Genomic DNA, 115343 nt, shown 5'->3' with positions numbered 1-115343 from the left:
CGGTTACAAGAACCTCGGCGAGCTGCGGCGCCGCATCGCGCCCGCGGTGCTCCGGCGCGAGCGGGCCGCGGTGCTGCTCGACCTGCCGCCGCTCCTCGAGCAGACGCGGTACACGCCGCTCTCCCGGGAGCAGCGCGAGCTCGACGCGGACTACCGCGCGCAGGCGGCACGGCTGCTCGCGATCTCGGAGCGCCGCGCGCTGCGCAAGGAGGAGCAGGATCGGCTGATGATGCTGCTCCTCAAGGCGCGCCAGGCGTGCAACGCGCTCGAGCTGTGCGATCCGAAGCGCGGCAAGAGGGCCTCGTCGAAGCTGGACGAGCTCGAGGCGGTCATCGCGGAGATCACGGCGCAGCCCCGGAACAAGGCCATCGTGTTCTCCGAGTGGGTGGGGATGCTGGCGCTGGCGGCGGAGCGGCTCGACCGGATCGGCGTCGGGTACGTGGTGCTGCACGGCGACGTGCCCACGGAGCGGCGCCCGGCGCTGCTCGACCGGTTCCGCGAGGAAGCGGCGGTGCAGGTGCTCCTGAGCACGGACGCGGGCGGCGTGGGGCTGAACCTCCAGGCGGCGAGCTATGTCGTGCACCTCGACCTGCCGTGGAACCCGGCGCGCCTCGATCAGCGCACGGGGCGCGCGCACCGCATGGGTCAGGCGCGCGGCGTCAGCGTGACGTACCTCTGCGCCGAGGAGGGCATCGAGCGAGGCATCGAGGGCATCCTGACCGAGAAGCGCAAGGTGCTGATGGCGTCGCTCCGCGCCGATTGCGAGGTGGAAGAGCTCGCCGCGCCGAGCTTCACCGTGGCGCTGCGGGAGATGCGGCAGGTCCTCGCGGCGGCGGGGGGGAGCGCGGGCGAGGGAGGCGAGGGAGGGGATGCGGCGGCGGAGCAGGAGGCCGCCCTGCCCGCGGAGGGCGGAGGCGCCGTTGGGGCCGGCGGGCCAGCGCTGCTTTCCGGGTGGCTGGCGAGCGAGGCTGCCCCGGCGAACGACGCGGTGACGGAGGCCACCCCGGCGGGCGAGGCCGTGGCGGAGGCGGCCGTGGTGGAAGCCGCTCCTGTGAACGACGCCGTGATGGAGGCCGTCACGGTGGAGGCCGCCCCGGCGGCGCTGCTCGCCCGCGCGACGGAGGCCGAGACCGTGGACGGCGCGCCGGTGGAGTCCGCCCCGGCGCACGACGAGGCGGCGCCGGGGGAGGCCGAGGCGGCGCGGACCTCGGCGGGCGAGGCGGCGCGGACCTCGGCGGGCGAGGCGGCGCCGGGGACGGCCGGCGAGATGGCCGCGGAGCCGAGAGGCAACGGCGGTGGGGGCGCGCGCCCGCGGACGGAGGGCCCGCGGGCGACGGCAGCGCGGAGGGCGGCCGAGGAGAGGCTGCGGCTCGCGCGGGTGGTGCTGGAGGCCGGCTTCGCCGCGGACGCCGCGCGTGCCGCGTATGAAGCGCTCGCCGGGACCATCGCGGGCATGCTGGAGGGGCCGACGCCCGAGTCGCACGCTGCCCTCGTGACGGTCGTGTACCGCGACCTCGTGCCGGCCGGCGGGCTGCCCGTCGAGGCGCACGCCGTGCTCGCGCGGCTGCACGACCTTGGCTCGCTGGCGCGCGCGGGCGTGCCGCTCGACGCCGCGCTCGCGAGGTCGGCGGTCGACGAGGCAGCGCGCTGGATCGGCCAGCTCGGGGGCGCGGCGCCCGGCTGACCCTAGGACCCCGAACAGGTTGAGACCCCGAGATAATGAACCACAGAGGCACAGAGGCACAGAGGCACAGAGGCACAGAGTTCTTTTATTGTTCCTCTGTGTCCTCTGTGTCCTCTGTGTCCTCTGTGCCTCTGTGGTTCAAATCTCTTCATTCCCGGGCGTTTCGAGCTGATCGGTGCTCCAGGTGCCAGCCGCGGGGCAGGCCTGGCCGCGGCCTGCTCCCGAATGATCCGGTAGGTGCACGCTGCTCGCGGGGCTCGATGGCCCCGCGCCGAGCGTTCAGCGCGGGGCCTTGACGGGCTCGCGGGACTCGACGTGGAGCTTGCGGGTGAGAGCGGAGCTGCTCTTCTGTGCGCGTGCGGTGGCGGAGATGCGATAGGTCTTGCCGGCCTGCATCTCGGAGGAGAAGGAGACGCCGGGACCTGCGCAGAAGCCGCCGTCGAAGAAGGGAGTCCAGCTGCCGAGGGAGTCCTTGCTGGTCCTGTAGACCCAGCTTGAGCCTACCTTCTCGAACAGGTCCGCTGCGACGTAGGTGCTCTCGCACTTGGCGACGTGGTCAGGGTCGGCGAAGGCGGGGAGGCTGTCGGCCCATTCGACGGTGGTGCTGCCCGGGAAGACGGAGCCGCTGGGGTTCTGTGCGTAGAGCGAGGAGTAGCTGGAGACGTCGAGGACGACGCCCTTGTAGCAGCTTGTGGTGTTGTAGGACTGAGGTGAGCTGTAGTTGATGCCGCCGACGAACGTGGCCGTGGCAGCGGCGTTGGCGCACTCGGCGCCCAGAGCCTGCTCAGCCTGGTCCACGTCCTCTTCCACCACGTCGTCGAGGAGCGAGTCGTCGTCGCCGGCGTCGACGGCGCAGCCCGCGAAGGCGAGGGCAGCGACGCTGAAGCAAACGAAACCGAGCCCGTTGACGATGCGATAGGTATTCATGAGGATCTCCTGATTCTTGCCGCTGGGCGCAGCGTGGCTGCCTGACCGAAGTGCTCGGATCGGGCCTGCTGGCTGCGCGCCGCGAATGCGTTGCTTTTTCGTCCGGCGGCTTCGGTTGCGCGCCGGACGCCAGCCTATTGAGCAACCGATGTGCCAGCGAGTCGGTGAGTGAGGAGTCGAAGAGAAGGAGCCCATCCGGCGAGGCGCTCGAGGCGCGCTCCCAGGCGCTGGTTCCGCGCCATCTCGTTGAAACCATTATGATTTGTGGCTGCTCCGGCGCGCGTGGCGCGCCCGCACACATCGCATCGAGGCGCCGGCCGGCGCCGGACCACGGGACGTCGCGGCGCGTCCCCCTGGTGGCGCCGCCCCTGGGGTGGCGGCGGAAACCTCCATGTCTCGAGGGACGTGCCCAGCGCCGCCCTCGACCTGCACCGGCACCCAGCGCGTCGAGCGCCGGCCCGTCGGCGACGCTGGGCGGTTCGCCTCGATCGGCACGAGCAGCCGGGGGCGGTTCGCGCGCAAGCTCTCGGAGGCTTGAAGCGCAGTCCTCGGCCGCCGTTGCGCGCCTCGGGTCGGCGCCTGCCCTCCGGCGGGCTGGAGCGGGTCACGGCCTTGCGCTCGCTCAGGGCCATGAGGTAGCTGACGACCCTCATGGACACGCTCACGCACGGGCTCCTCGGCCTGGCGGTCGGCGCAGCGCGTCGCCCCGACGTGAGGCCCGGCGAGGGGCGCGCGTCAGCGACCGACCGCGCCGTGCTGCTCTCGTGCGTGATCGCCGCCGAGCTGCCGGATCTCGACTACTTCTGGCCGGCGGGGGACGCGGTGCTGCGCACGCTGCGCGCGCACCGCGGGCCCTCGCACGCGCTCCTCTTCGCGCCGGTGGTGGCGGCGGTGGCCGCCGGGATCGCCTGGCTCGTCCTGCGGCGGAGGGCTCGGTTCGGCCCGGTCTACGCGTTCAGCGTCCTCTCGGTCGCCCTCGCGCACCTCTTGCCGGATCTCTGGACCGGGTGGGGAACACGCCTGCTCCTCCCGTTCTCGGACGCGCGCCTGACGCTCGACTGGACCGGCGTGCTCGACCCGCTGGTCACGCTGCCGCTCGCCCTCGGCGCGCTCGTCGCGTGGCGCCGGCCGGCGCGCTGGCGGGGCGCGATCCTCGCCGGGGCCGCCGTCACCGCCGCGTACGTCGGCGGTCGGATCGCGACGCAGCAGGTCCTCGTCGCCCGCGTCGCCGCCGCCCACCCCGAAGCGCAACGCGTCGCCGTCTTCCCCGCGATGCTCGGCGTGACGACATGGCGCTTCATCGCGACGCACGAGGACGCTTACGCCGCCGGCACGGTCAGCTTGCTCGGCGGCGCGCCGACCGAGGAGCGCCGGGTCGCGCGCGCGCCCAGCGGCCCTGTCCCCGCCCGCGTCGCGGCCGTCCCCACCGTGCGTGAGGCGCTCGCCTGGGCTCGCTTCCCCGTGGTCCGCCACGCCCCCGCCGGCGACGGCGGGACCACCGTGCGCGTCGCCGACCTCCGCTACCACCTGCGCGGCGACCCGACGCTCGAGTTCATCGTCGACATCGCCCCCGACGGCGCGGTGACGCGCGCCCGCCTCGAGCGCGGCGGCTCCGCCCGCGAGCTCCTCGACCGCTGGCGCGAGTAGCTTCACGCATCCGCCATTGCATGGCGGCGGGCTTGCTCGATCTCGTCGGGCTCCGTCGCGAGGTCCAGCACCACCTCGCCACGCTGTCGCGATTGGCGTCATTCGATGCGCGCGACCTCCGAGAACGTGAGGCGCGGGTTGCGGGGGTAGAGCTTCGCCGGATCGCCGTATCCGAGGTTGACGAGGAAGAGCACCTTCCACGGCAGGTCGCCGAAGAAGGCCTCCTCGACCTTGGCGGCGTCGAAGCCGCCGATCGGGCCGCAATCGAGGCCGAGCGCGCGCGCCGCCAGGATGAGGTACCCGGCCTCGAGCGCGGCGTTCGCCAGGGCATGCCCGGCGCGAACGTCGGCCGGCATCGCCGCGAACTGGGCTCTCTTGTCACCCATCGGGAAGCGCTTGGGCAACCGCTCGTGGAACGTCAGATCATAGGCGAGGAGGACGGTCACCGGCGCGCTCATCGTCTTCTCGACGTTGCCCGGGTAGATCGCCGGCCTCAGCCGCTCTTTCGCGGCGGCGCTCTTCACGAACACGAAGCGCGCCGGGCTGGAGTCGGCGCTGGTCGGGCCCATGCGCAGAAGATCGAAGAGCTCGTGCAACACCGCGTCGGGCACGGGCCGGTCCAGCCAGCCGTTGTGCGTACGGGCTTGAAGGAACAGCGACAGAGGTGCAGGGCGCCTTCGAGCTGACGACCCCCTTCGCGCTCTTCGCCCGACGGCACGCGGACATCGACGTCCTCCTGCTCGGCGTCATTCGAGGTAGCGCGACGGTCTCCACCGAGGGAGCGCGCCCGGCGACGTTGACCGCCGGCGACGTGCTCCTTCACTCCTCCTCCAAGCCCATCGAGCTGCGTGATTCACCAGGGACGCGAGCGGAATTGACGAGAGCGTCGAAGTGTCCCTGGCTGTCGCTGGCCACGCTGCGCGACGATGGCGACGTGCTCGCACCGCGTTCGTGGGCGTCGGCTTCCGGTTGGCGACGCCGCTCAAGGGGCCGCTCTTGGCCCAGCTGCCGCCGATGCTCGTGGCGTCGCCGGCGGCGAGCCGCACCCTCGACGCGGCGCCGCCTGTGCCACCCGGATCGGTTGCCGAATCGACACATTTCCATCTGTCCTGTGCTGGGCCGTGAGCACGGACTATTCGGTCCTGCTCGGTGACATGCCGCCGGACCGGGCCGCAGATGGCGGGGAACAACGGCCGGACGCACGAGCCTACGCTCGATGCCTGGAGGTCTTGATGGCGTTCTCGCGTGGGGAACGCGTCGACAGCCTAGAACGATTGGCATCATCACTGTTGCGCGACGGCTTCGAACTCCACGCGTGGCATGCCGGATTTGATATTCTTCCGTGGCGCGGGGCCAGGCATGCAGAAGCCCTATCCTGGGAGATTCTGGCCTTCTCCCTCAGGGCACTGGCGAGGCACGACCCGGCCCCGCCGTCGGCCGGCGCCACCCTGTGCGCCGGTGCACAGGGCCGTGCGAAAATAGCCAATCGACCGCCGGGGCCGCGGCAGGCAAGCTCGTCGCACGAGGTCGCCGAGAGCGCCTCGTGGGGCGGCACGGCCGTCGCGCTCGGCGGCCGTGGTGCGCGTCGTGGGCCGCGCGAGGGCGCCCCGGGCGGCCTCGGCGACGCGCTTCGAACGTCACGGAGTGAACCATGGAACTTGCGACGAACATCGAGCCGCGGCCGGGCGCCGTGGTCAGTGAGGTTGAGCAGCGGCTCGGGCATCTGATGATGCGCCATCACCCGTTCTTTCAGCGCGCCGACGCCAAAGACCCTCGGTTCTTGCGCACGATGTTGCAGCTCGGCTTCGAGTTCAGCGAGGTGGTGGGCCGCTACCTCACTCTGCTGGCGCACCGGCTGTGGGACACCAACAAGCCCGTGGTCAGCATTCTCGTGAGCCAGGTGCACGACGAGCTCGGCCGGGGCAAGTTCACCGACGACGGCCACCCCAACCTGTACCGCGACATGGTCGAGGGGCTCGAGGCTTGGGCCGACGGCGCGGCGATGGAGTTCATGCGCGAGCCGCAGAAGCGGCTGATTCAAGAGCTGAAGCAGTGCCTCGGCTCGGACGACGTCGACAAGAGCCTCGGCGCCTACGTCGGCACCGAGATCATCGCTTCGGACATCACCGTTCATATCAGCCAGGTGATGGGGCGGCTCGGGCTCTCGGAGGGGGCCATGCGCTGGTCGCAGTGCCACGACGTCGTCGAGCTCGAGCACGTCCAGGGCATCTACGAGGTGCCCCGCCACCTGCCTCGAGACCCCGAGCGGCTGCGCCAATTCTGGGGCGCGGCCGAAGAGATGATGCGCGCCATGTGGCGGTACTTCGACGCGCTGAACCGCTTCTCGTTCGCCTGAGGCCTCGGCCGGCGGGGCCGGCGAAGCGCGATGGGCCGCGCACCTGCGCGAGCAATTGAGTATGAAACTGAAAAGCTATCTTGGACCGGATCCTGACGGCCTTACGAGCAAAACCGGCTTCGACCGTTCGGGCGCGACGACCTCGACCTCGTCGGCGTTCCAAACGACCGTTGCGCAAAGCCCAGCCCGACGCCGCGCGCCTGGCAGGACCACCATGCCGATGTCCTCGCTCCATTCGCCGCCTTCCATTACCGTTTCGCGCCCCACGAGCGCCGCGCGCCCGTCCCCTGCCTTTCTCGGGCTGTGGCGCGCGGCGCGTTGGAAGAAAAACCTGCCGCTCACCCTTCTCCTCTTCGGCGGCATGCTGGTCTCGCCCGCGCCCGTCGACGCCGGCGCCGCCGCCGTCGCGCTGCTCACGTTGCTCGCGAGCTCCGCGTTCATGACCCACGTCAACGTCCTCACCGACGCCGAGCTCGACGCGAGCTCCAAGCCCGAGCTCTACCGCTGGCTGTCGGTGAGCCGCACCTTCACCGTCCGCGCCCTGGCGGCCGAGCTCCTGGCGAGCGCGGCCGGCATCGGCTGGCTGCTGGCCCGGGGGCGCGCCTTGGCCGGCCTCGGGCTCGGCGCGTTTCTCGCGCTGACGGTGCTTTACTCCTACAATTACCTGTCGCCCGGCGCCGCGGCCGCCAGGCGCTTGAAGGCGTACTGGTGGGGGCACCTTCTGACCTGCCTGGTCAGCTACTTCGCCCTCTGGGGCGCGGGCCTCGGCCTGCACACCTCGGGCGACGCGCGCGCGCTGGCCGCGTGGGGCCCGGCCTTCTTCTTCGTCTCGCTGTCCGAGTACGCGGTGTTCCTCTCCGAGAGCGCCGTCGACGCCGCCGAAGAGCGGAGGGCGGGCCTCAAGACGCTCGCCGCGCTGCTCGGGCGCAGGGGCAGCAGCCTCGCCGCGGCCTTGCTCTGGCTCGCCGCCGCGGCGGGGCTCTCGCTCGCCGGCGCCCTCGCCGGCCCCGAGCAGCGCAGGCTCTTGCTCGTCTGCTTCGCGCCCGCCGTTCTCTGGCGGGGTAGCGTCGTCGCGCTGCTCGCGGCGCCGCTCGATCAACACCGAGACCGCGTGCTGCGCTTGGCGGTACCCGACGTGACCTTCTTCGGGAGCCGGCTGCTGACCGTCGTCAGCCTCGTTGTGCTCGACGCCGCCTCGTAGGCGAAAACCTTGCGGGAGAATGACGTGACACTCTTCGAACACGAGAACACGAGCCCCTATGACGTGGCCATCATCGGGGCCGGCCTGGCGGGCCTGGCGGCCGCGCACGCGCTGCGCGACCGGAACATCATCGTCCTCGAGAAAGAGCCGCGCCCGGGGGGCCGCGTCTACACGAAGTCGGCGGGCGAGAGCTTCTACGACCTGGGCGCGGTGTTCGCCTACGACCCCGCGGCGGCGCCGATCGCCCTGCGGACGCCCGCGCTGCACCCCGAGAGCGAGCGCATCGGGCTCTTCGCCCAGGGCAAAGTTCACTACGGCACCTCGGTGAGAGAGTGCCTGCGTCAGCTCGACCTGGCGCCGCACGAGCTCGACACGCTCGACGCGTTCGAAACCGACCCCGAGAAGGACGCGAGCACCCTCTTGCCGGGCGCGTACCGGCACCTCAACAGCTTCTTTCGCCTCATTCACCCGGGCGACATGAGAGAGTACCTGCCGCAGCGGCAGCACGACGCCTTCATCAAGTTTCCCACGCGGCACTACGAGACGGCGAACGGCTCGCTCGTCGAGGGGCTGGCGCGGCCGCTCGAGGGCCGGCTCGAGACCGGCGTCGAGGTGCTCTCGCTGACCGAGAAGGGCGGCTCGGTCGAGGTGGTCTTCCGGCGCGGCGAAGAGACCCACACCCTCGCCGCCCGCGCCGTGGTGTGCACGGCGCCGGCGCCGGTGGCGAGGCGGCTCGTCACCACCCTCACCAACGATCGGTGCCGGGTCTTCCTCGATTCGCTCCGGTACGGCGAAGGCACCGTGGTGGTGCTCGGCCTCGACGGCGCCGACCTCGCCGACTTCAGCTACATCGTCACCCCCGACCTGCCGTTCAACACCGTCATCAAGCACCGGGGGCGAGACGGCAAGCCCGATACCCTCTTCGTGTACTATGTGGGCGAAGCGTCCGAGGCGCTGAGCTGCCTGCCGCACGAAGAGATCGTCCGCCGGACGCTCGAGCACGCCCGCGCGCTGAAGGTCGGCGCGCTCTCCGAGAAGACGCTCCGCTTCGCGGACGTGCACCGCTGGCCCACGGTAGGCCCTCGCATCTCGCGCGCGAGTTACGCCAACTGGACCGACTGGGAGGCCCGCGCCTGCGAGCGCATCTTCTTGGCCGGCGACTACGTCTTCGTCGAGCCAGACAACGTTCTTCCCTTCGGCACGACCCAGGCCTTGCAGTCTGGCAAGAGGGCGGCCGAGAGCGCGCGGGCGTACCTCGACGTGCCGGCCGAGGTCGAGGCGTTTCGCTCGCAGACCTTGATCGAGACGACCATCTACCGACTGGCGGGCGAGCGGCCCGCGTTCGTTCAGACCAAGAGCGAGTGCAACATTTCTTACTACGGGCTACTGCTGCAGGCGAACCCGAGCCGGCCGCTCACCGAATATCTGCTGCAAAGCGCGCGCGAATCGCTGTGGGAGTATCAGGTTGGCTTCGGCGTGACGGCCGACGACAGCCTGCTCGTCCTGGAGGGCCTGGTCGCGGCGGGCGTGGGCCGCGACGTACTTCAGCCGAAGCTAGACCGCCTGGTCGAGCTCTTTTACTCTCGGCCGCAAGGCGCGTTTCACAGCCTGTCGGAGCGCCGGGCCGAGATCAAAGGGTGCGCGCAGGGGCTCGCCGACTACTGGCTCGGGCCCTCCGTGTACGTGTCGGCCCACGCCGGCCACCTCTTGCACCGCGTCGCGCCAGAGCGCTACCCGCAAGAAGTCGGCGCCTGCACGCAGTACGTCGCGGGGCTGCAAGAGCCGGAAGGCTACTGGAGCAGCATCTGGTTCTCTTCGAAGTTCGTGACGACGCTGCACGCCGCCAAGCTCTTGGGCATTCACGGCGAGAGGTACCGCCCCCAGCTATCGCGGGCGACCGCCTTCATTCTCGCGACCCAGGGCCACGACGGCAGCTGGGGCGAGACGGTGCTCGAGACCTCGGCGGCGGTGCTCGCGCTCGAAGCCCTGGGCGAAGCGGGCACGGCCGCCCTCCGGAAGGCAAAATCGTGGCTTCGCGCGCGCAAAAAGCCCGACGGCTGGGAGGGCGAGCCCATGCTCTATTACTGGTTCGAGACGGGGCCCGCCGAGAAGATGTTCTTTCACTGCCGAGACAAGGGGGCCGTCACCTCCGCCTGGGCCACCCTCGCGCTGGCGAACCCAGCGTAACGCCGCACGTCACGCGCGGGGGCGCGCGCGACGCCGCGTTCGACGACCCGAGAGCGAGGCGCCCCCGGCCAGCGTGGTGTAGACAATATTACACAGCCGAGTGAGCTCGTTGGGCCAGCGTGGGGCTCCTTCGCCAACGCTTGCTCCTCGCCGCATAGGACGGCGCCTGTGGGGGCCTACAGCCCCGGGTGTATCCACGCGTGAGGCTCAGGACGCGGTCCTCGAGACCGGGGCCGCCGGCGTCGACGACTGCACAACGATCCATCCCCCAGCGTGCTCGACGGCAGTCGTTCCGGAAGACCTCGCCCCCCTCCTTCAGCGAGAGTGCGGGAGAGCCAAAGTTACTGTCGCTTGACACGGCCAGCACGGCGCCGCCGGCGGAGGCCTCCGGGGTCGAGCAACTGGAGCGCGGGCGGGTCATCTCCTCCAGGTAGAAGCGCGGGGGCGTCGCCGATGTGGGGCCTCGGCGCAAGCCAGAGTGCGAACGGGAGCGCAGACCCTGCGCGCGAGCTCGGCGGCGTGCGCCCCTACGCTGCGGCCCGCGGTGGGCTCGCTCTCGAACCACTACGCGCGACCACGCCGGACGCGCCCCCGAGCTCAGCGGCAGCACGTGCGCGCCGCGGAGTTCTCGGGCCGAGCTTGTCAAGACGGCTGCCTGCACCGGCCCGCAACAGCATGGACGCGCTCTAGTCCAAGGCGATTGACGCCGGTCCCCCGCAGGATCCCATGATGACGTTGCCTGGGAAGCGGTATACTGTGTGGCAACAGTGCAGCACTATCGAAAAGATCATACGAGAAAAAACGATCTCGTCAGCTTTGCCGGCTTCACGCCCCGGAGAGGATGACCCACCATGGAAACATCGTTTGCTCCCTCCAAGATCCAAACGAAACAGATCAAACACCCCCGGGCCTGGGATGGAAAGAACCTGACCAAGGACGAAGTTGCCTTCGATCTCGGGCCCAGACACCTGGAGGCCTTTGACCGCGTGATCCAGGAAGCCCGGAAACGCAGCGTCACGCTCGAGAACGCTCTCGACGAGGATTTCCAGCTCGAGGACATCCAGGACGATGTGCAGCTCATCGCCGACAGAATCCTGAATGGCCGCGGCGCGGTCATCGTTCGCGGATGGCCGATGGACCGCTGTACGGAAGCGGAAATTGCTCTCCTTTACTGGGCATTAGGCAAGCAATGGGGCCAACCCATCGTTCAAAGCTGGAAAGGGGATCGTCTCGGCTATGTGACCGATGTTCCCCAGCTGGTACCGGGGACGCGGGGCAAAGGTTTCACCTCCGAAAACGCGATGACGATCCATACCGATTACGGTGGCATCATGGGGCTGATGGCCATCCGGCGGGCCAAATCGGGGGGATTGAGCGGCCTGGTCAGCGGAATAGAAATTCATAACCGCATCGCCGCCACGCACCCAGATTATCTGGCGCCTCTCTATGAAGGCTATTATATTTACTGGACGGGCAACGAGAAAAAGGGTGAACGTCCCATAAACCTCGACTACCGCGTGCCCATCTTCAGCGAGCTCGACGGGCAGGTCAGCGTTTCTTTCATGAACAAAAGGGTCGTCGAGCAGGCGGTCGCGGAGCGGAAAGAACCGCTCACGGAGCTGCAGCGCAAGGCGCTCGAATACTTTCATGCCGTCGGGGATGAGCTGAAATTCACCTTCATGCTGGAAGCGGGCGAGGCGTTGTTCGTCAACAACTACGCCATTCTGCACGACCGCGCTCCCTATGAGGACTGGCCGGAACAGGAACGCCGCCGCTTTCTCCTGCGGCTGTGGCTGAGGACTTCCCAGGAAAAGCAGCCGGTTCACTCGAGCATCCGTCGTTTTTACGACACAATTGCTGGAAATTTCTCCCCGCCGCCGGAGAAAGTGATTTAGTGGTAATTGCCCACTTGCCCTGCAACCCTCCACGCGGGAAATCGACATGTCCAACAGCCTTGCAAGGTACACTGGCCATCCCGGAGCCTGGAGAGCCTCGGACCTGACGAAAGAAAAAATCTCCTTCGATCTCGGGCCCCGGCACCTGAAAGCGTTCAAAAAGGTCATGGATGAGGCCCGGAAACGCAACCTCACGCTCCGGACCGCTTCCGAGAGCGATTTTCCCCTCGTCGAGATTCACGACGATATCCGCCGGATCGCCGACGAAGTTCTCCACAAGCGCGGCGTCATCGTCATCCGCGGCTGGCCGGTCGAGACCTATACGCCGGAGGAAATGGGATTGTTGTTTTGGGCCGTGGGCAAGCAGCTCGGAGTGCCGGTTGAGCAGAGCCATCACGGCGACCGGCTGAACCAGGTCATCGATCTCGGGGGCGGGCGGGCCTACAACTCCAATATTCCCCTGGACATGCACAGCGACTTCAGCGCGCTGGTCGGTCTTCTGGCGATCCGCAAGGCCAAGCTGGGCGGCCATAGCGGGATAGCGAGCGCCCTCGCCGTTCATGACAAGATCGCCGAGACCCATCCCGAATATCTCGCCCCGCTCTATGCCGGTTATTACGTCCATTGGCAGGGAGAGGAGGCGAAGGGCGAGCGGTCGCTGATAACCGATTACCGCGTTCCGGTTTTCAGCGAAGTCGAGGGCCAGCTCAGCGTCTTCATGGTCAAGCCGTTCCTTGAGCAGGCCGCGAGGAACAGGGAAATGACCCAGCTTCAGCGGGACGCGCTCGACTATTTTCAGCAAGTCGCCGACAGCGACGAGTTCGCCTACAAGTTCATGCTGGAACCAGGAGAAGCGTCGTTGATGAGCAACTACACGGTCCTTCATTCGCGCTCCACCTTCGAGGATTGGCCCGAAGTCGAGCGGCGCCGGCTCCTCCTGCGGCTCTGGCTCAAGTTGCATCACGGGGACCGCCGTCCCCTCCATCCCAGTTTGCAACGCTTGCACACCCATGACGGGTTCTACGTGTCGGCCAAGAGCGGCGAAGCGCCGCAGGTATCGGCCACGTGACGGAACCTCTACCTGAAAGACGACGATGATCGACCTGGCAATCGTTGGACTTGGGCGGTGGGGCACCTTCCTCGTGGATGCCGTGCAGGGCATCAGCCCCAAGGTCCGTTTTGCCGCCGCGGTCAGCCGTACTCCCGGACGCATCGAACAGGCGGCCGCCTCGCGGGGAATCAAGGTCCTCGCCTCGCTGGAAGAAGCGCTGGCCCAACCGACGATCGCGGGCATCGTAATCGCCACACCTCATTCCCTCCATGCCGTGCAGATCGAGGCCTGCGTCCGCGCGGGGCGCCCCGTTTTTGTCGAAAAGCCCTTCACGCTCACTTCCTCCAGTGCGGTGCAGGCTTCCGCTGCCGCCTCGGCGGCGGGAGTTGTGGTGGCCACGGGGTTCAACCGTCGGTTTCTTCCCGCGATGCGCAGACTAAAGAGCGTCGTCGGGGAGGGCGGCCTGGGCACCCTTCGTCACATCGAAAGCAACTTTACCGCGAATCTCATCGGGCAATTTTCCCCCGGGCAATGGCGTTTGACAGCGGAGGAAAATCCGGCCGGCGGCTTCGCCGGGGGTGGCATTCATATGATCGACGCGATCATCCATCTCGGCGGTCCCGTCACCGGCGTGTTCGCGGTGGGCTCCTCGCGCATCCCGGCCCTGGCGCCTCTTGAGGACACCGTCTCCGCCCTTCTCACCCTGGCCTCCGGAGCCACGGCCTCGGTGACGACGATGCTGGCCACGGCGCCGACATTTCGTCTTCAGGTATTCGGGACCCAGGGTTCCGCGGAGATTCGTGACCCGGACACGCTCGAAATTGTCGACCTCGCAGGCAAAGGTCGTTCCTTTCCCTTTGAGGCTGTTTCCACGGAGCGCGCCGAAATCGAGGCTTTTGCCGATGCCATTTCCGGAGAGGCCCCGTATCCCATTCCCATGGATGACGTGCTCAATGGCGTGGCGGCTTTCGAAGCCATCGGCCGATCCCTCTCTACGGGCGGCCCTGCTTCCATTGCTGAGGGTGGATGCCTTGAAGTTAGAATGAATCGCCGACACGACCACTACCTGCTCACGCCGGGGCCCCTTACGGTCCCGCCGGAAATCCGGGAGACGATGCTGCTCGACCGGAACCCCTACGGGGGCGACTTCGTCAACATGACCGCCGCGATCCGCCGCTATCTGCTCGAGATCGCCAACGGCACGGAGACGCATGCCTGCGTTCCCCTACAAGGCAGCGCCAGCTACGCCATCGAAGCGGCCATGCAGACCCTGGTGCCGCATACCGGCACGATCCTGATCGTGCAGAATGGCTTCTACGGAATCCGGCTCAGGGAAATCGCCGAGGGCATTCGCCTCAAGGTCGCGACCCTCGACCTTCCGATGCTGCCGTTACCAACGCGCGACGATCTCGAAAAAGCCCTCGACGCCGACCCCTCCATCACGCACATCGCCATGTGCCACGCGGAGACCGGCACCGGCGTGCTCAATCCGGTCGAGATGGTAGCGGAAGTGTCCCGGTGCAGGGGCAAGCGCCTCATCATCGATGCCGTCGCTTCCTTTGGCGGCTTTCCCATCGACGTGGCCGCGCTCGATCTCGAGGCGCTCATCATCTCTCCCAATAAATGCCTGGAAAGCGTCCCGGGCATCGGCCTCGTCCTCGTCAACAGAGACGCCCTGGCCGCCTCGGCGGGCAGGTCCAGGTCGCTTTCGCTCGATCTCCATGCCCAATGGAGCACGATGGAAAAGAGCGGCATCTGGCGCTGGACGCCGCCAACCCACGTTGTCGCGGCCCTGGCCAGGGCCTGCGAACGACACCGGCGGGAAGGCGGCGTGGCCGCCCGCGGGGCACGTTACCGGCGCAACTGGCGCATCCTGATCGACGGCTTCCGCCAATGGGGATTCCGGACCTTGATCCCCGACGAGGTGGCCATACCCATCATCGCGACCTTCCATGTTCCCGAGCCGTTCGCGCATGACTTCCGGCCCTTTTACGAAGCACTGGAGCGGCGCGGGATCACCATCTTCCCGGGACGGCTGACCGCCGCCGGAACGTTCCGCATCGGTGTCATGGGCGATCTGGTCGAATCGGACATCCGCATGATCATGAACGTCATCCGCGAAGTCCTCGGAGAAATCGATTCGCGTTACAAGGACCTGCCGCGGATCAGCTAGGACGTATTGCCGCCACGATGGCGTCCGCCAACGCATTTGCCGACGCGGGGACCCTGTCGAGATAAAGCGCGGGATCGATGACCTCAATCTCCATCAGGACAAACTGGCCACCGCGCAGGATGCCGTCGATCCGCGCGTAAACGGGACGACCAGGGACATGCCGCAAGACCTCCTCTGCGGCCGCCACATGCTCCTTCTCGGGAACAACGGACACCGGAGCAAGCGGGCGGTAACGCCCGTTCACCCGAAAATCATCTGGATTGGGACGCTTCCTCACGCCATGGGCGAAACGTCCGTCGATGAACACGAGCGACAATTCGCCTTCGCGGATCTCCGGCACGAATTCCTGGAGCAAGAGATCGTTCCGGCCCGTTTCGGCGCGCAGGGCCTCGGCCTGCGCGGCCACCTGGTGGCGCTCAACGAGGGTCACGCCCACGCCGCTTTCCCCGATGCAGGGCTTCAAGACGAGCCGATCTCCGGGAATTTCGGACGCCGTGGTTTCTATATCTGTATTTTGATCGACGATGCGCGTGACCGGGCAGGGTACTCCGTGGGCGATGAGGTCCAGCAAATACCGCTTGTTCGAGTTCCATAGTAGCAGGTCGACCTCATTGATCACGGGAATCGCCTCGTCCCGCAATCCATGGAGCCATAGGAAAAATTTCTCACTCTGTTCCGTGTAGTCCCATACGGAACGGACCACCACGCCCGCCGCGTGGCCTTTTGCCTCCTCCTGCGGTTCGATCTGGTCCCAGGGACGCAACACGGTTTCCACACCCCGATGTTCCAGGGCCTTCTTGAGCGCCAGATCGCAGCCGATTGCCTCGGGAGGGATCTTCGCGCAGGTCGCCAGTAGCAGCTTCACGGCACACCCTGCCTCTGGTCGACGGCGGCAACCACGCCCGTCTCGCTTCCATTGCGTCGCTCGAGAAGCACGGCGTCATAGACCGCCCCGGTATGGATAAGCGGGGTGACGTGCCAGGACCCGGAAATCTCCTTCTCGAACGGATAATTGCAGAGCGATTTGATGCCGTTGCCGTAGCGAAGGATGATCTTCGCCTGCCGGTGCATCTGGCTGCCTAGTTGCCGAAGAATGGCGGCCTTCTCCTTGACCAATGCGGCGATGATGAAATGGCTCGCCCGTCTGACACAAGGGATCGTCTCGAGCGGACGGCAGCTACACCGGATCCGCTCCGCCAGACCCTGATGCATGACAAGCTTTTTTGCGAGGCGGGTCGCTTCAGGATCGATATCGTGACACAGCAACTTCGCCTCACTTTCCCGGGCGAAGAGCAGCGCCGTGACGGGCAGCGCCCCGGCCCCTATGAAAACAATCCTTGATTCCGGGCCTATCCGGGAGGCCGCCAACTCCGCCCGGAACGACTTCTGAAACTCCGTGTAAGTCGCATCCATATAGCCTTCCAAAGGCAAGGTTCCCTCTGCCAGTCGCTGGCAAAGGTGGCGGGAATGGTCCTTTTCCAGGTCGCAGAGGGCGCGATCCAGAACATCGCGAAGCATCGTGGCCTCGTGAAGAAGCTCGAGATCGCCTTCCCAACGCCGCCAGCACGAGGCGTTCTCCGCATCCATGACGAACTGGCGAACGGAGCCCAGCTTTTTTTCCAAGGGATCGAAACTGCCGCAACGGCCGGCTTCCTGGCGAAGCTCTTCGAGCTCGGAGCTCAGGGCGCGTAATTCAGCCAAGAGAAGATGTTTGTTCGAGCGCATGAGCCTTCTCGCCTGAAACCGTGTTGGGGAGATGTATCGGAAGTTGGCAACAACGATGTGGTCTACAACTGGGGCCACCTCGGCACCCATAGGCGTCGACCATGGGTGTCCAGGGGACATCCCCCCCATGACGTGCACGGTGCGTTCGGTCATGCTCCTGTTGCAGGTGGAACGCCGAGTAGGCTTCGAAGTCGCCGCTCGAGCGCAGCGAGCAGAGGCGCAGCACCGCCTCTGCGCCTTGGAGCGACCAGCGAGCCCCGGTGCGGTCCATGCGATCCTTGACGAGATGGCGGCATGCGCCCTCGATCACCTCCGTTGCGGTGGGTAGCCCCGCTGCGAGCGCGCGATCGTAGTGCAAGCGCGTCCGATGCTTCAAGAAGCGCCCGTTGAACCACCACCCCAGATCATGCAGGCGATCCTCGTGCAGAAGAGCGCCACCGGCGTCGAGCGTGCCGGCGCGGAGCGCCGCCCAGACCTCGCGCGAGAACATGACCGGCCCGAGGCCAGAAGGCCCCTGGCGGCCCCTCAGCGCCTCGTAGGTGGCCGGGCGCGGGGTGCTCGAGAGCTCCAGCGCCGTGCACCGCGCCTGGCCCGGCCCGGGGCCCTCGACGACGGACAGGGCGACGCGCAGACCGCCCGAGGGCGCGAAGGTCCCGTAGCGCGAGCCGCCCATCGGCTGGTAGTCAAGCCGCGCGCCACAGCGAGCACGTCCCGATCGCGAGGCTCATGCGCTCCCCCTCGAGAAACGTGATCCGCCGGGCGCCGAGATCGAATTCCAATGGAAACGACGGATCGCGACTGTTCGCCACGACAATGTCGTTGCCCAAGTTCGTCCCTGGTAGGTTTTCCCGAGCTGTCCGGCTCAAGGAGCCCCTGTTCGTCGCGCGGCGCGGGGACGCAGCCGGACTCTCACCTCATGTCGGGATGAGAGGCGCCCGCCGCCCTCCGCCGCCCGCGCCCGCCGCCCTCGCCCGCGCTACTTCGGGCTCGCCCTCCCGATCGCGATCACGTTCTGCTGCGCCGCCGGCTTGCCGCCCTCGTGCGCGGCCACGAAGGCGCGCGGGTGCGCCCGCAGCAGCGTCACCGTCAGCGTGATCCCCCAGCCGTCGTTCGTCTTGAGCTCCGCCTGGCCGTGGCTGTCCTCCACCGCCAGGATCAGCCGGCCGAGCGGCTCCAGCCCGGCAGGGGCAGAGCCAGGCGCGGTCAGCACGCGCTGGAGCGCCGACTCCGGCAGCCCCAGGCCGAAGCCGACGTCCAGGATCGACAGCTGCACGCCCTGCGGCGCCTCGCGCACCGACACCACCGGGCCGTGGCCAGGCAGCCCGCGGCTCGCGACGTCGGTCAGGAACCCCTCGAGCACCTGCGCGAGCTCGCCGCGGTGCCCGAGGGCGTGCGTCGCGCCGCGGATCGGCTCGAGCCGCACCGCCCGGCCCGTCGCGCGCGCGGCGCTCGCCACCGCGTCGGCCACGACATCGCCGAGCTGGAAGGCGCAGAGCGGATCCGTCGCGTCCCGCGCCGCGAGCGGCCGCACGTTGCCCGACACGGGCGCCGGCTGCTTCACCGGGATGAGCGCGGCCACGTAGCCCGCGATCCACGAGGAGCCGTCGGACTCGCGGCGGAGCGGGCGCACCGAGAGCACCGCAGGCTCGGGCGCGCTGACGCTGAGCTCGATGCCCTCGTCGCTCGCCATCACGCTGGAGAGCGACACGGCGGCGCCGCTCGCGGACGTGGCGCCGAGCACGTCGCCCAGCGTGAGCGAGCCGGGCGGGAGCGCCGCGCTCGCGCTCTCCACCGGCACCGTGACGTCGCGCGCGCGCAGCCACTTCGCGAACTCCGGCGCGACGAAGCGGACGTCGCCGAACGCGTCCGCGTACAGGAGCCCCACCGGCGCGCTGCGCAGCATCGACCCGAAGAGCTGGAGGTCGTCGAGCGCGACGCGCGCGCCCTCGACCAGATCGTCCGTCGGCGTGTGGCCGGCCCGCGCCTCGCCCGCGCCCGCCTCGGCCGTGCGCGCGAGGCGCTTCCTGCGCAGGAGCAGCGCGAGCTCGCGGCCGACGTTCTCCGCCCGCTCCGGCTCGCGCGAGAACGTCGCCTCCGCGACCGGGCCGCAGAAGAACACGTAGCCCTCGATCTCGCCGAACGCGATGAGCGGGACCACGACCGCCGGCATGTCCTGCTTCGTCAGGAACCGGCGCGCCAGGCGGATCGCCGGGACGCCCTGCTCGCTGCTGTACGGCGGGCGGCGGACGTCGTGGCGCCGCTCGGCGACGAGGCTGTCGCCGTCGCGCCGGTCGTTCCAGAACCGGAGGTGCCAGCTGCCCGCGGGCAGCTCCGCGACGAGCACGAGATCGGCCGGGTGCGCCTGCTCCGCGAGGCGCGCCACGCGCGGCCAGAACTCCTCGTCCCGCAGCGTGTGGACCCCCTGCATGCGGAACAGCGCCGCGCGCTGGATGAGCTCCGCGGCGCGATCGACGGCGCGCTGCACGCCGAGCCCGCGGAGGATCATCACGCCCGCGAACGCGACGGCGAGGCCGAAGAGGGTGCTCGGCAGCGGCAACAGGCTCGCCTCCACCCGCGCGGCGAGCGCGCTCTGGCCCGCGGCGAGCGCGAACGTGGCGAGGAACAGCGCGGTCGTGGCGACCAGGCTCCCGTAGCGGCGGCGCGCGAGCCACACGAGCCCGCCCGCGAGCAGGACGAACAGCGCGGGCGCCCAGGCCGGGGCCGAGGCGCGCCGCCCGCCGTCGAGCAGCCCGCCGAGCACCGCGGCGACGCCCTTCGCCGGCGGCAGCGCCGACGTGGCGACGGCCTGGGGCGGGACGCCCCCCGAGCCCACCGCGACGACGGCGACGCGGCCGGCGAGCGCGTTCGCCGGGACCTGGCCGTCCGCGAGATCGCGCAGGCTGACCGCGGGCACGCTCTGCGGCGCTTTCTTGATGACCCAGGGCGCCGCCGAGACGCCGAGCGCCCCGAGCTCCGCCGCGCGCGCCTCGCTGGTCAGCGGGAAGAAGCCGACGACCTCGCCCGCGCTCAGGCGCAGCAGCCCCGGCGGCAGCCGGACGGCGGGCGCGGCCGCCGTCGCCGGCGCGCGGGCGCCGCCTCCCGCGTCGCCGCCGCAGAAGGCGTCGGCCGGCGGGACGAGCAGCGCGCCGCGCGCGCGCCCGCGCTCGAGCAGCCCGGGGAGCGAGCGCTCACACAGCCCGTCGCGCAGCGCCTCGGGCGAGGCGGTGACCAGCAGCACCTGCGCGGAGGGCGCGTCGTCGGCGAGCGCCGACGCGGTGAGGCCGCGCGCGACGTAGTCGAACCGCTCGAGCGGCGCCACGGCGGCGAGCAGCGCCCCCGCGGCGATCGAGAGCACATCGGGGCCGAGCCACCCGAAGCGCGCCGCCTCGGACTGCGAGGTCATCGGTCGCGGGATGCGAAAGGGCCTGGGGATCCGCGGACGGTAAGTCTTCGCCATAATCGCTGGAGAACGCAGCGCGCCAGGGGTCGCGAGGCGCCCAGGCAGGCTGAGCGTCGCATCGAGGTCGCACCAATACAATTGTCTACCGGAGTGCGCCGCGCCAAAACCGTCTGTTTTTCAAGAAGAAGGACGCCCCCTACAGCCGGTCGCGCAGCGCCGCCGCGGCGGCGCGCAGGGCGTCCGCGTCGCTCTCCGGTGCGCCGCCCGCTCGTACACGAGACCGCTCGCCGCAGCGCAGCAGCGAATTCTGTTCGAGACGAGGTGCGATGTGGTGCTCCGCACGCGCCGTCGAGGCGCGTTGTGTTGCGGGCGGCGTGCGTGTGATGCGACGTCAGCGAGCGGTGTCGATTGGGCTGGATCGGCCTGTCGGAAGGGGATTGAATCGATCCTGCATATGCGTCGCTCTTCATCTGTTCTCCGGGTCGCTCCTGTCCTCGGGTTGTTCGCTCTGACCAGCAGCGTCGTCTTCTCGGCCTCGAGCTGTGGCTGCGAGTCGGGTGCGCAGCTCGCAAATCCGTCGGGCAGCGGCGGGGCAGGGGGCGCCGGCGGGGGCGGGGGCGCGACAGCGAGCGGCGGCGGGGGCGCGACAGCGAGCGGCACCGGGGGCGCCGCGGAGGGCGGCGGCGGGGAGGGCGGGGCCGGCGGGGTGCCGCTGCCGGACGAGCTGCCGGACTTCACCGAGGAGGAGCGCGAGCCCACCGAGGCGACGGACGGCATCCCGAGCCCGCTGCCCGGCGTGTACACCGACAAGGGCGTCGCCGGGGGCGACGAGGTGGTCCGCGCGCTGATGGGCTTCCCCATCCGCAACTCGGGGCGCCTCGAGCAGGCGATCCAGGAGATCTACGACCCGGAGAGCCCGCGGTTCCGCCAGTACCTCACCCCGGAGGCGTGGCTCGATGCGTACGCGCCGCGGGAGCTCGACGTGCACCTCGTGAAGCTCTGGCTCGAGGAGCAGGGGTTTCAGGTGAACTTCACGGCCACGAACCGGCTGCTGATCCAGTTCACCGGCACGGTGGCCCAGTTCAACGAGGCCTTCGAGACCGAGCTCAGGGTCTTCGAGCGGGAGAACCCGCAGGCGGGGAACCCGCCGTTCGACGTCTTCGGCTCGCTGGAGCAGCTCACCGTGCCGACGTGGGTCTCCGAGCGCACGACCGGCATCATCACCGCGGATCTCGCGGCGAGCACCAAGCCGCTGCCCGCCGAGGGCGGGGACATCGTGTCGGAGCCGCCTGGCGACGTCGATCGGGGGTTCACCCCCGCGCAGATCGCGGCCGCGTACGACCTCGACGACCTCTACGAGCTCGGGTTCACGGGCCAGGGGGTGAAGCTCGGGGTCACCGTCGGCGCCACCTTCAAGCTCAAGGACCTGCAGTCGTTCTGGCGATCGTTCGGCCTGCAGCGGGCAAACCCGGAGATCGTCCTGACCATGGAGCCGGTCTCGACGCGCTACACGGAGTCGACGCTCGACGTCCAGTGGTCGGCGGGCCTCGCCCCGGGCGCGGACGTCGTCGTGTACCAGGGGCCCGACGCGCGCAACACGTCGATGGTCTACACGTTCAACGAGGCGATCGCCCGCGGCGAGGTGTCGGTCATCACGGACTCGTTCGCGCACCGCGAGGACTCCGAGCCGCCGGCCGTGCGGCTCCAGTACCACTACGCGGCGCAGATGGCCGCCGCGCTCGGGATCACGGTGATCGCGGCGACCGGCGACTCCGGGCAGACCGACACGCCCTCGGCGAGCCCGTACGTGACCGGGGTCGGCGGGACGCAGCTCTGGCTCACCGGCAACGGCGAGGTCGAGAGCGAGAACGCGTGGACCTGGTCCGGCTCCGGCCCGACGCTCTCGTTCCCGATCCCCGCGTGGCAGGTGGGGATCGTGGAGGGGTCCGACGGCAAGCGGGCGGTCGCGGACCTCGCGATGCACGCCTCGAGCTCGCCGAACCCGTACTGGGTCTACTACCTCGGCGAGTGGCGCCGCTACGCCGGGACGTCGTTCTCCTCGCCCGCGTTCGCCGGGATCGTCGCCGTGGTGAACAGCTACCGCGCCGCGCAAGGCCTGCCGCGCGTCGGCTTCCTGAACTCGATCCTCTACACGACCCCCGCGGTGCAGGCGACGTTCCGCGACGTCGTGAGCGGCGCGACGGAGTTGTTTGCCGCGGGGCCGGGCTGGGACTACCCGACGGGCTGGGGCGCGCCGAGCGCGCTCGGCCTGGCCACCACGCTGCCGTAGCGGCGCGCCACGCCGGGTCGGGCGGCGGCGCGCGCTGATCCCGATCCGGCGGACCGCCGCCTTCCGCCGCCGTCCCGCCGCACCGCCGCATGCTCGCCAACCTGCCGCTCTTCCCACCGAACGGGCTTGACCGCAGCCTCCACACCGCGGTCCTGATCGGGCTCGTCTTCGGGACGCTCTTCACCGAGACGCTCGGGTGGACGTACGCGGGGCTCGTCGTGCCCGGCTACCTCGCGACGGTGTTCTTCGCGGCCCCGGTGACCGCGGTGTTCATCATCGCGGAGTCGGTCGTGACGTACATGTTCGTCGCGCTGATCGGCCGCTGGATCACCCGGACCGGCGCGTGGTCGACCGCCTTCGGGCGCGAGCGGTTCTACCTGTTCATCATCGGTGCGGTCATCGTGCGGCTCTTCGTCGAGGGCTTCGTCGTGCCCGAGGTCTCGGCGCGCTACGACTTCGTGCACTCGCGGGAGCTCTACAGCATCGGGCTCGTGCTCGTGCCGCTCATCGCGAACGCCTTCTGGAACAGCGGCCTCCTGCGCGCGGCGCCGCGGCTCGCGGTCGTCACGATGCTGACCGCGCTCGTGCTCGGCGTGCTGCTCCGGACGACGAACCTGTCGGTCTCGCGCTTCCAGGTCCTCAACGAGAGCCTGTCGCTCGAGTTCCTCGAGCTGCCGAAGGCCCACATCATCCTGGTCATCGGCGCGCTGCTGGGCGCCCGCAACAACGTCCGCTACGGGTGGGACTACAACGGCATCCTCGTGCCGGGTCTGCTCGCGGTGGCCTGGTACGAGCCGACGAAGCTGCTCACGACGACGGTCGAGGCGCTGGTCGTCTTCTATCTGTCGCGCTGGATCACGTCGGTGCGCCCCTTCTCCCGGATGCTGCTCGTGGGGCCGAGGCGCATGATCTTCGTGTACGTGCTCGGCTTCGTCGTGAAGATGGCGATCGGCTTCGCCATGGTGCGGTACGCGCCGGGGCTGCAGATGATCGACTACTTCGGCTTCGGGTACCTGCTCCCGAGCCTGCTCGCCGTGAAGATGTGGAACAAGGAGCACGTCGGCATCGTGATCATGCCGACGCTCCAGGTGTCGTTCACGGCGTTCCTCGCGGGCAACGCGGTCGGCTACGCGCTCGTCGCGCTCGGCTGGGGCAGCGCGCCGCCGCCGCCGGCGGCCGAGGCGAGGCCGCCGCCGCGCGTCGAGAGCGCGGCGCTGTCGCTGGTGCTCGCGGACACGGTGCCGCGGCCCGGCCCGCGCCCGCGGGCGGCCGCGATCGCGGCCGACATCGAGTCGCGGCGGGTCGCCTACCGCCTCGCGCGCAGCGTGCTGCGCGACGGCCGGCCGGCGGACGAGCTGCTCGGCGTGGCGGAGCGCGCGCGGGTCTCGGTGGTACGGGAGGGCGCGCGGGAGGGCGACGGCGACAGGCCGTGGTACGTGATGAGCGCGCGGTTCGAGGACGCGGAGGACGCGCCGAGCGCGCCGCGGGCGGCGCTCCGCAAGCGCGTCGGCCGGAGCCCGACGTCCGCGCCCGAGTGGCTGGTGCTGGCGGCGCCCGCGGAGATCGGCTCCGCGCTGCCGGCGGTGGCGCTCCGGGTGGCGGAGCTCCTCGACGCGTCGGGGGTCGTGCTGCTGTCGCGCCACGGCGCGATCCGGCGCCACGACGAGGCGTTCGCGGCCGCGATGATGGAGGCGATGGAGGACCCGCAGGTGCTGATCGTCGAGCCGGGCGGCGGCGACGGGCCGGAGCTCAGCGTCGTGGGCTCGCCGGCGGGGCTGCCGGTCGTGTCGATCGGCGAGGGGCTCGGCGCCGAGACGGCGATGACGTTCCGCCCGGCGGCCGAGCAGTCGACGCTCCTCGCCGACGCGCCGCGGTTGCGGGTGCCGCGCCAGGTCGCGGAGGCGGTCGGCGCGCGCGTGCTCGGCGTGCCGGAGGTCGTGCGCTGGAGCGGGACGCTGGAGGAGGAGCTCTCGAAGCGGATGGTGTCCCTGACGGAGGTCCAGCCGGGCCGGTTCCGGCCGCCGTCGATCGAGGAGCTCCGGCTGTTCGACAGCGTCGTGGCGCCGCGGCTGATCGCGGCGGCGACGCGCGGCGGCGGCGCCGCTGGCGCGCCGGCGCCGACCGCGTGGGAGCGGGCGATCCTCGGGCGCCTCGGGTACCGCGAGGTGCGCATCGGCGGTACGGACGCCGCGCCGGCGGCGTGGGGCATCGCGGAGCCGGGGCCGGAGGAGGGCGGCCCGGAGCGCCGCGGGAACCCGGCGTGGCTCGTGCTTTCGCACCCGCCCGCGCCGCCGCCGCCGCCGGGGCCGGCGGCGCGCCGCGCGGGGCCTGCGGCGTCGATCGGCGGGATCTTGCCCACGGCGTCCTCGCCGGACGCGGTGAGGTCGCCGCTCACGGGCGCGATGCTCGTCGAGGTGCCCGCGCCGCGGTGGCAGATCGGGGTGTTCGGCGCGGGGCTCGCGCTCGCTGACGCGCTCTCCGCGCAGTCGCTGCTGCTCGCGGGGGCGGTGCCCACGGCGGAGCCGAGCGGCGCGGCCGACGTGCGGCGCGCGGAGGGGCTGCGCAGCTTCTTCCAGCGGGCGCACGAGGTGTGGGTCGGGGACGGCGGCACCGCGCTGTCGGTCCAGGCGATCGAGGCGGAGCGGAGCTACGAGCGCGACGCGGTGGTCTCGTTCGGGTACGAGGTCGTGCGGCCGGAGCACGTGCCCACCTTCGCGGGGCCGCTGCTGGAGACGCTGCGCGATCTGGAGCTGCGCGTCGGGATCTTCGACGGCACGCGCGAGCAGGTGCCGTTCAGCGGCGCGACGGACATGGCGATGAGCTACGCGAAGCGGTTCGCCGAGGGGCGGTTCGCGATCGTGTACCTGGGCAGCGCGATCCGGCGCTTCTTCGAGCTGCGGCGCTTCGCGGCGCCGGGGCAGGGGGAGACGCGGCTCGAGGCGCGGCTCACGCGGCTCGGGGTGGCGCCCGCGCCGCTCGACGTGGCCGAGCGGGCGCGGGCGCTCGCGTCGTGCGCGGCGCCGGGCGCGGGGGCGAGCGGGGACGAGGCGTGCCCGACCCGGGGGGTGGCGGCGGAGTGCGATCTCGCCGCGTCGATGGAGGGCTTCCGGCGCTACACCACCGAGCGGAACCCGTACTACCTGAGGGCGCACTTCGCGGCGCAGGCGGCGCTGGCCGGGGGCGCGCAGGCGGCCGCGGCGGGGGGCGCGCAGGCGGCCGCGGCGGGGGGCGCGCAGGCGGCTGCGGCCGGGGGCGCGGGCGCGCAGGCGGCGCTGGCGAGGGGCGCGCAGGCGGACGGGCCGCGCGCCGGGGCGGCGGCGCGGTGCCATGTGGAGCTCGGGCGCGACGTGATCACGGGGCGACCGTGGGCCATCGCGGCGCGGCCGGGCGAGGCGCAGCTCCTGCCGATCGACGGCGCGCTCGTCGCGGTCCCGGGCCCGGCCGTGCCTGGCGAGCTGCGGCTGCGGCGCGCGGTCACCGTCGGCACGAGCGCGCTCCGGGTCCAGGCGGCCGGGGCGGGTCCGTCGAGCGCGGCGGGTGCGGTGGCGCCGGCGTCGGGGTCTGCGTCGCCCGGCGCGGTGGCGCCGGCGTCGGGGTCTGCGTCGCCCGGCGCGGTGGCGCCGGCGTCGGGGTCTGCGTCGCCCGGCGCGGCCCCGCAGGAGGCGGCCCCGTGAGCGCCCCGGCGAAGCGCCGCGAGCCCTCGATCCACGAGGCGGCCGCGCCGCCGCGCCCTGCGCGGCCGCCGGCGCGGGCGCGCCAGGCGACGGGGGGCTTCCGCGCGCGGGTGAGCGCGCCGCGCAAGGGGCTGAACCCGCGCTGGCTGATCGCGATGTCGCTGCTCGGGGTGACGGCGGCGGCGCTCTCGCTCCTGCCGAGCGCGCCGCCGCTCGGCAGCTCGCTGCCGGCCGAGGACGAGATCCTCGCCTACCACATCGAGCCGCAGCGGGATCTCGTGGTGAAGATCCCGGCCGAGATCGACGCCGTCGAGGTGACGACCTGGGCGGGCGTGAAGGCCGACGTCTGCGACTCGGCGAAGCGCTACCCGTACGGGTTCGTCGCGGCGTTCGTGAACGAGCGGGGGAAGGAGGTCGCGCGGCACGTGTACGACCTCGAGAGCCGGGTGAGCTGCGACCCGGATCGCCCGCTCGGCGAGGGCGAATACGCGGCGCGGCTCGCTGGCGGCGGGGGCGCGGTGACGGATCCTCGCTCGACGCTGCTCATCACGCACGACGTGCTCCCGCAGGGCGGCCAGGTGCGGCTCCGGGCGAAGCCCGCGGTGGGGACCGACGGCGCGCCGATCGATCTGACGATCCTGTCCCGGCTGGAGGGCCGCTATGAGCGCAGCGAGACGTCGCGCGCCGTCTTCGAGCAGAGCCTCGACGCGGAGGAGCGGCGGCAGCTGGGGCGCCGGGTGTCGGCGCTCGGCTTCGCCGACCTGCCGGAGCCGGCGCGCAAGGAGCTGCTCCGGGGCTGGGCGCGGCGGCTCGAGGCCGGGGGACGCGAGGGGCTCGATTACGAGATGTCGCGGCTCCTCCTGCGGCGGTTCCGCATGCCGTACCCGCGCGCCGAGGGGCGCGGCGCGTCCGAGTTCGTGGTCGGCGAGCGCCACGCGGCCGCGCTGAACTTCCGCGGTCCGCTGTCGCTCGACATCGAGGGCCCGCCGGGTCGCACGGTGCGGGTCGCGGACGGCGCGAGCTCGTCCGCGAGCGTGGAGCTCGGCCCGCTCGGGCGGGCGACGGTGCGGCTCGCGCGGGAGGACATCCGGACGGTGGTCATCGACGGCGTCGGCCCGGATTTCGGCGTGCGGTTCGGCGCGCCGGAGGCGCAGGCGCTGCAGCAGGTCGGCGAGATCGTCCACCCGGCGATGCCTCCGCCCGCGGACGCGGGCGAGGGCGCGGCTGTGTCCGGCGCGGCGTCGGCGGAACCTGGCGCGGCGGCGGCGGAACCTGGCGCGGCGTCGGCGGAACCCGGCGCGGCGTCGGCGGAACCTGGCGCGGCGGCGGCTGCACCTGGCGCAGCGGCGGCGGCTGCGCCTGGCGCTGGGTCCACGACGGCCTCGTCGGCCGCGCCGGCGCGGCTCCAGACGCCGCCGGACGTGCGCATCGTGCGCTACCTGGCGCTGGATCCGAGCGACCCGGTGATCGCGCGGATGGCGCCCGGGCAGGAGCTCCTCGGGCTGCTGATCCGGACCGAGATCGAGGCGAGCGGCGGCGCGAACCAGGGCGATGCGACGGTGGTGGCGCGGTGGGGTCCGGGGCCGTCCGAGCGGGCCGAGCTCAAGGTGACGCTCCCGCGATCGCGCTTCGAGTGGTGGAACGACGGATTCGACTCGTCCGAGCCGCGGCTCGCGATCCTCCGGCCGCCGGCGGGGGTGGAGCGGATCGAGATCACGGGCGACGCGAGGACGCGCGTGCGGCTGCGCACGATCGAGCCGGGGGTGAACGAGACCCTGTACCGGCTGCCGTACCGGGTCGCGCTGGCCGAGGACGAGACGTGGCGTTACGCGCCGTTCGACGTGAGCACGTGGACCGACGTCCGGGCGGTGAACCTCGACGATCTCGAGCGGAAGGAGCGCTTCTCGGACCTGCGCGAGCAGGTGCGGATCGAGCGCTCGGGGGAGGGCGCGAGGTCGGACGCGGATCGGCCGGAGCGCACCCTCACCCCCGAGCACGCGCCGGTGCGCCGGCGGTTGCTGATGCCGGCGTGGCAGTCGGCGGGGGAGCCGTCGCCGGGGGATGCGTGGACGCCGCTGCTCGTGCCGAAGGACGTGCGGGTCGACGGCGAGGGCGCGCGGGCCGGGCGGCTGTCGGTCATCTATCGGGCAGCGCGCGCGTCGCTGGGCAAGGAGGTCGCGGTGCGCGTGGACGGCGAGGTGGCGCTGAAGGAGCCGATCGTGGCGCTGTCGGGCGCGCTGCGCGTGACGGCGCCGGCGGGCACGCGCAAGATCGAGATCGAGGGGCTCGGCGACGCGGGGGCCGCGTACACGGACGCGCCGCCGGCGAACGGCGGGGCGATCGTGCGCCGGCGCGACGTGTTCGAGCTGACGCGCGGCCGGCCGATGACGTACCGCTTCAGGCAGGAGGCGGGCGAGACGCTGCACCTCGTGCTGTTCGTGGTGACGCCCGGGGAGAACGCGGACTACCGCGTCCGGTACCGGATCGAGGGGGCGAAGCCCGCGTCGCGCGAGGCGGCGTTCTTCCGGCGCGTGACGCTCCCGGACGGCGTGCTGGCGGGCCGGGGCGGCGATCTCACGCGCGCGACGCTGTGGGAAGCGGCGACCGATCGGCGCGGCACGGACGGGGTGGGGCGCTCGGTGATCCGCCTGGGCGACGACCTCGCGCCGGGCGAGCGCGTCGTGCGGCTGTCGCTGCTCGGGCCGCAGGCGGGCGACGCGGGGGAGACGGCGAAGGAGGTCTGGATCGGGGCGGTGCTGGTCGGCCAGAAGGGGCCGGGGCGGGACAGCGGGCCGAGGCTGTGGGTGGAGGACGATCCCTGAGGCGGGCCCGGGATGCGTGGGGGGTGCCCGGGCGATCATTCTGGACCGAGCGTTCCAGAACGTCCGGGCGCGGAGGGGGCCGGCGGCGAGCGTGCTGAGCGCGCTCTTTCCGTTCTCTCCTTCTCTCTCCCTCCTCGAGGACGCCGGGCGTTCACCGGCGCCTTCGCCACGGGTGCGCGCGGCGTCATTGCGTGAGCTCGCTCGCGCGACCCCTGGTCTCCGTCCCTCTGGCCGCGTCGATCCCCGATCCCATGAGCGGGATCTCCAGCGTGGCCGTGGCTCCGTGGCCAGGCCCGTCGCTCTTCAGCGTGAGCGAGCCCCCGAGCACCCTGGCGGCCAGCGCGCTGGAGTGCAGCCCGAAGCCGTGCCCGCCCTCGCGCGTGGTGTAGCCGTGCGCGAAGAGCCGGGGCAGCACCTCCGGCGCGATCCCCACGCCGCTGTCCACCACCTGGATGCGCGCCACCTGCCCGTCGCGCCGGAGCCGCACGACGAGGCGCCGGTCGCCCTCGGGGACCCCGGCCACCGCGTCCGTCGCGTTCGCGAGCAGGTTGACCACGATCTGCAGCACCTTGTGCTTGTCCAGCTGCAGCGCCGGCAGCGCGTCGAGCTCCCGCGTCACCGAGACGTGATGGCGCCGGAGCGCGGCCTCCTGGATGCGCAGCGCGTTCTCGACGACCTCGCCGAGGCAGCACTCCTCGGCGAAGAGCGTGCTCTTCGCGTAGAGCTGCTGCACCTGGATGATCGTGCGGATGTGCTCGATGTGCTGCTGCGTGTACCTCAGGCTGCCGAGCAGCGACTCCTGCTGCCCGGCGAGCTCGCTCGCGAGCGCGGTGAGGTACTCGGTCAGCCGGCTCCCCAGCGGGTCCTTCGTCAGGAAGTGGGCGAGATCTCCGCGGTTGTCCTGGAGCATCGCCGCGATCTGCTTCAGCCGACCGACGCGTGAGCTGGTCAACGACTCCTGCATCATCTGCGCGTCCGCGGTGACGCTCGTGAGGACGTTCCCCACGTTGTGCAGCACGTTCGAGGCGATCTCGGCCATGCCTGCCCCGCGCGCGGACTCCGCGATCTGGGACTGCGCTTGCTTGAGCTCCCGCGTCCGCTCCTCCACGCGCTTCTCGAGCTCGTCGTTGGCGTGGCGCAAGGCCGCCTCGGCCCGCTGGACCTCCGCGTACAGCCGCGCGTTCTCGATCGAGATCGCGGCCTGGGAGGCGATGTGCTCGAGCAGCGCGATGCGGTCCGGCGTGAACGCCTGCGAGGCGAGCCCGTTCTCCAGGTACAGCACCCCGTGGAACTCCGCCTTGCGGATGAGCGGTAAACACAGCACCGACTTCGCCCTGCCGCTCGCGAGGTACGCGTCCGACGAGAACGGGTGAGGCCCGAGCGCGTCGCCGATGAGCACGTGCTCGTGCGTGCGCCTGACATACGCGACGATGCTCCAGGGCAACGCCTGGCCGTCGTCGCCCGGGGCGACGACGACGCCGCCCCGCTCTCGCCCGGCATCGGCGACGGCCTCGACCGCGAGCCGATCGCCCTTCGGCAGCAGCAGGGCGCCGCGCTGCGCCCCCGCGTTCTCGATGGCGACCTGCATCAGCGTGCTCACCAGCCGCTCGATCACGATCTCGCCGGAGACGGCCTGCTGCGCCTTCACCAGCGCGAGCGCGTCGATGTGCGTCACGCTCGTGTCGCACGTGGCGGTCGCCGCCCGAGCGGCCACGGGAGAGGCGAGCTGAGGCCACTGGGCCTCGAGGTGCCTGACCTTGCCGTCCGCCCCCCACTGCCGGTAGGCGTCCTGCGCCTCGCGCGCGTACGCCGCGGCGATGAAGGGGAGCTTTCGCTCGCGCCAGAAGCGCGCCGCGAGCTCGTTGGCCAGGCCGACGTTCTGGAGGAAGCCGTGCTCGCGCGCCGACTGGATCGCCTCCTCGTAAAGGTGCATCGCCTCGTCCGGCCTGCCGCTGACGCGCGCGAGCTCCGCGGAGACGAGCCGCTCGGGCGCGCGGAAATTCTCCGGACAGCTGCTCGCCCACTCCTCGAGCTGCTGCTGGCTCTGCCGCATTGCCTCGAGGTGCTCTCTCTGCTCCTCCGGCGTCGCGTCATGAAAGCAGGCGGCGAGGGTCAGGGGACGATAGAGGTGGAAATCGAGGAGCTGAATGTGGCTGGTAGAGGCCCAGATCAGCTCCGTGGCCCTCGGCGCGATGCGCCCCGCCTCCTCGTAGGCGCCCGCCATGTACCTGGATTGCATCTTGAGGATCCAGTACCAGCACCGCATGGTGCTCATGCGGTCCGGCGTCAGCGCCGCTTCGAACGTCGCCTCGTCGAAGCCGTCGCCGTCCAGCGTCTCGAACGATCGCGTGAGCCCGCGCATCTGCTGCACGAACCGCTGCGCAGGCAGCGTGATGTCCTGCACGTCCCGGAACCCCGCATTGCGCTGGAAATCGAGGCGCGCCACCGACTCGCGGTACACATCGGCCAGGTCGTGCCCGAGGCTGATGCGGTCCGTGACGATGTGGTTGCAGCAGTAGCAGGCGACCTGGAAATCACCGGACAGGACCGCGTGGTGGAAGGCGCTCCGCGCGAGGTCGAGCGAGATGGAGATGGGCCGAGTCCAGTAGTTGATGATCTCCATGGTGTAGAGCACCTTGCCCCGACACGCGGAGTAGTTGTGTCGCTCGACAAGGTCGCAGGCGAGCTTGCCGAAGGCGTAGCCCATCTGGTACTTGCGGAAGGCGGCGCCGGCCATGACGCCGTACCAGGCGTATCCCGGCGCGGCAGCGTCGGTGTTCCCGTGGCGGAGGGAGAGAGAGACCATCCGGCAGAGGTGGAGCACGAGCAGGTTGCCGTCCGTGAAGAACGCCGGCGCGAACAGCGCCGCGAGCAGGTCCATCGCCGCCTTCACGTCGGTGTCGGCCGTGAGCGGCAGCTCGACGAGGCTCTCGATGGGGCGATCGCCGAGGAGCGCTGTCACCTCCTCGTTGGCCGCCGCGACATCGTCCCACGAGGGGCGGGGCGGCATGTGCATGCCAAAGAGATCCAGGCCCGCCAGGATGCTCGCGACGGCCGCCTCGTTCTCGCTGGAGGCGACGTGGATGTCGCTCTTCAGACGATGGACCGCCGCCTTGTCGACGCGCGTGCGCGCCCTGTCGAGGAGCTCGTCGGCCAGCCGGCGCGCCTCGGCGGTGTGGCCGAGCATGAACTCGCTGCTCGCGCGGTCGAGGCGCAGCTTGAAGGCGAGCTCGTGGTCGGTCTCCCACGGATCGCCGGGGATGAGGTCGAAGGCCGCGGTGAGGTACGAGATGGCCGACCGGTGCGCGGCGGACGTCTTGGCTTTCCAGCCTGCCTCGGCGTTCAGGCGCGCCGCGCGGTGGCGCTCGGCGCCGTCCTCCATCAGGTCGGCCGCGGCGTTGAGCTGATTCACGACGTCGAACAGCCGCTCCCGGACCTCCTCCGGCGTCAGGCTCCCGAGCAGCAGGCGGCCGATGCGCAGGTGCACGGCCTTGCGCTCGTCCGCTGGGGTGAGGACGTAAGCCGCCTGGTGGATGCGGTCGTGGAGGAACCGGTACTGGTCCGCCGCGCCGCGCACCAGCATCCCTTCCTGGAGCGCGGGATCGAGGTGCCGCTCCACCTCGCCCGTGTCCTGGCCGGAGATGATGGCCAGCGTCTTCAGCGAGAACGTGTTTGCCACGCACGCCGCGAGCCGCAGGAGGTGCTGTGTCTCGCTCGGCAAGAGGCGCAGCCTCCCCGCCATGAAGTCGACGACGTTATCGGAGTAGTCCTTTGCCCTCACGCCCTCTGCGTCCCATCGCCAGCCCCCGTCGGGCACGCGGCAGAGGAGCCCGTCGCGGTTGAGCGTCGGCAGCATCTGGACGAGGAAGAACGGGTTGCCGCCGGTCTTCTCGTGGACGAGCGCCGAGAGGGGCGCGACGACGTCCGCGCCCGCGCCCGGGAGCGCGTCGGCGACGAGCTCGCGCGTCTGCTCGGCGCTGAGCGGGCCGAGCTGCACCGCGCTGACCCGCGCGCCTGCCTTGCGCAGCTCGTCGAGCGCCAGCAGGAGCGGGTGGGAGGGCCCTACCTCGTTGTCGCGGTACGCGCCGATCAGCAGCACCGGCGGGATGTCCGGGTGCGTGGTGAGGTGCTGGATCAGCTTGAGGCTGGCCAGGTCGGCCCACTGCAGGTCGTCGAGGAAGATGGCGAGCGGCTGCTCGGACGTGGCGATGACGCTGAGGAACTGCTGGAACACGAGGTTGAAGCGGTTCTGGGCCTCGGCGGCCGGCAGCTCCTGGACCTTCGGCTGCTCGCCCACGACGAGCTCGAGCTGCGGCACCAGGTCCACCATCACCTGTCCGTTGTCGCCCCACGCCTCCCGCAGGCGCTGGCGGAAGCTCCCGAGCTTCTCGTCGGTCACCGCCAGGAGGTGCTGCACGAGCTCGCGGATGGCCTGCGCCATCGTGGCGTAAGGCACGTCTCGCTGGAACTGATCGAACTTGCCGCTCAGGAAGAACCCGCGCCGCGCGAGGACCGGCCGGTGCAGCTCGTGGACGACCGAGGACTTCCCGATACCCGAGTAGCCGCTGACGAGCAGGAGCTCCGGCCGCCCGCCGCGCGCCGTGCGGCCCCACGCCTCCAGCAGGGTGGCGACCGTGGCCTCGCGCCCGTAGAGCCGCTGCGGCATCTGGAGGCGGGTGGGGACGTCGCGCGCGCCGGGCTGAAAGTCCTCGATGCCGCCGCGGCGCAGGCCCTCCTGGCACCGCCCGAGGTCCGCCTTCAGGCCCTCGGCGCTCTGGTAGCGCTCGTCAGCGGTCTTCGCGAGGAGCTTCATCACGATGGCGGAGAGCGCGGGCGCGACCCCGGGGACGAGCTCGTGAGGGAGCCTGGGGACGCGCGCCATGTGGGCGTGGAACCACTCGAGCGCGTCGTCCCCCTGGAAAGGCAAGGTGCCAGTCAGGAGCTCGTAGAGCGTGACGCCCAGCGAGTAGAGATCCGTGCGGTGGTCGAGCGCGCGGTTCATGCGCCCGGTCTGCTCGGGTGACATGTAGGCCGGCGTGCCCTCGATGAGGTTGGCCGGCATCGCGTCCACGTGCTCCACCTTCTGGGATGTGGCGATCCGGAAATCGATGATCCACGGCTCGCCCGACGGCGCGACGACGATGTTGCCTGGCTTGATGTCCTTGTGGATCACGCCGTGATAATGAATCTGCGCCAGCGTCGCGGTGAGCGGGATGGCCAGGTCGAGCAGCCGGCCGACATCGAGCGGCTTGCCCGCGAGCTCTTGCAGGGGCTGCCCGTCGACGCGCGCGAGGACGAGCGCCGGACGCTCCTGCGAGAGCTCGCAGGCGAGCGCGCCGATGACCCCGCGCACGCCCTGGAGTCGCTGCAAGGTGCCGTGTTCCCGGCGGTAGCGCTCGCGCTCGCGCGGCCCGGGGCGCGGCGCCGCCGGCGTCTTGACGAGGACGGGCAGCCGGTCCCCGTCGCGCACGGCCTCGTACACCACGTCGGCGTCTGTCGCCCTGATGACGTCGAGAAGCGTGTATCCGTGAACCTCGAGCATGGCGGTGGCCTCGTCCCCTGTCGGCTGGGTCACGTGCTGCGGATCGGCGCGTCGCTGCTCCGGTCGAGCGGTCTTTGCATCCGGTCGAGCGGATGACGCTCGCACCGGCAGGTTCAGCGCTCTGCCGCGGCGCGCAGCCTCGAGGACCATTGGAGCTATTTCGTCGATGCCTTGCAACAGCAAACCGCTCGTCGCACTCGCACTCGCGCTCGCGCGAGCGAGTGCGAGTGCGAGTGCGAGTGCGATGAGGGGACGCGTCGCTGCTCGGGGTCGACGGGTTGACGCCGCGCGGAGCGCTGGAGACGGTCGCGCGGTGCGCTCGCATACCGATTTGCCGCTGCGCGATCGACGTGCCGCGGGGTAGGCGCTTTCCCTGCACGGTGTCGGGCGTGCTCGCGTGACTTTCTTCGCGCGAAGCGTGCAGGCATACTGTGGGGCCGAGCTGTAGCGCTCCGCTCTGCCGAGCTGGCGATCTGCCAGCCGTCATGTAGGCATCGGTCTTCATGTGCTCGCATGGGTGCGACGGTGGGAGCCATCCACGATGGGAGATCGCTGAACACAGAGGTCGATGATGTGTGATCGCTCGCAGGAGGCCCCGAGCCAATGGACGGAGTGAGCGCGAAGAACAGGAGAGTCCTCATCGTCGACGACACCGAGAGCATCCACAGGACGTTCCGGGACGTCCTCGCCCCGGCCGTGAGCCCCGCCGAGTTCGATGCGCTGGATGCGCTGCTCTTCGGCGGCGAGGGCGGGGACGGCGGGGCGGCTCGAGGGCCGAGCTTTGAGCTGACGTCGGCCTATCAGGGCGAGCAGGCGCTGGCGGCGGTCCGCCGGTCCTTGCAGGCCGGCGCCCCCTTCGCGGTGGCGTTCGTGGACGTCCGCATGCCGCCGGGGTGGGATGGCGTCGAGACGCTCTCTCGCCTGTGGGCGGAGGACCCGCTCCTCCAGGCCGTCATCTGCACTGCTTACTCGGACTGCTCCTGGGATGACGTGATGGCGCGGTTCGGGCAGACGGATCGCCTGCTCATCCTCAAGAAGCCGTTCGATGTCGTCGAGGTCCGGCAGATTGCCTGTGCGCTCACGGAGAAGTGGAGCCGGGAGCGCGAGCTCGTCGATGCCGTCGCCCGGATGTTGGCGCAGGAGGAGAAGCACCGCCGGCTGATCACGTCATTGCCGGACATGGTCCTGCGCGTGGACAGGGAGGGCAGGTGCCTCGAGGTCAAGCCGCCGCGCGGGCTCGCCCCGGCCGTCCAGCCGGGGTTCTCGCTGGACGGCCAGGTCGGCGACGCGCTGCCGGACGACGTCGCGCGGCGCCTCCTGCGTGAGCTCGAGCGGGCCCTCGCCGACGACACGACGCAGGTGTTCGAGTACGAGCAGCAGGTGGGCGGCGAGCTGCGCCATTACGAGGCGCGGATCGTCGGCCTGGACGCGGCGGAGGCGCTGGTGCTGCTCCGCGACATCACCGAGCGCAGGCGTGCCGAGGCGGCGGCCGCCGCGCAGCGGGAGCAGCAGGAGATCATCCGGGAGCAGGCCCGGGCGCTCGAGGCGCTGTCGATGCCGCTCATCCCGATCACCGAGGACATCACCGTGATGCCGCTCATCGGGCACATGGATCGGCGCCGGATGCAGCAGGTACAGGCCACGCTGACGGAGGGCATCTCCGCCCGGAAGACCCGTGTCACGATCGTCGACTTCACGGGCGTGCCGAGCCTCGGACCGGACGTGGGCGACGAGATCGTCAAGGTGGCGCAGGCCGCGCGGCTGCTCGGCACCGAGGTCGTCCTGACCGGGATCGGCCCTCGCATCGCGCACGAACTCACGCGCGTGGGGCGCGATCTGAGCGGCGTGACGACGCGCTTGACGCTGCAGAGCGGGGTCGCCTTCGCCATGGCGCGCTGAGCTGCGGCCGCGGCGCCCCGGGGCTGCGGTAGTCCGCTGGTCGTCCGCCTGTTTTTGTGTAGAGTTCCCCCGCGCGCCCCCCGCGGCTCGCCGCACCGGAACGAGCACCATGGCGGACATGGCGGAAATGACAACGAGCTTGCCTGGCAAGCACCTCCTCTCGGCGCAGAGCAACCATCGCGCCGGCGCGCGCCGCGGCGCTGGTCTCGCGCCGCGCCTGCGCGCTTTCGCCGGGCTCGCGTCCGCCGCGGCGGTCGCGCTCGGCGGCTCGGCGGCGCGCGCGCAGCAGCAGCAGCCACCGCGTGATCCGGTGGCCGCGGAGGCGCTCTTCAAGGCCGCGCGCGCGCTCGTCGACAAGGGCGATTATGCGGCGGGGTGCCCGAAGTTCGAGGCGAGCCTCGAGCTCAACCCCTCCGCGAGCACGATGATCAACATCGCGCGGTGCCACGAGCGCGAGGGCAAGGTCGCGACAGCCTGGCACGATTACAATCGGGCCATCGTCCTGAACCGCGAGACGGCGGGGGAGCAGCGGCGGCGAGGGCTCGAGGAGATCGCGCAGAAGGGGATCGCGGACCTCGACGCGCGCGTGCCGAAGCTCCGCGTCGTGGTGAAGAGCGCGCCCTCCGGCGCCGAGGTGCAGCGCGACGGCACGCCGGTCCCGGCGGCCGCGCTGGGCGAGCCGCTGCCGGTCGATCCGGGCCCTCATGAGATCCGCGCGAGCGCCCCCGGGCACGAGACGGAGACCCGCTCGGTCACGCTGCGGGAGGGCGAGTCGGTGACGGTCGAGCTCACGTTGCGGCCGGCGGCTCGGCCCACGGCGGCGACGGCGCCCGAGAAGGCGAAGGAGGCACCGGGCGGGGGCGTGCCGACCTGGGCCTGGGTCTCGGGGGCCGCGGGGATCGCGCTCGCCGGCGCGTCGGTCGGGTTCCTGATCGACGACCTCGCCGCGATCGGCGCATTGCGAGACAGCTGCCGCGAGGTGACGGGCGGGACGTACTGCAAGCCCGGCTACGACTTCGCCGCCGACAACGCGCGCAAGAACCGCGATTTCGGCCTCTTCGTGGGCCTCGGCGGCGCCGGGCTCGTCGCGCTCGGGGCGGCGGCGTACGGGATCGCCGGATCGGGCGGCGAGAAGGCGCCGGCGCCGGCGGCCGTCGCGCTGCCCTGGGTCGCGCCTTCCGGCGCTGGCGCCAGCATCTTCGGGAGCTTCTGATGCGCACAGGTGAGGGCGTGCGAATGCATGGGTCCAGACTTCTCGTCGGGATCGCGATCGCGCTGGTCGCCGAGAGCTCGTGCATCCCTGACGTGGAGCCTGACGTGTTCGTCCTGCCGCGCTGCGACCAGGTCGCGCCCGCGTGCGGGCCGGAGGAGAAAGAGAGCTGCTGCGCCGAGAGCAAGGTGGTGGGCGGGACGTTCAACCGCCTGAACGACGCGGCATTTCCAGCCACCGTCGCCGATTTTCGTCTCGATCGTTTCGAGGTGACGGTGGGTCGATTCCGGCAGTTCGTCGCGGGGTATCCGGCGACCAGGCCGAAGGCGGGCGCGGGCGCGCACCCGCTCGCCAAGGACGGCGGGTGGGACCCGGCATGGGACTCGAGCTTGCCTGCGGGGCAGGAGGAGCTGCGTGCCTCGCTGGAGTGCGACGCCAATTTCCGGACGTGGACCGACGAGCCTGCCGGAAACGAAGCGGTGCCGATCAACTGCGCGAGCTGGTATCTCGCGTTCGCCTTCTGTGCCTGGGACGAGGGCCGGCTGCCCACGGAGGCCGAGTGGAACTATGCGGCCGCGGGCGGGAACGAGCACCGCGAGTACCCGTGGGGAGCGGCGGCCCCGAGCCAGGATCTGGCCGTGTTCGAGTGCGAGACAACGACCACGGTGTGCCCGGTCCCGCACGTCGGGTCGAAGTCCCCGGCGGGGGACAGCAAGTATGGGCAAGCTGACATGGCGGGCAGCTTGTTCGAGTGGGTGCTCGACTACCACGTCCCGCTCTCGGGGAACTGCGACAACTGCGCTGCCCTGGAAGACGGAGACCTCGGGAGGGATGCCCGCGGCGGGGCGTTCTCCCACACGGCAGAGACGCTGAGCACGACGTTTCGAGTCGGCGAGCTGCCCGAGAGGCGGCTTTCCTTCTACGGGTTCCGCTGCGCGCGCGACGAGTAGGGGTTGGCGATGGCCCGGCGTCGCCGGGCCACTGCCATTCTATATGTTCGCTGTGGCCGAGCGCTCTGTTGAAGAGTTGAGGCTGCTTGAGCTGCTTGTGCTCCAGATCCAGGCGATTTGCCTGTAGCTGGAGGGCGGTCGAATCGTTCCCTCTGGACCGTGTTCGTTGCCTGGAAGGCGCTTTAACCAGCCCCCCAGACCGTTGCCGGTTCCCGGGGGGCGGTCGAACCGCTCCCCGCGAGCCGAAGCGCGGCGGGCGAAGAGGCCCCGCTGCCTGCCAGCGAACCGCTGAGCCACCGGAGGGCGAATCCGTGACCAGCCCTTCTGCACGCCCGCAATCCACTGCATGCGACCCAAGTATCCCGTGCAAGCTCCAGAGCTCCTCGCCGCTCCGACCGATACCGCACAGACCCCGGCCCCCGCCCCCGACCCGCGCGAGCCCGCCCCCGCGCCGGCCACGGCGCCCCCGCCTTTTCCGGCAACCTCGGCGCCGGACCTCCCGTCCCCGCGCCCCGACCAGCGCGGGCCCTTCCGCGCCGAGCAGGTCCGGCCAGGCGACCCGTGCGAGCTGTCGCACGGGCACCCGGTCTTCTGCCTGCCCAGCGGCGGGCGTGCCTCGGGCGCCCTCTTGCTGGGCGGCGCGGTCGTCGCCTGGGACCCCGCCGTCTCCGAGGCCGGCGCCGGCACCGGGTACTGCCCTGCGCCCGAGGTGCTGCGCGCGCCGCACGTGGCCGTGGGCAACGTGCCCGATACGCCAGGCTGGGTCCCGGGCGCGCCAGCGCTCGCCATCGAGTACGCCGACGCCGGCGACGACGAGGCGCGCCTGGCCCGGAAGGTCGCCGATCTCCTCGGCGCAGGCACGCGCTGGGTCTGGGTGGTGCGGCTCGCAGCGCCGCGGCACGTCGAGGTGCACGCGCCCGGCGAGCCGCCGCGGCGCGCGCTCCCGGGAGCGCTGCTGCACGCGCCCGGCGCGCTGCAGAACCCGGTGCAGGTCGAGGCGCTCTACGACCGCGCGGCGGCGCAGCGGGCCATCCTCACCAGCCTGCTGCAACGCGAAGGGCACTCGAGCCTGGAGTCGCTCCGCGACAGAGGCCTCCGCGAGGGACGCAACGAGGGCCTCCAGCAGGCCGTGCGGGACGTCTGCGACGTGCTCGGCATCGCGCTGTCGACCGACGAGGACGCATCGCTCCTCGAGCTGGACGGGCCGGCGCTCGCCGCGCTGCTCGAACGGCTGAAGCGCGAGCGGCGCTGGCCGCTCTCGTAGGTCTCGACGATCCGCCCCTGTCGCGGCTGCGGTGCGCCGTGCTGCCGTAGGCCTCGACGATCCGCCCCTACAGCGGCTGCGGCGCGCCCTTCCCCCGCGAGAGGCGCGGCGCGCCGTCGCCGATCGCGCGCTTGCGCTCGCTACCGGAAATCGGCTAGCCCGATAGCCCACGGCGCACGGGGCGCACGGTGGGCATGGGACAAGGGTAATCGCCGTGGATCTCGACGCCTTCGTCGCATCCGCTGCCCGCCGCGCGCTGCTCGGCGCGGCGCTCGCGCTCGCCCTCGGCGCCGCCCCCGGCCTCCCGGGCGCGCGCGAGGCCGCCGCCGCGACGCCGCTCGCCTGGGTGGCGCCCGACAGCGCGCGGGTCGTCTCGTGGAGCGACGGCCGGCCGCAGGGCGCCCCCGCGCCGGCGGGGACGCGCGCGGCGCCCGCCGCAGCCGACCCGACCGCGCCCGTGGCGCTGACCGCAGAGCAGCTGCTCCTCGTGCCGGTGCAGCCCGGCGATCGGCTGGAGGTGCGCGGCGACGTCGCGGGCATCGGCCTCGGCTCCGGCGTGGGCGACGCGCCCGACGTGATCACCTGGGTGCCGCTGCCTCCTCTCAAGGCGGGCGCGCGCGACGTCGCGGTGCCCGCGTGGTCCAGCGCGCGCTTCCTCGCCGTGCGCGCGGCCGTCCCGCGCGGCGCCGAGCGCGCGCCGGTGGCCGTGCGGGTCGCCGCGCGGGAGAGCGCGCCGCTCGCCTGGTACCGCCTCGACGAGGACGTCGCCGCGTGGCTCGGCGGCCGCGCGCCCGCGCCCGCCACCGCGCCGGGCGAGGCGGGCGCGCTGCTCCGGTGGGTCGACGCCGCGCGCGCGGCGCTCTCCGCGCCGGGAAGCGCGGGCGCGCCGTCATCGCCGGGCAGCGCCGGCGCAGCCTCGAAGCAAGGCAACGCGGGCGCTCCCCCCGCGCCAGCCGCCGCGCGCCTCGAGCCCGCCGCGGCCGCCTGGCTCACCGCGCGGTACCTCGAGGAGTCGCTGCTCCTCCGACCGCTCGTGGAGCCGTACTTCGTCGCGCGGGAGGTCGAGGTGCGCGGCGGCCGCGAGGGGCCCGACCTCCCGGCCGTCGAGCGCGCCACACCCTGGCGCTCGCTCGGGGCCGGGGCGCGGCTCGGCCTCCGCGCGCCCGGCGCGGACGTGCTGCGCATCGCCCTCCGGCCGCGCGCCTTCGGGGCGACGCGCGTCGTGGTCCGTGCCGGCGGCGCCGTCGTCCGGGAGCTCGCCTGGCGCACCGGGCCGCGGCTCGCGGACGCCGCGCGCTGGAGAGAGCCGCGCTGGATCCGCGTGCCGCTGCCCGTCGACTCGCGCGAGGCGACCGTCGACGTTGTCGAGGGAGAGATCGCCGTCACCGCCAGCGGCTACCGGCAGCGCGCCGGCGTCGCCGAGCTCGTCGCGCCCCAGCGGGACCGCGCCGCGCTGCTCGACCGCGCGGCGCAGCGCGATCGCGCTGGCGCCGGCGCCGGTGACCGCGCGCCGGCCCACGCCGAGGCGCCGCGGCTCCTCGCCGCCGCGGATCGCGCCGCCGCCGCCGAGCCCGCCCGGACAGCGCTCGCCTTCGCCGCGCTTCCCGCGGTGTCGCCGCCGCTCCGGGCGCTCATCCTCGCAGAGTCGGTGCGGTGGGCGCCGTCCCCGGGCGTGGCGTTCACGCGCGCCGCGCGGGCCTATGCGGCGGCGCACGGCGGGGCGGGGGCGAGCGCCGCGCCCCTCCAGCGCGCCGCCCTCGCGCGGCTCGCCGCCGCGCACGCGGATCCAGGCGCCGCGACCGCGCCCTGGGCCGCGCCCGGCGGGGCCACGCCCGCTGGAGCCGCGCCGCCGCGCGATGTCGCCGGCGGCCGCGCGCACCCGGACGACGTCGCGGCGGTCTCCGCCCTGGGCGCGGCCCTGTCGCCGGCGATCGACGGCCGCCGGCCTGTCGGTGCGCCGCTCGCGGAGCGCTACGCGCTCGGCCACGGCGATATCGAGAGCGCGGCGCCCCTCGCGCGGACCGCCTGGGCGCGCGAGGCGCCCTGGGATGCGCTCGAGATCCCCGAGGGCGTGACCGCGTGGAGCTCGATCGCGCCGCCGCGCGACGCGGCGCCCTCCGCCGCGGGCAGCGCGCCGCCGAGCGACGCGGCGCCCTCCGCCGCGGGCAGCGCGCCGCCGCGCGACGCCGCGGACGCGCTCTGCGAGGTGAACGCCGAGTCCGGGCTCCGCTGGACGCTCCTCGACCGCCCGCGCGCAGAGCTCGCGGTCGAGGCGCCGCCGGGCGCCCACGCGCGGGTGCTCCTCCGGAGCGCCTCGACCGAGGTGGTCCCCGAGTCGGCGGTGCTCATCGACGGCACGCCGGCCGCGGTGCACGGCGGCGCGGGGCTCACGTCGGTGGTCGCCGTGGCGCCCGGCGCGCGCACCTTCGAGCGCCGCGCGGGCGCCCCGCCGGTGCTCGCGCGCATCCCGCGCAGCGGGCGCGCTCCCTGCGCGTCGCTGCGCGAGATCATGCAGTGGGCCTGGGTCGACGGCGCCGTCACCTTCGCGCTCCCGGACCCGGAGCGCGCCACGGTGGCGCGCGTCGTCCTGGCGCCGGCCGCCGTGCTGGGCGAGGCGGCAGGCGCCCCGGAGGCCTCTGGCGGGGCGGCGCGCGCTTCGCGGTCCCCCGGCGCGCCGTCCGCCGCGCGCGTGCTCCGCGTGAGCGCCGGCGCCGTCGTCCACGAGGCCTGGGTGAGCGCGGGCGCCACGGGGTCGATCGAGATCCCGGTCCCCGCCGGCGCCCGCGAGCTGCGCGTCGAGACCGCCGCGCCGGCGCTGCTGCGCGCCGCCGTGCGGCTGCACCCTGCTCCGCCCTCCGCGCCGCGGGTCGTCACGCCGGCGCGGCCGCCCTCTGGCGCGCCCGTCGACGGCACGCTCGACCAGATCCGGAGCGCCACCCGCGCCCTCCGCGCCGCGCCCGCGCCCGCCCGCGCGGCGCTCCGCGCGCAGCGCGGCGCCGCGCTCGACTCCCTCGGCTTCCCGGCGCTCGCCGCGCTCGACAGCGCCGCCGACGAGGACCCCTGGGACGCCGGGCACCTCCCCGGCGCGTCGAGCGCGGGTGCACCGCCGTCGACGGTCTTCTCCCTGCCGCCGGGCAGCCCGCCCGCGGTCCCGCTCGGCCTGCCTGCGCGCGTGCCGCCGCTCCCGCTGCCCGCCGACCGCGCGCCCCTCGCCAACGCGCGCGAGGCCCGCATCGCCGGCGACCCGCGCCGCGGCGTCGCGCTGCTCGCCAGCCCCGCGGCCGACAGCGCGGGCGCGGACGCGCTTCTCCTCGGCCTGCTCGCCGAGCGCTCCGGCGATGCGCGGATCGCCGCCGACGCCTTCACCCGGATCGGGCTCGCCCACCGCTCCGCCGCCGCGCTCGCCCGCGCCGCCAACCTCGCGACCGACGTGGCCGCCAGCGCCGCGAAGCCCGATCGGCTGCTCACGCTGCGCGCGCTCGTGCTGGCCGAGCTCGCCGTGCAGACGGCCGCCCGCGAGGCTGCCGGCGGCGATCAGGGCGCCGCGCCCGCCGCTCCCGCGAGCTCCGCGCCCGCCGCGCCGGGCGCTGCTTCTTCCTCCGGCTCCGGCAGCGCGCCAACCGGGGCAGCTCCCTCCGGCAGCGCGCCGGCGGGGTCAGCTCCCTCCGGCAGCGCGCCGGCCAGGTCCGCGCCGCCGCTCCAGCTCCCGCCGGCCGCCCTCGCGCGGCTGGCTCCAGTGACCGGCTGGAACGTGCCGCCGCGCGCCGACGCCACGGCCGGCTCGGCCACGCTCGAGATCCGGGCCAGGGCCGACCGCGACCTGCCGCTCCGCGTGCGCGTGCGCCGCGCGCTGGTCGACGCCCCGGAGGCGGCGCTCCTCATCACCGACGGCGCGCGCGCCGAGTTCCGGCTCGACCGCGCCACGCCGGGCGCCATCGTGCTCGACGGGGTCTGCCGGGCGCTCGACCGCGAGGAGACGCCTTGCGCGTTCTCCGTCGTGCTCGACGGCGTCCCGGTCGCGTGCTCCGCCGCGGCCGCGCCCATGACCGACCGCTGCGTCGTGCAGGTGCCGCGGGGCAGCCACCGCGTCGAGGTGCGTCCGCCGGCGGACCAGAGCGTCCTCGGCTGGATCCGCGCGACGGCGGCGGGCGCAGCGCAGCCCTTCTCGGGCCGCGTCCTCTCGACCTGGCACGACATCGACCCTGCCCGCCCCCTGGAGCTCGCGTTCGCCGGTCCGACCGTGGTGCGCATCCGCGCCCACGCCGCCTACGAGTGCGCCGCGTCCCCTCGCGCGCGCGCCGCGCTCGCGAACGGCGACGATCCCACCTGCCACCCCGAGGTCGCCTCCACCACGCCCGCCGGCGTGCTGCGCTTCTCGGTGTCGCCGCTCGACGGCGCGCCGGGCGCGGCCAGCCCCGGCGCCGGCGCCGGCGCCGGCGCCAGCGCGGCCAGCCCCGGCGCCGGCGCCAGCGCGGCCAGCCCGGACGCGCCCGGCGCGGTGGAGGAGGGGACGATCGCGCTCGACGCCACCGAGGACCGCGCCGCGCGCCGCCTCGGCGTCACGCGCGAGCCGTTCTTCTGGCTCGGCGGCGAGGTCGAGGCCCGCGTGGCGGTCCTCCCCGAGGGCCCGCACGTGCTGCGCGTCGCCTCGCCCGGCGGCCGCGCGCTGCTCCGCGTCGAGCTCGCCGTCGCCAACGGCGCGCCCCGCCCGCGCGTGCCGCCGCCCGCGCCGCCGCCGCCCGCGCCCGGGTCGCCCGCCGACGAGCTGCTCCGGCCGGCGCCCCCGGTGGGGGAGGACCCGGACGCGGGGCCGCTCTCGATCGGCGCCTACGCGCGCCTCGTCGACAGCGAGCTCACCGAGGAGGACCTCCGCCTGCCGCTCCGCTTCCTCGAGCTCGGCGTCGACGTGCACCGCGAGCTCATCGAGCGCCGCGCCTGGATCTCGGCCGCGGGCTTCGGCCGGCTCCGCGACGGGCCGGAGAGCTTCGGCGCGGAGGCGCGCTTCGACCTGAGCTCGAGCGGCTGGGTGCCCGGCGCGGCGCTGAGCGGCCGCGTCGTGTTCCAGCCGGGCGCCGGGGACGCGGTGGGCGGCAGGGCGAGCGCGAGCGCTTTCTGGTCCATCCCGCTCGGCGGCGAGCTCACGCTCTCGCCCTGGGCGAGCTTCACGCTGCTCGCTGTCGACGAGTCGCTGCGGGGCGTCTCCGGCGCCGACAAGGACATCTTCACGCCGTACGCCGACGAGCACCGGACGCAGGGCTCGCTCGGCGCGCGCCTGCGGCACCGGCCGTTCGTCGACGCGCTCGTCACCGCGGGCACGTCGCTCCGGCTGAGCCCGGTGCCGTCGACGCTCGACCGCATCGACGCGACGCTCGACCTCGACCTGATCCCGGGCCGCGGGCTGTGGCCGTGGATCCAGCTCGGCTGGCTCGCGAGCTACCGCCCCGAGAACGAGACCCGCGACGAGGCGTTCCTGCGCGACGCGTTCACCGCGGGCCTCACGTTCTGGAGCTGGCTCTCGCGCGGGCACCGCGTCTCTCTCGGCGCCGAAGGGACGTTCCTGTTCGACATCCCGAGCCCGGCCGAGACCTCTCCGCGCCTCTCCGCGCTGCTCTTCGCCCGCTACGACTACACCGCCGGCCGCGGCCTCCGCGACTTCCCGCCGCAGGCGACGCCGTTCCGCGACCGGCAGGAGGAGGGGAGCGGGGTCATCGAGCGGGAGCGGCCCGCGGTCGAGCCCTCGTGGGAAGACCCGTAGGCGGGGAGAGCGGCCGGCGCCGGCGCGCTCCTTCCGGCCCCGGGTGGGCTCCCGGCGCCAAGGCAACGAGGCCTTCTGGAACATCTCCCGGGCGATGTCGGCGATCTCGATCGATTGATAGCTTGCCACGATGCAATCCCCCTGTTGCGTGCAAGCGTGACTTGCGATCCGCCCTCGCAGCTTGAATACGTCTCGCAGGCGGAGTGATTCTCCGGGGGCTCCGGCATCCCTGTGCACATGTCGATGGCCGCCCGAGCGGAGAGGCTCATCCGCCCTCTCAGCTTCGACGACGTCGGGTGGTCGCGTACAACGATGGTGGGTGTCGAGCTCCAAGATCGAGCAACACCTGCAGCGTGATGGTACGCTGAAACGGCCACCACGAGACTGTCCGTCGAAATGGCGGTAAGGAAAGCTTGGCTTTCAGATCGTGTGCCGGTGTGCTAACCCGATGTCGACTGGGAAATCATAGACTCCGGACATGACGGAGCTGTCGAGCTCGCAGGCGTATTCCTGATTTACTTATCTGCCTTGAGCGGAAACCTGCGAATCGATCGGTCCAGATATGGAGAATTTTGATGAACATGAATCGCTTGCTTGGGTACGTCTCCCTCTCGTTCGCGTGCAGCCTGCTCGCATGCGCGATGGATCCGGGGGTTCTGGAGGACAGCGACTCCCTCGAGTCCGGGGTGACCAGCCCGGACGGCATGATCGACGCGACGCTCGCGATTCAGTCGCAGTGGGGCAGCGGGTACTGCGCGAACGTGACGGTAAAAAACCTGAGCCGCACCGCGGCCACGACGTCCTGGGGCATGGTCGTCGATCTCGGCGGCACGACGGTGACCAACCTGTGGAACGCGCGCTCCACGGCGTCGGGCGGGCGGCTGAACGTCACGAACGATGGCTACAACGGGGCGATCGCGAAGGAGGGGGCCACGTCGTGGGGGTTCTGCGCGAACGGCACCGGGCGGCCCAACATCGTGTCGGCCAGCAGCACCGGAGGCTCGGGAGGCACGACCACGTCCTCCTCGAGCAGCAGCTCGAGCTCGTCTAGCTCCTCGACGAGCAGCGGTGCGGGCGGCGGTGGCGGCTCGGGCGGCGCGGGCGGCGGCGCCACGACGGGAACAGGGGGCTCGAGCGCGTTCTCGCCGTGCCCGACGAACGGGGCTCCTTGCAAGATCCTTCCGCTGGGCGACTCCATCACGGATGGGGTCGGGGTGTCGGGCGGTGGCGGCTATCGGATCGAGCTGTTCAGGAAGGCGCGGGCCGCTGGCCAGAGCATCACGTTCACGGGCTCGCTGATGAACGGGCCGGCGACGGTGGACGGTGTTCCGTTTCCGCGGAAGCACGAGGGGCACAGCGGCTGGAAGATCAACCAGATCGCGGGGCTCGTGCCGACTCCTTCGATGCAGGAGACTCCGCACATCGTGTTGCTCATGGCGGGGACCAACGACGTGACGCAGAACGATAACCTCGCCACGGCGCCGCAGCGGCTGGGGTCGCTCCTGGACAAGATCGTCGCCGCAGCCCCCGACGCGCTCGTGGTCGTGGCGAAGCTCATTCCGCTCAGCTTCAACGACGCCGCGGTGGTCGCGTACAACAATGCGCTGAGGCCGGTCGTGGAAGCCCGGGCGTCGGCGGGGAAGCACGTCGTGCTGGTGGACATGCACGCCGGATTTCCGACGTCGGAGCTCATGGACGGGGTACACCCGAACGCGGCGGGCTACGCCCGCATGGCGAATGTATGGTACGGGGCGATCGGCGACATGCTGCCGTGAAGCGCTGGCGAGCCGGGTCGTCGATGCCCGTCGAGCGCTGGCACGGAGAGCGCCTCGCAGGATGCGTCGGCCGAGCGCGATGACGCTGGATGGGCTCGAACGCTCATTCCTCGTTCACACCTCGCCGAGCCACGATGGCGTGACCCGTGTACGAGGGGGGCGGCCGGTCCTCCGGTGCCCGGGCGAGCTTCGAGACATGGGGCGAGATCAACACGTGCACCGGTCCGCCGGGAGCGCTGCCCGAGCGCTCGGATTGCGACACGTATCCAGCGTGCGGCACCGGCGCAGAGACGGTCCGTCAACGGAGCCGCTCGAGCTCGCCCTTCACGGCCGCGAAGCGCGCCTCGCGCTGCGCCTCGAGCTGCTCGACGCGGCGCTGGGCGCCGGACAGCTCGTCCTCCAGCGCGAGGATGCGGACGACCAGCGGGTTCGCGCCGGCCGGCGAGCCGCTCTTGTCGCCGAGCGCCTCGAGGTGCTCGCGCAGCCGCCCGAGGTCCTTCTCGATCCGGGCGATGGTCGACTTCTCGGTGGCCGTCTCCCGGTCGGCCTTCTCCACCTCCTCGAACAGCTTCGCCGCGGCGCCCAGCGTCGCGCGCTCGGCGGCGGACAGCGCGGCGACGTCGGACTTCTCCCGCAGCGCGCGCGCCGAGAGCGAGCCGACGTCGAGCGCGTGCAGGAGCGCCTCGTCGATGGTCACCTCGCGCTCCAGCTTGCTCCTCGGCGCGATCCGCAGCACGCCGAGCGGGCGCTGGCTGGCCCGGTCGAACTCCACCGCGTCGAAGCCCCGGACGCTGGCGTTCTTCACGATGTCGAGCGCCACGTAGACGCGCCGCTCCTGGCCGCCGCGGTTCTTGACCGCGTACCTGCGCCGGTGCTTGCGGACGAAGTGCTCCGTGAGGTACCCGGCCTCGAAGCCGATCCGCTGCGTGACTTCCTCGGGGGGCTGGCTCGTCGTCCGGAGCTCGACGTCGAGATCGAGGCCGAACAGCAGGAACGCGCGCTCCCTCGGCTTGAGGCGCGGCAGCCCGGTCTCGCCGGCGAAGCCGCTCGCCTCGTAGATGGCGATGGGCCCCGAGGGCAGCGTCTGCGCGGTGGTGTTCGCGAGGCGCGCGCCGCTGCGGCCCCGCTCCTCGTCGCCCTCGAACCACGTGAGCCGCTGCGCCTCGACGTCCTGCTGCGTGAAGGGCACGAGCGCCGAGCCGTGGGCGCGCAGGTGGAGCCCGCCGGCCAGCCGGTACGTGAACAGCGCGCCGTTCTCGACGCCGGTCGCCTGCGCGATCTCCGCGAGGTTCCCGATGCTGAGGGCGTCGCTCTCCCTGGCGCTCCCGTCGACGGTGGCCGTCTCGCCGCGCATCGTCGTAACGCGCGTGACATGGCTCCCTCCCAGGCGACCTTCGCCGCTGCCGAAGCCCATGCCGGTGCTCGACGTCGACCCGTCGGCGTTGTCGCCCCAGAGCTGATCGGGGGTCTTGTCGGCGAGCTGCGGGACGGTCGAGAGGCTCTCCTCCGGATGGGCGAGCCCTCTCCGCGCGTAGCGCGGGGCGCTCAGCGGGAACAGGAACGAGTCTGGCCGGCCGTTGACGAGCTCCACGCTGACGCCGGCCCAGGGCTCGTCGGTGTCGTTGTGAAGGAGCGCCCAGCCCTGCAGCCGCGCGCGCCCGCCGTCGAGGAGCAGCCGGTACGTCGAGCGCCACACCGGCGTCTCGGCGATGTAGCCGAGGCGCACCGGCGCCGCGCTCTGCGCCAGCACGCGCAGGCTGCGGCGGAGCTGCGCCGCGCGCCCCGACAGCGCGCCCACGGCGGCGCCGAGGCGATCGGCGACCGTCGGGTCGACCGGGCGCACCTGGTCGACGCGCGAGGCGCGGAGGCGCCGGACCGCGCCGTCCCGCTGGATGAGCGTGAGGTAGAGGTCCCCCTGGGTGTCCGGCGCGACGGGGCCGCCCTCCGTGGGGCCGGCCTTCCCCGCGGCCGAGCTCCCGCCGGCTGCGGCGGCCTGGGCCGGGGCGGTCGGCGGCGAGAGGGGGGGCGCGTCCGTCACCTCGGCGAGCTGGCCGATCCACGTCTCGTCGCCGGCCGTGACCTCGACCTCGATGCCGCGCAGGCTCTCCAGCACGTCCCGGTACGTCACCGGCGTGTCCGCATCGGAGGGCAGGGCGGCGAGCGAGCGGCCGAGACCACCGCTCAGCACGCTGTCGAACTCGATGCCTGTCACGCGCGCTTTCCCGTCCGAGAGCACGATCAACGTCTTGAGCGCGTCATCGACGTGGGAGGCCGGGACGGGCAAGGAATCGCTGCTCGATGAAATATTTCCGCTGCGCTCGAAGTATCCGACGCCGGTCTCGTAGAGCCGCAGCTTCTTCAGGGGAAGCGCCGATGCCGCGGCCGGCGAGGCCGCGGCCGTGACATGACATCCGGCGCTCAGGACGAGGAGCCCCAGCGCGGCGGCTCGACGGCAAACCAGGGTCAGATCGGGGAGCATCGGAGTCACGACACCGGGGCTCCATCGAGGTTCCCGGGCGCCGGCTCGAAGCGCTGTTTCGCCGCGTCCGCGTCGACGCCGACGTCGACACCGATGCCGCTGACGGCGTGCGCGGCGTGCGCGGCGTGCACGGCGTGCGCGGCGTGCACGGCGTCCGCTACGTGCACACGACGTGCGCGGTGTGCACGGCGGCGCGCTCTCGGCTGCGCGCCCGGCAGGCGGGCGTCGCGCGGCGGCGCGGCGGCGCTCGCCGGAGCGTCCCCTGATCTCGGGCGCCCTGGCGATCGAAGCGCGCTCGGGCTCGTGCTACGGACGGGCCGCACCCTGGGCCAGCGATCGCGCGCGCCTCGGCCCCGGCGGATCGCTTCGCGCTGCCCTGATGACCTTCGTCCCGCTGCAACCTCCCGATCTGCCCCCGATCCGCGCGCGGGGGACGCCGCGCTGCCGCGGCTGTGGCTTGCCGCAGGAGATGTGCCTGTGCGGCGCGCTGCCCCGGCTGCCCGTGCGCACGCGCGTCGTCCTGCTCACCCACCGGATCGAGCGCACCCGGAGCACCAACACGGGTCGGCTCGTCGCCCGCCTGCTCGAGGGCGCGGAGGTGCGCGTCCGCGGCGAGGTCGCGCCGCAGCCGCGCTCGCCGCTGCCCGAGGGGCGCCGGCTGATGCTCTTTCCGTCGCCCGGGGCGCGCGCCCTCTCGCCCGACGACGCGCGCGGCGAGCCGGTGGTGCTGCTCGTCCCCGACGGCAACTGGAACCAGGCGCGCCGGGCCTTCCACCGCGACCCCGACGCGCGCGGCGCCGAGCCCGTCACCCTGCCGGAGGGCGCGCCGAGCCGCTATGGCCTGCGGCGCGCCCCGCACGAGGGCGCCCTGTCGACGCTGGAGGCCGTCGCCCGCGCGCTCGGGTTGCTCGAGGGCGCGGCGGTCGAGCGACGCATGATGGAGGCGTTCGACGTGTGGGTGCACCGCGCGACCTGCGTGCGGCTCACCGGAAAGCTGGACGAGAGGGCGGCGGCCCGGCGCGAGGAAGAGGAAGCGGAAGAGGAAGAGGAAGAAGGCGCCGAGACCGCCCTGGATCGGGATTTCCCTGGACCCGAGGACCCGTGAGCGGTCGCCGCGGCGATCACTGGAAGTTCTGCACTGCCCAGACGCTGCCATCCGGGAAGGTGTGGAATCCGCAAGCCACCTTCGTGTACGAGGTGCTGCTCATGTTGATGTAATGGCCGTGCTTGTTGAAATCCTCGCCGGGCCCCTCGTCCCACATCAGCTGCAGGCAAGGGCCGATCATCGATTCCGGCGGTCCACCCCAGCCGGGACATTCGTTCTGCGCTCGCTCGTCGCAGTCGCCGAACGCGCCGTGCGCCGTGCCGCTGTTCCCGTCGGACTCGGACTCTTCGTCGGAGCACGACTCCGCCTCGGTCCAGCGCGCCAGGGGCGCCAGGCCGAGCGTGGCACGGTGCTGGTTGATCGTGTCGACACACAGCTGCGCCGCGCCCGTCGCGCCGCCGGCGCCGCTGCTGCCGCCGGTGCCGGGGCCATCGTCGCCGCCGGCGCCGCCCGTGCCCCCGGCAGGCGAGCCGCCCGAGCCCGCGGTGCTCGAGCCGCTGCCGCCCGAGCCTGCGGTGGTCGAGCCGTCGCTGCCGCCGGCGCCCGCGGTGGTCCCACTGTCGCTGCCGCCCGAGCCTGCGGTGGTCGGGCCCCCGCTGCCGCCGGAGCCTGCGGTGGTCGAGCTGCCGCTGCCCCCGACGGGGCCGCCGGAGCCATTGCTGCCCCCGGAGCCCACGGTGGTCGAGCTGCCGCTGCCGGTGCTCGGTCCACTTCCCGGCGCGCCCGTGTCGCTCCCGTCCCCAGCGCCGCTCGACGGCCCGCTGGCTTCGCCCTCGATCGGCGCGTCGCCCAGGTCGCCAATGCAGCCTGACAGCGCAGAGGTGAACGATATCGCGGCGAGCGCGATGGCATATCGGTGAATCCAGGGGTTAAGCATGAGCCGAGTCTATGGGGCTTTTGACTCGTGCTCAACCTCGACCGATCATGTTGAATTTTTGAATGCATGATCGGTTGTGGCGCAGTCTGTGGACTTGAAGCGTCCCTGTGCGTGGAGAAGTGCGCGTGTCGCACAGATAGTTGCCCGCCGACTTCGATTTCCAATCATGCGAGACAGGGGGACGATGGCTATCGATCGTCGCTCGTCCTTCGGTACCTCGTGCATCCGGGGGCCGCTCGGTTGCTCAGCTCCTCCCTGGATCCAGGCGAGAGGATGAACCACGGAGGCGCAGAGGACACCGTGCGGAGGGCGAGGATCCAGGCTGTCGTGACGGCTTTCATCCGGGGGCGCCGTTCCGTGCGAAGAGAAAAAAACGCCAGGAGCGCCAAGGACGCCAGGAGATGGATGAAAAATCTTCGCTGCTGGCGTTCTTGGCGGTTCGATCCCTCTTCGCCCCACGACGCACCCGCCGGGCGGGAACCCCTGTGCCGGGGGCCCGCGGCGCGCCTCCGCGGCGCTACGAGGACGAGGCCGTCGCCATCGCCCTGCGCAGCTTGCCGCCGCCGCGCGACCGGATCGAGGAAGCGAGCGGCCGCATGCCGCGGGCTCGACCTGCGGCCACGACCCCGCGGTTGATCGGCCCGTGGAGCCTGGAGGCCCGCCGTGCCTTCGCCCCGTCCTCCTCCGCGCGCGGCGCCCCGCGCCGCCGCTGGAGATGGACGATCAGCGCGCCGGCGAGGGCGTTCGCGACCATGAGGGAGTTCGTCGCCACGAAGACCCAGTTCTCGACCAGCCAGCTATAGACGACGAACCCGATCGAGGCGGCCAGCTGGCCGACGAAGAGCCATTTCGAGACGCCCTCGCTCGTCTTGGTCTTCCACTGCTTGTAGACCTGCTTGCCGACCGTCAGGACGAGGATGGACGAGCTGATCCAGCCGATTGCTTCTTCCATGGTCGACCGCCGAGCCGCCGCTCGCGTACCCAGGCCGGCGCGCTCCCGGCGGCGCGTCGCGCGCCTCACTCATCAAAAAAGAAAGCCACGTGGGCGCGGGGGCCAGAGATCGCTGTCTCCGTGCCCTCCTCGCCTCCGTGGCTCGAGCCCCGTCGTACGTGCTCCCGCTCCTTCGTGCTCGGACCCTCGTCAGCCCGGGGTCGCGCCGTTCGCGTGCTTCACGTGGCTCATCTTGTCGGCGGACGTCTTCTTGTAGCCCGCGGGGAGGAGCGCCTCGTAGCCCTCGGCGAGCCGCTGCTCGAACTCCGCCTTCAGCTCCTTGCCGAGCTCGGCGAGCCGCTTCTCGTCGACGGCCTCCTCGACCTTGGGGAAGAGCTCCTCTTCCTCCTCCTCGACGTGGTGCTGGATGAGCTCCTTCAGCGTCGTCACGCGCGCCTTGAACGAGATGTCCTCCGGATCGGTCGCGAGCAGACGCTTCAGCGCGAGCTCGGCGATGGCGTGCTCCTCGTAGCTCTCGAGGATCAGGTCCTCCTTGATCTGCCGCACGGCGGGATAGAAGCTCTCCTGCTCGATCGCCATGTGCGCGACGAGCTCGTTGGCGAGCTCCGCGAGCAGGGGTGCCGGCTCCGACTTGCCGCTCTCGAGCTGCTTGAAGAGGGACTCCACCTTGCGATGCTGCTTCTCGAGCAATGAGGTTGCTTTCATCGTTCTGCCTCCAACGTGCGAGCCGCGCTTCGGCACGGCCGGGGTCTCTGGTGTTCATTGCCGACCGCGGAGCGCCTCGTGCGCAGACCCTCCGGCCAGCTCTCTGCAAGGCGCGCCGAGCGTGGGGGCGAGCGCGACGGCTCGAACCCACGCTCGGTCGACCTGAGCGATTCAGATCTGCTGCGGGCGCGCCGGCCGAGAGGGCCAGCGCGACGGGTGTCAGTCCGTCTTGTCCTCGACCTTGTCCCCAGCCTTCTCGGCTGCGTCGCCCGTCTCCTCGGCCGCGTCCTTCGCCTCGTCCTTGACGTCGGTCGCGGCGTCGTCCACGGCCTCGCCTGCCTTCTCGGCCGGTCCCTGCGGCTCAGGCTTGCTGCCACCACAACCGAAGGCCAGGCAGCTCAGGACCAGCGACAGATACACTGTTTTCACGGTAACCTCTCCTCCACGTTCCATGACGCCCGGCGACGTCGGCCCCCGGGCGTGTTCAATGTTCTTCCAATGGTGCTCAGCGCTTGTTTCAGCCCCTCCCGTCCAGCAACGCCCGGGCCAAGCGAGACCATGAGCTCGCGCGTCCTCCTCGACGTGCCGCCCCCGGCGCAGGGATCGCCCGCGCTGAGACATATCGCCTCGACCGTGGCGTCCTGCGACGCGCAACGGTCGCCTGCTCGCGCGCCTCGCAATGGCCGCCGGCGGGCGGCTGCCAGGCTGTGCGCCGCGACGCGGGCGCATTCGCTTGGCCTCGGTGCGGATCGGAGCAAGAATCCGCCCGGGTAACGCGAGACATGATCCACGACATTGCCAGCGCGCTCAGCGCCATCTTCACGGGCGAGCGGGCCCGCCTGCTGCACGCCGTGGTTCCGGCGCATGTGCACGGTCACACGCTCGCGCTGCTGCGGGCGCTGGGCGAGGCAGGCCCGTCGCCCCGCCCGGTGTGGGTGCTGGCAGATCCGGTGTACGGGCCGAGCCGGGGCTGGGCAGCGCGCGAGCGGTCGCTGGCGCGCGAGCTCGGCGCTCTTTTCGCGAAGGAGGCCGCGAAGGAGGCCGCGACGGAGGCCGCCACAGAGGCTCCGCCCGAGACGCCCGAGCCCGGTCCGATGCGCGAGCCGCTGAGCGCGTTCGCGCGCGCCCTCGCGGCGCACCTCGCCGCCCGCGCGCCGGACACGGGAATCGTCCTCGTGCTCGCGCCACAGCACATCGACGACCCGCCCGCCTACGCGCGCGACGTCCTCTGGCTCACCCAGCGCGCCGAGCTCGCTCCCGCGCGCTGGGTCCTCGTGGACGCGGTCCACTCGAGCGTCGGCGACCTCCTGGCGCGCGCGGGCGAGGGCGTCTCCCGCGTCCTGTGGCCGGAGGCCGACAGCGCCGCCCTCGTCGAGCTCGATCGCCTCCTCACCGATCTATCGGCTCGCGGACAGCGCCTTCCAGCCGATCTGGAAATGCGTATCGCGACCGCCTCGCCGCTCCGCGCTCCGGATCTCCTCCCTGTGCGGCGCCTCCTGCACGAGGCAGACAGGTGTTTTCAGGCGGGACGGCACTCCGAGGCTGCCCAGATCCAGCAGCAGGCCGAGGAGATGCTGACGGGCCGCGGGCTGGTCGAGGAGGGGATCCACGTCGCCATGCAGCGGGCGCGCTCGCTGATCGGCGCGGGCGTCGTCGACGAGGGGCACCGGGTGTTCGTCGCGGCGCTGAAGGAGGCCGAGCGGCGCGGCCTGCTGGCCATCGTGCCCGAGGCCTACGCGTCGCTCGGCAGCCTCCACAGCAAGCAGCGCCGCTTCCTGGACGCGTCGGAGGCGTATTCCCGCGCCGGAGAGCTCGCGGACCGCCGCGGCAGCCACGAGTTCGCGGCGGACATGCACCGCTGCGCCGGGCACGCGGCGCTCAACGCCGACATGCCGGACATCGCCGCGAAGGCGTGGCGGCGGGCCTTCGAGCTGCTCGGCTCGCTGGCCCCGGCGGTCGGGGCGCTGGAGAAGCCGCAGCAGATCGTCATCCTCGGGCTCGCGCTCGCGGACATCTTCGAGACGCACGGCAACCTCCCCGCGGCGCGCGGGCTGAGGGGACACGCCGAGGCCATCGAGACCCGCAACCCGCGACGCTCGGAGACGTGGAGCTGAGGCGCCGGGCTCCGCGCCAGGAGATGTGAAGTCGGGGCGCCGGGCTCGGCGCCAGGAGATGTGGAGTCGAGGCGCCGGGCAGCTCGGACCACCGAGCGCTCTCGGTAGAGGTGCGCCGCTCGCCCGGCCGCGCCGCTCGCGTCTTGCGGATCCCGAGGCGATCGGGTAGCGCAGGATCCACGGTGAGCTCTCTCGAGACCCCCGTGGACATCGCGACGCGCCCGCCGCGTGGGCCGTCTTCCATCGTCCACACGCCGCCGCCGCTGCGAGACGCCTCATGAGGGAGCGGCTCGAGAGCCTGCTCCTCGTCCTGGCCGTCGGCTCCGCCGTCGCCATCGGCGCCAAGCGCGTCGCCATTCCGTACAACGTCGCCCTCGTGCTCGTGGGGCTGCTCCTTGTCGTCGTCGACGTGCTCCCGAACGCGCCGATGGACCCGGAGGTCATCCTCATCGCCTTTCTCCCGGTGCTCGTCTTCGAGGGCGCCCTGTTCGCGGACGCCGACAGCCTGAGCGGCGCCAGCCGGCCCATCCTCGCGCTCGCCGTCCCGGGGGTGCTCATCTCCCTGCTCGGCACCGCCGCGGTGGCGACCCTCGTGCTCGACCTGCCGTTCGCCGCGGCGCTCCTCCTCGGCGCGCTGCTCTCGATCACCGACACCGTGAGCGTGCTGCTCGCCTTCCGCAGCGTCCGCGTCCCGCACCGGCTCGCCGCCATCATGGAAGGCGAGAGCCTCTTCAACGACGGCACCGCGCTCGTGCTCGTGGTGCTCGCGTCGCGCGTCGTCGCGAGCGGCACCTTCGACGCCGCCGAGACCTTCCGCTCGCTCGCGCTGGCCATGATCGGCGGCGCCGCCCTCGGCGGCGCGTTCGGCGCCGTCGGCGCCGCCCTCCTCCGCCGCACGCCGGACCACCTGACCGCGATCCTCGCGTCCATCGTGCTCGTGTTCGCCACGGCCCTGCTCACCGAGCGGCTCCACGCCTCGCCGGTCATCGCCGTCGTGGTCGTCGGCGTGATCGTCGGCAAGGCCGCGCGCCGCCTCCTCGAGCCCTCCCGCGTGCTCGCGCTCCAGGGCTTCTGGGAGACGAGCGGCTTCGGCCTGAACGTGCTCCTCTTCCTGCTCGTCGGCATGCAGATCCAGGCGGAGATGCTCGTGCGCGAGGCGGCCTCCATCGGCCTCGCCCTCATCGCCCTGCACGCGGGCCGGGCCGTGGCCGTCTACGGCTGCTTCGGCGTGCTCCGGGCCCTCACGGGCGAGGTCGTGCCCCTCCGGTGGCAGCACGTGATGCTGGTCGGCAACATCAAGGGCGCGCTCTCGATGGCCGCCGTCCTCAGCCTCCCGAGCGACCTGCCGTTCCGCGACCGCCTGGTCACCATCGTCTTCGGCGTGACCTTCGTCACGCTCGTCGCGCAGGCGCTGCCGTTCGCGCGGCTGCTCAAGTTCCTGCGGGTCGCGACCCCGAGCGCCGACGCCGCGCTCGACGCCGCCAAGGCGACGCTCATCGCCGCGCGCCGCGGCCAGGCGGAGCTCGACGACCTGCTCGCCGCCGGCCTCGTGTCCCGCAAGGAGCACGCCGAGCGCCGCGCCGCGTTCCAGCGGCGGGTCATCCACGCCGAGGCCGCGCTCCAGACCCCCCAGGGCGAGGTGGTCCGCGACCACCTCACGGATCTCGCCCTCCTGACGGCGCAGAAGGCGGCCGTGCTCGACGCGGCGAGGCGCGGCCTCATCGCCGCCGACACCGCCAACGCGCACGCCAACGAGCTCGACAGGGCCATGGTGGAGCTCCCCACCGCGCACGATCACGAAGGAGGAAGCTGACATGCGCGTGCTCATCGCGGGCGCCGGACGCGCCGGGCTGAGCGTCGCCGTCCACCTCGCGAGGACGGGACACGACGTGACCATCGTCGATCGCGACGAGTCGATCGCCAACAGCGCCTTCGAGCGCCACGGCCTGGTCTCGCTCGTCGGGGACGCGACCGACGCCGGGCTCCTCAAGGAGGCCGAGGTGGGGCGCGCCGACGTGGTCGTGGCCATGCTCCGCCGCGACGCCGACAACCTCGCCGTCGCGCTCCTCGCCCAGGCCGCTGGCGCCAAGCGCGTGATGGTGCGCATGCGCGACTCCGACTACCGCGGCGTGTACGTCCGCGCGGGCGTGCACCGGATCCTCTCCGAGATCGACGTCTTCATCGGCGCGATGGGCACCGCCATCGAGCACCCGGGCGTCCGCCACGCGATGGTGCTCGGCGCCGGCGAGTCGGTGGCGTTCGAGCTCGACATCCCCGTCGACTCCGCGGTCGCGGGCCGCTCCGTGAGCGTCATCGCGGGCAGCGCCGGCTTCCCCGCGTCGTGCGTCTTCGCCGGCGTCTACCGCCCGGATGGCCGGGTCGAGGCGCCGCGCGGCTCGTCCATCGTCGCGGGGGGCGCCACGGTGCTCCTCGTGGCCGCGCGCGACGAGCTCGCCGGCGTCATCGCGTTCTTCCTCCGGCGCGAGCCGGCGGGCGGCGGGCATCACGACCGGCGTTGACACAAGGCAGGTGTTTCATGGCGAGGTGTGCGGTCGACACGGGCTCATGGGCATGGCTGGGCATCGCGCTCGGCACCTTCATCACCGCGTGCGGCGGCGATGACGGCGCCGGCGCCACGTCGAGCGGCGGCAAGGTCGTCGACGCCGTGACGTATTACCGGGACGTCAAGCCCATCCTCGACGCGCGGTGTACCGGGTGCCACAGCGGCACCGGCATCGCGCCGTTCTCTCTCGAGGGCCACGACGCCGCGGCGACCTGGGCCCCGCACATCAAGCGGGCCGTCGTCGACCGCACGATGCCCCCCTGGCCGGCCGACAGCGCCTGCGCCGAGTACGTGGGCGATCGCTCCCTGTCCGAGCAGCAGATCCAGACGATCGCCGCGTGGGCCGACGGCGGCGCGGCCGCGGGCGACCCGGCCGCGGAGGGCCCGCCGCTCGAGCCGCTGGAGCGCAGCGAGCTCGCGCGGGTGGACCTCACCCTCGAGATGCCCGTCGAGTACACCCCGCAGGAGGAGCCCGACGACTACCGCTGCTTCGTGATCGACTGGCCGGAGGAGAGCACCCGCTATGTCACCGGCTTCGGGATCAGGCCCGGCGCGGAGCGCGTCGTCCACCATGTGATCGCCTACGCGGCGGCGCCCGAGCAGCTCGCCGACGTCGAGGCGCTCGACGCGTCGGACCCGGGCCCCGGCTACTCGTGCTTCGGAGGCCCGGGGATCAGGCCGCGCTGGCTGGGCGCCTGGGTCCCTGGCGCGGGGGACACGGGTTTTCCGCCGGGGACGGGCATCCGGATCGAGCCGGGCTCCCGGCTGATCGTGCAGGTCCACTACAACACGCTGGCGGCGGGCAAGCTGCCGGATCGGTCGGCCATCGACCTGATGCTGGAGAGCTCGGTCGAGCGGGAGGGCTCGGTGCAGCCCTGGGCGAACCCGGCCTGGCTCAGCGGCGACTCCATGATGATCCCCGCGTTCGAGAGCGACGTCGTCCACCGCTGGGGGGCCGAGCCCTCCCGGGCGCTCGCCGGCGGCGAGCCGATCGAGATCCACATCGCGGGCCTCCACATGCACACGCTCGGCAGCCGGGCGCGCCTCGAGATCGAGCGCGCCGACGGCAGCTCGGAGTGCGTGGTCGACATCCCACGCTGGAGTTTTCACTGGCAAGGCGGCTACACGCTCGTCGAGCCCAAGGTGCTCAACCCGGGCGACAGGCTGTCGCTCGAGTGCCACTGGGACAACACCCCCGAGAACCAGCCGATCATCGATGGACAGCCGCGGGTCCCGAGGGATGTCGTCTGGGGCGAGGGCACGACCGACGAGATGTGCCTCAGCACCTTTTACATGACGCCGCGCTGACCTCGCGCCGCGCCGCGCTGCGCTGCCGCGGTGCGCGAGCCCACGAATCGAGCGCGCGTGCAGTGAGGGCGGTAATTGCCCACATCGCGGACATCCTGTGAGCGGCGCTGCGCGCCGCGTCGCGACAGGCGCCCTCGTCGGCGACTTCGCCGCAGAATCTGGCCGCGCCTGAAGGGTATATTCGCCAGGCCACGCTGAGCGAGGCGTGACCCCGTGAACCAGAAGACCGCCCCCACCCTCTCGCAGGCCGTCCTGCGCCCCGGCGCGGCGGACACGCGGCCGGCCGACGCGCTGCCGCCGTCGGCCTCGAGCCCGCCGAGCCTCAGCCCGCCGAGCCTCAGCCCGCCGAGCCTCAGCCCGCCGAGCCTCAGCCCGCCGAGCTTCAGCCCGCCGAGCTTCAGCCCGCCGAGCCGGCTCGAGGAGTACCGGCTCGTCCAGAAGCTGGGCAGCGGCGGCATGGGGGACGTCTACCTCGCGCGCGACACGCTGCTCGACCGGATGGTCGCCGTGAAGTTCATCCGCGCGGCGACGGCGGACGCCGAGGTGCGCGCGCGGCTGCTCGCCGAGGCGCGCGCGGCCGCCCGCATCCAGCACCCGAACGTCGTCGCCGTCTACCGCGTCGGCGAGCTCCGGGGGCAGCTGTTCATCGTCTCGGAGTTCGTCCGCGGCCAGAGCCTCGACCGCGTCGGCGTGCCGATGCCCTCGCAGCGCGTGCTCGAGCTCGGGGCGGGGCTCGCGAGGGGCCTCGCGGCGGCCCACCGCCGGGGGGTGCTGCACCTCGACATCAAGCCGGCCAACGCGGTGCTCACCGAGGAAGGCGAGGCGAAGCTCCTCGATTTCGGCCTCGCCAAGCTCCTCGAGCCGGCCGCGCGGCCCGAGCTCGCCGGCAGGGCGCGCGCGCAGGAAGAGCGCCGCAGGCCCGGCGCGCTCGCCGAGACGCTCGGCGCGGCCGAGCTCGGCCGCGTCGAGGCGACCGCGACCCCGCTGCCGCAGGGCGACGCCGACGCGACCCTCGCGCGCACCGGCGACGAGCCGCTCGACGGGGAGATCCGCGAGGCGGCCGAGCTCGCGACGAGGCTGCTCGACGCGACGAAGAGCGTCCTCGGCGGCACGCCGCACTACCTGCCGCCCGAGCTGTGGCGCGGCGACCTGGCGACGCGCCGCTCCGACGTGTACGCGCTCGGCGCGGTGCTCTACGAGCTCTGCGCCGGCGCGCCGCCGCACGACGACGTGCCGCTGGACGACCTGCCGCGCGTCGCCCAGAGCTACCGGCCCCGGCCCCTCGCCGCGCTCGCGCCGGGCGCCGACGCGCGGCTCGCGGCGGTCATCGAGCGGTGCCTCGAGATCGACCCCGCCGCCCGCTTCGCCTCGGGCGACGAGCTGCGCGACGCGCTCGAGCAGCTGCTCGCGAGGAGCCGGCGCGCCGCGATCGCGCCGGAGGGCAACCCCTACCGCGGGCTGCTCGTCTTCGACCTCGAGCACCGCGCGGTGTTCTACGGGCGCAGCTCCGAGACGGGGACGATCCTCGACCGGCTGCGCTCCGAGCCGATGATCGTCGTGGCCGGCGACTCGGGCTCGGGCAAGTCCTCGCTCTGCCGCGCCGGCGTGCTCTCGCTCGTGCTCGAGGGCGCCCTCGGCGGCGGGCGCGACTTCCAGGCGGCGATGATGGTGCCCGGCCGGCACCCGCTCGCCGCGCTGGCCGCCGCGCTCGAGCCCGTCCTCGGCTCCCCCGCCGAGCGCATCGCCGAGGCCGTGCGCGCGGCGCCGGGCTCGGTCGCCCGCGACCTCCGCGCGCGCCTCGGGGAGCGCGGCGGGCTCGTGCTGTTCGTCGACCAGATGGAGGAGCTCGCGACCCTCAGCAACCCGGGCGAGGCGGCGCTCGTCGGCGAGGTCCTCAGCGCGTTCGCGGCGCGCTCGCCCTCGCTGCGCCTGCTCGCGACGGTGCGCGGCGACTTCCTCGCGCGCGTGGCCGGCATCTCCGGCCTGGGCGACGAGATCGAGCGCGCGCTCTACCTGCTCCGCCCGATGTCGGCGGACAAGCTGCGCGAGGCCATCACCGGGCCGGCGCGCGCCAAGGGGGTGGCGTTCGAGTCCGACGCGGTCGTGGACGCGCTCGTCGAGTCGACCGCGCGCGCCGAGGGCGGGCTGCCGCTGCTCCAGTTCGCGCTCGCCGAGCTGTGGGACGCCCGCGCCGCGCCCGACGCGCCGCTCAGCAGCGAGGATCTCGCGCAGATCGGCGGCGTCGAGGGCGCGCTCGCCCGCCACGCCGATCGCGTGCTCGGCCGCATGCCGCCCGCGGTCCACGCGGCCGCGCGGCGGCTGCTCGGCGCGCTCATCACGCCGCAGGGCACGCGGACGCGCCGCGCCGAGGGCGAGCTCGCGCAGGGCGGCGACGACGGGCCGGCGCGCGCGGCGCTCGACGCGCTCGTGCAGGGCCGCCTCCTGTTCGCCCGCGAGGGCGAGCAGGGGACGGTCTACGAGATCGCCCACGAGGCGCTGATCCACGGCTGGGGGACGCTGCGCCACTGGCTGGAGGAGCAGCGCGAGCAGCGCGCCACGCGCCAGCGCCTCGAGGCCTCCGCCGCCGAGTGGGAGCGGCTCGGCCGGCGCCGCGACGCGCTCTTCAGCGCGCGCCAGCTCGAGGAGGCGAGGGGCCTCGACCCGGGCGAGCTGCCGCCGCGCGAGGCGGCGTTCCTGCGGGCGTCGCGGCGCGCCGTCCTCACGCAGCGCGCGGTCCGGTGGGCGCTCGTCGTGGGCGTGCCGCTCGTCGCCGCGCTGCTCTACGGGGCGCTGGAGCTCAGGGCGGCGCGCCACCTGTCCGCGCGGGCCGACCGGCGGATCCAGGAGGCGGCCGTCACCTCGGCCGCCGCCGCGCGCGCGAGCGCCGAGGCCGAGGCGCTCCGCGCGGAGGCGCTCGCGGCGTTCGACGACAGGCGCCGCGACGAGGGGGAGGCGCTCTGGGATCGCGCGCGCAGGCGCGCCGCCGAGGCCGAGGGGCTCTCCCTGCAGGTGGGCCAGAAGCTGGAGGCCGCGCTCACGCTCGACGGCACCCGCCATGACGCGCACGACCGGCTCGGCGACGTCCTTTATGAGCGCGCGGTCGCCGCGGACAGGAGGGGCGATATCGCGCTGCGCGACGAGCTGCTCCAGCGCATGACCACCTACGATCCCGACGGCGCGCGCCGGCAGCGGTGGAACACGCCCGCCGAGGTCGCCATCGAGACCGATCCCCCCGGCGCGGACATCACGATCGAGCGGTACGAGGGCGACGCGGAGGGGCGCCGGCAGCTGGTCGACCAGCGGCGGCTCGGGTCGACGCCCCTCGCGCCCCTCGCGCTGCCGCAGGGCTCTTACCTGCTGACCTGCGAGGCGCGGAACCGCACCATCGTTCGCTATCCGTTCCTGGTCCGACGCGGCGAGTCGCTGCGGCTCTCCGTCTCACTCCCGCCGGCCGGCGAGGTCCCCGCCGGGTTCATCTACGTCCCGCCTGGCCGCTTCCTGTTCGGCGCCTCCCTGGACGACATGTACCGCTGGGCGTTCCTCTCGACCGTCCCCCTTCACGAGATCAGCACGGGCGCCTACCTCATCGCGCGGCACGAGACGACGTTCCAGGAGTGGCTCGACTACATCCAGGACCTCCCGAGAGAGCCCCGCGGGCGCCCCTCGATCCAGGCGGGCAACGGCGCGATGACAGGCGCCCTCGGGCTGCGCCAGCTGCCGAACGGCGTGTGGCAGCTCACGATTCAGCCCACGGTGCAGGCTTATACGGCGCGCGCCGGGGAGCCGCTCGTCTACCCCTCGCGGTCGGCGCGGGCGCAGCAGGACTGGCTCCGTTTTCCGGTCACGGGCATCTCCTTCGCTCAGGCCACCGAGTACGCCGCGTGGCTCCACCGGACGGGCCGCGTCCGCGGCGCCCGCCTCTGCACCGATCACGAGTGGGAGCGCGCGGCTCGCGGCGCCGACAGCCGCATCTTCCCGCACGGGGACAGGCTCTCTCCCGGCGACGCCAACTTCGATGAGACCTACGGCAAGGAGAGCTCCACGATGGGTCCAGATGAGGTGGGCTCGCACCCTGTCTCACGTAGTCCCTTCGGTGTCGACGACATGGCGGGGAACGTCCTCGAGTGGGCGATTTCGTCGATCGAGGTGGATAAAGTCCTTTTGCGCGGAGGGGCTTACCTCTATGATCAAACATCGGTTCGTAGTGACAATCGGACCGTCGTTGATGGCACCTTCCTCGATCCGGTGATCGGTCTCCGCATCTGTGCCTCGTTTCCTCCACCACCGTAACGGGCGACGCTGATCTGACGCGCCGCACGGGCGGCGCCGCAGGCCACGTCCACCGCACGACCGGAGGCCTACAGCCGGAAGGGAGATCGTCGGCGCGCGAGGCGTCACGGCTTCAGCTTCATCGTCCGGAGGCAAGTATGTTCCACCGAGGGTTCCTGGCGGCGTCGATGGTCGGGCTCCTGTCTCTGGGCGTCGGGTGCGCCGCGGAGGTCGACGGCGGTGAGGACGAGGAGGCGCTGGCGGACAGCTCGCCCGCCCTGCTGGGGTCGAACAACCTCACCCTCAACGGCACGTACCTGAACGGCACCCAGCTCAACGGGGTGCGCTTCAACGGGGTGCGCTTCAACGGGGTGCGCTTCAACGGCGTCTCCCTGAACGCGACGGCGCTGGTCGGGACGCGCGAGAGCGACGGTAGGCTCGTCAGCGGGAGCGATTTCATCGGCGCGGATCTCGAGGCGGTCCTGGACGACCTGTCGACGGTGGCTGTCCGCATCACGAACGTCGCCGAGCGCGGCGGGCTCCGGTACTACACGGTCAAGTACAACGTCGTCGGCGGGCTCTGGGCGAACATCTGCGGCGAGGGCATCGAGGCGATCCCGCTGAGGGGGACCTGGGACGAGGCGACCGGCGCCTACTCGGACGACGGGAGCCAGTTCACGTTCGGCTGCCAGGGCGCGGCGCTCGCGAAGTGCGCCGAGTGGGGCTACAACACGTGGTCGCCCCGGGCGGAGTGCAACGGGAGCGTCTGCGAGAGCAGGGATCTCTCGTATCTTCATCAGGCGTGCGTCCGCCTGGTGCGCGCCGACTACTGCGGCGACGGCGTGCCGCACACGAAGCCCGGGACGGCGATCGACGTCTGGGACGCGCTCGGCATCCAGACGGAGACCGAGGGCTCCGGCATGAGCCTCGAGGCGGAGTGGACCGTGGACGGCGCCGCGTGCGTCAAGCACACGCGGTGGAAGGGCCTCGTCGGCAGCAACCCGGACCGCGACTACATCATGACCCATTGCCCGCAGCGGTGGGCCGGGAACGACGTGAGCTGCGGCGGCGCCTCGTCGACATTCAACAGGGCGAGCGGCTTCACGACGCCGCTCCGCCAGCGGCGCCTCCTGCGGAACGCGTCGTCCTTGACGAACGTGAGCTCGCTGTAGGTCGCGCCGCGGCGCGGCGCCGGGCGCGCTGGCACGGTCGCGCCCGGGCAGGGGAGTGCCGGAGTGTGTCAGCGACGCGGCGTGAAGATCGAGGGGAGTGCGCCGCGCTCCGCGCAGCTCTCGACGATTCTTGTGTGACGTAGCCCCGGCCGGAGTGGCACATGGCTTGCGATAGCAGCCGGCACAAGGCGCCATGTTCCGAGCTCCTCGCTGTGCTCATGAGGCAGCGGGGCATGGGCTGGAGGTGCACGTCATGCTGCTCGACCCATCCTTTCGACGAACGCTCATCGCCCGCCTGTTGCTGAGCGCCGGCCCCTCGACGGCGGCTGCGCTCCTGATCGCGGCGCCGGGCTGCGGCGAGCCCGAGACCGACAAGGCCGCCGAGACCGCCGACATCCGCTGCTTCGAGTGGTTCGAGGAGCTCGGGGCGTGCCTGGGCCGAGATCAGGCGCTGGAAGAGTTCAGGTCCATCCAACCGTTCTGCGACGGCGAGGAGGAGATCGTCTCGGTGGACAGCGACGCGACGCAGCGAGAGGGCGCGTGCTGCTACGAGGTGAGCATCGAGGAGACCGGCCCCTGCGCCGTGGGCCGACCCTTCACGCTGGAGGGGCACCGGCGTACGGCGGCACCGCGGCCGGCAGAGACAGGGTGGCTCGCGCGCGGGAAGAGCACTGGCCCCTGCGGGATGAAGCCTTCGCTCGCGCATCTGACGGACGAGGAGCGGGAGACGCTCGCGGAAGGCTGGCTCAGGAGCGCGCTCGAGGAGCACGCGTCGGTGGCCTCGTTCGCGCGCTTCGCGCTGGATCTCATGGCCCACGGCGCGCCGTCGTCGCTCGTCGAGGCCGCGCACATCGCCGCGCTCGACGAGGTCGCGCATGCCCGCCTCGGCTTCTCGCTCGCGTCCGCCTACCGGGGCGCGCCGGTCGGCCCGGCCGCCTTCCCCATGCCGCCCGGGGTCCCTGTCGCCGCGGACCTCGTGGCGCTGGCGTGCGCCGCCGCGGAGGAAGGCTGCGTCGGCGAGACAGCGGCTGCGCTGGTCGCGGCGGAGCAGCGCGCCCGCGCCGAGGACCCCGCCGTCCGCGCGGCGCTCGAGGCCATCGCGGACGACGAGGCCCGGCACGCCGAGCTCGCGTGGCTCACGGTGGCGTGGGCGATCGGGGCCGGCGGCGAGCCGGTCCGCAGCGCCGTGGCCGGCGTCTTCGAGGCCGCCGCGCGGTCGCTCCAGCGGCCGCCTCCGGCGGAGGCCGAGGTCGAGGCGCCGCGCGGCCGCGCCGCCGCGCTCGCGGCGCACGGCCACCTCGCCGGTGCCGAGCTGCGCGCGCTGTCCCGCGCCGCGGTCGCTCAGGTGGTGCTGCCGTGCGCGCTCTCTCTCGGTCTCTGGAAGCCCCGAGCCGCCGCAGCGGCGGTCGCGCCGGCGGTGAGCGCCTAGCTCCGCGCGTCAGGATCCTGCCAGGGACCTGCCTCGCGAGCGAAGAGAGATTCGACGCAAAGGCGCCAAGAGCGCAAAGACGCAATGCATACTTTGTCCTCTTGCGCCTTCGCGACTTCGCGCCTTTGCGTTGAAACCTCTCTTCGGCCATCCCTGGCCGGACCGCTGGTGGGCGGAGCTAGGACCGATTCGCCTCGAGCCGCGCCATGACGTCGCGAGGCGAGGCGCAGGGCATTCAGGTCGTCGCCGGCTTGTGGGTGGCGAAGAAGAGGCCCGGCAGCACCAGCGCCGCGCCGAGCCAGTGGTGGAGGGCAAGCGTCTCGCCGAGAAACACCCAGGCCAGCACGGCGGTATAGACAGGCGACATGTAGAGCAGCAGGCCGGTGCGGCCGGGGCCGAGATGCTGGGTGATATAGCCGTACGTGGCATAGGCGCCGACGCCCGGCACCAGGACAAGGGTCAGCACGGCGGCGACGGTGCGCAGGTCGAAATCCGGCGGACCGCGGCTGGCCAGCTCCCAGCCGAGGGGCGGCAGCAGGAGGATCACCCCGGCCAGCGCGATCGCGGTGAGCCGCGCCGTGACCCCCAGCGGATCGGGCCAGCGCTTCAGCAGCACGGTGTACAGCGCCCAGGAGATCGCGGCGGCAAGGATGAGCAGGTCGCCGGCGCTGAAGCTGAGCGCCAGCAGGGCCGCCGGGTCGCCGCGCAGCACGATGACCAGCACGCCGGCCAGCGCCAGCCCGGCGCCCAGGCCCTGGCGCCGGCTGAGCCGGTCGCCGAACATGGCCCGTGACAGCAGGATGATCATCACCGGCGAGACGGCGTAAATCAGGCCGATGTTGGTGGCCGTGGTGCTGGCGGCGCCGCGGTAGACGCCGGCGCCGCAGATGCCCATGCCGAGCAGGCCGAGGAGGGCGTATCTGGCCCAGCCGCGGCGCAGCGCGGCGCGGTGGCGCCACAATTCGCGGCCGCAGAAGGGCAGCAGCACCAGCACGACGCCCAGCCAGCGCAGCTCCGCCAGCGCCACCGGCGGAATGAAATCCGCCGTGGCGCGCGCCAGGATCATGTTGGCGGTGAACAGCGCCGGGGTGACGAACAGCAGGACCTGGGCGATGCGCTGGTCGCGGGACCCGGCGAGGCGGACAGGGGCGGAAGCCACGGGGGGCGAAGAGTAGGGAAGAGCCGCTGCCATGGCCAGGGCTCGACCCTGACGCCGCCGGGCGAGGCGCTCGAGGCGGGAGAGCCGCTCAGCTCCTCGCCGCGGCGAGGATCGCCGCGGTGTGCTCCTTGGGATCCACCTCGAGCCACACCTGCTTGATCTTGCCGTCCTTGCCGATGAGGAAGGACTGGCGCGTGGCGACGTCGTTGCGCAGCGGCACGTGGAACGCCCTGGCGACGGCGCCGTCCGCGTCGACGACGAGCGGGAACGGGAGCTCGTACTTCTGGATGAAGGCCTGATGGCTCTGCGCGTCCTGGGTCGAGACGCCGTAGACCTCGAGCCCGGCGCCCTGGAGATCGGCCCAGCCGTCGCGCAGGCCCTTGGCCTGGACGGTACAGCCCGGCGTGTCGTCCTTGGGGTAGAAATAGACGAGCACCTGCTTGCCTTGCAGGCTCGAGAGCTTCACTTCCTTGCCGTCGTGCAGCGTGAGCGTCACGTCGGGCGCGGCGTCGCCGGGCTTGAGCGCTGCGGGCTGGGCAGCGCTGGAGGCGCCCGTCTGAGCGGGCTTCTCGGCGGCCCCGCCGGGCGCGCCGGCGGGCTCGTTGCAGCCGGCGGCGAGGGCAAGCGCCGCGAGCGCGACGCCGAGGGGGGAAGCGAGGTGCGTTCTGCTCATGATGGCGCGCATGGTCCCACCGGCCCTCGGTGACCGCAAGCGAGCATCGCGCGATGAACGGCAGTGCGGCTGAGGTCGACAGAGCCGGCTTCTCCCCGGCGCGCGGTCCAGGGGGCAGGGTCATGGAGGGAGACTGCATGCAAGCCAAACCACCCGAGGCCCCCGGGAGACCGCATGAGGCGATAGCCTCGGCGCCGAGCGATATATCGAAGTGCCCAGGCGACGCCATGTCCCCCGATCTGGGCTTGGGTCCATCGCCCCGGAGGGCTCATCGAGGATCCTCGTCGCGCCGTCGGGCGCCGATGGTCTGCGCCCCGTCACCGCAGATCGGTTGATATTGGCCCATGGCGTCCCGGTGATCTGGGCCGACGTCGACGCGCCGTGAGGTTTCATGGCCCGGCAGCGCCGCTCAGCGGGCGAGTCGCTCGCGCGCCCCCCGCGCCGCGCTCGAGGCGAGCAATGCAAAACGTCCCGACCAAAAGGTAGGGTGGCGCCTGAAGTGGAGTCCACGCTATACCTGCGGTTGTCATGCGCTGGACACCTGGAAAACGCAGTGCGAACCTCCAAGACCTCCGCGGCGTATCCGGCGGAGCGAAGCTCGGCATGGGCGGGACGGTGATCCTGCTCGTGCTCTCGCTCGTCTTCGGGAAGGATCTCCTCAACTCGGGGCTCGGCGAGGGCGTGTCGCTCCCCGGCGCGCAGACCGAGCGCGCGAGCTCGCCCGAGGAGGAGCGGCTCGTCGATTTCGTCTCCTTCGTCCTCGATGACACCGAGGCCGTGTGGAAGCAGGAGTTCAGCCAGGCGGGGCAGACCTACCCGGCGCCCAAGCTCACGGTGTTCACCGATTCCGTGAGGTCGGGCTGCGGCGTCGGCGAGTCGGCGATGGGCCCGTTCTACTGCCCGGCGGACCGGACGGCGTACATCGACCTCGGCTTCTACCGCGAGCTCAAGGCGCGCTTCGGCGCGCCCGGCGACTTCGCCCAGGCGTACGTGCTCGCCCACGAGATCGGCCACCACGTGCAGAACGTGCTCGGGATCGAGCGCCGCATGCGCCAGCAGCAAGCCGCGCGTCCGAGCGATCGAAACGCGCTCTCCGTGCGCATGGAGCTCCAGGCGGACTGCTTCGCCGGCATCTGGGCCAACTCCACGGCGAAGCGCGAGCTGCTCGAGGCGGGCGACGCGGAGGAGGCCCTCCAGGCGGCGTCCGCGATCGGCGACGACCGCCTGCAGAAGAGCGCGACCGGCAGGGTCAACCCGGAGACGTGGACGCACGGCTCGTCCGCGCAGCGGGTCGCCTGGTTCAAGCGCGGCATGCAGGGCGGCCGCATCGAGGACTGCGACACGTTCGCCGAGGGCTCGCCCTGAGCGGAAAGGGCGCGCCCGAGGCGGCCTGAGCTGTCCAGCGCGCCGCGTCGCGCGCTGGCGCGTGTGTTCAAGACGACCACGAAGCGGCGCGCCGAGCGCGCGCGACTCCGCCCCTCCTTCCGGGGACGCGCGGGCGCCCGAAGAGCGGCTCGCGACAGCTCCGCGCGAAGGTGTACCCTGCTCGCCCGCCGATGGTCTCGCTGCACGGTGTCCTCCGCTCCCCGCCGCAAGGCCGGCCCCTTCGCGATCGTCGTCCCGCGGAGGTGCCGTGAGCTCGCGCCCGTCGACCGACTCCTGGACCGCCGCGCCGCGGACGATCGCGGAGGTCATCGAGGACAGCCTGCCGCAGATCGAGGTGCGCCTGCGCCCGCGCGCCATCGCCACGGTCGTCGCGCGCGTCACCGCCGACCTGGGCGACGAGGACCACCCGAGGCCCGCGCTCCTCGCCGCGCTCGCCCGGTGCGCCGACGGCGCGGCCGCCGACGTCGACCGGCTGCGCAGCGCCGAGTCCGCGCTCGTCGTCGCCTATCAGTCGGCCGCCACCCCCGCCGAGCGGCGCGAGCTCCTCGCGCGGCAGCTCCGCGTCTGGGCGCGCGAGCGCAAGAAGAGCGGCCTCTCCCTGCTCGGCTGGGCCGCCGCCCGCGTCGAGCAGGCCGGCGACATGTCGGCGCTCGGCCGCAGCCTCGACCTCGAGGCGGCCCAGGAGCGCTTCGCCACCGCGATCGCCGACCGCCTCGACGAGATCGAGGTCGCCTACCACGCGCTCACCCACCTCGCGCACCACCTCGACGACCCGTCCGACGCGCTGCACGTCGCCCGCGACGGCGGCGTCCTCCGGCTCGCGATCGCGCACGCCGAGCCGAGCCGCCCCGCGCCCGTCCGCCGCGCCGCCCTGCTCGCCGCCGTCGCCCTGCTGCAGCGCATCCCGGCGCGCGAGCGGCTCGGCCACCTCGGGCTCGACGCGGCCCGCTCGGTGCTGGCGTGGTCGCGCGGCGTCAACGCGCCCCGCTGGGTGCAGATCGCCGCGCTGGAGATCGGCGTCCTCCTCTTCCCGGACGAGGCGTTCTCGCTGCTCGCCGAGCGCATCCGCGCGCGCGACCCCGCGGACAAGGACGGCCCCATCCTCCGGCGCAACGCCCTGCGCCTCCTCGGCGCGGCCGCGCGCCCCTCGGCCCTGGTGATCCCGATCGACGGCGCGCGCCCCGCGCGCCGCGCCGGCGCAGCCCAGGACCCGCCGGTCTGGAACGGCACGCACGTCGGCCGCGGCAGCAGGCCGAGCGCCGCCCCGGAGGTCGACGCCCTCGCCGCCGCCGGCGGCGCGCGCGAGGAGACCGAGGAGCCCGAGCGCTCCGGCGCGCCCGACGTGAGCGCGCCCGACTCGGCCCCCCGGCTCAGCGCGGAGCCGGCGGTCAGCGCGCCGCCTGCCCGCCCGGCGCCCGCGAGCGCGGAGCCGCTGGCGATCGCGCTCATCGCGCGCGACGACCCGAGCGAGCACGTCCGCCAGGAGCTCGTGCGCCAGCTCGTCGCGATCGGCAGCCCCGAGGCCCTGACCGTGCTCGTCGAGCTCGCCGAGGGCGACGCGTCGCCGCGCGTCCGCGGCTACGCCATGCGGGAGCTCTCCCGCCACGCCACCGAGCACGTGGAGGCCGCCCCGTTCGCCGAGCGCGCCGTCCGCTTCGCCCTCGCGAAGCCCGGCCCGCCGCTCGCGTCGCGCGCGGCGCTCGAGGCGGTCCGCACGCTCTGCGCCGGGCCGTACGCCCCCCTGCCGCCGCCGACGTTCGTCGACCTGCTCGCCGAGTTCGCGAGCCGCCCGGCGCTCGCGCCGGACCTCTCCGACGACGCGGCCGCGGCGCTCCGGCTGCTCGAGGTCGAGAGCCGCCCGATCGCCGAGCGCATCCGCCAGACCCTCGTCGCGGCGGCCTCGGAGCTGCTCGAAGGCGAGAGCGCGCCGGTCGAGATCCCGCGCGACGCCGAGCCCCGCGACGTCGAGCGCGCCCTCGCGGTCGCGTCGCGCGGGGACATGACCTACACGCTGCGGCGCCGGGGCCGGGGCCGGTACGTGCTCACGCGCGGCGAGCCGCGCGGCTTCCGCCTCTGGCGGCTCGTGCACGAGCTGCGCACGCCGATGCCGGACAAGCGCAAGGGGTGGATCCACACGAGCGGCCGCCTGTTCGCGGGCGAGCTCGTCGCGCCGCCGGTCGGCATGGCGGAGGTCACGCCCACGCGCGTGCCGGGCGAGCGCCACGTCTACCCGCCCGTCGGCGGCTGGGGGCCGTTCATGCCCCGCATCGACGACCTGCTCGCCGCCGCGAGCCTCACCCAGCGCGAGATCCGCCTCATCACGGCGCGCGGCACGGTCACGGTGCGCGGGCCGGCCAAGCTCGCGCACCGGCTGCGCGCCCGCGCCCTGCTCACGCTGCGCTACGACCGCTACGCGCAGGCCCGCATGCGCGCGCTCGTGGCGCAGGAGCCGGCCGAGCAGAAGAAGTTCACGCTGATGACCGGCGAGCTCGGCTTCACCGTCGCGCTCGGCGACACGGGCGGCGAGGTCGACGGCCGGCCGTACGCGATCGAGCCGCACCTGCCGAGCAAGTACCTCGCCGTCGCGCTGCCCTCGGCGCTCCAGCTCGGCCGCGACTGGCTCGCCGGCCCGTCGGTGCCCGTCTGGATCGACAGCTTCTTCTCGTACCTCGTGTCGCCGGCGGGCAACGTCCCGACGCAGCTCGCGTGGGTCGTGTTCCTCGTCCTCGCCTACATGGTGCTGCGGGCCGCGTGGATCATGACGCAGATCGAGCGCGCGCGCCGCGGCATCCCGCTCTCGATCGGCGGCTGGGGGACGCGGGGCAAGAGCGGCTCGGAGCGGCTCAAGGCCGCGCTCTTCCACGCGCTCCGGTACGACGTGGTCGTGAAGACGACCGGCTGCGAGGCGATGTTCATCCACGCCATGCGCGACCTGCCGGCGCAGGAGATCTTCATCTACCGCCCGTACGACAAGGCGACGATCTGGGAGCAGCGGAACATCCTCACCGCCGGGCGGAACCTCCGCGCGCAGGTGTTCCTGTGGGAGTGCATGGCGCTCCAGCCGCTCTTCGTGGACACGCTCTGCTCCGAGTGGATGCGCGACGAGATCACGACGCTCACGAACGCGTACCCGGATCACGAGGACATCCAGGGCCCCGGGGGCGAGGACGTCGCGCGGGTGATAGCGCGCTTCATGCCGACGGACGGGCTGTCCTTCACGACGGAGGAGCAGATGCTCCCGCTGCTCAAGGACGCGGCGCAGCGCCGGGGGACGAACCTCGTCGCGATCCCGCCGATCGACGCGGATCTCCTGCCGGTCGACCTCCTGGACCGGCTGCCCTACCAGGAGCACCCGCGCAACGTGGCGCTGGTGCTGGCGCTCGCGGACCATTTCGGCGTGGATCGCGAGTTCGCGCTGGTCGAGATCGCCGACCACGTGATCCTCGACCTCGGCGTGCTGAAGACGTACCCGACGGTGAGCTACCGGGGGAGGAAGCTGACGTTCTCGAACGGGATGAGCGCGAACGAGCGCGCCGGGTTCATGTCGAACTGGACGCGGCTCGCGTTCGACAAGCACGACATGGACGCGACGCCCGGCAAGGCGACGGTGATGGTGGTGAACAACCGCGCGGACCGGGTCGCGCGGTCGCGCGTCTTCGCGCAGATCATCGTGGAGGACATCGGGGTCGATCACGTGGTGCTGATCAACTCGAACCTCGGCGGGATGATGCAGTTCATCACCGAGGGGCTCGACGCGCGGCTCCGCGACATGGTGATCACGGGCGACGGGGGCAAGGAGCGCGCGCTGGAGCGCTTCGACGAGCAGATGAAGAAGGTGGGGGTCCCGGCGCGGGCGGGCGCGTTCGAGGACGATCTCACCCGGATGCTGCGCGCGCTGCCGACGATCGACGAGGCGGCGGCGGCGGCGATCGTGGGCGGGCCCGACGTGGCGGGGAAGAAGGGCGAGCCGGAGGCGATCGAGGCGGCGGTGAAGAAGGCGCTGGAGGCGCACGCGCCGCCGGCGGGGGAGGACGACATCCGCCCGGACATCATCCACCACGCGGCGCGGCTGGCGCGGCGGCTGGCGCGGCGCGACAAGGCGCGCGCCGAGGTGGAGGCGGCGCTGTCGCGGGGCGCGGACGCCGAGGCGAACCAGGCGTTCCGGGTGGCGTTCCGCGAGCTGTCCCTCGAGCGCATCGCGGTGCTGTGGAACGCGGACGCGAAGGGGGACAAGGTGATCGACTTCATCACGCGCGAGATCCCGCCGGGGTTCGACGCGCGGCTGATGGGGTCGCAGAACATCAAGGGGACGGGGCTCGACTTCGTTTACCGGTGGCTCTCGATGGACCGGGTGCGGACGGCGGTCGAGCGGATGCAGAGCAACGCGTCGTCGCGGCGCGAGGTGCTGACGTTCTTCCTGTCGTACTCGGACTTCGGCCTGATCGACCTGCGCGAGGCGCTCGCGGCGGTGCGCGCGGCCAAGGAGCAGGGCGGCGCCGAGTGGGCGGAGCACGCGAACCTCATCGACGGGGCGATCCGGCGGCTCGAGGCGCTCGACAAGGAGAAGACCGCGGCGCTGGTGGTGACGGGCAAGACGGGGGTCGGGACGAAGGTGCTGCTCCGGATCGAGCAGTTCGTCGATCACATGGATTCGGTGCGCCGGACGCGGTGGGCGAAGATCGTGATGGACGACCTGTTTGCGATGCGCATCGGCCACGGCCAGGCCGCGCTCCTGCTGCGGGAGATCGTGGGGCGGCAGAAGGGCGGATGGCTGGCGAAGGATCTCGCCAAGTGGGTCGAGAAGCGCAGGGCGTGGCTGGAGAGCCGGCGGAAGAAGAAGAAGGCGGAGGCGGCCGCGCCACCGCCGGGGGCGGCGGCGGCGGAGCAGGGGTAACGAGGGAGAGGGGGCAGGCGGGCGGGGGAGCGCTGCTGCCGCTGGGGGTTTGGCCCGTGCTATCCTCGTCTCCGTGATGGTCGGTGCCGCCGTTGCTCTGGACAGCTCGGGACGCCTCAGCGACGAGGCGTGGGCCGATCTGCCCGAGGATGAGCCGGGCGAGCTCGTCGGTGGCGTGCTCGTGGAGGAAGAGGTGCCGGACTGGATCCACGAGACCGCCGTGATGTGGCTCATCCGCATGCTCGGCGCGTGGGCGGCGGGCCGCGGGGCCTTCGTGGCTGGCTCGGAGCTCAAGTACCATCTCCGCAAGGGGACCGGGCGCAAGCCGGACCTCTCCATGATCCTGCCGGGGCAGAAGCCCCCGCCGCGGCGCGGGCCGATGCGGCGCCCGCCGGACGTGATGATCGAAGTGGTCTCGCCGCGGCCGCGCGACGTGCATCGCGACCGCATCGAGAAGCTGCGCGAGTACGCGGCGTTCGGCGTGCGCTGGTACTGGCTGCTCGATCCGGCGACGAGGATGCTGGAGATCTACGAGCTCGGCCCGGATGGCCGCTACGTGTGGGCGCAGGGCGCCGCGAGCGGGCGGGTCGAGGCGGTTCCGGGATGCGAAGGGCTGGTGCTCGACCTGGACGAGCTGTGGGGCGAGCTCGATCGGCTGGGGGACGAGGAACCGGCGGAGTAGCGGCCGGCGTGGGCCCCGGGGCGCAGCTCGCGCTCGAGTCGATCGGCGTCGTCATCGAGGTCGATCGCGTCTACCTCAAGGTGCCGCTCGCGCCGGCTGCGGGCGCCTGAACGGCTCGCGGCTCCCGGCGGCCCTCACGCCGCGTCGTGGAAGATGACGCCCAGCGTGTGACGGTGCCCCGAGCGCACGCGGCTGACGCCGTGCCGCATGCTGACCCGGTACACCCCGCGCGTGCCCTGCACCGGCCGGTGGCGCACGGCGAAGACAGCGGCGTCGCCCTGGCGCAGCGGCACCACCATCGGTCGAGACTGCATGCGCGGGCGCTGCTCGGTCATCACGAGCTCGCCGCCCGTGAAGTCGCGCTCTGGCTCGGACAGGAGGATCGCGACCTGGAGCGGAAAGACATGCTCGCCATAGAGGTCCTGGTGCAGGCAGTTGTAGTCGCCCTCGCCGTACTGGAGCAGCAGCGGTGTCGGCTGGATCTGGCCCGCGGCGTGGCAGCGCTCGACGAAGCGCGCGTGGTCGTCCGGGTACTGCACCTCGAGGCCCATCTCCGCGCTCCAGCGGTTGGCGATGGGCACGAGGCGCGGATAGACGCTGGCGCGCAGGGCGGCGACGAGCCCGGGCAGCGGATGCGCGAAGTACTTGTACTCCCCGCGCCCGAACCCGTGCCGGGCCATCATCACCCGGCTGCGAAAGAGCTCGTCGCGCGCGTACAGCGCGGCCAGCTCGCCGCACTCGGCCCCGGTGAGCAGGCCCTCGACGACCGCGCAGCCCTGCGCGTCCAGCTCCTCTGCCACGCGCGCCCAGTCGACCGAGGCCGCCCGCTCCTCCACGCTCGTCGCGACGGGGACCACCCCGCGGCGCGCGCTCATGCGCTCGCCTCCCGGTCGAGCAGCGCGCGCTTGCGCTCGACGCCCCAACGATAGCCCGACAGGCCGCCGTCGTTCCGCACGACGCGGTGGCAGGGGATCGCCACCGCCAGCGCGTTGGCCGCGCACGCCTGGGCCACGGCCCTGGCCGCGCCGGGGGCGCCGATGGCGCTGGCGATCTCCGCGTAGCTCGCGGTCGCGCCGGCCGGGATGTCCCGCAGCGCCTGCCAGACCCGCTGCTGGAACGCCGTGCCGCGCACGTCGAGCGGCAGCTCGACGCCGACGCGAGGGCTCTCCACGAGGCCCACCACCTTCGCGACGAGCTGCTCGAACCCCGCGTCGCCGCCGATCAGGTGGGCCCGCGGGAACCTGCGCTCCAGATCGTGCGCCAGCTCCTCCGGATCGTCGCCCAGGAGGATGGCGCACACGCCGCGCGCGGTGGCGGCGACCAGGATGGACCCGAGCGAGCACTCCCCGATCGCGAAGCGGACATCCATGTTCGCACCTCCGGCGCGGTACCTCGTCGGCGTCATGCCCAGCACCCGGTTCGACTCCTCGTAGAAGCGCCCGCCCGAGCCGTACCCGGCCGCGTAGATCGCCTCGGTCACGGTGCCGTCCTTGCCCAGCTCGGCCCTGACCCGCCTGGCGCGGTGCGCCGCCGCGTACGCCTTCGGCGTCACCCCGGTCACGGCCTTGAAGAGGCGATGGGTGTGGAAGACGCTCAGCCCAGCATGGCGCGCCAGCTCCTCGAGGCTGGGCACCTCGGCGCTGCCCTCGATGAGCCGGCACAGCGCGGCGACCTGGGCCGCCTGGCGCTCGGCCAGCGGGGGCTGGTCCGGCCTGCAGCGCATGCACGGCCGGAACCCCGCCCGCTCGGCGGCGGCGGTGGTCGCATGAAAGCCGACGTTCTCGGGCCTCGCGGGGCGAGCGCCGCAGGAAGGGCGGCAGTACACGCCGGTCGTCTTGACCGAGTAGAAGAACTTGCCATCGACGCTCGCGTCGCGGGCCACCACGGCGGCCCAGCGAGGGTCGCTCTCCACCGCGGCGGCGAGCGCATGGGTCTTTGCGGACATGTCGTGTCCCTCCTTCCGGCGCTTCTTGCGCGTCACGAGTGAGGTTAACTCGCGGCAGAAAGCGCAGCACTCCGGGGCTTGCTCCCGAATTCATCGACGCCGGAGCGGTGGCCGAGCGCGACCGGGGGGCTGTTCACCGCGGCGCCCCCGGTCCGGCCGCTTCATGGCGCGGGGAGGCAGTACTCGCCCTGCGGCGTGACCGACTCCACGACGACGGTCGTGCCCTGCCGGATCACGAACTCGCTCAGGCCGACCTCCTCGCCGTCAGGGCTCCAGTCGTACGTGTATCCCAGGCGCGTCCACGGGTAGCCATCCTCGCCATAGGACGTCGCCTTGAGGTCGTTGATCCAGTCCACGTGCTCTTGCGGCGTGTCGGTCGGGAAATCGAGATCGGCGACCGAATCGTCGATCTCCAGGTCCGGGCTCGGGCGGAACAGCGATGCGGCAGGCACCCAGAGCTGGACGACGCGATCCTTGCCGTTGCCCGGAGGCAGGCCGAGCAGCTGCTCGAGCCGCAAGGAGAGGGCTGTCCCTTCGAGCCCGCCCGCGCGGCAGAACGCCTGGAGCTCCGGCGCCGCCGTGACCCAGACCTCCACGGCGAGATCCGTCTCCTCGCCGACCAGCTCGTCGTACCCCGCGTAGGACGTCCAGGTGACCATCAGCACGCGATCTTCGGCGTCGCGGACGAGCCCGCTGTTCTCGTCCTCGATCGCCGTCAAGGTGTCCACGCGCTCGCTCTCCTCGGCGATCTCGGCGTCGGCGACCGCCGCCTGGTACAGCTCCGTCAAGCTCATCTCGCCGCCCGCGCCGCCCGCGCCGCCGCTGCCGCCCGCGCCGCCGCTGCCGCCCGCGCCACCGCTGCCGCCCGCGCCACCGCTGCCGCCTGTGCCGCCGCTGCCGCCCGCGCCGCCGCTGCCGCCCGCGTCATCATCGCCGCAGGCCACGAGCAGCGCGCACCCGCAAATCCCGATCAGCGAAAGAAATCTTCTCACCATGCCCCTGGTTGCCTCCCGCTTGCCCCGCCGGTTCGACGAGAACCGGTCGGAATCAGCGGCAGCAGGCTACAGCAACGAGGTCGCTCGCGGTGTGGGACCGCAATCCGCCTGGCGCAGGAGGCGCTCTCTCACTTCATCCGCCAGCCGCGCTCTCTCTCGCTCATTGCTCCGGCGCCGCGCCGGTGTGCTCGCCCGCGTGCTCCGGCCGTGCCACGGTGTCCGGCGGGCTGCCGGTCATCGGGTCCGCCGCGGCGCGCTGCCTGGGCTCCCAGCACCTGCGCTGATAGCACTCGACGATCGTCTGACAGGCCTCCTCGATCGAGTCCGTGACGATCATGAGCTTCATGTCGTCCGGAGAGATCTTGCCCTCCGCCAGCATGCTCTCCTTGATCCACGCCACCATGCCGGACCAGAACCGCCGGTTGTAGAGGACGATCGGGAAGTTCTGCACCTTGCCTGTCTGCACGAGCGTCAGCGCCTCGAACAGCTCGTCGAGCGTGCCGAAGCCGCCCGGGAAGATGACGAACGCCTCGGCGTACTTCATGAACATCGTCTTCCGGACGAAGAAGTAGCGGAAGTTGATCGGGATCTGCACGAACGGGTTCACCGCCTGCTCGTACGGCAGCTCGATGTTGCAGCCGATCGACACGGCCTGCGCCTCCGCCGCGCCGCGGTTGGCCGCCTCCATGATGCCGGGGCCACCGCCGGTGATGATCGCGAACCCCTGCTCCCCGAGCCGCCGCGAGAGCTCGACGCACGCCGCGTAATCCGGGTCGTCTCGCCGCGTCCGCGCCGACCCGAAGATCGCCACCGCGGCGTCCACGTGCGCGAGCGCGTCGAAGCCGGCCACGAACTCGCCCGTGATCCGGAGGACCCGCCACGGGTCTGAGTGCGTGAAGTCGGCGGCGGGCCTGGCGAGCTCCGGCCGGTTCAGGAGCTGCTCGTCCTCGGTCTGTCGCCCGGCGCGCGCCGAGCGGTTCAGCGTCGGGTTCGGCACCATGCGCGGGTGATCGCCGCCGGCGCGCTCCGCTGTCCCGCCGGCGGGCTGCCCGGGCGCATCGGTGCCTCGCGCGGGCTCGTTCGGGGACAGCTCGGTCGGGGGTTGTTCGCGGCGCTGGTCGCTCATGGTCACCTCGGGCTGGGGGCCAGCTGGATCGGCGTTGCCCGCGCGTGTCCAGCGGCGGCCTTCGACGAGGGGCAACGTGAAACGGGCGGCCCGGACGTCAAGGGCCGCGGCCGGGCTCGATCTGCGCGAGCGCTCCACGCCGGCGTCGCGTCCGGGCTCCACTCGCGTGACGGCTCTGCTCCGGCGCCGCGGCCGAGCAGCTCGCCAGGCGCGCCGGGACGGCGCTGGCCGCGGTCGCGTCGGACCTGGCCAGCGCGGCCGCGGTCACATGCTCTTGCCGTCGAACTTCATGGTCTTGAGCGCGTCGACATCGACGTCGTCGAGACAGCGGACATTGATGGCGCGCATCTCTTTTCCGTCAGGCCCCGTCCCGAGCGCGAACGACTCGACGCCGCAGACCGAGCAGAACACGTGGTGAATGACCTTCTTGTTGAACTGGTAGTCCGTGAGGAAGTCTCCGCCCTCCTTGAGCGTGAACTGCTCCACCGGCGCGAACGCCAGGACCGCGCCCAGCTTCGAGCAGCGCGAGCAGTTGCACACGAGCACCGGTGTGCTCAGGTCCACCTTCACCTCGTAGCGAACCTTCCCGCAGTGACAGCCACCTGTATAGCTCTTGAGCTCCGTCATGCGCGCATGGTGCCACACGGGGCCGGCAGCGTATCGCAAAAACACGGGGTGATGCGGCGGCCCGCGCGGGCGAGGAGAGCCGCCCGCGGCGCTGCGCTCCGGCGGCGGCGCGCCTGGGTCGGGCGCTGCCCCGGCGCATTGCATTCCGCCGAGAGCTTTTCTCGGTGTCGAGTCAGACCGACCGCGCCGCCTCTGGCGAGGTGGCCGGCGCCTCGTCCATTGCTCCCCTGCTCCTTCTGCGTCTATTGCTCCTCGTAATCCCAGGTCAGCCCGCCATCGACGAAGTACGTCGAGCCCGTCACGTAATCGGCGTCTGCCGAGGCGAGGAACGCGGCGAGCCCGGCCACGTCTTCGGGCTTGCCCAGGCGGCCGAGCGGGATCTGCCCGAGCAGCGCGTCCAGCTTGTCGCGGTCCTTGAGCAGCTCGGCGTTGATCTCCGTCTCGATCGCGCCCGGCGCGATGGCATTGACGGTGATCCCGGTGCCGCGCAGCTCCACGGCGAGGGTGCGGGTGAGCATGCGCACGCCGCCCTTGCTGGCGCAGTACGAGGCGAAGTTGGGAAACGGCAGGTCCTCGTGCACGGAGCTGATGTTGATGATCTTGCCGGGGCGCCTGGCCTCGCGCAGGTGCCGGACCATGGCCTGGCTCCCGAAGAACACCGCCTTGAGGTTGGTGTTCATGACCTGATCGTAATCCTCCTCGGTCGCGTCCCAGAACGGCGCCCGCTTCTCCAGCCCGGCGTTGTTGACCAGCACGTCGAGCCGGCCAAAGTGCGCGACAGCGTCCTTGATCAGCTCCTGCACGCTCTGGACGGAGGCGACATCGACGGAGAACAGATGACCTCGCCGGCCGGCGGCCTCGACCTCGGCCAGGACCTCCTCGGCGCCCTCTTTGCTCTTGTGGTACGTGATCGCCACGTCGGCGCCCTCGCGGGCGAAGCGAGCGGCGATGCTGCGGCCGATTCCCCGGCTGCTGCCTGTGATGAGCGCGATCTTGCCTTGCAGTCTCATGGTGGCCTCTCGTCTCCTCCTCTAGCACACCGCTCGGTCGACCGATGACGACGTGCCGCTCGTCGGCTTACCGGCTTACCGGCGGGCGAGCCGGCCGCGCGGCGCCCGGGCGCCTCGAGGTAGGCGCGGGCGCGCTTTCGCTGCATAGAATCCCCGCATGCGCATCGCCTCCCTGCTGCCGTCCGCGACCGAGATCGTCTGCGCGCTGGGCGCGCAGGGCGAGCTCGTCGGCATCTCTCATGAGTGCGACTTCCCCGAGGGGCTCGGGGCCCTCCCGGTGCTCACGCGTCCCCGGCTGAGGCCGGCGCGCTCCAGCCGGGAGATCGACGCCGCGGTCCGCGACGTCCTCCGGGACGCGCTCGCTGTCTACGACATCGACGTGGAAGCCCTCCGCGAGGCGCGGCCGGACGTGATCGTCACGCAGGACCTCTGCGATGTGTGCGCCGTCTCGCTCGATGACGTGCGCGCGGCGGTCGCCCGGCTGGCGCGCAGCGACGTGCGGATCGTCAACCTGCACCCGACACGGCTCGACGACATCTGGGCGGACATCGGCCGCGTCGCCGAGGCGATCGGCCGAGCGGCCGACGGCGAGGCGCTCATCGACCAGCTGCGAGCGCGCGTCGACGCCGTCGCCGCCCGCGCGGCCGCGGCGCCGGACAGGCCGCGCGTGCTCGCGGTCGAGTGGATCGAGCCGGTCATGATCGGCGGCGTGTGGATGCCGGAGCTCATCGCCCTCGCGGGCGGAGCGCCGCTCGTGACGCGCCCCGGCGACCACGCGCCCACGCTCTCGCCGGCCGACCTCGCCGCGCTCGACCCGGATGTGGTGCTGATCAAGCCGTGCGGCTTCACCCTCGAGCGCACGCTCGAGGAGCTCGAGCTCCTCCCGCGCGCGTTGCCGTGGGCGAGCTATCGCGCCGTGGCGCAAGGTCGCGTGTACGTCGCCGACGGCAACGCCTTCTTCAACCGCCCTGGCCCGCGCATCGTCGAGTCGCTCGAGATCCTCGCGGCCTGCGTCCACCCGGGGCTGTTCGCCCCGACGCGCCGCGCGCACGCCCGATCCGTGGTGCGGCTCGACGCAGCGCTCCGGCCTCGCGCCTTCGACGAGGAGTGACCCTGGCCCTCGACGGGCAAACGGCCTGACCTCGCGGCTCGCCAGCCAACGCCCGTCGCGCTCGCTCACCGCACTGTCGCGCCGCTCGCCACATGCGCTGTCGCAAATTGCCACGCAGCCGGCGCCGCTCGCGCGCATGACGCGCCGCTCTCGGCCTCGACCGCGTGGCAAACCGTTTGCAGGGCGCGGGAGCACTGGGAGCGCCGCTCGGCACGGGCGGCTCGCCACGACCGGGAGGCCTCAATGACGGATCGAGCATACGATAAAGACACTGCATGGACCCACGCAGCGCTCCCGCCCATCGCTCCTCTCGCGACCGAGCACAGGACGACCGTGTGCATCGTCGGCGCGGGCATCGCCGGGCTCACGACCGCATACATGCTGGCGAAGGAGGGCCGCGGGGTCATCGTCCTCGACGACGGCGTGATCGGCGGGGGTGAGAGCGGGTTCACGACAGCGCACATCGTGAACGCGCTCGACCGCCGCTGGACCGAGCTCGCGAAGCTCCACTCGCAGGAGCGCCTCCGGCTGGCCGCCGCGAGCCATACGACCGCGATCGACACGATCGAGCGCATCGTGAAGGAAGAGGGCATCGACTGCGACTTTCGCAGGGTCCCGGGCTACCTGTTCGCGGCGCCGGGGCACCCATCGAGCACGATCGAGGACGAGATCAAGGCCGCTCAGCAGGCCGGCCTCGAGCTCGTCCATGGCGTCGAGCGGGCGCCCCTCGAAGGGTTCAACACCGGCATCGCGGCGAAGTTCCCCGACCAGGGCCAGTTCCACATCCTCCGCTACCTCGCGGGCCTCGCCCGCGCCGTCGAGCGCCATGGCGGCAAGATCTACACGAGGGCGCACGTCGTCGACGTCGACGAGCAGGCCGAGCCCGAGCACGTCGTCGTCAAGACGGACCGGGGCGTGAACATCATCGCGAACGAGGTCGTGCTCGCCACGAACTCGCCGTTCCTCCCGTGGATCTCCGTGCACCTGAAGCAGGCGGGGTACAGGACCTATGTCATCGCCCTGCGCGTGCCGCGGGGCTCCATCCCCGCTGGCCTGTACTGGGACACCGAGGATCCGTTTCACTACGTCCGCCTCAGCAACGTCGACGGCGCCGACGGGCCGGACGAGCTCCTCATCGTCGGCGGCGAGGACCACAAGACCGGTCAGGCCGACGACGCGGACCAGCGCCACGCGCGGCTCGAGGCGTGGGCGAGGGAGCGCTTCCCCCAGGCGGGCCAGGTCGTGCACCGCTGGTCCGGAGAGGTCATGGAGACCGCCGACGGGCTCGCGTTCATCGGGCGCCTCAAGAAGGAGTCTCGCATCCTCCTCGTGACGGGCGACTGCGGCAACGGCATGACGCACGGGACGATCGCCGGCCTCCTCGTGAACGACCTCGTCCACGGCCGCGAGAACGCGTGGGCCGAGCTCTACGACCCGAGCCGCGTGAACCTCACGCTGCACTCGGCGTCGGAGTACCTGAAGGAGAACCTGAACACGGCCGCGCAGTACACCGACTGGCTCACGGGCGGCGATCTCGATGACGTGGAGAAGCTCCCGCCGGGGATGGGCGCCATCATGCGACGAGGGCTCACGAAGCTCGCCGTCTACCGCGATCCGCAGGGTCACGTCCACGAGCGGTCGGCCGTGTGCACCCACCTCGGCTGTATCGTCGCGTGGAACCCGGCCGAGCGGACCTGGGATTGCCCCTGCCACGGGTCGCGCTTCGAGTGCACGGGCCGCGTCATCCGCGGGCCGGCGACGAGCGACCTGAAGCCGGTAGAGACCGCCACGCCGGGCGGGGCGGAGACGCCCGCCGGCAAGGATCTCGCTCGGACCGGATGAGCGCGCCTCGATGACGCAACGAGGCGCGCCGGCGCGCCGTCACGCGGCTTCCTGCGGCGGCGCGCCGAGAGGCGCTTCGGCAGGGACGGCGCGGGCGGGCGGCCTGTCCAGGCCGTCCCCCGCCCATCGCGGCAGGGGAGGAAAGGTGACAGGTCCGCTGCACCATGTACATGTGTACGGAAAGCCATGCAGGAGAGCCACCACCCCGGGGCCGAGGCCCGGCCCAGCGACGCGTCGTTCCTCGCCGGTGATAGCGAGATGGCGCAGCTCATGCGCGATCTCGACTGGTCGCTCACCCCTGTCGGACCCCTGAACGGGTGGCCGCAGAGCCTGCGCACCGCGGTCAGCATCTGCCTCGCCTCGCGTCACCCCATCGAGATCTGGTGGGGGTCCGAGTACGCCCGCTTCTACAACGACGCGTACCGACCGATCCTCGGCGCGACGAAGCACCCGCAGTTCCTGGGCCGCCCGGGGCGCGAGTGCTGGGGCGAGATCTGGGACGTCATCGGCCCGATGCTCGACGGGGTGCGCGCCACCGGGCAGGCGACGTGGTCGGAAGACTTCCAGCTGATCCTCGCGCGGAATGGCTATCTCGAAGAGACGTATTTCACGTTCTCCTACGCGCCTGTCCTGATCGAGGACGGCACCGTCGGAGGCATCTTCTGCGCGTGCGCCGAGACGACGGCGCGCGTCCTCAGCGAGCGCCGCCTCCAGGCGCTGCGCGCGCTCGGCGCGCAGTCGGGCGCGGCGGCGATGGTCTCCGTGGAGGAGACGTGCGCGCGCTCGGCGAGCACGCTCGCCGAGACCTCCGCCGACGTGCCGTTCGCGCTGCTCTACATGATCGAGCCCGACGGCGCGGCCGCACGCCTCGCCGCCGCCGAGGGGCTCGCCCCCGGCGGCCCGGCGAGCCCCGAGCGCATCTCGCTCGCGGAGGAAGGCGGCGCGTGGCCCCTCCCGGAGGTCGCGCGGACCCGCCGCTGCCTGCGCGTCGACACCCCCGCCGAGCGGTTCGGCGAGCTCCCCGGCGGCCTGTGGCCCGAGCCTTCTCGCGAGGCGGTCGTGCTGCCGCTCCCGCGCGCCGGGCAGCCCGCGCTCCAGGGCTTCCTCGTCGTCGGCGTCAGCCCGCGCCGCGCGCTCGACGCGGCCTATAGCGACTTCTTCGAGCTCGCGGCCGGCCACATCGCCACGACGATCTCCGGCGCGCGCGCCTACCAGCAAGAGCGCCTCCGCGCCGAGGAGCGGGCCGAGCTCCTCGCGCGCGAGCAGGCCGCGCTCGCCGAGGCCGAGCGGCACAGGTCGCGCCTCGAGACGCTGTTCATGCAGGCCCCGGCCGGGATCTGCGTCCTGCGCGGGCCCGAGCACGTCTTCGAGCTCGCGAACCCGCGCTACCTGAACCTGATCGGCGACCGCGACGTCGTCGGCAAGCGCCTCCGCGACGCGCTGCCCGAGACGGAGCAGGTGGTCGTCCCGCTGCTCGACCGGGTGTACGCCACCGGCGAGCCGTTCTTCGGCAACGAGTTCCCCGTGTCGATCCAGCGCGGCGGCGCGATCGAGGAGTGCTTCTTCAACTTCATCTACCAGCCCATCTACGACGCCGCCGCCCGGGTCGAGGGCATCGCCGTGCTCGCCTTCGAGGTGACCGACCAGGTGCGCGCGCGGCGGCGCGCCGAGCAGCTCGCCCACGCGCTCGCGATCACGAACCAGGATCTCGACCAGTTCGCCTACGTCGCGTCGCACGACCTCAAGGCGCCGCTCCGGGGCATCGCGAGCCTCTCCGAGTGGATCGAGGAGGGGCTCGCCGACAAGATGAGCGACGAGGCGCGCCAGCAGATGCGCATGCTCCGCGGCCGCGTGCACCGCCTCGAGGCGCTCATCGAGGGCATCCTCAGCTACTCGCGCGCTGGCCGCATCCGCGACAGGATCTCGCCCGTCGACGTGGGCACGATCGTCGCCGAGTGCGTCGAGCTGCTCGCGCCGCCCCCCGAGACGCGCGTCCTCGTCGGCGGCGGCATGCCGACGCTCCTCGCCGAGCGCGTCCCGGTGCAGCAGGTGTTCATGCACCTCATCGGCAACGCCCTGAAGCACGCGCGCCGCGCGGACGCCGTGATCGAGGTCGCGTGCGCCGACGCGGGCGACTTCTACGACTTCACGGTGAAGGACAACGGCCCCGGCATCCCGCCGCAGTTCCAGGAGCGCATCTGGGGCATCTTCCAGACGCTGGAGGCGCGCGACAAGGTCGAGGGCACCGGGATCGGCCTGTCGGTGGTGAAGAAGATCGTCGAGACGCGCGGGGGCCACGTGTCGCTCGAGTCGGAGCCTTACGCCGGCGCGACCTTCCACGTGTACTGGCCGAAGCGCCAGAAGACGGCCTCGTGACCGGCGCGCCCGTGACCCGCGCGGCGGCGCGCGGGCGGCTCAGCCGTTGAGGAACCGCTCGCCGGGCGCGGGCTTGCGCCGCTCGGCGACGCGCGCGTAAGCGAACGTGTAGCTCGAGTCGAGCGCCGGGCGGTCCGCCACGGCGAGCTCGATCTGGAACGTGTCGCCCTCGAACCTGGGCAGCAGGAACGAGAGCGTGGGCCCCTTCTCGTTGCGCCGCGGCTCGAGCTCGGGGAACTGCCAGCTGACGCGCGCGACGGTGCGACCCGCGATGACGACGCGCGCCTCGAGCGTGCCTGACGCCACGGGCTCCGGAGCGTCGTTGAGGACGAACAGGTCGGCGCGGAACTCTTCGCCGCTCTTCCAGCCGAATTTCGGCGCCCTGGCGCTGGCGAGCACGGGCCGGCACGCCGCCTTGACCGCGTGGTACGCCGGCTTCGGCCGGTGCGGCCAGCTGATGAGGTTGTTGTTCGCGGCCGACGGCCACGGCTCGTTGAAGCACCAGTTGAGCGCCATGGCGCACACGGGCTTCTGCCGGCGCGCCTCCTCGAAGATGAACTTGTACCCTTCGCACTGGAGGAGCTGCCCTCGCTCCACGAGCTCCTCCAGCGTCCTCTGCGGGCCGAAGTAGTGCTCGATGGTGGCCTGGCAGAGCCAGCTCCCGGGGTCCATGTTCCAGGCGCCGAACCCGTGGTGCGCCTCCCAGGCCGTGCCCGCGCGCGGCGGGAAGAGCTCGGCCTCGGGGATGAACGTCTCCAGGTACTCCACGTCCGAGGGCCCCGGGCACCCGAACTCGGAGTAGGCCGTGTTGCTCGCCGATGCGAAGATCTGGTGTGGCTCCCGGCCGTGCTCGTCGCGAAAGCGGTAGTCGCCGTGCCCCATGCCGTCGAGCGGCGCGGTCGGGATGAACGGCGTGTCGCGATCGAGCTCGTAGGTCAGCTTGTTGAGGAGGCGCAGCGGCAACGACTGATCGGTCATGCCGGACCACACATTGAAGAGCTCGTTCCCCCCGCACCAGAACGCGAGCGACGGGTGCTGCCGGACGCGCCGGATGGTGCTCTCTGCCTCCTGCTCCAGCACGCGCAGGTAGCTCGGCTCGCCCTCGTACAGGTTGCACGCGAGGTGGAACTCCGTCCAGACCATGAGACCGAGCTCGTCGCAGAGCTCGTAGAACGCTTCCTTGTTGATGATCGCGCCGCCCCAGGTGCGGAGCAGGTTGAAGTGGGCGCCCTTCGCCAGCTCAAGCAGCGGGCGGTAAACGCCTTCATCGATGATCCCGGGGAAGATCTCCGGGCAAACCCAGTTCGACCCGCGCGCGAAGATCGTCCGGCCGTTCACCTCGAGCGTCACGGGGGGCCGGCTCCGACTCTTCGGGAAGCGCGCCGGCTCGTCCCAGGCGCCCTCGTGCATCACCAGCCGGACGCGGCGAAACCCCACCTTGCGCGCGTGGACGACCGCGCCGTCCAGGAGGACCTCGAGCGTGTACAGCTCCGGCTTGCCCTCGCCGTTCGGCCACCAGAGCCGGACGCCCTCGAGCCGCGCCTCCGGCCTCTCGCTCGAGACCACCTCCTTCCCCTCCGGGTCGCGCAGCCGGTACGCGGCGCTGGCCGCGCCCGGGTCGCTGGTCTCGATCCGCACGTCGAGGTCGGCCGACGTCAGGTCGTCCGACAGGCGGTAACGGAAATCGACCGCGCGGAAGTGGCGCGCCGGGCGCCGCTGGACGCCTGTCTCCTGCCATATCCCGCACGGGATGAGCCTCGGGTGCCAGTCCCAGCCATAGCTCACCGGCGGCTTGTTCGAGAGCCGCGCCTGCGTCCGGTCCTCCGGCGACGGCGTGGCCTTGGGCGCGGGGAAGATCACGACGGAGATCTCGTCACCTGGCCGCGCGCGACCGGTGAGATCGATCTCGAACGGCGTGAACATGCCCTCCTGATCGTGGCAGAGCTCTCCCTGGAGGTACACCTGAAAGCGGTAATCGACGCCGCCGCAGTAGAAATAAACGCGCTCGCCCTTCCCGGCCTGTGGCAGCTCGAGCCGCGCGCGGTAAACCCAGTAAACGTCCTCGGCGAAGCGAAACTGCCTGAAGTTGCTCCCGACCGTGTAGTCGGGGAGCCCCTTGGCTCTGGCCCAGTCGAGCTGCACCGCCCCAGGGACATTCGCGGGGACGAACTCCGCGGGAGGGATGGATGGGTCGCTGGTGAACCCGACCTCCCAGGCCAGCGGGGCGAGCGGATACGAGGCGGCGACGTGCTCGGAGGCGAGGCGTGAGGTGATGGGCATGGGCGCGGCCCCGTTCATAGCGCCCCGCCGCGCGGGCCGGAAGGTCAAGATCGGGACATCGCGCGCGCCGTACGGCCGCGGCCGCGCGCCATCGCGGCGTGAGCCTCGCTCCGGCGCGCGGTCGAGACTCAGTGTTTGCCGAGGCGCTTGACCTCTTGCCCGGCGAGCAGCGCGTGCGCTTCCGCCAGCACCTCGGGGATGCGGTGCCGCTGCGGCGCCTGCGCGAGGGCCTGCGTGAGGTCGAGCTCCCGCGCGCGCTCCGCGCGATTGCCGGGGAACCAGTGGTCGCCGCTCCCGAGGAGGTTGTACCGCATCTTGCCGTAGGCGGTCATGTCGAGCGCCCTGGCGAGGTTGTAGAGCCGCAGGATCTCGCGGATGTTGACGTGCCCGGGGACGGCCTCCCACTCGGGCAGCCCGACGTGCCATGTGTCGAGCCACGCGCGGCCGAGCACCCGCTCGAGCTCCTCGTCGAGCCGGCGCAGGATCGGCTCCAGCGCGGCCTCTCGGGCGCCCTCGCCCTCGAGCAGCGGCAGCACCTTCATGTGCTCGTCGAAGTCGGACGGGCGCGCCGCCCCGACGCTGATCGTGTGGACCTCGGGGCGCGCGAGGCAGAACAGGTCGTTGAACACGATCGGAGAGAGCGGGGCGCACAGCCGCGCGAGCTTCTCGCTCGGCTCGTACAGCTTGCCCCCCTTGTCGGTGGGGCTGATGATGAAGACCCCCATGTCGCGCTCGGCGGCAGCCTGGATGGCTGGCCAGGCGATCTGGTTCACGTAATACCAGTGCAGGTTGACGTAGTCGCTGCGACCGTCCTGCACCATGGCCATGAGCACGGGCAGCGGCGCGTGCGTCGAGAACCCCACCGCGCGCACGCGCCCCTGCCGCTTCAGCTCGAGCGCGGCCTCGAGGCAGCCCCCTTTGCGCAGCGACCAGGAGAGGCGCGTCTCGTCGTTCACGCCGTGGAGCGCGAACAGGTCGACGTGGTCGAGGCGAAGGCGCTTCATCGAGCGCTCGAACGTCTCGAGGAACTTCGCTGGGTCGGCCTCTGGGCTGGCCTTCGTCTGGACGATGATCTGCTCGCGCGGCAGACTCGGCAGGATCTGCCCGAGCTGCGCCTCGCTCGTGCCGTATCCTCTCGCTGTCTCGATGTGGTTGATCCCGAGCTCGAGCGCCCGCGCGATGCACGCCTCGACGTTGCGCTGGCTCTCGGGCGAGATGCGGTCCGCGTCGCTCCAGGACTGCTGGTACCGCATCCCTCCGCACGAGAGGACGGGCATCTTGATCTCGGTACGACCGAAGCGGCGATGGAGCATGCGTGTCACCTGAGGCTCGGGAGGGGGGATCTACCGCACCCTGCCAGCTCGCCGCAGGCGCCGCAACGCGAGGAGGGCGAGCGGCGAGAGGGAGGGGAGCAGCCGCCACGGAGACCCGGTGTGGGGGTCGATCGCGCAGCCGCTGCCGGCCGAGCCGCCTTCCCCTTCGTTCACGGGCTCGGGCGCGCCGCTCCCCGACGCGCCCGAGGACCCGGCGCCGGAGCTGCCGGAGCTGCTGGAAGCGCCACCGCCGCTCGCGCTGCCGGTCCCGCCCGGCGCGCAGAGGCCGGGGTCCTCGTCGACCTCGCCATCGCAGTCGTCATCGAGCCCGTTGCACTGCTCGGGGCTCGGCGCGCCGGGCGTGCACGACCCCGCGGTGCACGCGACCGCCTCCCGCGCGCACATCCCGACGCCGCAGATCTCGCGCACGCCCTCGTCGATCCGCTCATCGCAGTCGTCGTCGACCAGATTGCACGTCTCGGTCGCGTCCGGGTGGACGAGAGGGGACCTGTCGTTGCAGTCGTTCGAGCTCGGCGCGTACCCCGCGGGCGGGCACTTCGCCATGACCGTCGCGCCGAAGAACGACCCGTACCCGTCGCCGTCGGCGTCCTCGTACTGGGTGCTCACCTCGAGGTCCTCGTCGACCTGGCCGTTGCAGTTGTCGTCGCGCTCGTTGCAGGCCTCGGCGCGATCGGGGTGGACATTGACGCTGTAGTCGTCGCAATCCCCGCCGCGGGCGGCGTGATCCGGAGGCTGGGTGCAATCGATCCTGGGCACGCCGGAGTCGCCGTGGCCATCTCCGTCGCGATCGAGGTAATAGGTCGTTCCTTCGCACCCGTACGCGAACGCGGCGCTGGTGGACGACGCGCCGTCGCCGCGCGAGCCGTTGTCGCCGTTGCCCGAGAGGGCCCACACCTCGACGACGACCCCGCCCGGCGCCCCCGGGGCGGTCCACCGCGCGTCGAACCGGACGACGCCGCCGCTCGCCCGCTTCGGCGCGTCGTGGACGAGCTGGTGCTCGTCGACCAGCTTGGTGCCCTGACCGTCGATGGTGGCGAGCCGGCCTGCTCCGGTGCGGAGGTAGAGCCCACCGACGTTGATGTTCGCGGCCGCGATCTGGACCTGCAGAGTCGCCGTCTCGCCGGGAGCCGGGTTCCTCGGGCTGAGATCGATGGTGATGCCGGGCGCTGCACCGCCGTTATGGCAGCCGTTGCACCCCTCCACCACCAGCCCGGTGCGGCGCGCGTGCGCCTGCGACGCGGCCAGCGTGGTCAGCAGGGCCAGGCTCACCGAGAGGACCGGTGAATAAAGCGATGATCTAAGCATGCGCCTCGGTGCGCAGCCCGGGCTCGCGGGCTCCGCGCGCACCGCTGCGACGCTCAGGGATAGCCTTACTCCATGCGATCGACAAGCGCATCCACGCAGAGCGCAACATTGCACTGCGACCATCCAGCGCGGCAGTTCTCGCCCTCTCTATGTCCTGGCCGCTGACGGCATCTCCGGAGCAGCGGTGTCGCCATGTGCCTTGCCGTTCGGCGCGGCGCGTTATCCGAGCCGGACGTGCTGCGGCCGCGTCACGTCGCAGACCACACCGTGGTACTTGAGGAGCCCCTCATCGAGCGTCACCACGGTCGCCTCCGCGCCGTGGGCGGCCCACAGGTACACGAGGTCTGTCGCGTTGGCGAAGGGCCTGCGGCCGCGCATGCGCCTCGTCAGCAGGCCGAGGAACTCCGTGATGGCGCCCTCGTCCGCGGGCGCGACGAGCTCGACCGCGAGGCCCGCCAGCGGGCTCTCGCTCGCGGCCGCCGGCGCGCGCTGCGGCGATGCGCGCGCCGCGCGCGACGCGGCGAGCCGTTGCTCGGCCACGTACACCTCGAGCCACAGCTCGGCCGGCGCGAGCACGCGCGCCCCGCCCGCGGCGACGGCCGCGCGGGCGCGCTCGAGGAAGGCGACAGCGTCCACGTGCCCCGGCTCGGCGGGCTTCATCGAGGCGATGGCGACGGAGCTGTCGAGCACGATCCGCATCGCTGCCCTCACCGTAGCTGCGGAGCGGGGTTGTCGGAAGATGGCCCCGCGGGGGCGCGGCCGTCCCCGGCGCGCCGCGCTCGCTCGAACCAGCCCAGCGCCGCGCAGCGGAGCACGGTCACCTCGGTCGCCAGGAGCCGGCTGCCGAGGAAGGGTGCGGCGGCCTGATCGAGCGCATCGGCTGATGGCACACGTTGGCACGGCGGAGCCGTCGTGGCGACCAGAACCACGTATGTTCGCGCGGTACATGCCTTGCTTTGTCGACGTCCATGAGAGCTTTTCTGGCCCGCATCGTCCTCGCATCCCAGTGGGGCGCGAGCCTCGCTCTGGCGTCTGGCTGCGGCCCACAGGTCGAGTCCGGCTCCAGCTCGGATCCACCCGGAGGCGCAACCACGGAGTCTGGCGGAGGCGGCGAGACCGACCCTCCGGACGCCTCCGCGCCGATGGATCCCTATCCGGATCCGACCTGCGTCGGGCCCGTGCATGACGGCGGCTATGAGGGGCAGTGCTGTTATCAGGTGCACTGCGCGGCGCCGGTCGACGGCGCCTGCCCTGCGGCCGCCGAGGCGGCGCCGCACCTCGACGGCCTGCCGCCCGGCTCGGGATCGTGCATGTGCGACGGCGACGGCGAGGGCGGGGCCGAGTCGATCCTGGGCCCTTACGCGAACCGCGCCGCGTCGGACCCCGCGAGCTGCTGCTATCTCGTCGGTCATATCGGCTGCGAGGGGCGACCCCTCCTGGTCCGGGGCGAGCCTCGCCTCGCGCCGCTCGCGCGCGGCCCGAGCGCGTGGTCGCAGACCGACCTGCGGCGCTTCGAGCGCGCGCTCGCGGACACCGACCTTCGCGCGCTCCCATCGGCGGCGCGCCGCGAGCTCGCCCGCCGCTGGGCCGAGCGCGGCCGGAACGAGCACGCCTCGGTCGCCTCCTTCGGCCGCTTCGCGCTCGGGCTCATGGCGCTGGGCGCGCCTCCCCAGCTGCTCGAGGCGGCGCACCGCGCGGCGGTCGACGAGGTGCGGCACGCCCGCATCGCCCTGGCGATCGCCTCGCTCTACGCCGGCGAGCCGGTGGGCGTGGGCCCGCTGCCCCTGCGCGGCGCGCTCGACGACACAGGCTCGCTCGAGGAGCTCACCCTCGCCACGGTGGTCGAGGGCTGCGTGGGAGAGACCCTGTCGGCCATCGAGGCGGAGGTCGCGGCCCAGGCCGCGGAGGCGCCCGCGGTGCGCATGGCGCTCCAGGCCATCGCCCGCGACGAGGCGCGCCACGCCGAGCTCGCCTGGGCGTTCGTCCGCTGGGCCATCGCGGTGGGCGGCGCGGGCTTGCGGGAGCGCGTCGCCGCGACCTTCACGCGCGCGCTCGACCAGGTGCGCTCCGCGCCGATCCCTGCTGGCGCCGATTTCCCTTCCACCCACGGCTTCGTGCCTCCGGACGAGCTCCACCTGATGCGCCAGCGGGCGATCACCGACGTGCTCCGCCCTGCCGTCGCCGCGCTCGTCGCCTCTCGTGTCTCCTCGACAGATCGGGAGTTCAGCAGCGAGCGTGGACATGCCCTCCTGAGCGGCGGCGCGACGTACCTGTCGACGTGAGCCCGCGGCGGCGCCGCCCCGCCCCGAGGCGCGGCGCCGTCCCGGCGCGCAGCGGCGTCGCGGCCGTCATGCGCCGGCCGAGGCCGACGTGGCGGGCGCCCCGCTGCCCAGGCCGTGCGGCGCGTCGCTGTCGCGCGCCGGCGCGATCGCCTCGGATGCGGCCGATCCCTCGCGCCGCTCCCGCCAGAGCATGTACATGCCGAGCGCGTAGATAGCGAGCAGCACATACAGGTTCACCGAGAGCACGAGGGGCGGCAAAGGCGCCTTGAAGCGCTCGTAGACGTACGGAAAATCGATGGTCGCGAGCGAGATCAGGACCACGAGCGCGCCCATCTCGAGCCGGCGCTCGTGCTTCGCCGCCCGGTCGAGCGCGTAGAGCGCGGCCGGCAAGATGTAGAGCACGTGGTGCACGTAGGTGAACGGGCTCGCGACGACCATCGTGACCAGCAGCGGCAGGAGCATCCGGAGCGAGCGGGAAGGGGAGGGGGCACGGCCTGCCAGCGCGAGCGCCGCGCCGAGGAGGAGCACGATGGTGATCACCGACGCGGTCTTGATGGTGGCGGTATCCTGGCCGAGGAGCCGCGCGTAGAAGCCGGCGAGCGAGAAGTTCGGCACCGTGCCCGGATCGAACAGGCCCGGGATCCTGGAGCCGTGCGACATGCGCGGCAGCCGCCGCAGGAACTCGAGCCACGCCGGCGCCGCGCCGAACGGCAGGCTGATCACGACGAGGGCGCCGAGCCCGGCGGCGAGCCCGGCGAGCGCGCGGAAGCGCCGCTGGAGGACCCAGGGAATCGCGAGCAGGAGGGGCGTGATCTTGATCCCGGCGGCGACCGCGAGGGCGAGCCCCGCGGGCGTGTCCTTGCCCGAGAACGAGAGCGCGAGCGCGGCGCAGATGAACACGAGGACCAGCGGGTTGACCTGCCCCATCGCCAGGCTGTTGCGCAGGTTGAGCGCCCACGCGAGGAAGGCGATGAACGCGAGCAGGACCGTGGGGATCGCGGGCCCGCGCGCGGCGTCGCGGTCGCCCCGCGTCGCGCGTCGGATCGCGACGACGGCCAACGTCGCGGCGAGGCCGTAGCTGACGACGGCCATGCTCGACCACACCTGCTGGGCGGTGTTCGGGCTCAGGCGCGCGAGCCACGAGAAGGTGTGCGCGAAGAACGGAGGATACAGGTAGGGGAACGTCAGCTCGTGCGGGAGCTGCAGCTCCCTCGCGATCGACTCGAGGACCGTCACGTCGTAGACGTCGAGCCCCCGGCTGGCCGCGACGGCCGCGGCGTAGAACGACTTGAAGTCGATGGCGACCGGCTGCTTGAGGACGATATCGAGGACGCAGAGCCAGGCGGCGCCTGCGGAGAACGCGAAGACCGAGAGATAGCCCAGGCGCTCGTTCGAGATGCGCGCCCTGGCGGCGGCTAGGATCGATGTCACGGAGCAACCCATCTGGCGTGAAAGGTCGGGGAGCCAAGTGTCCTTGACGGGGTGCGTCTCCGCTGCTCACGCCGGGACGCGTTTGCCGGTGCGGGCCGCCTGCTTCTCTCGCTCGAGCTCGTAGAAGAGCGTCCCGTCGTACATCCGACGCAGCTGCTCGCGCGTCAGCTTCCCGCCTTTGCCGGCGAGCGCGTAGAGCACCGTCCACTCGCCTGCTGACGCCAGGAACCCGAACACGTCGAGCAGGTCGCGATCCCCCAGGGTGCGCGCCACGAGCTCGCGGACGTTCAAGGCGCCGTCTCGGTCCTTGTCCCAGCGTGAGAACAGCTCGTCGAACTTCGCCGGATCGAACCTGCCGTCCTTGTCGTAGACGCCGGTGTCGCTCGCGTGCTTGCCCCGGTGGATGTTCTCGAGGGTGATCGACAGCGTGGGCACGAACGATCGCGACGTGGGGAGCCCGAGCACCCCGTTGATGAAGAGCGCGAACCACGCGGAGAGCACCCGTCCGATCCCGATCGCGCGGAGCCCTTCGTACGTCTCGCGGAGGGTGATGATCCCGTCGTGGTTCCTGTCGAAGAACGCCGAGTGCATCTCGAGCGCCGTCCTGTCCCCGAGCGCGGCCGGCTGCGTGCCGAACGCGTCCCTGGTCGCCGACGCGGAGACGAACGCCTCCGGACCGCGCCCCTCGCCTCGGGCCGCGCCGTCCGGCGCCGAGCTCGCGCCGGTCGAGGTCCCGGAGACCTCGGTCGGCTCCGTCGTCTCAGTGGCCCCCGGCCCCCCGTTCAGTTCGTTCATGGTGGTGCTCCTCCGGCTCGCGTCGCGCTTGCGCCGCGCGCGCGTGCCCGCGGCGCAAGCACGATGCGGGCCGGCGCGGCGCAGCGCCATGGCGTCGCGCGTCGCAGCGGCTGCATGGCTGGGGTGTGAGGCAATGTGCCTCGCGGAGTGGCCAATGGTCACAGCGGTGCATCAGTCCCGAGGCATGCTGCTCCGGGACGCCGCTCTCCCTCTCGCTCCATGCGATCTTCGCCTCATCTCACGACGCACGCGTCGTGCCTGCGCCGTGGCCTCTCGCCTGGCCGGCGTTGCGTGCTGCTGAGTTGGCGCGCCTGCGACGGCCTGGATCACGGAGCGCGGTCCAGCCCTGGGCACGATCTTGCTTGGGGCGTCGCGACGAGGTGGAACGACATGGCTACACTCTCGACGTCTGCATGGGTATTACATGAGCTCGGTCTGGCCGCGGGGTTCGGCGGCCCTCTCTTCGGCCGGCTGGCGCTGCACCAGGCGGTCAAGGATATCCATTCCGAGGCCGAGCGCGGCAAGGTGCTCGCCGACGCCTGGCAGAGGTACAACCTCGTCAGTGCGATCTCGCTCGGCACCGCCGCGGCCACCTGGTTCCTCGGGCGGACGATGATCTCGGGTCGCTCGATCGACGCGGAGACCCGCAACCTCGTGCATCTGAAGGACATCTTGCTCGGCGCGACGCTCGCGACGAGCGTCGTCAACATGGTGAGCGGAAGGCAGATGAGCGAGCAGGCGCCCGGCCGCGCCGTGCCCGTCCACGACGGCGACACGCCGTCGCCCCGCACGCCCGGGAAGGCCGCTGCCCTGCAGCAGCTGCTCAACGTCATGGGGCCGCTCAACATCGCCCTCACGGCGGGGGTGATCGGCGTGACCACGGTCCTCGCCATGAAGTCCGGCCGCTCGACGAAGTGGAGCTTCATCTCCCGGCTCCTGCCCTGAGCCGCGCCCTCTGCGCGGAAAGGCGCCGTGCCGCGGCGCGCCGGGTCCCCGCGGCGCCGCCCCTCCGCCCGGCGCGCCGGTCTCGCGCGCTCGAGCGCGCGGCGCCGCTCTCATGATACGATGGCCTGATGAAGGTCATTGCAAGGATGGCGCTCACCGCGCTCGCGCTCGTCGCCGTCGCCGTGAGCTGCAGCAGCGGTCACGGCGAGGAGGGTTGCCCTGAGCTCTGCGAGCGAGCGGTGGAGTGCCCGGGCGAGCCCCCGACGGAGGAAAGCTGCCTCGACACCTGCAGCGCCGATACGGAGACGGCCGAGGAGGCTGGCTGTTCCGACGCCTGGGAGTCGTACCTCGAGTGCCGCAATCACGCCGAGGACAACTGCGATCCCGAGAAGTACGACGAAGAGTGCAGCATCCAGCGGGAGTCGCTGACGAGCTGCCTCGACCGCAGCTGAGGGGAGGGCGCCCGGGCCGCGCGGCCCGGTGAGCACCGGCTACCCACGCCGTGGCTACTCGAAATCGTGGACCGCGCGCCCGCTCGGGAGCTCGTCCGGGATGAGCGCCTCGAGCCGCTTCGGGGTCGCGCGCGGGTCGAGCAGCGCCTCCCCGACGAAGGCGCAGAGCCAGCCGATCTCTTCCTCCGTGAGCTCGATGGGCTGCTGCAGCAGCGGATCGACGGCGGCGAGCACGGGGGCGAGCGGGCCCATCTCGCCCCGCAGGTCCGGGTCGAGGTGAGCGTTCGTGTACTCCGTGGCCGACGTGTAGACGTCGAGGTGGTGGCGGATGGCGCCCTCCAGCGACGTGAACGCGCCGTTGTGGAAGAACGTGGGCTGGAGGGCGATGTTGCGCAGCGGCGGGGTCCTGAACTTGTAGCGATCCGCCGGGTCGCCCGTGACCTGCTCCAGCCCGAAGTCCTCATCGGCGTTCGGGCCGTCGAAGACAACGTTGGAGAGCGACGGATCGTCGGTCGGCGCGATCTGCGGCACGCCGATGGCGTGCTGCTGGAAGTCGCTGAACATCTCGTTCGAGCGCCCTGACACGGCGTGGCAGCTGACGCACCCCGCCTCGCCGAAGAAGAGCAGCGCGCCGCGCTTCTGCTCCAGCGTCATCGCCTTGCGGCGGCCGCGGGCGAACCTGTCGATGGGCGCGTCGGCGAACGTGAGCGAGATCTCGAACTCGGCGATGGCGGCCGCGATCATGTCATAGGTGATCGCGCCGCCCCGCTTCACCGCGTCGAAGCGCCGGCCGAACCGGCGGCGGTAGGCGTCCTCCTCGTTCACGCGCTCCACGACGTCCGCGCGCACCACATCGTGCGACGGAGGCGCCTTGTAGCCGGTCATCTCCGTGATCTCGGTCGGCGGGATGAACGCCTGCGCGTCGAGCAGGTGCGGCAGGTACGAGAGCGACATCCCCTCCGGGGAGGTGAACGAGAAGCCCTGGCGGTTGTCGAACGGGTCGCCGGACACGGCGAAGAACCGCGAGTTCCACATCAGCGTGGGGTAGAAGGCCGAGTTGATGACCGTGGGCGCCCGGCGCTGGTTGCGCGGGCCCGCGCGGCCCGGCCCGACGACGCCGTTGTTGTCGATGCCGATCGAGATCGACTGCGTGTCGGCGAAGCCCGTGGTCGGCGAGTGGCAGCCTGCGCACGAGTTGTCGTCGTTCAGGCCGAGGATGCTGTCGAAGAACAGCTCACGCCCGAGCTTCGCCAGCTTCTTGTCGACCTTCCGCCCGAGGCGCGACTCCAGGGTCGACTCGATCTCTCCGGTGAAGCCGTGTCGGGCGAGCGTCGCCGCGAGCCGGTCATCGATGAGAGAGGCCCTGGCGCGCGCCGGGCGCGCGAGGACGAGCGTGATCACGAGGCATGTCGCGAGGGCGACGAGCGTCCGCCCGATGCATCGCAGGGTCATGGCGACTCCAGGTCCCCCGGTGGGGGACGCGCACATCGCTGTGCGTCCGTGAGATCAACCAGTCCTGCCCAGATGCTGACCGAGCGGCGGCGAATTGGATGGTGGGAATCTAACGTCGCGAGTTGCCAGTCGGCAAGTTGATTCTTCCATGATTCAATAGACTTACTGAGTGTCCGGGGGTCCGGACACCGCGCTATCTGCGGTTGTCGTGCCTACATCGAGCAGGCGAGTCGGCAGCCGTCGCCGCGCGCTCGCCGCGCCGCGACCCCCTGCGGCGCGGCGCGACGGCGCGCTCTCTCGGCGCCGCGCCGGCTCCGGTGCGCTTCCGACGCGCCTCCGACGCGCCTCCGACGCGCCTCTGACGTGCCTCCGACGCGCCTCTGACGTGCCTCTGACGTGCCTCTGACGTGATCGACCGGCCGCGTCGTCGCGCCGCGCCGCGGCGACGGGCCGGGGTGGCGCCGTTGTAGGTGTGTGGCCGGCGCTCCGCGTGGGTGCGGCGCTCGCGCGCAGCGCGTCTCCGAGGTCGCCCGAGACTCATGCTTTGTGGGGCGCGAGGGGCCGTCGTATGCTTGAGGTGATGGGGCGGACAGCACCTCTGTCGGATCCGACGGCGCTCGTGGGGGGCGCGCTCACGGGCGGATATCGGATCATCCGCGTGCTCTCCGCGCAGGGCTTCGGTGTCGTGTTCGAGGCCCGGGGCCCCTCTGGCCGCCGCGTCGCGCTCAAGGTGCTGCGGCCCGAGGTGGTCACCGAGGACACGCTGTCGCGGCTCAGCCGCGAGGCGAGCGTCACGTCGAAGCTCGACAACGCCCACGTCGTCCCGATCGTCGACGCCGGTCACGACCTCGAGCGGGACCTCGCCTACCTCGTGATGCCGCTGCTCGACGGCACCGACGTCGCCGCCCTGCTCGCCGAGACCGGCCCGCTCTCGCCCGACGTCGCCGTGCGGATCGCGCTCCAGGCCGCCGCCGGGCTCTCGGCGGTGCACGCGGCCGGCCTCGTCTACCGCGACGTTCGCCCGCAGCGCATCTTCCTCGAGCACCTCCCGAGCGGGGAGGTCCTGGTCCGCGTCTTCGGCTTCGGGCTCTCGAACAGCCACGACATGGCCGTCTCGAGCCCGGGCAAGGCGAGGAGCTCCGGTCACCACCGGGAGGAGTCGGGGCCGCGGGATCGGGCGGCGGACGTCCGCGGCGACGTGTTCGGCCTGGCGGCCACGCTCTACGAGATGCTCTGCGGCGTCTCGCCGTGGGCCGAGCTCGACGTCACGCCCGACACCGCCGAGCTCGGCCCCGGCGACACGGCCGCGGACGGGCCGCTCTCGTCCCTCGCGCAGCTCCCGTCGATCCAGGACCGCGCCCCGTGGATCGAGGCGCGCCTCGCGGCCGCGCTCTCGCTCGCGCTGCACAGCGACGTCGACCGGCGTTACCCGTCGATCGAGGCGTTCGCCGAGGCGCTGCGCGCTGCCTCCGGCGGCGAGGCGCGGATCACCATCGATCTGCTGAGCCCGCTCGATCCCGAGCTGCGCGACGCGATCGCCGAGCGCGCCGACGCCGAGACCGATCCGCTCGTCGGCCGCGAGCTCGGCGGCCGGTACGCCGTGCGCCGCCTGATCGGGCGCGGCGGGATGGGCGCCGTCTACGAGGCGGAGTCGCCCGAGGGGCGGCGGGTCGCGGCCAAGGTCATCTTCAAGAGCGCGGTCGGCCAGGACGACCACGCCGTGCGCCGCTTCATCCGCGAGGCGCGCGCGGTGACCGCGATCCAGAGCCCGCACGTCGTGAAGACGTTCGAGCTCGGGACGGATCTCACGCTCGCGACGCCGTTCATCATCCTGGAGCTGCTCCACGGCGTCGACCTCGCCAAGCTCCTCAGGATGCGCGGCCCGCTGGAGCCGGCGCCGGTCGTGCGCGTCTTCATCCAGGCGGCGCGCGGGCTCGCGGCGGCGCACGCCGAGGGCATCGTGCACCGCGACATCAAGCCGGCGAACCTCTTCCTGCACGCGCCCTTCGAGGCTGCGGCGCACCGCGCGTCGAGCTCCGTGGCGCCGCCGCCGTCCGTCCGCCGCCCGTCCGGCTCGGTCCGTCCGCCGCCGCCGTCCGGCCAGCGCCGGTCGGGCTCGATCCGTCCGCCGCCGTCCGTGCGCCGCCCGTCCGGCTCGATCCGTCCGCCGTCCTCGAGCGACCGCAGGATCATCGTCAAGGTCTGCGATTTCGGCATCGCGAAGCGCACCGGCGACGGCGTCTCGCACGAGCTCACGCGCGCCGGCGGGGTGCTCGGGTCGCCGATCTACATGTCGCCCGAGCAGGCGAAGATGGCGAGGGACGTCGATCGCCGCTCCGACATCTGGAGCCTCTCCATCTCGCTCTACCAGGCGCTCTGCGGCAGCTGCCCGTGGGATCCGAACGCCTCGCTCGCCGAGCTGCTGCTCTCCATCTGCACCGAGCGCGTGCCGCCGCTCGGCGAGGCCGCGCCGTGGCTCGACCCGGCCCTCGCCGCCGTCGTGCACCGCGGCCTCTGCCGGGATCCGGCCGAGCGCTGGCAGAGCATGGAGGAGATGATCGCCGCGCTCGAGCCGCACGCGGACGGCGCGGACATCGTCACGCTCGATCAGCTGCGCGGCATCGACCCGGAGCGGCGCGCCCGCGCCACCCCGATCGCCGAGCTGCGCCGCGAGGCCAGGCTCTCCCGCTCCGTCGAGGGGGAGGAGCGCTCGATCGGCGGCAGCTCTTTCACGGCGGCGCACGCGGCCGCCGGCGCCGCGCGTCGCCGCTTCGTCGGGGCGGCGGTCACGGCGGTCGCCCTCGCCGTGGTCGGCGGTGGCCTCGCCCTGCGCGCCTCGACGCGCGACGCCGGGCGCGCCGCGCCCGCCACCGCGAGCGAGCCCGCGCCGCCCGCCGCGCCCGCGCCCGCGTCGACGCCGGCGTCCTTCACCGCGGTGGTGATGCTCCCGAGGGAGGCGACGGTGCGGGTCAACGGCGCGGCGCGTCCGGTGAGCGAGGGCCGGCTCGATCTGACGGGCAACGCCGGTGACATGTTCGAGCTCGAGGTGAGCCGCGACGGCGCGACGACGAAGCAGACGGTCTTCATGCTGAGCGACGGCAAGGTCCGCCCCGATCGCATCGAGCTCCAGCCGCTCGCGCCGGCCTCCGCGTCGGTCTCGGCCGCCGAGCCGGCGCCGCGCCGCGACAAGGCGCGCCGACCTCCACGCGGCTCCTCCCCAGCGACCGGCGCTCCCGCGTCCCCCACCGCGTCGCCCGCGGCGCCGCCGGCCCCGACCGCGGTGGTGCCGGTCGACCGGTGGTGATCCGGACGCCGCGCGCGCTGCGCTCCCTCGCGGCGTGCGCGCTCGCCGCGGCGCTCGCCGCGCCTGCGTCCCCGGCGCGCGCGCAGCCCGGGCCGGCGGCGCCGTCCGCTCCCGGGGCGCCGCCCGCTGCCGCGTCGCCGTCGCCGGACGCGCCGCTGCCACCCGCGTCTTCTGACGAGGCGCTCGCCCGGGCGAAGGAGCTCTTCCAGGCGGGGAACGAGCTGCGCAAGACCGGCGACTGCCAGCGCGCGCTCGAGCTCTACCTGAGGTCGCGCCAGATCGTCGCGTCGGTGCCCAACACCCTGAACGCCGCGTTCTGCCTCGATCAGCTCGGGCGTTACGACGAGGCGCTCGAGCTCTACGAGACGCTGCTCACGGAGCTGAGCGCCGAGCTCGGCGAGCCGGAGCGCAAGGGCGTCGCCTCCACGGTCGCCGGGCTGCGCGCGCGGATCGGCAGCGTGGTCATCTCGTCGAACGTCGACGGCCTGGTGCTCATCGACGGCAGGCCGCGCGGCCAGCTCCCCGTGGCCGGTCCGATCCGGCTGCTCCCCGGCGGCCACACGCTCCGCGTGGTCAAGGACGGCTGGCGCACGTTCGAGGCGATCCTGACCGTCAGGGTCGCGGAGACGACGGCGGTCGACGCGAAGCTCGATCCGCTCGCCAGCACGGGCCGCCTGAAGGTCGAGGACGAGCGGCTCGTCGGCGCCGATCTCTTCCTGGACGGCACGCTGATCGGGCAGCTGCCGTGGGAGGGAGCGCTCGCGCCTGGCCCGCACTTCTATTCGGTGCGCAAGGGCAGCTTCGGCTCCGCCCCGCGCGAGGCGAACGTCATCGCGGGGCAGCTCGCCGTCGCCACGGTCGAGGCGGGCCCGCTCGGGGAGGAGGTCCGCGTCGTCGCCCAGCCCCTGAGCGCGGCGCTGACCATCAACGGCGTCCCGGTCGGCAACGGCCAGTGGCGGGGGGCGCTGCCGCTCGGGCGCCACACGTTCGAGGCGCACGAGCCCGGCTATTTCGCGCGCACGCTCCGCACGAGCATCGACAGGTCGACGACCGGTGATGTCGTCCTGCCGCTCGCCATCGACGAGAGCCACCCGCGGTGGGGGCGGAAGGTCGGGGTCTTCCGGCTCGAGGCGGTCGGCGGCTACGCCTTCGCCTCATCGCTCGAGAGCGACGCCGAGCAGAGCTGCGACAGCTTCCACTGCTCCGGCGCCTCCCACCCCGCCGGCGTCCTCGCGGGGCTGCGCGGCAGCTACCAGTTCCCGATCGGCACCGCCATCGAGCTCACGGCCGGGTACATGCTCCTCCGCACGGAGTTCGACCGCTCCCTGGGCACGACCTTCGCCGATCCGCGCGGGGGCGGGGGCAAGCTCCCCATCAGGTACGACTTGCACGACGATCTCCAGATGGCGGGCGTGACCGTGATCGTCGGCGGCAGCTACCACCACGAGCTCTCTTCGTGGCTCGACGTCGGCGGCGCGCTCGGGCTCGGCGTGGTGCTGGCCGAGGCGAGCGACGAGGTGACCGGCACGGCGTCCGACGGGCAGCGGACGGTCGGCGTGGGCGTGTCCAACGGGGGCAACCCGGTCCGCTACGCCGCCCCGTTCGCGATGCCGGAGCTCCGGCTGCGGCTGAAGCTCGGGCGGCTCAGCGCCAGCGCGGGCCTCGGCGTCGGCTTCTTCCTCGTCGACGGCCCCCCGTTCGAGACGGGCAACACCTACGTGGTCGGCCCCCGGTGCGACGCGGAGAATCCCACGGTCGACTGCGCGCCGAACAAGAAGGTCATCTTCGAGGAGCAGGCCCAGGGCACGTTCACGATGTTCTTCCCGAACCTCTCCGTGGCATACCGGTTCTGATCGCCGCCGCGCGCGGCGCTCAGCGGTTCGCCTGGTCCCTCGCGACGCGCGCCTGCTCGCGCACGAGGTCGAAGAGGCGCCCCGCGTCGAGCAGCGACGTCGTGAGCCGGCCGAACTGGATCACGTCGCCCACCGCGACCGGCTGCGGCTCGCTCTCGGAGAGCACCTTGCCGTTCACGCGGGTGCCGTTCTGCGAGCCGTTGTCGATGAGAACGAGCTGCTGTTGCGTGTCCACGCGGAAGTGCGCGTGCAGCTTCGACACCGAGGGGTTGCGCAGCACCACGTCGCAATTGCGCGTGCGGCCCACCGAGATCTGATCGGGATAGGGGTTGCCCTTCGCCTTGACGATCTCGAACACCTCGCTCGCCGGCCCGGGCGATGGCGGCGGCTTCCGGTGCGCCGCCGGCGAGGCAGCGACGGTCCGGAAGGCGATCTGCTGGCTGTCCGGACCGGCGTCCGACACCACGAGGAGCAGGTTCGTCACCCTGCGGACGAAGCGGTCCCGAGGCATCACACGCGCTAGCTCGATGATGTCCCCTGATTCTTCCACGATGTGGCGAGTATAAGCCGATCTGGAGCGACGGATCCGTGGGTGGGCGCACCTTTGCTGCCGCGCGACACGTGTCGAGGGTGGGACTCAGAGCGCCTGTTGTGTGTCGGTGTCTCGCGCACCTCGCCTCTGCGCAGCACCGCTCGATGAGCCCTGAAACGTCATGACAGTGTGCGTGCGCGGTGCTGCGATATCGAGACATCCGCGACGTTTACCGTGTAGCGGTAATTGCCCGCGCCATGGCAGACCCCGCCGACGGCTGGCGCTAGAAAATGCCAGGACCTGGCGTACCTTCGGCGCCCATGCACGCACTGGTTCGTGGACGCATCTCGGTCAATCCGCGCGGCTTCGGGTTCCTGAACATCGAGGCATCGCCGGAGAAGGGGGGCGCGCCGGGCAAGTCGGGCGGCGCGGCCCTGGGCCCGGTGACCGCCTTCGTGACGCCGCCCGATCTCAACCCGTTCCTCGACGGCGACGTCGTGGACGCCGCGGTCGTGGAGGCGGAGCCGGGCCGCTACAGCGCGTCGCAGCTCCTGCTCGTCCACCGCGACCGCACCGAGCTCTTCGGGACGGTCGTCTCGCACGCGAAGCGGCCGCACCTCCGGGTCGATCGCCTCGTCTCCAACACGGACTGGCCGTTCAAGCCGGGCAGCGCCGACGACCTCGCCGAGGGCACGGCCGTCGTGGCGGCGATCGACGGCGCGGCGGTCGTCCCGGCGCGCGTCGTCGCCCCGGGCGCCGACCTCGGCATCGAGCGCTGCCTCGCCCGCAACGGCGTGCGCGCCGTGTTCCCGGGCGAGGTCCTCGAGGCGTCCCGCGCGGCGGCGGCGGCGGTGTCGATCGAGCGCGAGCTCGCGCGCGGCCGCCGCGACCTGCGCGAGCTCACCACGGTCACGATCGACGCGCCGGTCACCACGGACATCGACGATGCGGTCGCCGTGCTGCCGGCCGGCCCGGACGGCGCGCTCCGTGTCTTCGTGTCGATCGCCGACGTGGACGCGCTCGTCCCCGAGGGCTCGCCGCTCGATCTCGAGGCCCGCGCCCGGGGCACGAGCGTCTACCTCGCGGGCCGCGTCATCCCGATGGTCCCCGAGGCGATCTCCAGCGAGGCGGCGAGCCTGCTCCCCGCGGTCGATCGGCTCGCGGTCACGGTCGAGCTGCGCGTCGATCCCGAGGGCTGCGTCACCTCGATCGACCTCCACGAGAGCGTGATCCGCTCGCACGCTCGCCTGTCGTACGACGCCGTCGAGGAGTTCCTGGCCACGGGCCGCTCGGCGGGCGTCCCCGAGGCCGTCGAGCCGGTCGTGCGCTGGCTCCGCACCGCGGCCGCGCGGCTGTCGACGGTCCGCGCCGCGCGCGGCGGCGTCGAGCTCGACCGCGACGAGGCTTACGTGACGCTGGACGCCGAGACGCGCGAGCCGACGGGCGTCTCGCCGCGCTCCGACACGGACGCGCACCGCCTCATCGAGCGGCTGATGGTGGCGGCGAACGAGGCCGTGGCCACCTGGCTCGTGGCGCGCGGGCTCCCCTCCGTCTTTCGCGTCCACGACGAGCCGACCGAGGAGCGCGTCCGGACGCTCGAGCAGTTCGCGCACAACTTCGGCATCGAGGCTGGCTTCGGCCCGCGCCTGAGCCCCCGCGGCCTCGCGGCGTTCGAGGCGCAGTTCCGGGGCTCCGGGCTCGCGCCGGCCATCCGCACCGTGCTCGGCAAGGCGCTCGGCCCGGCCCGCTACACGGCCGAGCCCGGCCTGCACTTCGGCCTGGGCGCCCCGCTGTACCTGCACTTCACCTCGCCGATCCGCCGCTACGCCGACCTGGCCGTGCACCGCGTCGTCAAGCGCTACCTCCAGGGCCACCGCGATCAGCTCGTGGACGCCGAGGCGCTCGCGTCGCTCTCCCACCACCTGAACGCGCGCGCGCGCAGCGCTGGCAAGGCCGAGACGGAGCGGCACCGCATGCTCGTGGCGCGCCTGTTCGCCTCCCGCATCGGCGAGGAGATCGAGGGCAACATCGTGGCCATCAAGCCGTTCGGCCTCGTCGTCCAGATGGCCGAGTCCGGCGCGACGGGCACCATCGCGCTGGAGGCGCTGCCGGGCGGCCCTTACCGGCTCGACGTCGCCGTGCAGGCGCTGATCGGCGTGGACCGCCGCTACGGCGTCGGCGAGCCGATCCGCGCTGCGATCGCGTCGACCAACGAGGAGCTGGGCCGCGTCGACCTCACGCTCGCCGGCGCCCGCGGCGCGCCCTAGCGCCGCCTCGCGGCGCGCGTCTCGCGGCGCGCGTCTCGCGTCTCGCGTCTCGCGTCTCGCGTCTCGCGTCTCGCGTCTCGCGTCTCGCGGCGCGCGTCTCGCGGCGCCTACGGCGACAGGAGCGCGGCGAACGCGTCGGTGCCCTTCGCCTGGCGCTCGCCGAGGCCGAAGTCGATCGTCCCCTCGGCCGCGCCGCAGAGCAGGATGGTCCCGGTCCCGGGCGAGATCGCCGCGGCGTTCGACTTCTGGTTGCCGGCGGCGCCGAGCACCTTCCCCCAGAGGAAGCCGCCCTCCGGGTCGAGCTTCGTGACGAAGGCGTCGAAGCCGCCGCCGCTCGGCAGGGGCCCGCCGCCGAGGTCGACCACGCCCTGGGCCGAGCCGGTCACCACGATGTTGTCGTCCGCGTCCGTGACGATCGCCGCGCTCTCCTGCGGGCCATCGCCGACGAGCCACTTCGCCCACGCGGGCGTGCCGTCGGGGGCGAGCGACAGCACGAACGCCGTCTGCACGTCGTTGGCGGGGAGCACGCCGGCCGGGCCGAAGTCGATCGCGCCCGTGTACGTCCCCGTCACGAGCACGGCGCCGGACGGGGCGGCGTCGATCCCGGTCCCAGCTTGCGACGCCGTGTCTCCGTAGTCCGAGAGCCAGACGCCGTTGCCGCTGCTGTCGAGCTTCAGGACGAACAGGTTCGTCCCGAGCCCGCTGTTCCTCACCTGCCGGGATCCGACGGTCAGGGTGCCGTAGTACCTGCCCGTGAGGAACACGCTGCCCTCGGCGTCGACGGCGACGCCGGTGGCGAACTGGTTCGAGGTGTCTCCGTAGATCCTCGTCCACACCACGGCGCCGGACGGATCGTACTTGCGCACGAAGATGTCGGTGCCGCCCGAGCTGGTGGCGCAGACAGGGACCGGCGGCGCCGAGCAGAGCAGCGAGCCGCTGAAGTAGCCGGCGATCAGGATGTTTCCGGCCGGGTCCACCGCGACGGAGCGCAGCGTCTGATCCGCGGCGTCTCCGAGCTGGCGCGCCCAGCGGGGGGCGCCGTCCTTGTCCAGCGTGGCCACGAAGCTATCGAGCGCGTTGGTGCTGCTCAGCGCCGCGTCGCCGAACATGAACGAGCCGTAGAACGTCCCGCCGAACACGACGTCGTCGGTCGGCGTCACCGCGAGCCCGTTGAGCGTTTCGGCGCCGCTGCCGCCGAACCTCGCGCTCCAGCGGTGGGCTCCGGACGCGTCGAAGCTCGCGAGGTACACGTCGGCGGTGCCGATGCTCACCAGCGTCTCGCCGCCCAGGTTGATGCTCCCCGAGAAGGTGCCGCCGATATAGATGTTGCCGTTCGAGTCGACGCCCGCGCCGGTCGCGCTCTGGATGTTCGGGTCGCCGAAGAGGGCGGCCCACAGCGGCGCGCTGCACGCGAAGCCGTCGCAGTCCTCGTCGGTGTTGTCCGCGCACGTCTCCCGCGCCGGGGTGACCGCGCCGGCGCACGGCTGCCACGACGTCCCCGAGATGTCGCACGCCTGCAGCCCCGCCGCGCAGAGCCCGACCCCGCTCGTGCCGTCGGGGCCGTTGTAGCAAGCCACGATCTGCCCCGGGGTGCACACGCACCCCGCGTCGGGCTCGTTCGTCGCGCCGTCGCAGTCGTCGTCCACGGCGGTGCCGCAGTCCTCGGGCCTGGGGACCACGGCGCCCTCGCACTCGCCGAAGCCCTGGCCGTCCGGCAGGCACCTCCGCACGCCCGCCGCGCACGCGCCGACGCCCTCGGTGCCCTCCGGGCCCGGATAGCAAGGCTGCTCCTCGTCGAGGCTGCACAGGGGCGCGCCGCCGCTGCCGCCGGTCCCTCCGGCTCCGCTTCCACCTCGGCCGCCGGCGTCGGGCGCCGGGTTGAACGGCGCCGGTTCCGAGCACGCTCCCGACAGCGTGAGCACGAGCGCAGACCCGACGAGCATCGATCGAGCGCGCAGGCATGTCCTCGTGGCCATGAGGGGGCGGAGCTCCATGTTCGGCGATTCTGGCCTCAGTCGTGGCGTGGTTTTCTCGTCCGCGGCTTTTTCTCGGTCAAGTCGATGATGAACGTGCTGGCGGGCGGCGGGCTCGGCTCGTCCATGCGCATCGTCTCGTCCTCGTCGCGCGCCGGCTGCTCGGCGTTGTCCGACGGAGAGAGCTGGGTCGGCCTGGCGCTCGCGCTCTGCGCGGGCAGCAGATCGCGCCGGAGCGGGTCGTCCTGCTGGGGCTCGCCGCGGAGGGCCATCCACACCGCGACCGCGCTCGCGATCACGAGCACCACGCCGCCGATCGCGAGCCCGATCACGAGCTTCGGCGGCTGCTTCGGCTGAGCGCGGCGCGGAGCCCAGCCGGCCGCCGGCTGCTCACCGTACGGCGCGCTGGCGCTGTGCGGCGCGGCGGGCGCGCCGTAGGACGAGCCGGTGGTGTGCAGCGACGAGCCGGTGGTGTGCATCGAGGCAGGCGCGCCGTGCGGCGCGCTGGGGCCGTGTCCCGGGGCGGGCGCGCCGTAGGACGAGCCGGTGTTGTGGAGCGACGCAGGCGCGCCGAGCGACGAGCCCGCGTTGTGCAGGGGCGAGCCGGTGTTGTGGAGCGCGGCGGGCGCGCCGCCGTGGGAAGAGCCGGTGCTGTGGAGCGCGGGGGCGCCGCCGTAAGAAGAGCCGGTGCTGTGGAGCGACGCAGGCGCGCCGTAGGACGCGCCGGTGCTGTGGAGCGACGCAGGCGCGCCGTAGGACGCGCCGGTGCTGTGGAGCGACGCAGGCGCGCCGTAGGACGCGCCGGTGCTGTGGAGCGACGCAGGCGCGCTGTGCGGCGCGCTGGCGCCGTGCCGCGAGGCAGGCCCGTGCGCTCCGGGGTGGCCTGCTCCCGTGTTGTACAGGGCCGACGGCGGTCCGTTCGGCGCTCCGGGGCCGCCCTGCGCCATGCCCGGGTGACCCCCGTGCGCCTGGGCAGCATCCATGACCATCCCGCCCGCTGGCCCGGGCGCCGCCATCGTGGGGGCGTCCCACCCCGTCGTGCCGCCGCTGCCCGGGTTGAGCTCCGACCCGCCCGAGGGGGGCGAGCCCGCCTCGTTCCACCGCGGTCCCGAGGCGGCGGCTGCGCGCGGCGGATCGCCCGGCGCCTCCAGCGAGGCGGCAGCCGCCGCGACCATCGGGGAGAGCTGCGGCGCGCCCGCCGACGGAACGTCGCCCGCCGCGAGGCGCGCCGACGCGTGGGGCGGCGCCTCCCCGCGCAGGAGCGCCCGCATGTCCGCCTGCATCGTGCGGGCGTCCGGGTAGCGCCGCTCGCGATCGAACGCGAGCGCCCTATCCACGAGGATGCACAGCGCCTGCGGCGTCTCCGGCGCGACGCTCGCGAGCGGCGGCGCCGCCATGGTCGCCATCTTCACGAGCAGCTCGGACTCCGTGCGCGCCTCGTGGATGCGCCGCTTCGCGAACAGCCGGAACATCGTCGCGCCGACCGCGAAGAGGTCTGCCCTGTGGTCGACCGAGATGCCGCGCACCTGCTCCGGGGCCATGTAGGAAACGGTCCCGAGCGTCGCGCCGGTCCGGGTCCGCATCGCGGTCTTCACCCCGTCGCGCATGCGCGCGATGCCGAAGTCGAGCACCTTGAGCCGCCCGGTCCGCTCGACGAAGAGGTTATCGAGCTTGATGTCGCGGTGGATGATCCCCTGGTCGTGCGCCGCTCCGAGCACGTCGAGCAGCTCGTCCATGAGCCGCAGCACCTCGCCTGTCTCGATGGTGCCGAGCCGCTGGAGCCGGTCGGCGAGCGACTCGCCGTCGAGGAGCTCCATCACGAGGAACGGCGCCCCGTCCTCGGTCATGTCGATGTCGCGGATCTCGACCACGCCGGGGTGCCGGAAGCGATTGACCGCCTGCGCCTCCCGCTCGAACCGGGCGCGCAGGTCCTTCGAGCGCGCCACCTCGGGGTGGAGGATCTTGATCGCCTCGCGTCGCCCGATCTTGTGGGTCGCGGCATAGACGGCGGCCATCCCGCCGATACCGAGCAGGCCATCGATCGTCCATTTGCCCCGCAGGGTGGTCCCTACGCGCCTTTCGCAGGCCGCCCTCTCGTCGTCCATGCCCCGATCGAATGTCACAGCGCGCGGGATCGAGGTCAAGGTGAGAGCCGCGGCCGAGGCGATATCGTCAAGCTTCCCCGTCCCGACGAGGCTGCCTGCGACCCTGGCTCAATCGGGGACCGGGTACACGCCGTCGCGCACCCAGGGATCGATGGTCCGCCGGAAGGCCGCCTCGGTGCGGAGCCCCGCCAGCACGGACGCGAGCCCCCACTGCAGCCGATTCACGAACGTGAAATCCTGCGGCATCTTCGGCACGTGGGGGATGGTGGGCATCTTCTCTCCCTGCTTGAGGGCGAGCCCCCGGATGCCTCGCGTCAGGTACGCCACCGTCTCGCGCGCCTTCTCCGGCGAGCACTTCCATGTTCCCTGCGCGCAGAGCGGGACCATGAGCTCCATCGTGTAGCTCCGGTAGAGGTCCCAGCTCTCGTCGTTCGGGTCGTAGCCGAGCACCTCCACGCACGCGCGGTCGAACTCCTTCCAGTCCGCGTCCATGGCGGCGCGCATGTAGCGCTTCATGCCGTCGACGAGGTCGGGCGGGAGCTGCTTCACGCACCCGAAATCGAGGATCGTGACCCGGCCATCCTCGTGGAAGCGGTAGTTGCCCGGGTGCGGATCGGCGTAGAGCCAGCCGTACCGGAGCATCGAGCGGAAGGTGAAGCGCCAGATGGAGAGGCCCGCGCGGTTCTTCGCCTCCTGGCTGCCGCGCTCGCAGAACTCGGCGTAGCTCATGCCGTCGACGAACTCGAGCGTGATGACTCGCCTCGTGGTGAGGCTGTGGTGAATCCGAGGGATGTAGACGTCCTCGTCCCCGGCGTTCATGCGGCGGAACAGGTCCGCCATCTCGGCCTCGCGGGCGTAGTCGAGCTCGGACAGGAAGACCTTGCGGAGCTCGTCGACGGTCTGCCGGGCGTGCAGCTTCTTGGCGATGGGCGCCATCATCGCCTCCAGCATCGAGATGCTCTTCAGGTCGTTCTCGATGGCCCTGTCCATGCCGGGGTACTGCACCTTGACGGCCACCCGCTCCCTCGACTTCGTCGTGGCCCGGTGCACCTGCCCGATGCTCGCCGCGGCGAACGGCTCGCGCTCCCACGCCGAGAACACCTCGTGCGGCGGGGCGCCGAGCTCCTGGAGGACCATCTGCTCCGCGGCCTCCGGCGACAGGGGCGGCGCCTTGTCGAGCAGCTTCTTCAGCGCGGTCTGGAACTTCTCCTCGTACCCGGGCGGCGCGAGCCCGTCGATGTAGCTCGCCATCTGGCCGAACTTGAGCGGCAGGCCCTTCATCTCGCCGAGCGTCTTCAGCATCGCCTCGGCGGTCTTCTTCACCTCCTGGCCCATCCGCCGCCGCGCCTCCGCCTCTTCCGCCTCGGTGCGCGTACCGCCGAGGACGCGCTTCGCGCCCTCGATGGCGAACGGGATCGTGCGCGGCGCGAGGCCGGCGAGGCGCGCGAGGCGCCCCAGCTTGGAGGTCGGCGGTTTGTCTCTGGGGGTATCGTCGGCCATGCGGGACTGACTCGTCAGGATAGCGGTGTCGGCGCGGAGAGGGTCATGCGCCGGCGCGGCGCCTCGGGGCGGCGCGGATCTTCGGAACCGGCCAGAGGGACACGGTGTTCCTCAGCTGTTGAGCCTGCTCCGGGGAGATGTCTCCTTCGACGTGGACCCGCGGCCGCCGGTCCTCGACCACGACCCGCACCGCGCCGCGGCCGACCGGCGCCGCGCGGAGGACGTCGACGATGTCGTCGAGCAGCCGTTGCGGCAGGCGGCCCCGGAGCAGCCGGACGTTACGCCCCTCGACGCGCACGTAAAATAGCTCGTTTGCCCGGAGGAGGGCCACGATGAGCGGGACGGCCACGGCGAGCAAGGCGAGGGGGATCAGGAGAGACATGCGTGGCCGCCCACGACGAGCGCGCGTTCCCCGAGCTCACCGCGGGCCTGGATCGTGGACCTGCGGCGGCCGTTGTCAACGCTGGACGCGGCGAGCCCCGGCGAAGCTCCGGGGAGGCGCGCAAGCCCGGAGCGTGAGCCCTGGTCAGCGCGGCGCGCGGTGCCTACCTTATACACCCATGACGAGCGCCGCGCCCCAGCCTGCCGCCATCGACCCGCGCCTGGATCTGCACGACGAGATCAGCCGCCTGAAGCGGGAGAGGAACGCCGTCCTCCTGGCGCACTACTACCAGGACGGCGAGATCCAGGATCTCGCAGACTTTCTCGGCGACTCGCTGCAGCTCGCCCAGCAGGCCAAGAAGACGACCGCCGACGTCATCCTGTTCGCCGGCGTGCACTTCATGGCCGAGACGGCGAAGATCCTGAACCCGGAGCGCATCGTCCTGGTGCCCGACATGCAGGCCGGCTGCTCGCTCGCGGACGGCTGCCCCGCCGATCGCTACCGCGCCTGGCGCGCCCGCCACCCCGGCGCGGTCGCGATCTCCTACATCAACTGCTCCGCCGAGGTGAAGGCGGAGAGCGACTACATCTGCACCTCGTCGAACGCGGAGAAGATCGTCCGCGCGGTCCCCGAAGAGAAGGAGATCCTCTTCGCGCCCGACAGGAACCTCGGGCGCTGGCTCATCGAGCGGACGGGCCGCCCGATGCGCTTGTGGCAGGGCAGCTGCGTCGTGCACGAGACCTTCAGCCTGCGCAAGATCGTCGCGCTGCGCGAGCGCCACCCGGACGCGAAGCTCATCGCGCACCCGGAGTGCGAGGAGCCGATCCTGCGGATGGCCGATTACATCGGGTCGACGACCGCGCTGCTCAAGTACACGACCGCAGACGACGCCATGAAGTACATCGTCGCGACGGAGAGCGGCATCGTGCACCAGATGCGCAAGGCGTCGCCGCAGAAGGAGTTCATCGAGGGGCCGCCCGAGGGCAACTGCGCCTGCAACGAGTGCCCCTTCATGCGGCTCAACACGCTCGAGAAGGTCTACCTCGCGCTGCGCGATCTCTCCCCGCGCCTCGAGATGGCGCCCGAGCTGCGCGAGCGCGCGCGCGTGCCGATCGATCGCATGCTGGCCCTCAGCTGAGCGCGCCGCGCCGCTCACCGCGCCGGGCACGCGTGGCGGCGCAGGGTGCAGATGTTCGTCCGCTCGCACGTGGTCGACATCGTGAAGTCGCGGCACGGTCGCCCCTTCTCGTGGGGCCGCTCCGGGGTCGCGCGGACGGGGTGAGGGCGCGGCTCGTGGTCCACGGCGCAGTCGTGGTCCCCCTCGCACGGCACGGGCACCACGCGGAGCAGCGCGCACGCGCCGGCGTCGCAGTAGCAGACGATCCCCTGGTCCGTGATGGGCGGCTGCCGGTTCAGCCGGGGATCGGCCCCGCAGCGCTCGCGCGCGGGATCGTACCCGCAGGCCGCGTCGTCCGCGCACGCGGTCGGGAGCGCTCGCTCAGGCGCCTGCGTCTCGGGCGCGTCCTCGCTCTCGCGCGCGAGCTCCTGGTCGCCTCGTCGCTCGCTGCGCGGTGCTCTGCCGTCGGCGTTGCCCGGGGACGCCGCCGGCTCCTCCCGGGCGAGCGCTCGGGGCGGTGCTGGCGAGCGCCTCGTCGCGGTCGCGTCGCCGCACGCTGGCGCCGCTGCAGCGAGCACGGCGGTGAGGGCCGCGCGCCTGCCGCGCGCGCTGATGGCGGCGATCACAGCACGAGCGACAGGCCGAGGGTCTGCAGGAACGAGCCCTGGGCCTGCGGCAGCGGGCCGATGATGCGCCGTCGCCCCTGGGCGTCGATGGCCTGGCCTGCCCGCGTGGCGTCGCCGCCGCGGCCGAGCAGGAACGCGCCCGAGGTCTCCAGCTCGATCGTGAGCCAGTCCTGGATAAGGTCGAACGAGAACCCGAGCCCGAGCGGGAGCGCGACGTACGAGGCGCCGCGCTCGCGGATGGTGAACTCTCCCCCCGGCTCGGAGACCCTCATGCGGCCGACGAAGAGCCGGTCGTAGCCGATGCCGACCGACAGCCACGCGCGCGCTCGCTCGCTGATCGGCAGCGTCGGCGCGAGGCGCCCGCCGAGCGCGAGGGCGCGCACCGAGGGCGCGCCGTCCTCGCGCGGCTCTGCCGTGATCGCGCCGGGCTGCGCCAGCGCGCCCCTGGAGAGCGCGAGCGCGTGCTCGGTGTGGACGAAGAAGGCGGAGAAGCGCAGGTGATCGAAGATCTCCCAGCGAGCGTGGACCCCGACGCCGATCGCGGGCTTCAGGCGAGCGAGCGTCAGGTTGCCTTCCTCGTCGCGCGATCCGAGCCGGCTGACGAAGGCCAGGTCCGCGCCGATCTCGATGTGCCTCTCCCACGGCAAGCGCGGCGGGGGGGTCGCGGGCGGCAGCGGGGGCCGCGGAGGTCTCGACGGCTCCTCGGCGCCCGCGGCGTCCTGGGCCGTTCTGGCGCCTGTCGGCTCCTCGGCGCGCGCGGTCGCGGCGCAGGCGAGCGCGACCGCGCCCGCTGCCATGCCTCGTCCCACGAGGGCGCGAGCGGTTCGCATGTCCGCCCTTGTAGCAGGCTTTCGAGCGGCCGAGCCGTGAGCTGTGCGGCGCGTCGCTGCCCGCCGCGTCATGGGGAGCCGCGCGCCCGTGCGCCGGGCGGGCGCGCCCCGTTCGGGTCGGTGGCAGCGGACCGCCCGGTCGGGCAAACTCGCTCGCATGCGAGTAAAGCACATCGCCTCCGTGTTCTTCGTGGTCGTCGCCCAGCTCGGCTGTTCCGCCGACCGGAAATCCGAGGACGCGCAGGCCCCCGGCGCGCCTGCCCCTCCCGCCGAGGGAGCTGCGCCCACCGCTCCCGCCGAGGGAGCTGCGCCGATGCAGGCGTCGGCTGCTGGGATCGGGCGGCTCGAGAAG

73 protein-coding genes and 1 pseudogene (2 of these 74 running past the window's edge) are annotated in these 115343 nt (G+C 72.3%); 39 read left to right on the top strand and 35 right to left on the bottom strand.

Features of this window, described 5'->3' with window-relative positions; all coding sequences use genetic code 11:
* A protein-coding gene (locus WME89_RS45280) for a DEAD/DEAH box helicase (RefSeq protein ID WP_438005761.1) crosses the window boundary here: on the top strand, positions 1 to 1684 show its 3' portion. It extends 1118 nt beyond the left edge of the window; the window shows 1684 of its 2802 coding nt (coding positions 1119–2802); the start codon falls outside the window, past its left edge; it ends in the stop codon at positions 1682 to 1684.
* A 279-nt stretch (positions 1685 to 1963) separates the two neighbouring features.
* Here WME89_RS45280 and WME89_RS45275 read toward each other — a convergent pair whose 3' ends face one another.
* Positions 1964 to 2611 carry a hypothetical protein gene (locus tag WME89_RS45275; protein WP_438005760.1) on the bottom strand — a complete coding sequence of 216 codons (648 nt, stop codon included), beginning with the start codon at positions 2609 to 2611 and terminating at the stop codon, positions 1964 to 1966.
* Positions 2612 to 3262: 651 nt separating this feature from the next.
* On the opposite strand from WME89_RS45275, the gene WME89_RS45270 reads away from it, so the two are divergent.
* A complete protein-coding gene (locus WME89_RS45270; protein ID WP_438005759.1) occupies positions 3263 to 4258 on the top strand; it encodes a metal-dependent hydrolase in 996 nt (331 codons plus the stop codon).
* Positions 4259 to 4356: 98 nt separating this feature from the next.
* Here the strand turns inward: WME89_RS45270 and WME89_RS45265 are convergent, their stop codons facing one another.
* A complete protein-coding gene (locus tag WME89_RS45265; protein ID WP_438012055.1) occupies positions 4357 to 4920 on the bottom strand; it encodes a malonic semialdehyde reductase in 564 nt (187 codons plus the stop codon).
* A 989-nt stretch (positions 4921 to 5909) separates the two neighbouring features.
* Between WME89_RS45265 and WME89_RS45260 the strand changes: the two genes are divergently transcribed.
* The 6 genes from WME89_RS45260 to WME89_RS45235 all read left to right on the top strand — a co-directional run bounded on the left by WME89_RS45260 (position 5910) and on the right by WME89_RS45235 (position 15121).
* Positions 5910 to 6614, top strand: coding sequence for an iron-containing redox enzyme family protein (locus tag WME89_RS45260; RefSeq protein ID WP_438005758.1), 705 nt, complete (start codon positions 5910 to 5912; stop codon positions 6612 to 6614).
* Between the two features lie 61 nt (positions 6615 to 6675).
* Positions 6676 to 7815 (top strand): UbiA family prenyltransferase, encoded by a 1140-nt coding sequence (locus tag WME89_RS45255; RefSeq protein WP_438005757.1) that lies wholly within the window; start codon positions 6676 to 6678, stop codon positions 7813 to 7815.
* A gap of 24 nt (positions 7816 to 7839) precedes the next feature.
* Positions 7840 to 10002 (top strand): FAD-dependent oxidoreductase, encoded by a 2163-nt coding sequence (locus WME89_RS45250; RefSeq protein ID WP_438005756.1) that lies wholly within the window; start codon positions 7840 to 7842, stop codon positions 10000 to 10002.
* 851 nt (positions 10003 to 10853) lie between these two features.
* A complete protein-coding gene (locus WME89_RS45245) occupies positions 10854 to 11897 on the top strand; it encodes a TauD/TfdA family dioxygenase (RefSeq protein WP_438005755.1) in 1044 nt (347 codons plus the stop codon).
* Between the two features lie 46 nt (positions 11898 to 11943).
* Positions 11944 to 12966 (top strand): TauD/TfdA family dioxygenase, encoded by a 1023-nt coding sequence (locus WME89_RS45240; protein WP_438005754.1) that lies wholly within the window; start codon positions 11944 to 11946, stop codon positions 12964 to 12966.
* 25 nt (positions 12967 to 12991) lie between these two features.
* The gene (locus WME89_RS45235) at positions 12992 to 15121 is read left to right on the top strand and encodes a 2-aminoethylphosphonate--pyruvate transaminase (RefSeq protein WP_438005753.1); all 2130 of its coding nucleotides are present in this window, start codon (positions 12992 to 12994) and stop codon (positions 15119 to 15121) included.
* Here WME89_RS45235 and WME89_RS45230 read toward each other — a convergent pair.
* The 4 genes and pseudogenes from WME89_RS45230 to WME89_RS45215 form a co-directional block, all read right to left on the bottom strand.
* Positions 15114 to 15986, bottom strand: a complete 873-nt coding sequence (locus tag WME89_RS45230; protein ID WP_438005752.1) for an ATP-grasp domain-containing protein — start codon at positions 15984 to 15986, stop codon at positions 15114 to 15116. The genes WME89_RS45235 and WME89_RS45230 overlap by 8 nt on opposite strands.
* Positions 15983 to 16846 (bottom strand): nicotianamine synthase family protein, encoded by an 864-nt coding sequence (locus tag WME89_RS45225; protein ID WP_438005751.1) that lies wholly within the window; start codon positions 16844 to 16846, stop codon positions 15983 to 15985. Before WME89_RS45225 ends, WME89_RS45230 begins: the two co-directional genes overlap by 4 nt.
* 112 nt (positions 16847 to 16958) lie before the next feature.
* Positions 16959 to 17222: pseudogene (locus WME89_RS45220) on the bottom strand (ISKra4 family transposase); the annotation flags it as partial.
* 600 nt (positions 17223 to 17822) lie between these two features.
* The gene (locus tag WME89_RS45215) at positions 17823 to 20249 is read right to left on the bottom strand and encodes a hypothetical protein (protein WP_438005750.1); all 2427 of its coding nucleotides are present in this window, start codon (positions 20247 to 20249) and stop codon (positions 17823 to 17825) included.
* Positions 20250 to 20745: 496 nt separating this feature from the next.
* On the opposite strand from WME89_RS45215, the gene WME89_RS45210 reads away from it, so the two are divergent.
* The 3 genes from WME89_RS45210 to WME89_RS45200 all read left to right on the top strand — a co-directional run bounded on the left by WME89_RS45210 (position 20746) and on the right by WME89_RS45200 (position 29032).
* Complete coding sequence (locus WME89_RS45210; protein WP_438005749.1) at positions 20746 to 22536, top strand: S53 family peptidase; 1791 nt, start codon at positions 20746 to 20748, stop codon at positions 22534 to 22536.
* Positions 22537 to 22625: 89 nt separating this feature from the next.
* A complete protein-coding gene (locus tag WME89_RS45205; protein WP_438005748.1) occupies positions 22626 to 26210 on the top strand; it encodes a poly-gamma-glutamate biosynthesis protein PgsC/CapC in 3585 nt (1194 codons plus the stop codon).
* Entirely contained in the window at positions 26207 to 29032 is a 2826-nt protein-coding gene (locus WME89_RS45200) for a hypothetical protein (protein ID WP_438005747.1), read from the top strand. Before WME89_RS45205 ends, WME89_RS45200 begins: the two co-directional genes overlap by 4 nt.
* A 184-nt stretch (positions 29033 to 29216) precedes the next feature.
* Here WME89_RS45200 and WME89_RS45195 read toward each other — a convergent pair whose 3' ends face one another.
* Positions 29217 to 34574 (bottom strand): trifunctional serine/threonine-protein kinase/ATP-binding protein/sensor histidine kinase, encoded by a 5358-nt coding sequence (locus WME89_RS45195; protein WP_438005746.1) that lies wholly within the window; start codon positions 34572 to 34574, stop codon positions 29217 to 29219.
* 603 nt (positions 34575 to 35177) lie between these two features.
* Between WME89_RS45195 and WME89_RS45190 the strand changes: the two genes are divergently transcribed.
* The 6 genes from WME89_RS45190 (at position 35178) to WME89_RS45165 (ending at position 47427) form a co-directional block, all read left to right on the top strand.
* Entirely contained in the window at positions 35178 to 36473 is a 1296-nt protein-coding gene (locus tag WME89_RS45190; RefSeq protein WP_438005745.1) for a PAS domain-containing protein, read from the top strand.
* A 118-nt stretch (positions 36474 to 36591) separates the two neighbouring features.
* Positions 36592 to 37686 carry a PEGA domain-containing protein gene (locus WME89_RS45185; protein WP_438005744.1) on the top strand — a complete coding sequence of 365 codons (1095 nt, stop codon included), beginning with the start codon at positions 36592 to 36594 and terminating at the stop codon, positions 37684 to 37686.
* Between the two features lie 23 nt (positions 37687 to 37709).
* Positions 37710 to 38633 carry a formylglycine-generating enzyme family protein gene (locus WME89_RS45180; RefSeq protein ID WP_438012054.1) on the top strand — a complete coding sequence of 308 codons (924 nt, stop codon included), beginning with the start codon at positions 37710 to 37712 and terminating at the stop codon, positions 38631 to 38633.
* 364 nt (positions 38634 to 38997) lie between these two features.
* Positions 38998 to 39897, top strand: a complete 900-nt coding sequence (locus WME89_RS45175; protein WP_438005743.1) for a hypothetical protein — start codon at positions 38998 to 39000, stop codon at positions 39895 to 39897.
* A 214-nt stretch (positions 39898 to 40111) separates the two neighbouring features.
* The gene (locus tag WME89_RS45170) at positions 40112 to 45652 is read left to right on the top strand and encodes a hypothetical protein (RefSeq protein ID WP_438005742.1); all 5541 of its coding nucleotides are present in this window, start codon (positions 40112 to 40114) and stop codon (positions 45650 to 45652) included.
* A gap of 581 nt (positions 45653 to 46233) precedes the next feature.
* The gene (locus WME89_RS45165; protein WP_438005741.1) at positions 46234 to 47427 is read left to right on the top strand and encodes a GDSL-type esterase/lipase family protein; all 1194 of its coding nucleotides are present in this window, start codon (positions 46234 to 46236) and stop codon (positions 47425 to 47427) included.
* A 298-nt stretch (positions 47428 to 47725) separates the two neighbouring features.
* On the opposite strand, the gene WME89_RS45160 is transcribed toward WME89_RS45165, so the two are convergent.
* The gene (locus WME89_RS45160) at positions 47726 to 49915 is read right to left on the bottom strand and encodes a hypothetical protein (protein ID WP_438005740.1); all 2190 of its coding nucleotides are present in this window, start codon (positions 49913 to 49915) and stop codon (positions 47726 to 47728) included.
* Positions 49912 to 50073, bottom strand: a complete 162-nt coding sequence (locus tag WME89_RS45155) for a hypothetical protein (protein WP_438005739.1) — start codon at positions 50071 to 50073, stop codon at positions 49912 to 49914. Before WME89_RS45155 ends, WME89_RS45160 begins: the two co-directional genes overlap by 4 nt.
* A gap of 212 nt (positions 50074 to 50285) precedes the next feature.
* On the opposite strand from WME89_RS45155, the gene WME89_RS45150 reads away from it, so the two are divergent.
* On the top strand, positions 50286 to 51011 hold the full coding sequence (locus WME89_RS45150) for a tRNA-uridine aminocarboxypropyltransferase (RefSeq protein ID WP_438005738.1): 726 nt from the start codon (positions 50286 to 50288) through the stop codon (positions 51009 to 51011).
* Between the two features lie 16 nt (positions 51012 to 51027).
* Here WME89_RS45150 and WME89_RS45145 read toward each other — a convergent pair whose 3' ends face one another.
* From WME89_RS45145 to WME89_RS45130, 4 genes are all read right to left on the bottom strand, one after another.
* Positions 51028 to 51888, bottom strand: coding sequence for a CAP domain-containing protein (locus WME89_RS45145; RefSeq protein WP_438005737.1), 861 nt, complete (start codon positions 51886 to 51888; stop codon positions 51028 to 51030).
* A 517-nt stretch (positions 51889 to 52405) separates the two neighbouring features.
* A complete protein-coding gene (locus tag WME89_RS45140) occupies positions 52406 to 52840 on the bottom strand; it encodes a hypothetical protein (RefSeq protein ID WP_438005736.1) in 435 nt (144 codons plus the stop codon).
* 189 nt (positions 52841 to 53029) lie between these two features.
* Positions 53030 to 53545, bottom strand: a complete 516-nt coding sequence (locus WME89_RS45135) for a hemerythrin domain-containing protein (RefSeq protein WP_437657863.1) — start codon at positions 53543 to 53545, stop codon at positions 53030 to 53032.
* 219 nt (positions 53546 to 53764) lie between these two features.
* Positions 53765 to 53974: a hypothetical protein gene (locus tag WME89_RS45130; protein WP_437621012.1), complete on the bottom strand. Its 210-nt coding sequence runs from the start codon at positions 53972 to 53974 to the stop codon at positions 53765 to 53767.
* Positions 53975 to 54327: 353 nt separating this feature from the next.
* Between WME89_RS45130 and WME89_RS45125 the strand changes: the two genes are divergently transcribed.
* The 7 genes from WME89_RS45125 (at position 54328) to WME89_RS45095 (ending at position 66400) form a co-directional block, all read left to right on the top strand.
* Complete coding sequence (locus WME89_RS45125) at positions 54328 to 55659, top strand: hypothetical protein (protein WP_438005735.1); 1332 nt, start codon at positions 54328 to 54330, stop codon at positions 55657 to 55659.
* Positions 55660 to 55936: 277 nt separating this feature from the next.
* Positions 55937 to 57472 carry a cation:proton antiporter gene (locus WME89_RS45120; RefSeq protein ID WP_438005734.1) on the top strand — a complete coding sequence of 512 codons (1536 nt, stop codon included), beginning with the start codon at positions 55937 to 55939 and terminating at the stop codon, positions 57470 to 57472.
* A 1-nt stretch (position 57473) separates the two neighbouring features.
* Positions 57474 to 58178, top strand: coding sequence for a potassium channel family protein (locus tag WME89_RS45115; RefSeq protein ID WP_438005733.1), 705 nt, complete (start codon positions 57474 to 57476; stop codon positions 58176 to 58178).
* A 17-nt stretch (positions 58179 to 58195) separates the two neighbouring features.
* A complete protein-coding gene (locus WME89_RS45110) occupies positions 58196 to 59530 on the top strand; it encodes a monooxygenase (protein ID WP_438005732.1) in 1335 nt (444 codons plus the stop codon).
* Positions 59531 to 59743: 213 nt separating this feature from the next.
* A complete protein-coding gene (locus WME89_RS45105) occupies positions 59744 to 63820 on the top strand; it encodes an nSTAND1 domain-containing NTPase (RefSeq protein WP_438005731.1) in 4077 nt (1358 codons plus the stop codon).
* Positions 63821 to 63957: 137 nt separating this feature from the next.
* Positions 63958 to 64971, top strand: a complete 1014-nt coding sequence (locus WME89_RS45100; protein ID WP_438005730.1) for an ADYC domain-containing protein — start codon at positions 63958 to 63960, stop codon at positions 64969 to 64971.
* A gap of 253 nt (positions 64972 to 65224) precedes the next feature.
* A complete protein-coding gene (locus tag WME89_RS45095) occupies positions 65225 to 66400 on the top strand; it encodes a hypothetical protein (protein WP_438005729.1) in 1176 nt (391 codons plus the stop codon).
* Positions 66401 to 66635: 235 nt separating this feature from the next.
* Here WME89_RS45095 and WME89_RS45090 read toward each other — a convergent pair whose 3' ends face one another.
* Complete coding sequence (locus WME89_RS45090; protein ID WP_438005728.1) at positions 66636 to 67592, bottom strand: DMT family transporter; 957 nt, start codon at positions 67590 to 67592, stop codon at positions 66636 to 66638.
* 55 nt (positions 67593 to 67647) lie between these two features.
* Entirely contained in the window at positions 67648 to 68232 is a 585-nt protein-coding gene (locus WME89_RS45085) for a peroxiredoxin (protein WP_438005727.1), read from the bottom strand.
* Between the two features lie 528 nt (positions 68233 to 68760).
* On the opposite strand from WME89_RS45085, the gene ypfJ reads away from it, so the two are divergent.
* The 3 genes from ypfJ (at position 68761) to WME89_RS45070 (ending at position 75194) form a co-directional block, all read left to right on the top strand.
* Positions 68761 to 69597 carry a KPN_02809 family neutral zinc metallopeptidase gene (gene ypfJ, locus WME89_RS45080; RefSeq protein ID WP_438005726.1) on the top strand — a complete coding sequence of 279 codons (837 nt, stop codon included), beginning with the start codon at positions 68761 to 68763 and terminating at the stop codon, positions 69595 to 69597.
* A 268-nt stretch (positions 69598 to 69865) separates the two neighbouring features.
* A complete protein-coding gene (locus WME89_RS45075; protein WP_438005725.1) occupies positions 69866 to 74512 on the top strand; it encodes a HEAT repeat domain-containing protein in 4647 nt (1548 codons plus the stop codon).
* 76 nt (positions 74513 to 74588) lie between these two features.
* The gene (locus WME89_RS45070) at positions 74589 to 75194 is read left to right on the top strand and encodes a Uma2 family endonuclease (protein WP_438012053.1); all 606 of its coding nucleotides are present in this window, start codon (positions 74589 to 74591) and stop codon (positions 75192 to 75194) included.
* A gap of 134 nt (positions 75195 to 75328) precedes the next feature.
* On the opposite strand, the gene WME89_RS45065 is transcribed toward WME89_RS45070, so the two are convergent.
* The 6 genes from WME89_RS45065 to WME89_RS45040 all read right to left on the bottom strand — a co-directional run bounded on the left by WME89_RS45065 (position 75329) and on the right by WME89_RS45040 (position 80897).
* Positions 75329 to 76069 carry a 2OG-Fe(II) oxygenase gene (locus WME89_RS45065; protein ID WP_438005724.1) on the bottom strand — a complete coding sequence of 247 codons (741 nt, stop codon included), beginning with the start codon at positions 76067 to 76069 and terminating at the stop codon, positions 75329 to 75331.
* The gene (gene ada, locus WME89_RS45060) at positions 76066 to 77139 is read right to left on the bottom strand and encodes a bifunctional DNA-binding transcriptional regulator/O6-methylguanine-DNA methyltransferase Ada (protein WP_438005723.1); all 1074 of its coding nucleotides are present in this window, start codon (positions 77137 to 77139) and stop codon (positions 76066 to 76068) included. The genes WME89_RS45065 and ada overlap by 4 nt, the downstream gene beginning before the upstream one ends.
* A 161-nt stretch (positions 77140 to 77300) precedes the next feature.
* Entirely contained in the window at positions 77301 to 78134 is an 834-nt protein-coding gene (locus WME89_RS45055; RefSeq protein WP_438005722.1) for a hypothetical protein, read from the bottom strand.
* A gap of 160 nt (positions 78135 to 78294) precedes the next feature.
* On the bottom strand, positions 78295 to 79260 hold the full coding sequence (locus WME89_RS45050) for a TIGR00730 family Rossman fold protein (RefSeq protein ID WP_438005721.1): 966 nt from the start codon (positions 79258 to 79260) through the stop codon (positions 78295 to 78297).
* 264 nt (positions 79261 to 79524) lie between these two features.
* Complete coding sequence (locus tag WME89_RS45045) at positions 79525 to 79887, bottom strand: GFA family protein (RefSeq protein ID WP_438005720.1); 363 nt, start codon at positions 79885 to 79887, stop codon at positions 79525 to 79527.
* A 242-nt stretch (positions 79888 to 80129) separates the two neighbouring features.
* The gene (locus WME89_RS45040; RefSeq protein ID WP_438005719.1) at positions 80130 to 80897 is read right to left on the bottom strand and encodes an SDR family NAD(P)-dependent oxidoreductase; all 768 of its coding nucleotides are present in this window, start codon (positions 80895 to 80897) and stop codon (positions 80130 to 80132) included.
* 157 nt (positions 80898 to 81054) lie between these two features.
* Between WME89_RS45040 and WME89_RS45035 the strand changes: the two genes are divergently transcribed.
* The 3 genes from WME89_RS45035 to WME89_RS45025 all read left to right on the top strand — a co-directional run bounded on the left by WME89_RS45035 (position 81055) and on the right by WME89_RS45025 (position 86226).
* Positions 81055 to 82008, top strand: coding sequence for an ABC transporter substrate-binding protein (locus tag WME89_RS45035; protein ID WP_438005718.1), 954 nt, complete (start codon positions 81055 to 81057; stop codon positions 82006 to 82008).
* Between the two features lie 243 nt (positions 82009 to 82251).
* Complete coding sequence (locus tag WME89_RS45030) at positions 82252 to 83850, top strand: FAD-dependent oxidoreductase (protein ID WP_438005717.1); 1599 nt, start codon at positions 82252 to 82254, stop codon at positions 83848 to 83850.
* A 186-nt stretch (positions 83851 to 84036) separates the two neighbouring features.
* Positions 84037 to 86226 (top strand): sensor histidine kinase, encoded by a 2190-nt coding sequence (locus WME89_RS45025; RefSeq protein ID WP_438005716.1) that lies wholly within the window; start codon positions 84037 to 84039, stop codon positions 86224 to 86226.
* A gap of 39 nt (positions 86227 to 86265) precedes the next feature.
* Here WME89_RS45025 and WME89_RS45020 read toward each other — a convergent pair whose 3' ends face one another.
* The 4 genes from WME89_RS45020 to WME89_RS45005 all read right to left on the bottom strand — a co-directional run bounded on the left by WME89_RS45020 (position 86266) and on the right by WME89_RS45005 (position 91844).
* Positions 86266 to 88506: a glycoside hydrolase family 2 protein gene (locus WME89_RS45020; protein ID WP_438005715.1), complete on the bottom strand. Its 2241-nt coding sequence runs from the start codon at positions 88504 to 88506 to the stop codon at positions 86266 to 86268.
* Positions 88507 to 88634: 128 nt separating this feature from the next.
* Entirely contained in the window at positions 88635 to 89819 is a 1185-nt protein-coding gene (locus WME89_RS45015) for an aldo/keto reductase (RefSeq protein ID WP_438005714.1), read from the bottom strand.
* A 30-nt stretch (positions 89820 to 89849) separates the two neighbouring features.
* A complete protein-coding gene (locus tag WME89_RS45010; RefSeq protein WP_438005713.1) occupies positions 89850 to 91145 on the bottom strand; it encodes a putative metal-binding motif-containing protein in 1296 nt (431 codons plus the stop codon).
* A gap of 219 nt (positions 91146 to 91364) precedes the next feature.
* Positions 91365 to 91844, bottom strand: a complete 480-nt coding sequence (locus WME89_RS45005; protein ID WP_438005712.1) for a PIN domain-containing protein — start codon at positions 91842 to 91844, stop codon at positions 91365 to 91367.
* Between the two features lie 443 nt (positions 91845 to 92287).
* Here WME89_RS45005 and WME89_RS45000 point away from each other — a divergent pair, with 443 nt between their 5' ends.
* Positions 92288 to 93427 carry a hypothetical protein gene (locus WME89_RS45000; RefSeq protein ID WP_438005711.1) on the top strand — a complete coding sequence of 380 codons (1140 nt, stop codon included), beginning with the start codon at positions 92288 to 92290 and terminating at the stop codon, positions 93425 to 93427.
* Between the two features lie 66 nt (positions 93428 to 93493).
* On the opposite strand, the gene WME89_RS44995 is transcribed toward WME89_RS45000, so the two are convergent.
* Together WME89_RS44995 and WME89_RS44990 are read right to left on the bottom strand one after the other, a co-directional pair.
* Positions 93494 to 94858, bottom strand: coding sequence for a glycosyltransferase family 87 protein (locus WME89_RS44995; RefSeq protein ID WP_438005710.1), 1365 nt, complete (start codon positions 94856 to 94858; stop codon positions 93494 to 93496).
* A 66-nt stretch (positions 94859 to 94924) separates the two neighbouring features.
* Positions 94925 to 95653, bottom strand: a complete 729-nt coding sequence (locus WME89_RS44990) for a caleosin family protein (protein WP_438005709.1) — start codon at positions 95651 to 95653, stop codon at positions 94925 to 94927.
* A gap of 390 nt (positions 95654 to 96043) precedes the next feature.
* Here WME89_RS44990 and WME89_RS44985 point away from each other — a divergent pair, with 390 nt between their 5' ends.
* Complete coding sequence (locus tag WME89_RS44985) at positions 96044 to 96598, top strand: hypothetical protein (RefSeq protein WP_438005708.1); 555 nt, start codon at positions 96044 to 96046, stop codon at positions 96596 to 96598.
* A gap of 128 nt (positions 96599 to 96726) precedes the next feature.
* On the top strand, positions 96727 to 97050 hold the full coding sequence (locus WME89_RS44980) for a hypothetical protein (protein WP_438005707.1): 324 nt from the start codon (positions 96727 to 96729) through the stop codon (positions 97048 to 97050).
* 54 nt (positions 97051 to 97104) lie between these two features.
* Here WME89_RS44980 and WME89_RS44975 read toward each other — a convergent pair whose 3' ends face one another.
* Positions 97105 to 98502 carry a cytochrome-c peroxidase gene (locus tag WME89_RS44975; RefSeq protein ID WP_438005706.1) on the bottom strand — a complete coding sequence of 466 codons (1398 nt, stop codon included), beginning with the start codon at positions 98500 to 98502 and terminating at the stop codon, positions 97105 to 97107.
* A 568-nt stretch (positions 98503 to 99070) separates the two neighbouring features.
* On the opposite strand from WME89_RS44975, the gene WME89_RS44970 reads away from it, so the two are divergent.
* Both WME89_RS44970 and WME89_RS44965 read left to right on the top strand, forming a co-directional pair.
* Positions 99071 to 101806 carry a protein kinase domain-containing protein gene (locus WME89_RS44970; RefSeq protein ID WP_438005705.1) on the top strand — a complete coding sequence of 912 codons (2736 nt, stop codon included), beginning with the start codon at positions 99071 to 99073 and terminating at the stop codon, positions 101804 to 101806.
* Positions 101800 to 103659, top strand: coding sequence for a PEGA domain-containing protein (locus tag WME89_RS44965; RefSeq protein ID WP_438005704.1), 1860 nt, complete (start codon positions 101800 to 101802; stop codon positions 103657 to 103659). Before WME89_RS44970 ends, WME89_RS44965 begins: the two co-directional genes overlap by 7 nt.
* Before the next feature lie 19 nt (positions 103660 to 103678).
* Here WME89_RS44965 and WME89_RS44960 read toward each other — a convergent pair whose 3' ends face one another.
* Positions 103679 to 104170, bottom strand: coding sequence for an FHA domain-containing protein (locus WME89_RS44960; RefSeq protein ID WP_438012052.1), 492 nt, complete (start codon positions 104168 to 104170; stop codon positions 103679 to 103681).
* 341 nt (positions 104171 to 104511) lie between these two features.
* On the opposite strand from WME89_RS44960, the gene WME89_RS44955 reads away from it, so the two are divergent.
* A complete protein-coding gene (locus WME89_RS44955; protein ID WP_438005703.1) occupies positions 104512 to 106458 on the top strand; it encodes a ribonuclease R family protein in 1947 nt (648 codons plus the stop codon).
* A gap of 107 nt (positions 106459 to 106565) precedes the next feature.
* On the opposite strand, the gene WME89_RS44950 is transcribed toward WME89_RS44955, so the two are convergent.
* The 4 genes from WME89_RS44950 to WME89_RS44935 all read right to left on the bottom strand — a co-directional run bounded on the left by WME89_RS44950 (position 106566) and on the right by WME89_RS44935 (position 112418).
* Positions 106566 to 108452, bottom strand: a complete 1887-nt coding sequence (locus tag WME89_RS44950) for an SBBP repeat-containing protein (RefSeq protein ID WP_438005702.1) — start codon at positions 108450 to 108452, stop codon at positions 106566 to 106568.
* Positions 108453 to 108469: 17 nt separating this feature from the next.
* Entirely contained in the window at positions 108470 to 110536 is a 2067-nt protein-coding gene (locus WME89_RS44945; RefSeq protein ID WP_438005701.1) for a protein kinase domain-containing protein, read from the bottom strand.
* A gap of 108 nt (positions 110537 to 110644) precedes the next feature.
* Positions 110645 to 112036, bottom strand: a complete 1392-nt coding sequence (locus WME89_RS44940) for an ABC1 kinase family protein (RefSeq protein WP_438005700.1) — start codon at positions 112034 to 112036, stop codon at positions 110645 to 110647.
* 43 nt (positions 112037 to 112079) lie between these two features.
* Complete coding sequence (locus WME89_RS44935) at positions 112080 to 112418, bottom strand: DUF3634 family protein (RefSeq protein WP_437620971.1); 339 nt, start codon at positions 112416 to 112418, stop codon at positions 112080 to 112082.
* Positions 112419 to 112596: 178 nt separating this feature from the next.
* Between WME89_RS44935 and nadA the strand changes: the two genes are divergently transcribed.
* Positions 112597 to 113556 carry a quinolinate synthase NadA gene (gene nadA / locus WME89_RS44930; RefSeq protein WP_438005699.1) on the top strand — a complete coding sequence of 320 codons (960 nt, stop codon included), beginning with the start codon at positions 112597 to 112599 and terminating at the stop codon, positions 113554 to 113556.
* Positions 113557 to 113570: 14 nt separating this feature from the next.
* Here nadA and WME89_RS44925 read toward each other — a convergent pair whose 3' ends face one another.
* Both WME89_RS44925 and WME89_RS44920 read right to left on the bottom strand, forming a co-directional pair.
* Entirely contained in the window at positions 113571 to 114161 is a 591-nt protein-coding gene (locus WME89_RS44925) for a hypothetical protein (RefSeq protein ID WP_438005698.1), read from the bottom strand.
* The gene (locus tag WME89_RS44920) at positions 114158 to 114991 is read right to left on the bottom strand and encodes a hypothetical protein (protein WP_438005697.1); all 834 of its coding nucleotides are present in this window, start codon (positions 114989 to 114991) and stop codon (positions 114158 to 114160) included. The genes WME89_RS44925 and WME89_RS44920 overlap by 4 nt, the downstream gene beginning before the upstream one ends.
* Positions 114992 to 115148: 157 nt before the next feature.
* On the opposite strand from WME89_RS44920, the gene WME89_RS44915 reads away from it, so the two are divergent.
* Positions 115149 to 115343 carry the beginning of a DUF4920 domain-containing protein gene (locus tag WME89_RS44915; protein ID WP_438005696.1) on the top strand. 375 nt of this gene lie beyond the right edge of the window, so the window shows 195 of its 570 coding nt (coding positions 1–195); it begins with the start codon at positions 115149 to 115151; the stop codon falls past the right edge of the window.

This window comes from Sorangium sp. So ce321, assembly GCF_051530195.1.
Taxonomy (GTDB): Bacteria; Myxococcota_A; Polyangia; order Polyangiales; family Polyangiaceae; genus Sorangium.
The sequence above is the reverse complement of the archived record's forward strand: the minus strand, read 5'-3'. Positions and strand labels throughout refer to the sequence as shown.

What these genes read in the sequence shown, in the direction of transcription:
- WME89_RS45185 (WP_438005744.1), top strand. Translation starts at nt 36,592, where the DNA reads ATGGCGGAAATGACAACGAGCTTGCCTGGCAAGCACCTCCTCTCGGCG.
- WME89_RS45195 (WP_438005746.1), bottom strand. Translation starts at nt 34,574, where the DNA reads ATGCTCGAGGTTCACGGATACACGCTTCTCGACGTCATCAGGGCGACA.
- WME89_RS45205 (WP_438005748.1), top strand. Translation starts at nt 22,626, where the DNA reads ATGCTCGCCAACCTGCCGCTCTTCCCACCGAACGGGCTTGACCGCAGC.
- WME89_RS45260 (WP_438005758.1), top strand. Translation starts at nt 5,910, where the DNA reads ATGGAACTTGCGACGAACATCGAGCCGCGGCCGGGCGCCGTGGTCAGT.
- WME89_RS45165 (WP_438005741.1), top strand. Translation starts at nt 46,234, where the DNA reads ATGAATCGCTTGCTTGGGTACGTCTCCCTCTCGTTCGCGTGCAGCCTG.
- WME89_RS45040 (WP_438005719.1), bottom strand. Translation starts at nt 80,897, where the DNA reads ATGAGACTGCAAGGCAAGATCGCGCTCATCACAGGCAGCAGCCGGGGA.
- WME89_RS45235 (WP_438005753.1), top strand. Translation starts at nt 12,992, where the DNA reads ATGATCGACCTGGCAATCGTTGGACTTGGGCGGTGGGGCACCTTCCTC.
- WME89_RS44985 (WP_438005708.1), top strand. Translation starts at nt 96,044, where the DNA reads ATGGCTACACTCTCGACGTCTGCATGGGTATTACATGAGCTCGGTCTG.
- WME89_RS45115 (WP_438005733.1), top strand. Translation starts at nt 57,474, where the DNA reads ATGCGCGTGCTCATCGCGGGCGCCGGACGCGCCGGGCTGAGCGTCGCC.
- WME89_RS45110 (WP_438005732.1), top strand. Translation starts at nt 58,196, where the DNA reads ATGGCGAGGTGTGCGGTCGACACGGGCTCATGGGCATGGCTGGGCATC.
- WME89_RS45180 (WP_438012054.1), top strand. Translation starts at nt 37,710, where the DNA reads ATGCATGGGTCCAGACTTCTCGTCGGGATCGCGATCGCGCTGGTCGCC.
- WME89_RS45215 (WP_438005750.1), bottom strand. Translation starts at nt 20,249, where the DNA reads ATGACCTCGCAGTCCGAGGCGGCGCGCTTCGGGTGGCTCGGCCCCGAT.
- WME89_RS45140 (WP_438005736.1), bottom strand. Translation starts at nt 52,840, where the DNA reads ATGGAAGAAGCAATCGGCTGGATCAGCTCGTCCATCCTCGTCCTGACG.
- WME89_RS45090 (WP_438005728.1), bottom strand. Translation starts at nt 67,592, where the DNA reads ATGGCAGCGGCTCTTCCCTACTCTTCGCCCCCCGTGGCTTCCGCCCCT.
- WME89_RS45085 (WP_438005727.1), bottom strand. Translation starts at nt 68,232, where the DNA reads ATGAGCAGAACGCACCTCGCTTCCCCCCTCGGCGTCGCGCTCGCGGCG.
- WME89_RS45030 (WP_438005717.1), top strand. Translation starts at nt 82,252, where the DNA reads ATGACGGATCGAGCATACGATAAAGACACTGCATGGACCCACGCAGCG.
- WME89_RS45095 (WP_438005729.1), top strand. Translation starts at nt 65,225, where the DNA reads ATGCTGCTCGACCCATCCTTTCGACGAACGCTCATCGCCCGCCTGTTG.
- WME89_RS45255 (WP_438005757.1), top strand. Translation starts at nt 6,676, where the DNA reads ATGAAACTGAAAAGCTATCTTGGACCGGATCCTGACGGCCTTACGAGC.
- WME89_RS45035 (WP_438005718.1), top strand. Translation starts at nt 81,055, where the DNA reads ATGCGCATCGCCTCCCTGCTGCCGTCCGCGACCGAGATCGTCTGCGCG.
- WME89_RS45000 (WP_438005711.1), top strand. Translation starts at nt 92,288, where the DNA reads ATGGATCCCTATCCGGATCCGACCTGCGTCGGGCCCGTGCATGACGGC.
- WME89_RS45005 (WP_438005712.1), bottom strand. Translation starts at nt 91,844, where the DNA reads ATGCGGATCGTGCTCGACAGCTCCGTCGCCATCGCCTCGATGAAGCCC.
- WME89_RS45055 (WP_438005722.1), bottom strand. Translation starts at nt 78,134, where the DNA reads ATGGTGAGAAGATTTCTTTCGCTGATCGGGATTTGCGGGTGCGCGCTG.
- WME89_RS44970 (WP_438005705.1), top strand. Translation starts at nt 99,071, where the DNA reads ATGCTTGAGGTGATGGGGCGGACAGCACCTCTGTCGGATCCGACGGCG.
- WME89_RS44960 (WP_438012052.1), bottom strand. Translation starts at nt 104,170, where the DNA reads ATGCCTCGGGACCGCTTCGTCCGCAGGGTGACGAACCTGCTCCTCGTG.
- WME89_RS44950 (WP_438005702.1), bottom strand. Translation starts at nt 108,452, where the DNA reads ATGGAGCTCCGCCCCCTCATGGCCACGAGGACATGCCTGCGCGCTCGA.
- WME89_RS45045 (WP_438005720.1), bottom strand. Translation starts at nt 79,887, where the DNA reads ATGACGGAGCTCAAGAGCTATACAGGTGGCTGTCACTGCGGGAAGGTT.
- WME89_RS44980 (WP_438005707.1), top strand. Translation starts at nt 96,727, where the DNA reads ATGAAGGTCATTGCAAGGATGGCGCTCACCGCGCTCGCGCTCGTCGCC.
- ada (WP_438005723.1), bottom strand. Translation starts at nt 77,139, where the DNA reads ATGTCCGCAAAGACCCATGCGCTCGCCGCCGCGGTGGAGAGCGACCCT.
- WME89_RS45070 (WP_438012053.1), top strand. Translation starts at nt 74,589, where the DNA reads ATGGTCGGTGCCGCCGTTGCTCTGGACAGCTCGGGACGCCTCAGCGAC.
- WME89_RS44955 (WP_438005703.1), top strand. Translation starts at nt 104,512, where the DNA reads ATGCACGCACTGGTTCGTGGACGCATCTCGGTCAATCCGCGCGGCTTC.
- WME89_RS45225 (WP_438005751.1), bottom strand. Translation starts at nt 16,846, where the DNA reads ATGCGCTCGAACAAACATCTTCTCTTGGCTGAATTACGCGCCCTGAGC.
- WME89_RS45020 (WP_438005715.1), bottom strand. Translation starts at nt 88,506, where the DNA reads ATGCCCATCACCTCACGCCTCGCCTCCGAGCACGTCGCCGCCTCGTAT.
- WME89_RS45245 (WP_438005755.1), top strand. Translation starts at nt 10,854, where the DNA reads ATGGAAACATCGTTTGCTCCCTCCAAGATCCAAACGAAACAGATCAAA.
- WME89_RS44940 (WP_438005700.1), bottom strand. Translation starts at nt 112,036, where the DNA reads ATGGCCGACGATACCCCCAGAGACAAACCGCCGACCTCCAAGCTGGGG.
- WME89_RS45150 (WP_438005738.1), top strand. Translation starts at nt 50,286, where the DNA reads ATGACCTTCGTCCCGCTGCAACCTCCCGATCTGCCCCCGATCCGCGCG.
- WME89_RS44990 (WP_438005709.1), bottom strand. Translation starts at nt 95,653, where the DNA reads ATGAACGAACTGAACGGGGGGCCGGGGGCCACTGAGACGACGGAGCCG.
- nadA (WP_438005699.1), top strand. Translation starts at nt 112,597, where the DNA reads ATGACGAGCGCCGCGCCCCAGCCTGCCGCCATCGACCCGCGCCTGGAT.
- WME89_RS45100 (WP_438005730.1), top strand. Translation starts at nt 63,958, where the DNA reads ATGTTCCACCGAGGGTTCCTGGCGGCGTCGATGGTCGGGCTCCTGTCT.
- WME89_RS45125 (WP_438005735.1), top strand. Translation starts at nt 54,328, where the DNA reads ATGATCCACGACATTGCCAGCGCGCTCAGCGCCATCTTCACGGGCGAG.
- WME89_RS45270 (WP_438005759.1), top strand. Translation starts at nt 3,263, where the DNA reads ATGGACACGCTCACGCACGGGCTCCTCGGCCTGGCGGTCGGCGCAGCG.
- WME89_RS45050 (WP_438005721.1), bottom strand. Translation starts at nt 79,260, where the DNA reads ATGAGCGACCAGCGCCGCGAACAACCCCCGACCGAGCTGTCCCCGAAC.
- WME89_RS44920 (WP_438005697.1), bottom strand. Translation starts at nt 114,991, where the DNA reads ATGCGAACCGCTCGCGCCCTCGTGGGACGAGGCATGGCAGCGGGCGCG.
- WME89_RS45010 (WP_438005713.1), bottom strand. Translation starts at nt 91,145, where the DNA reads ATGCTTAGATCATCGCTTTATTCACCGGTCCTCTCGGTGAGCCTGGCC.
- WME89_RS44945 (WP_438005701.1), bottom strand. Translation starts at nt 110,536, where the DNA reads ATGGACGACGAGAGGGCGGCCTGCGAAAGGCGCGTAGGGACCACCCTG.
- WME89_RS45240 (WP_438005754.1), top strand. Translation starts at nt 11,944, where the DNA reads ATGTCCAACAGCCTTGCAAGGTACACTGGCCATCCCGGAGCCTGGAGA.
- WME89_RS45190 (WP_438005745.1), top strand. Translation starts at nt 35,178, where the DNA reads ATGGACGGAGTGAGCGCGAAGAACAGGAGAGTCCTCATCGTCGACGAC.
- WME89_RS45120 (WP_438005734.1), top strand. Translation starts at nt 55,937, where the DNA reads ATGAGGGAGCGGCTCGAGAGCCTGCTCCTCGTCCTGGCCGTCGGCTCC.
- WME89_RS45275 (WP_438005760.1), bottom strand. Translation starts at nt 2,611, where the DNA reads ATGAATACCTATCGCATCGTCAACGGGCTCGGTTTCGTTTGCTTCAGC.
- WME89_RS44935 (WP_437620971.1), bottom strand. Translation starts at nt 112,418, where the DNA reads ATGTCTCTCCTGATCCCCCTCGCCTTGCTCGCCGTGGCCGTCCCGCTC.
- ypfJ (WP_438005726.1), top strand. Translation starts at nt 68,761, where the DNA reads ATGCGCTGGACACCTGGAAAACGCAGTGCGAACCTCCAAGACCTCCGC.
- WME89_RS45065 (WP_438005724.1), bottom strand. Translation starts at nt 76,069, where the DNA reads ATGAGCGCGCGCCGCGGGGTGGTCCCCGTCGCGACGAGCGTGGAGGAG.
- WME89_RS45015 (WP_438005714.1), bottom strand. Translation starts at nt 89,819, where the DNA reads ATGCTCCATCGCCGCTTCGGTCGTACCGAGATCAAGATGCCCGTCCTC.
- WME89_RS45025 (WP_438005716.1), top strand. Translation starts at nt 84,037, where the DNA reads ATGCAGGAGAGCCACCACCCCGGGGCCGAGGCCCGGCCCAGCGACGCG.
- WME89_RS45145 (WP_438005737.1), bottom strand. Translation starts at nt 51,888, where the DNA reads ATGCTTAACCCCTGGATTCACCGATATGCCATCGCGCTCGCCGCGATA.
- WME89_RS44975 (WP_438005706.1), bottom strand. Translation starts at nt 98,502, where the DNA reads ATGACCCTGCGATGCATCGGGCGGACGCTCGTCGCCCTCGCGACATGC.
- WME89_RS45135 (WP_437657863.1), bottom strand. Translation starts at nt 53,545, where the DNA reads ATGAAAGCAACCTCATTGCTCGAGAAGCAGCATCGCAAGGTGGAGTCC.